Source organism: Algoriphagus jejuensis (assembly GCF_039523455.1).
GTDB lineage: Bacteria > Bacteroidota > Bacteroidia > Cytophagales > Cyclobacteriaceae > Algoriphagus > Algoriphagus jejuensis.
In genome coordinates, this window is sequence record NZ_BAAAFI010000010.1 from 57,672 (window position 1) to 173,014 (window position 115,343).

Genomic DNA, 115,343 nt, shown 5'->3' on the forward strand with positions numbered 1-115,343 from the left:
TCGTGCCTCAGGAAGTATTGCTTTTTGGTGGATCGATTCGGGAAAATATAGGCTATGCCAAGCCCGGGGCATCCGAGGAGGAGATCATCCTGGCCGCTAAAAAGGCCAATGCTTGGCAGTTTATCTCCCAGTTTCCCCAAGGGCTGGATACCCTCGTAGGAGAGCGGGGAGTGAAGCTCTCTGGAGGGCAACGGCAGCGGGTGGCGATCGCCCGAGCCATCTTGAAGGATCCCGCTATCCTAATCTTGGACGAAGCAACCTCATCGCTGGATGCTGAATCCGAGTCGCTGGTGCAGCAGGCATTGGACGAACTGATGAAAGGGAGAACGACGCTAATTATCGCGCACCGACTGGCAACGATCCGTAAAGTAGACCGAATCTATGCGCTCAGCGGCGGGGAAATCGTGGAGCAAGGCAGTCACAAGGAGCTGCTTGAAAATGAAGCCGGGTTCTACGCCAACTTGGTTCGTCTGCAGTTTGCAGATTAGCGAAGGTTGTGTGCGGTCAGTGATTTGACCATTCCCAAGGTTTTTTCCTTTAGGATTTTAGCGCCTGGAAAAAGCGTTTTCATCTCTTTTATATCCAATAGTCGGATTTCATCCAGGTATTGTTGTGCGTCTGCTTCTTTCCATTTGGTCATTCGGCTGAGCCGGGTTTTGGTCAGAAAAAAGAAAACCATCCGATTGGGGAGATACTGAGCAAAGGGAATCGCGTAGTGGGCCTCCACTGGAAAGTACTTGTTTGGAGTCTGAATGAAATAGCATTTGCCTACCCGCTGGATTTCATTGGCCATCTTCATTTGGTTTTCAAAAGTATACACATGCTCGATGACAGAATTTGAAAACACGAGGTCAAACTTCTTGTCGCCGAATTCTGGCATGGCGGTGGCATCTCCGACCTGGGCTTTGATGTTGAGATGAGTGGTTTTTTCCAGATGGAGATTCAGCAGCGTGATCGTTACTCCGGGAATATTGGGAATCAGACTACTTTTCCAAAAATAATCTGTGCCGCCGACGTCTAGGATACGGAGGGGTTTTTCGGGATCGAAATTTTTGAAAAAAAGTTTTTCAAATTTTTTAAGTCGTCTTGCTCTGAATTTGGCGCCAATGGATTTAGGATTATCCGATGGAGCAAAAAGATCGTTTAGAATACTCATTAGTAGCCTTAAGGCAGTTGGGGTACAAATAGATTCAAAAGTAATCAGCTTACAGGATTTCTATTTTAATTTTAACCCGCAAAACTTTGAATTCCGAGGCAAAATTGTTCTATTTTTGTGATTTTTGTGATAATTCGGGCGAAAATATTTTTATGAAGAGATTAATTGACACTTGTTTCCCATGGCTCTTTACGCTGGGTGATTTTTTGGTTTCTCTGGTTTCCCTGACTGTAGCCAATCTTTTGTTTCAGTCTATCGGTCTTGTTGTAGATGCTGAGTTCTCCGTTTTCCTTTTCCTGGCCTTTGTTTGGATCTTGGTTTCTTATGTGCGAAAGGACTTCGATATCGGGCGAACTGACGAATACTACCTGACACTTAAGAAGCTTGGCATTACGCTTTTTTGGTTTTTGGCTGCTACTGCGATTCTCTGGACGCCTATTCAGCATATCCCCATTCGTTGGGTGCCGCTGTTAGGACTTGGAATGGTTTTGGGGATTTTTATGGCTATGTATCGCGTACTTGTTCATCTGCTGCTCAGGAAATACCGGGCCAAAGGGAACGATTGCCACAACGCCATCATCGTCGGTAGATGCGGAACGAGTCCAAGATTGGCGGAGGTACTCCGAATCAGAAAAGACTTTGGGATCAAGTTTCTGGGCTACTTTGATGATCAGGCTGACTGCGCTCAAACCCGGGGAAGAATAGATGATTTTTTCAAAGAGGCGCCGGGGTTGAAGCTGCATATCATCTATATTCAAGACCTATTGGATGTCACGCTGGTCAAAAAAATCATCGAATTTGCCGATGAAAACTACATCAAGGTGAAGATGATCCCTGGAAGAAGTCTCCAGTTGGAAAAAAACCTCTCTTTTTCGAAGTATGGGGATCTGCATGTCATCAATGTCAATGAAATACCGCTGGACAATGCGCTGAATAGTTTCGGCAAAAGAGCCTTTGATGTGGTGTTCGCGGGTTTGACTACGGTTTTTATCCTTTCTTGGCTTATCCCTTTGGTGGGAATTTTGATCAAACTGGAGTCCCGGGGTCCGATCTTTTTTGTTCAAAAAAGAAATGGGTTAAATAACAAGGTGTTCGATTGCCTGAAATTTAGATCGATGACCCCAAATGACTACGCGGACACCTTGCAGGCGACGAAGAATGATCCGAGAGTCACGAGGATTGGAGCTTTCCTTCGTAGAACCTCGCTAGACGAAATGCCCCAATTTCTGAATGTATTGATGGGAGATATGTCTATCGTAGGACCTAGACCACATTCAGTTCCGATGAATCAATCCTTCAAAACTCAGCTGGTAAAGTACAATTCCCGACACAAGATTCGGCCGGGAATCACCGGATTGGCGCAGGTGAGGGGGTTCCGGGGAGAGATCGAGAATTCCTTTCAGATTCGATCGAGAGTGAGGCTGGACTCCTTTTATGTAAATAATTGGTCATTTCTCCTAGATATAGGCATTATGGCAAACACGGTCAGAGAGTTGTTGTTTCACCGAGAGAACGCGTATTGAATGCTTTGTTTGAGGGAGAATTGGCATTGAAGTTTTTGAAAGAAAGTCTGCCCGAAGAATCAATTCAAACCGGGACATTCGAAATTTTGCTCTCCTCTCGGGAATGACTCTCCGAATCCTGGGAATTGATTCTCTGGTCTGTTGACACTCTGATCGTACCGGAGTCTCATTTAGCAAATCACCTTCGTATCTTTTTTCAAAAAAGCCCTCCGAGAAAAATTTGGGAGGGCGTTACTGCGTTCAGGTTTGTATTCGAAGAAGTGAGTCTGTCAAAGTTTAAATAGGGCATCAAAAAATCCCATCGTTTCTCCTTTCTTTTTAAAGATAAGCATCGGGAGGTATTTATTGACATGTATGAGTTTTTCGGCCGTACTTCCCAGAAGGATTGCCGCCGAGCGAGTGCGGCCCCTTGACCCCAAGAGAATCATATCCGCGTCGATCTCCCGGGCAAAATCTAAGATTAGCATACCGGGATTTTTGCCGTCGTTCAGTATCAGTTCGCATTCCAGGTCTTTGTAATCGTGTTTGCTGACAAACTTTTTAAAATCATCCTGGGCATTTTCTTTCATGATTTCCGAAAATTCCTCAAAGGATTTTCCGGTCTTTGAATAGCCATGCGGAACTTCATAAAGGTGCAGCGGGACCAGCTCAGCATCGAGTTTTTCAGCGATCCGCTCCGCAAATTCATAAATCATATGGTTATGCGGAGAGAAATCGGTTGGGATGAGGATCTTCTTGGGAAACTTAATCGGCCGTTGCTCTTGGACCAACAAGACAGAGCAGGGCGCTTTCTTGGCAACTCCATCCGCTAATACGCCATTGCCGGCCAGCGTATCCTTTCTTCCCATCACGACCAAATCCACATCCTTGAGCTTTGCCCATCGAAGAAAAGTATCCAGCGGGTGACTTCCCTCTTCCACAAAAACCTCCGTCTCGATATCCTCAGGGAAATTATATTCTTTCAGCTTGCTTTTGATAATCTTCTCAACAGACTCATCGGTGGGGGCTATCAGATCGGGATATTGATCAAGTATCTCCTTTGGGATTTCCAGGTTTTTGGCTACATGGAGAAAGTAACATTTTTCTATTCCTAAAAACTTGATAAATACTGCCGTTTTTTTGATCAAGATGTCATCCATTTCGGTGAGATCGAGACCTATCATGGCCTTGGAAAAGAATTTCATAGTTTTAAGTTTTAATTGCCTTAAGTTAAAAGATTGATTGAGTAATTCGAACAGATTTTTTAGAATGGGCCAAAGAGAATGTTTTCTGGGTAATTTTATCGGGGTAAAATCTTGCCAACCTGTGGCAGGCAAGAATCACCCAGTCGAAATAAATTCGGACGAATATCAAACGATCCAGAGTTCTTCCGCTATCGGCTCGGCTGTTGAAATTAAATATAAGCAGATGAAAGTGATTCAAAAATACTTCCTGGCTCTCGTCCCCCCTGCCGAAATTCTCCGTAAAGCCAATGATATTAAACTTCGTGTCAGGGATGAGTTTGGAATCAAGTACGCGCTCAAGTCTCCTCCCCACATCACGCTCAAGATGCCTTTTAACTACAACGAATCCAAAGAAAGTCAACTTGTTGAGCGATTGGAAGAACATCTTAGGCACCAAGCGCCCTTTACAGTGAAGATCTCAGGGGTCGGTAGTTTTGGCAAACGGGTGGTCTACTTGGGGATCGAAAAATCTGAACCGCTGCTGGCGCTTCAGCGCCAGCTCAACCTCTTCTGCAAACAGCAGCTCCACCTCGTGGACGAATTGAGTGACCGTAATTTTCACCCGCACATGACCGTTGCGTTTAAGGACTTAAAACCGAGTCATTTTTCAGACGTCCTTGAAAAAGTAAAGGAGCATCGCATCGATACAGAATATTCTGCGGCAGAACTAACACTCCTCAAGCGAATCGAAAGGGTATGGATTTCGCAGTGTTCGCTACCCTTTAAAGGCTAATTTTTAGGGATATTCTATTTTTTACCGTTGATGAGACTATAAAAATGAAGATTTTTCAAAAAAAGTCAACTTTTAGGAAATTTGGAGAAATTAACCTTCCATTCCTATTCCTTTCGAATTCATGACCGTTGATTTTAATCAATTCAGAATATTCGACTGAAATTGATCATGGCTCGGTATATTATCCAAATATTATTTTATTAATAATTATAAAACTTTGGAGAATAAAAATTGGACTTTTTAGATATGCAGAATTTAAATAATACTATGAGGCGTATCAAAAAATATTATTTGTCTTACCTAAACTAACGCCACATTTTACCAGCTTAAGCAAGATCGGAATATTTTTCAAAACGTCAAAATTTGTTAAAAGGTCTTTTTCTCAAAATAAAATTTCAAGTTCCTTGAAATGAAGGCTCTTTTTGAGATTTGTTTCCTTGTGTTATAACGTCTGATATTAGCGCTCTGAATGTTAAAAAAACTAAATCAAAAACCTATGAAGAAAGTTTTATTAGGTTTTGCATTGAGTTTTCTGACTATCGTGTCAGTACTCGCGCAATCCAAAACGATCACTGGTAGGGTCACCTCAGCCGAAGAGCCAGAAGGTGTACCAGGAGCCAGTGTGGTGGTCAAAGGCACCACCCAAGGTACCATCACCGATCTGGACGGATCTTATTCGATCTCCGTGCCGGACAATGCTGCGACGCTCGTGTTCAGCTTCGTGGGTTACCTGACCAAAGAAATGCCCATCGGATCCAACTCGATTATCAATGTGGTGATGGACACAGACGTGAAAGTCCTGAATGAGGTAGTCGTAACAGGCTACGGTACCCAGGAAAGAAGAGAAATCACTGGTTCGGTGACCTCCATCAACAGTGAGGATATCGAGAACCTTGTAACCCCATCGTTCGAGTCACAGCTTGCCGGCCGTGCGCCAGGTGTGCAAGTGACGACTCCAAGTGGCGTATTGGGCTCTAGACCAATCATCCGTATCCGTGGTGTGAACTCTATCAGCTCCAGCGCTAGCCCATTGATAATCATCGATGGCGTACCGGTGGTAGATGACGACAGATCCGCTGTCAACGCATCCAACCCACTTGCAAACATCAACCCAGCTGACATCGAATCCTACGAGATCTTAAAGGACGGTTCGGCTTCAGCGATCTACGGTTCAAGAGCCGCAAACGGTGTGATCTTGATCACTACCAAAAGAGGCGCTACCGGCAAAGCCAAAGTAAACTACAGCATGGCAATGGGTATCAACGAAGAAGTTGAAAGATTCGAGCTATTGACTGGTGATGAGTTCGTAACCATCGCAAACGAAAAAGTAATAAACACTAATCCTAACGCTACCGGTAACGCCCGACCAGGTGAGAATACCGACTGGCAGGACATCGTTTTCAGAAATGGATTTACCCAGCAGCACAACCTGTCCATCGCGGGAGGTTCTGAGGCTACCAAGTACTTCTTCTCTATGGGCTTTACAGATCAGGAATCTCCGATCGTGGCCAATGACCTGAAGCGCTACTCATTCAGAGCTAACATCGATCACAGCATTTCCAAAAAAGTAAGAATCGGAAATTCTCTTTCTTATTCTTTGACTGAGATCAACGGCTTGAACAACGGTGCAAACTCACTTTCCGGCGCGATCTACAACGCTACCCGCGCATTGCCAAACGTGTTGATCTATGATGCTGCCAATACCGCATTTGATGGATACAACGTGCAGCCTGATGGATCTACCACTGGATGGGGTAATAACCTTGCCGGTCCGGACAACAACATTCCAAACATCGGTTTCGTGTTGGATAACAACATCTACAGAAGCCGTGCCCACAGACTGTTGGGTGCAGCATACGGTGAGGTGGACATCATCAATGGTCTGACTGCAAGAACTCAGATCGGTGTCGATTTGACCTTGGCAGATGACTTCCAGTCTTTGGATCCAAGACACGGTGACGGTCGTAGCTCTAACGGTTCCGTTTACATGGCTTACAGCCCGGCGTTCCGTTGGAACTGGCAAAACACCCTGAACTATCAGACGATTATTGCAGAAGATCACAACATCAACGTGACCGGTGGTTTGGAATACCAGTTTACCAACTACTATAGATTTTCGGCAGAGGGAACTGATTTCTCTGACAACTTCTACAGAATGCAAAACCTGATCTCAGGTTCTTACAACAACCAATTTTCAGGTGGTAGCTATACTGAGCAGGGCTTTGATTCCTACTTCGGTAGATTGAACTATAGCTACTTGGGTAAATACTTGGCTTCATTCACCGTAAGAAACGACGGTATCTCTGACTTGGTTGGTGACAACAAGCGTGGTACCTTCTTCGGAGGATCTGTAGGATGGAGACTTTCTGACGAAGCATTCTTCAACTCTGAATTGATCTCTGATTTGAAATTCAGAGCTTCTTACGCTGAAGTAGGTAACACAGGTATTGACGCATTCGCTGCCTTCGGAGGTTACTCCCCGGTATTGGGTGGAGCAGGCGCAGGTATCGGATACTCTAAAGTAGCTAACGGAAGTCTGCAGTGGGAAACTTCGAAGAAGTTCAATATCGGTTTGGATATGACCATCGGTAAAGTGACCTTCTCTGCTGATTACTTCAACAATGACGTGGATGGTTTGATCTTGGCTGCTCCTACCGCACCATCTTTGGGTGTGCCTGACAACAGCATCAACCAAAACGTAGGAACCATGGTGAACTCAGGTTTGGAATTAAGAGCTTTTTCCAATGTAATCAACAGAGGTAAATTCTCCTGGAATACCGATTTCAACATCACTTTCATCGAAAATGAAGTAACCAATCTGGTTCAACCGTTGACCAACACCTACAACAGAACAGAAGTAGGTGGACCTATCGCGCAACTGTACGGTTTTAAGTGGGCTGGAGTAAACGCAGCTAACGGTAACGTAATGTACTACAGCGGTGAGAACATCGTACAACTACAAGGAGCATCTTCTTGGAGAGCGTATGATCCGGCTAATCCTGGAGATGTCGCGACTGCAGGAACTGCCCCTACACAATTCTTCCTTGGCAATACCCTTCCAAAGTGGCAAGGTGGGTGGAGCAATACCTTCAAGTATGGCAACTGGGATGCTGAAATCTTCGCCAGATTCTCTGGAGGAAACTACATCATGAACGAATCAGTAAGAGGCTTGATGGGACTTGGATTCTCCAACAACCACGCTTCTATCCTAAACAGATGGACTGAAAGCGGTCAGGTGACAGACGTTCCTAGATTGTATTCCGGTCGTGATGCCAACACTTGGCAAAACTCTGCATCCAACAGCCGATTTGTTGAGAAAGGTGATTTTGTAAGAATCCAGAATATCGTGATTGGTTACACTGTGCCGGCTGCTGCGTTGACTTCAGCGTTCAACGGTGCGATCTCCAATGCAAGATTCTTTGCGCAGGTTCAGAATCCGTTCACGTTCACCAGCTATTCTGGATTGGATCCCGAGTCTAACCAGTACTCTGGTCAGAGACAATTCGGTGTGGACTGGAACGTAGCTCCGGTAATCCGTACCTATACTTTGGGTCTAAACGTTGGGTTCTAATTTCAATCTCCTAAACGAAGAATTAAAATGACAAAGTTTTCTATAAAAAATTTCAAACTTGTCCTAGCCAGCGCGGCTATGATGGGTGTGATCAGTTCCTGCGACGTGACTGACTTGACTCCGGCAAACCTGATCCCTGATCAGGAAGCGTTTGGGACAGCTGCAAGAATTGAATCAGCGGTATTGGGCGTGTATGAATCCGCTCAGCGTGGGTACTACAATGGCTCTGTGGTCAACGGAAGAGGATACCCTTTCGGCGCTGCCAACGTGGAGCAGGGTGACATGAGAGGCGAGGACATGTACAATGACCAGGCTTTCTATGAAATCACCTATGCGAACGGCTATAATCCCCAGACTGCCAACAACAACGGGATGTGGATTTCACTATACAGAATGATCAATAGAGCGAATATCATCCTGGAAAACCTGGATCCTGCTGTAGCAAGCGGTGTGTTGACTGCTGAGAAAGGCAATGCCTACAAAGGTGAAATGCTGTTCATGAGAGCTTTGGCCCACCATGAACTGTTGGTTCACTTTGCCAGACCAATCTCAGATGATCCGAATGATCCAGGAGTTCCATACAGAACTTTCGCGATCAATGACGTACCTAAAGTTCCAGAGGGAGAAGCAGTTCCCCGTGGTACCGTAGGTGAAGACTACACACAGCTTTTGGCTGATCTCGACGCTGCGGCTACTGCCCTGGGATCTGGCAAAGGAACCGTTTCCAGAGTTAGCTATGGCGCGGTAATCGCCCTTAAGACCAGAGTTTTGCTTCACAAAGAAGACTGGGCTGGTGTACTGGCAGAGTATGAGAAGATCAAGGCGCTTTACGCGGTCACTCCAAATCCTGCTACTCCTTTCAGAGGTGGAACCAGCTCTGACAACATCTTCTCTTTCCTGAACTCAGAAGCTTCCAACGGTACTGTGAACGGTGCATTGCCAGCGATGTATGGCAACCCCGCAAACGGTGGACGTGGTTTGGTGAAGATCTCCCCATTGATCTGGAGATCTGACTTCTGGCATGCAGAAGATACCAGACGTTCTGGCTTGACTGAAAGAAACGCGGCAGGTATCTACAGTGCCAAATACATCGACTACGTTACTCGAACCGATCCAAACGTGATCTTGAGATTCTCTGAAGTGGTATTGAACGCCGCTGAAGCAAACGCTCAATTGGGTAATTTGGATGCTGCGGTAGCTTTGCTGAATACAGTAAGAGACCGTGCACTTCCTGACACTGTTCCATCATTTACAGCTGCCGGTCTTGGTGGACAGGCCGGCGTATTGACTGCGATCTATCAGGAGCGTCGAATCGAGTTCTTGGCAGAAGGCCGTAGATGGGCTGATATCCACAGGCTTTCAGGAGCTGGTTTGATGGCAGGTATACCATTAAAGGCTCAATCTCGTTCGGTCAACAATGTAGATTTCTACACCACAAACCGTACAATTCTGACAAGCCACGATCTTCCTTATTCCAGCGACCTGTTTATATGGCCAATTCCATTGGAAGAGATACAATCTAACACGACTGCTCCTATCGCGCAGAATCCTGGATATTAATTCCAGATTGACTTAAAACCACTAAAGTCCGACTCGCAAGGGTCGGACTTTTTTTGTTGCTAAATCCCGAACACAACTTGCTTAAAGTCCGCGTGAAGCATCAAATGAAGGCCTTTGTGCTTGTTTTGTAATTTCTAAATCCAAAAAACTATAATTCAGCTTTGTCGGAAATCAATATATTTAAGTCTTCCACCTTAAAACTACTTTTATGCTTAAGTCTATCATCGTACCTGTCGATTTCTCAGATGCTGCTTTTAATGCTCTTTTGTTTGCTGCCGAAATTGCAAAGCGAGTTTCGGCTAGGGTAACGATCCTCCACTCGTTGGAGGCAAATGAAGATCAAGAAGCGGCGGATCAAAAACTTAAACAGCTGGATGCGAAACTACATGCGTCCTTTGGTGCTGACCTCAAATGCGAATCCCTGGTTATGAAAGGCGGTCTTATTCAATCAATTGAAGGCCTGGCAAAAAATATAATTCCAGACCTCATTGTCATGGGTACCAAAGGGGCGACTGGCCTGAAGCGAATCTTAGTGGGAAGTAACACGATTAAAGTGCTTGGTCGCGTCAAGGCACCAGTTTTTGTTATTCCGGCTACAGCGCGGTTTGAGAATTTCAACAAAATGGGCAAGAATAGAGTAGTCTTTGCCTCTGATCTGCAAGAAGTGAAAAACGACGGTTCTTTTGATGTCTTGAAGGACATCGTCTCCTTGATGATCGAGCCTAGATTAAGGGTGATGAACGTCCGACCCAAGGACACAAGTTTGGGCTTCGATCAAGAATTGGAGCGTAATGCCCTTATTTCTCGGTTTAGTGATGAGATCGAAACCGAACGTATTACGGTATTTGCAAATGATGTAATGGATGGGATTAATTTTTACCTCGACAAAAACGGGGATACGGGAATGATCGCAATGGTCGCCCGCGAAAACGGCGGACTGTTCGAGCGGCACTTTACCCGGGAGATGGCCGCTGTCACTCAGTATCCGCTCTTGGTGTTGTACAATACCATAGACTAAATTCCGGTTTCTATTTCTCCGCTCAACGAAGTTTTTGCTTTTCCACACTTTTTGTTTTGAGGTTTTATCAAATAGTAAATATCTCGCAATAGTCTGAAGATTGAATGTGGGGAATGGATGATAATTCCCTTGATAAGATTTACAGGTTACAAACCTCGAAGAGCCTATGTCCGGACGCGGTGAAAACGTAAAAGACCGCCAGTTTTCGAAAACTAGCGGGTCTAAAGATCGATTCAAAGGACAATACTACTTCTTGTTTTCCCGGCTGCGTTGGATGACAGCGTCCACTTTTGCCTTGGAGGCGCCATATAGTTTTCCGTTTTCGGCATCCTCGATCAGCCGGTCGATATAGCCTTGGCTGATCTCGGTACTGTCCTTATACTTCTTACGCACCCTGTCCAGTTGGGCGTGTAGCTCTTTGCGAACCTTTGCATAGGCTGGATCATCGTAGAAGTTGTGAAGCTCTAGGGGGTCTTTTTTGCGGTCGATAAGTTCCCATTTGTCTTCGGGGAAGTAGAAGTGAACCAGCTTGTACTCCTGGGTGATGAGCGCATAGTGACGCTGCACCATGTGCTCGGCCGGATACTCGTAGTAGTGGTAATAGACTTCGTCGCGCGTCCATTTGTTCTCATTTCCGGTCAGGAGCGGTACCATGCTCTCGCCCTGCATATCCTTGGGAGCCTTGACACCCGCCGCATCTAGGAAGGTTTGGGCGAAGTCCAGGTTTTGCACCAGCTCGTCTGAAGTCGAGCCTCCTTTGGTACGGTCTGGCCAAGCCATGAGTAGGGGAGTCTTGAAAGACTCGTCGTACACGAACCGCTTGTCGTACCAGCCGTGTTCGCCGAGATAAAAGCCCTGATCAGAGGTATAGACGATGATCGTGTTTTCCATCAGGTCATTCGCCTCCAGGTAGTCAAGCAATCGCCCGACGTTTTCATCCACGGCCTTGATCGTGCCGAGGTAGTCCTGCATATAGCGCTGGTACTTCCACTTCATGATGTCCTCCTCGGACATCATTGGGTATTTTTTCTTGAAGTCCTCATTGATTTTGGTATAGTACTTCAGGAAAGTCTCCCGCTGGGAAGGAGTAAATCGGGCCAGATCGTTTTTGAATCGGTTTTTGTCCGGACCAATCTCCGACAGGCCCAGCTCGTCCATGGTTTCTGGGAAAAGCTTGTTGTCACCGGCCCAGCTCATGTGTTCCAGGATATTCATCTCGGCCTCCGCAGCAGCAGGGCGCTCGGCATAGTCGTCAAAAAGCGTCTCCGGCTCCGGGAAGCCCTTGTTGGTGTATTCCTCCATGTGGCGCTCCGCCATCAGCCAAGGACGATGCGGTGCCTTGTGCAGATACATCAGCATGAATGGTTTTTCCGCCTCGCGATCCTTTTCCAGCCAGTCCAGAGTCATGTCGGTCACGATGTCGGTCACGTAGCCTTCTACCTTGATATTGCCTTCGTTCTTGGTGATAAATTCCGGGTTGTAATAGGCGCCTTGACCAGGCAGGATCTTAAATTCATCAAAGCCCTTGGGACTGTTGCCAAAGTGCAGCTTGCCAAACATCGCAGTCTGGTAGCCTGCGTCCTGGAGCAGCTGGGGGAAAGTCACATTGGTGGTGTCAAAGGCAAAATGGTTGTCTACCTTGCCATTGAGGTGGGAGTGTTTTCCCGTCAGGATAGTCGCACGGGAAGGCGCGCAGATGGAGTTGGTCACGCTGGCTTGGGTAAAAAGAATCCCCATGTCGGCGATACGGTCGATGTTTGGAGTCTGGATCAGCCGATCGTCGTAGGCAGAGATCGCCTGATAGGCGTGGTCATCTGACATGATGAAGATGATGTTGGGTCTCTTGGTATCCTTGCCGCTCCCCTGCTGGGCAAAGCCCGCCTGGATGCTAATCAGGAATACCAATCCTCCGAAAAGAGCATTACGCATAGTGTATTGGTTTTAAATTTAGGCAGTCGAAATTTAGGCTTTTCTGATTCCTTTCGGTAGCATTTCTTCCCTTGGGCATGATATCCTACCAATCGAAGCTTCAATAAAAATAATTTACCCCTAATTTAGTGCTTTTGCCCTAATTGATTTAATTTGCTCGCTAATATCGCAAACCCGGAATCACCTACAGCCCTCCAATGAACATAGAACTGCTGGACGCCCTCACCATCTTTACCTACCTCATCGCGATGGTGTGGATAGGGATTTGGTATGCCGGACGCCAAAAAGCGACCAGCGAGGGCTATTTCCTTGCGGGAAAATCCCTGGGGTGGAAAGTCATCGGTGCCTCGCTTTTCGCCTCCAACATCTCCACCGTCCACTTGGTCGGTTTGGCTGAGTCTGGGTTTAAGGACGGGATACTTTGGGGAAATTTCGAATGGTTTTCCACGGTGGAGTTGTTGATCTTGGCCTTCGTCTTTGTTCCCTTCTATCTCAAAAGCAAAGTGGTCACGCTTCCGGAATTTCTGGAAAAGCGCTACGACTCCCGCTCGCGGATGATCCTGGCGATCTTCAGCATCCTGGCGGCCTTGTTTATGCATATCGGGATCAGCTTCTATGCCGGCGCGGTAGTTTTCGAAGAGATCTTCGGCTGGAATATCTGGTTTTCGGTTGGTCTGATCGCTGTGGCCACGGGGGTCTATACCATCATCGGCGGCTTGTCCTCGGTGGTCCTGACCGAGTCCCTGCAGACGATCATCCTGATCTTCGGTTCGATCCTGATTACGGTGCTTGCTATCGTCGCCCTACCGGGTGTGGGTATCCATTCCCTAGCGGATTTGAAAGCTGCCGTGATGCCAGACCGTCTGCATGCGGTGGATTTTGATGCCTCGGCCAAGGGCTTCACCTTTCGCGACATGATGCTCAGTCACCTGATCCTGGGGATCTGGTACTGGTGTACCGATCAGACCATCGTGCAGCGGATATTGGGAGCCAAAAACGAAAACCAAGCACGATTGGGAGCTGTGTTCGCGGGCTTTCTGAAGATCCTTCCGCCCTTTATCATGATTCTGCCCGGCATCTTGGCCTTCGCCTTGTTTCAGGAGCAGATCGGAGACAATACCAAAAGTGTCCTTCCCGTATTGATCATGCAGCTGCTTCCGGTGGGACTGAAGGGTCTGATGGTGGCAGCCCTGCTCGCGGCGGTGATGAGCAGTGTCGCGGCGGCCTTGACCAGCTGCTCGACCTTGGTGGTCTACGACGTCTTTGATCGGGTGAACCCGAATCTATCCGATGGAAAGAAGATACAGAGGCCGGATCACGGCCGGAGTAGTACTCATCTTGGCGGTGCTTTGGTCACCCTTTTTGGGAAATCTCGGTGCCATCTTCGAGCTGATCAACCAGATGTTTTCCATCTTCGCCCCTTCCATCGTGGTGGTGTTTCTCTTTGGGATACTTTCCAAAAGAGGCACTTCGCAGGCATCTTTCCTTACTCTACTTTTGGGGAGTGGGATTGCCGCCTGCATCTTTCTGACCGAAAAATACCTGACGATCCAGGGAATCGAAAACTACATCTCCGCTCCAGAAGGTCTAGGAATCAATTGGATGCGGCAGACCTTTTACTTCTTTCTGGTGTCTGCGGGGATCTATTGGGCGGTCAGCGCGATTGGCTCGCGGCCTGCCGTCAACGTCGAAATCGCCAGTCTGAGTCTTTCCGGAAGCTCCCGCTTGGTCGTTGGCCTCAGCGCTTTGCTGATGGCCTGCATGGCGCTCGTCTATTTCCTTTTCTTTTGATAAGCCGATAAGCCATGGACTTCAGCCAACGCATCTCCCAACTTCCCAATCCCAGACCGATCGCGATCATCGGTGCGGGGGGAATCGTGACCGACGCGCATCTGCCTGCCTATGCGCAGGCGGGCTGGAAGGTACTCGGGATCTATGACCGAGTTTGGGAAAAGGCGCATGCGGCGAAGGAGAACTTTCCGCTGGTGGAAAAGGCCTTCCCGAGCTTGGAAGACTTGATTGAAGCAGCAGCGGCTTCCTCGGCTGTCTTTGATCTGGCTGTTCCGGCGGATCAGGTGCTTGCTATTTTGGAAAAAATCCCGGACCACTCGGCCGTCCTGATCCAAAAGCCCATGGGCGAGACGCTTCAGGAGGCCCGGCAAATCCAGGTTCTCTGTCAGGAGAAGAAGCTGACTGCGGCGGTAAATTTCCAGTTGAAGTTTGCACCCTACATGCTGGCTCTTCAGGACTTGATCGAGCAAAATGTCCTTGGGGACGTCTATGACATCGAGCTGAAAGTGTGCGTGCACACCCCTTGGGAGCTTTGGGATTTTCTCCAAACCAAGCCAAGGATGGAAGTGCTCTACCACAGCATCCACTACCTGGATCTTATTCGGGCTTTGGCCGGAAATCCGATTCGCGTGCAGGCTTCTCTTGCGAAGCATCCCCGGACTCCGGATTTGGCTGATGCCCGCAGCAGCATCCTGCTCGACTACGAGAGACAAAATCGGGCCCGTATCCTGACCAACCACGGCCATTCCTTTGGGGGGAAGCACCAACAATCCTACCTCAAGGTGGAAGGAAGCCAAGGTGCGGCCTATATCCTGCTGGGACTTTCCCTGGACTATCCCAAAGGGCGACCTTCAAGGATGGAATACTGCCAAAGCGGTTCGAACCTCGGTTGGCAGGAAATACCGCTGGAGGGAGATTGGTTTCCCGAAGCCTTTATCGGCAGCATGGCCGTGCTCCAAAACCACCTCCAAGATCCCGATTTTCCATTGATACACTCAGTCGCCGATGCGCTCCAGACGATGGAGTTGGTCGAGCGCGTTTATCAAGCTTCACACTATAATCCAATACCATGAAATACTTTCTGACTTTTCTACTAGCCCTGACTTCGGTCTTTTCTTTTTCCCAAGGAAAAAAATCAAAACCCAATGTCCTGCTCATCATGTCGGATGACCTGACGACCACGGCTTTGGGCAGCTATGGCAACCGCATGGTTCAGACTCCTCATATCGACCAATTGGCCAGCGAGGCGGTTCAGTTTGATCGGGCCTATTCGCAGTTTCCGGTTTGCGGGCCTTCGCGGGCTTCCATGATGTTTGGCTACTATCCGAGCGCCACGGAGACCTACGGCTACGTGAGCGGGCGGGAGCAGGTGGGGCCGGATCGCCTTTCCCTCTCACAATGGTTCAAAAACCAGGGCTACTACACCGCTCGGGTGAGCAAGATCTATCACATGGGTATCCCCGGGGATATCGAAAAAGGTTCTGATGGCGCCGACGACGCGGCCTCTTGGACCGAAAAGTTCAACGTGAAAGCGCCGGAGTGGCAAGCGCCAGGCAAGGCGGAACTGGTGCAAAACAACCCGGATGGCAGCATCGAGCGCAAGGGCGGAAATGTGATGACCATCGTGCAGGCTTCGGACACCGAGCTGGATCATGCGGATGGTATGGCTGCTGCCAAAGCCACTGAGCTGATCCGCGCACATAAGAAAGAGCCTTTCTTCCTGGCGGTGGGATTGGTTCGTCCCCACGTACCCTTTGTCGCTCCGGAGAAATATTTTATCCCCTATCCTTGGCAGCAGATAGTGCCTCCCCCCGTGGTGGAGGATGACTGGGCTGACATCCCCGAGCGCGGGATCAACTATGTGACGACCAAAAACGGGCAGATGTCCTACATCCAAAAACAGAAAGCCATTGCCGGCTATTATGCTTCGGTGTCTTTCATGGATGCGCAGGTGGGCAAGATCTTGAAGACGCTCAAGGAAGAAGGCCTCGAGGACAACACGATCGTCGTCTTTGCTTCCGACCACGGCTTCCATCTCGGCGAGCATGACTTCTGGATGAAGGTCAGCCTTCACGAGGAGTCGGTGCAGGTACCCTTCCTGATCAAGGCTCCGGGAGTCAAGGCTGGAAGCTCGACTTCTTTTGCGGAGCTGTTGGACCTCTATCCTACGCTGATTGACTTGGTAGGAGGGAAAGTCCCGAGCAATATCCAGGGTAAAAGCTTAGTGCCGGTGCTGAAAGATACCCAAGCGGAGGTGCGGGATATGGCTTTCTCCGTGACCCAAAACGGGAATACGTATTTGGTAAGAACGGATCGCTGGGCTTATATCCAATACGACGAGGATGCCGAAGCAGGCATGGAGCTCTTTGACATGTATCAGGATTCCAAGCAGTTTACCAACCTGGCAAATCTGCCCGAGTACGCGGAAACCTTGAGCAAGATGCAGACCCGCCTTCGGGAAAAGCTGGCCGAAGTGCGTCAAAATGACCTGAACAAAACCTATAAGACCGGAAGATGAGATTCTCCAAAAACACCTCTTTCGGTATCACCTTGAGTGTCATCCTGCTGGCTTGCTTGGCGGCAGGCATGCCCGACAAGCAACTCCGCGTGGAGCCAAAGCCCGTGGCTGCGACCCTCGTAAAAGGCGAAAGTGATTTTCTGCAAGGTCCCTCCGTGCTTAAGCTGGACGATTATTTTGTCTGGGGAGCGACGGTGGTGCAGGGAGAGGATGGCAAGTACCACATGGTCTTTTCCCTCTGGGAAAGTGGCCCGGAGCATGAGCCATTCAACAACAGTTGGGTGCTGGAGAGCAAGCTGGGCTATGCAGTTTCAGACTATCCTGACCGCGATTTCAAGTTTCAGAAAATCATCCTCAAGGGTGCACATTATGATGGGAATGCTGCGACTTGGGATGCCCAAAGCGTCCACAATCCCCACCTGAGAAAGTTTGGCGACAAGTACTACCTCTACTACATCGGTGGCCGGGATGCGGGCGAAGGCGTAGCTCCGGACTTGGATCAGCGAGCCCGGGTGCAGCAAAGCTTACAGATCGGGGTGATCGAATTTTCCTCCTTTGAGGATTTGCTGGCCGGTAGATTTGAACGTCCTGCCGAGCCGCTGCTGAGTCCCCGATCCCGTGTCAAGGCCAATCAGGTCTTGCTTCCTTCGCCTCCGGGCACAGAGGTGAAGCCGGATAACCTCATCGTAGTCAATCCCTCCGTGGACTACAATCCAAACACAGGCGAGTACATGCTCTTTTTCAAAGGCAATATCTATGAGCCACATTGGAAGGGTGTTCATGGCGTCGCTACCAGCAAGAGTCCGACAGGGCCTTTCGTGGCCAAGGACCAATTCATCTTCGATGTCAAGATGCCCGATGGCTCCTTTGCCAGTGCGGAGGATCCCTATGTGTGGTATTCCAAAGCCTATGGGCGCTTTTTTGCGGTGGTGAAGGATTTTACGGGGAGAATTTCCGGAGGAAATCCCAAGGATCTGGCGATCCTTGAATCCAAAGATGGCTTGGACTGGAGGCTCGGTGAGTATCCGCAGTTTTTGAAGCCGGAGGTCACCCTCGCAGATGGCTCCCTGCAGAAGCTCAACCGGCTGGAGCGTCCCCAGCTGCTGGTGGACAAGAGGGGCATTCCCCGCTACCTCTACGCGGCGGCTGCCGTGGACAATGTCAATGCGAAGAAGGATGGAAGCTCTTTCAACATCCACATTCCCCTCAAGATCAATTAACGAATCAACCAAGCACAAGCATTCGCGCTTGTGAACAAATAATCCTATTAACCGAAATGAGAGAACCACTGGTAATCAAAAGAGGACTGTCGAGTGACATGCGTTTTGATCTGAAAGACGGTGCCGGCTCCGATGCAGTCCACGTCAAGCCAGTCTATGCATACGCCGTGTGCAAGCTGCAAACCGACACCGCAATTGAGGGTGTTGGGCTTGCATTTACCCTCGGCGCAGGAAATCGCATCGTGTGCGATGCGATCGACTACCTCGTCAAGCACGTCGAAGGCAGAGAGATCCATGAGCTGATGGCGGACTTTGGTTCCGTGTACAAGATGATGGCTGATGATCCCAACTTTCGTTGGCTTGGGCCGCACAAGGGGGTCGTGCAGCTTGCCCTTGCCGCCGTAGTCAATGCTTGTTATGACCTTTGGGCAAAGGCCGAGGAAGTCCCGCTCTGGAAACTCCTCACCGACCTGAGTCCCGAAGCCTTGGTCAACACCTTGGATTTTTCATACTACGAGGACATCCTGACCAAGTCGGAGGCCACCCAAATCCTCCAAAGTCAAAAAGAAACCTGTCTGGAGCGCAAGCTGATTGTCGAGAAAGGCTATCCGGGCTACGATACCTCGGTAGGCTGGTTCAACTATTCCGACGAGCAAGTGCTGCGCAATGTGCAGGAGGCGATGGAGAAGGGATTCACGGCCATGAAGCTCAAGGTTGGCTCCCAAAGTGCAGAGAGAGACATCCGAAGAGCCAGGATTGTAAGAAAGGCGGCGGGCGATGATGCGACGATCATGTTTGACGCCAACCAGCAATGGACACTGCCGCAGGCAATCGACATCTGCAAACAGCTCAAAGAGTTGAACCCTTTTTGGATCGAGGAGCCCACCCATCCAGACGACGTACTGGCCCATGTGAAGCTTGCTGAGGCGGTTTCAGTTCCCTTGGCCCTGGGCGAACACGTACCCAATAAGATCATCTTCAAAAACTTCCTTCAGTCGGGCTGCATGTCCTTCAACCAGGTGGATGCGGTACGCGTCGGCGGTGTGTCGGAGTTTATATTGATCAGCCTTTTGTCAAAGAAGATGAATGTACCGGTCGTACCCCATGTGGGCGACATGGGGCAGATTCATCAGCATTTGGTCTTGTTCAACCATATCTCGGTGGGGCATCCGGCGCTGCTGCTGGAGCATATTCCGCATCTTCGGGATTATTTCAAGTTTCCGGTCACCATCGTGGATGGCAAATACATCACCCCTCAGCAGCCGGGTATGAGCGCGGATTTGATTTAGAACGTCTGAGCCGCTAGCCTGATCGGAAGGCTCTGCAGGCAATTCAATGTGTTTTCTATGGGAACGAATCTGGTTTCGTTCCCATATTTTTTGGGAGGTGTTTTGACCCATCATCCGGAGAGACTACCGTTCAAATGTGATGAGTTGTTCTACTTTAGCTTGTAATAAAGCAGTTCCTGAACAGGGGATTTTTGGCAAAAATGTCGCTGCGAAAGCTTTTCGCTATGCGGCTTCTTTCCAAAATCAGCTCAGAGAATCTAGAAAAGGGGGAGAAGTCCCCATGAAATAACACCAGATTTTTTGGTGCTTGAGTAATCGTAAAAAATGCACTGTTGCTTGGTTTTGGCTGCGTATGCGACATACATTTTTACTGTCTAAATATCTAATTGATTGAAAATCAATTGTTTTTAAAACAATATTTTATTATTTTAATAAAATCAGAATTTTTTATTCTCTTGTTTCATTCCCCTATTTTTCTCTAAAGGGCTTTAGTGCATTTGCTCTATTTTTATATATATTACCGTCGTTATTGGAATTATTTATCTAAGTCCAACATAGTTAAAGTAATATTTTAATTAATAAATCTGTTTTGTATGGAAAACTTTACTGGAAAACTGATGAGGCACGCTACTTTCCCTGCAGGGAGACAGCGACCCTCGTTGAGATTAGGAAGTTGCCTTTTCATGTTATTTTTTCTGTCCGCCATTTGGGGGGTAGAAGCACGCCAGTCCGCCGGTATCACCGTGTCGGGCTTGGTGATCGACCAAGAAGAAGGCCTGCCCCTGCCGGGGCTAACCGTCCTGTTGAAAGGCGGAACTTCCGGAACCGTCACCGATGCTGATGGTAGATATTCGATAGCTGTCCCCGGACCGGATGCGGTCTTGGTGTTTAGCTATGTCGGCTATGCAACCCAAGAGATCACAGTAGGCAACCAAACCAAGATCGACGTATCGATGGGGCCTGATGTGTCCTCGCTTGAAGAAGTGGTTGTGGTTGGCTACGGTACGCAGAAGGTGACCAATCTTACCGGTGCGGTAGATGTGGTGGATGGCAAAGCCATTGCCGACCGACCTTCACCCTCTGTTTCTCAATTATTACAGGGTACGACTCCCGGCTTGATTTTCGGTGTGGACAACAACGGCTTCCAGCCCGGTGCCAACATGAGCATACAGATCCGGGGCATGGGCTCGCTCAATGGAGGAGAGCCCTATGTGGTCATTGATGGGATACCGGGAGACATGAACCGTCTGAATCCCAACGATATCGAATCCATCTCTGTGTTGAAAGATGCTGCTGCTTCTGCTATTTTCGGAGCGAGAGCACCGTATGGTGTGATCGTGATCACGACCAAAAAAGGAAAAGGTAAGCTTACCGCCAGCTATTCAGGCAGCGTGGGATCATCGAGCCCTACGAACCTTCCGCAGATGCTCAATTCCTACGACCATGCCAAAGCCGTGAATGAAGCCGGTGTATTTGGTGCGGGCGGTCGGTTTTTTGCCAACAGGACGATCGACAATATCTTGGCATATCAGAGAGGCGACTACGACTTCATACGAAGCAATGCTAATTTTCCTGCCGATGCGACACATTTCGAGACCACTCCCAATCCATCCAGCCTCAATCAGTGGGGTTTTAACCAGAATGGAAATGCCAATCGCGATTGGTTTGACGAATATTTTGGCACTGGTTTCATCCAGAAGCATGACCTGAGCATCTCAGGAGGTACGGACCGCACCACTTATTACTTCTCGGCGGGCATGTATGGCCAGTCTGGTGTTCTGAACTATGGTACTGATACCTTTGACAGGTACAATATCATGGGTAAGATCACGACCATGATCACCGACAAGTGGGACTTCACGTATCAGCCACGCTTTTCCAAGCAGGTGAGGGAGATTCCCAACATGGACAGACAGGGGAGTTATGATTTGATCTTTCACCAGATCGCCCGTACCATGCCTTCGAACGCATTGTATGATGGATATGGCAACATCATGATCCAGTCAAAAATCCCTTGGGTCAACGATGCGGGTACGGATGTGACAGAGACTGTGGAAAATTGGCATACGTTCGCCACTGACATTCGTCCGGTAGAAGGCTGGAGTATCCATGCCGACTTTGCAATGCGTAACGTAGACCAATTCTATAAAAGTGATGAGTTGACAGTATACGATCATTTGGTAGACGGCAGCCTCCAAGCTAGCGGCAACACAGTGCCGAGCAATACCAGAAGAACGCACTACAGTAATCCATATTGGACCTCTAACATCTATACCACCTACGAATTTAAAGCTGGAGAGAATCACAACTTCAGTGTGATGGGGGGAACCCAGTTTGAGAAATTCCAACAGCGAAGCCTAACAGGCTACCGAACCAACCTTCTCGTGCCTGATGTCCCTTCACTCAATACCGCCGATGGTGAGATCCAGATGTCCGAGAGTCTACTCACTATCAGTACCCAGGGTTACTTCGGTCGATTCAACTACGGATACGACGACAAGTATCTACTTGAGGTCAATGCACGATATGACGGAACCTCCAGATTCAGAGAGGGCAATAGATGGGGCTTCTTCCCTTCATTTTCTGCAGGCTGGAATATTGACAAAGAAGGCTTTTGGCAGCCTATCAGCAATGCGGTAAACACTTTGAAGATCAGAGGATCCTGGGGTGAACTTGGAAACCAAAACGTAGATCCCTATCAGGATTTGTCCCTTATCCCATTGTCTGGCAATGCCGTGAACTGGATTTTCACACCAAACGGTACGCGACCTATCGGCTATGCGGGTACTCCCGCCCTGATCAGTCCGGATCTGACTTGGGAGACTGCACGTTCCACGGACATTGGTTTGGACGCAAGTTTCTTGGACAAAAGACTGAAGTTTGTGTTTGACTGGTTTGAGCGTACTACCGTGGATATGATCGGCCCAGTGGATCCTGCTCCGGGTGTGTTGGGCTCTACTGTTCCGCAGTCTAACAACGCATCGCTTAGAACTAGAGGTTGGGAGGGTACTGTTACCTGGAACCAAACTTTTGACAATGGACTCTTTTTCACAGTCGGGGTGAATATGTACGACAGCAGATCCCATGTCACCAAATACCTCAATCCAACCGGAGTGCTTTCTACCTGGTATGAAGGAAGAGAGCAGGGTGAAATCTGGGGATATACGGCGAATGACCTCTTCAAGACGCAAGAAGAGGTGGATACCTATACTTCCGAAGTCGATCTAAGCGATATCACCGGATTGGGCTGGAGACCAGGAGATCTTAAATATCTCGATGTAGATGGCGATGGCAAAGTGGACAACGGAGCCAATACGCTGGAAGATCATGGTGACTTGCGGATCGTGGGCAACAGCACCCCAAGATATCAATATGGGATAAACCTCAACGCTGGATACAAAGGCTTTGACTTTTCCATGATTATTCGTGGTGTCGGCAAGCGCGATCTATGGTTTGGTGCTGGGGAAAACATGTTCTGGGGCTTCCGCTCTGGAAACCAGACTTCCCTCTTTCCTGAGCACTTGGATTACTTCCGTGACACACCGGGCGACATGTACACCGGACTCTATGAGGGCGACGCAAACTTCAACTTGGATGCGTACTACCCAAGGCCGTACATCAACGATGCTGAGAATAACAAAAACCGACAAACCAGCACTCGCTATCTACAAAGCGGTGCTTATATGAGGGTACAAAACTTGCAAGTAGGATACACCCTTTCTGATGCCCTGCTTAGCAAGATGCACCTCAGCAACTTCCGTGTCTACTTCTCTGGGGAAAACCTGCTGACCTTCAGTAGTCTTACGCCGGGAATCGACCCTGTAGCTGTTTCCAGCTCATGGGGTGCCGGTAAAACCTACGGAGCTGATCGAATGCTCACCTTTGGACTTCAGGTATCCTATTAACCATTCAATTTTAGAAGACTATGAAAAAATCCATATATACACTGGGCTTGTTTACGATACTTCTGGGAGCTTCTTCCTGTGAAAGCTTCATCGACAACGCACCCGAGGATCAAATCTCCGTCAACGACTATTTCAAGACGCCTAACGACATAGAAAACTACGTCAGCAAGTACTATACCACCCTACCGGCCCATGGTTCGGCGGTCCTTCCTCTTCAGGATGACAACTCGGACAACTTGATCGTGGCCATCCCCAACTCACTCATGCACGGCACCCGTGCACCGCGAAACGGGCAGTGGACCAACGAGTGGGCAAACATCCGCAGTGTCAACATTCTTTTTGACAACTTGGACAATGTGCAAGCCGATGTGAGCCAGTATGCCCAGTTTTTGGGCGAGGCCCATTTCTTCAGAGCATGGTTTTACTACGATAAGCTTCAGACCTATGGGGATGTGCCGATCTACGACCATGAGCTTTTCCCAGGTGACGAGGACCTTTACAAAGGCCAAGATTCCAGGACTGCCGTTGCGGATTTTATCATCGCAGAGCTGGACAAGGCATTTCAGCACGTGGGTGCAAGAGCACAAACCGGTAATTCCAGGGTAAACAAGGAAGCGGTCTTGGCTTTTAAATCTCAAGTAGCGCTCTATGAAGGGTCTTGGCAAAAATACCATGCCGGCACCGCCTTTGGTACTGCGGGTGTTGATCCCAAAAAGTATTTTCAAGTAGCCGTAGATGCTTCCCAAGAGCTGATCACTGGTAGCTACACCAAGGGAGTCTACAACACGGGGAAGCCTGAGTCGGATTATTACACGCTATTTGGTTTGGACAATATGTCGGCTGTCAACGAAGTCTTGTTCTATAAGATTGCCAGCACTTCCGAGCAGCTTGGACACGAGTTGCAGTTCTACACCACTCGTAGGACCCGCGACATGTCCTTGACTTGGTCATTGGTTTCTTCTTATTTGGGCAAAGATGGGATGCCTTATGACTTTACCGAATTGGCCAAGTCGACCAAAGGCAACAACTTCTTGACCAAGATCGCGGAAGATTGCGATCCCCGACTCTCTGCGACCGTGTGGATTCCTGGCGATCTTCGCGTAGCAAGCTCAGGCACGACCTTCAGCAAGCCTTTCCTCAACGGTGGCTCTGAGGAGCTTGCCGCGACGGGCTTCCAGGTAAAGAAGTATTCCAATCCTTACTCTCCCGCTGCTGGAGCTGACTTTGGTGGGCTAAGCCAGACGGGAAGAATCTACTTCCGCTACGCGGAAGTCCTGCTCAACTATGCGGAAGCGAAGTACGAGCTGGACGGTACCATTGCCTTTGAAGCCTTGAACCCCCTCAGAGCGCGAGTGGGTATGCCTAATTTCACGGTCATTCCGCAAGCCGAGTATGGTGCCAATCTTGTAGACTATGGGTATACCATAGACGATGCGCTCTATGCGATCAGAAACGAAAGAAGAGTGGAGCTCGCGCTGGAAGGTCACCGTCCGGATGATTTCAAGCGATGGGCCGCACACACGCTCGTAACCGGCCAGCGACCGCTGGGATATCCATTCGAACCTTCCGAATTCCCGGGATTTGCCCCGAAACTCACCGCGGACGGGCGAATTGATTATTTCCAAACCCAGATGCCTTCAGGATATGGGTTTAGAGAGGATCAGGATTACCTGACTTCTATCCCGTCGGATGAGTTAGTTTTGAATCCAGCTTTGACCCAGAATCCAAACTGGTAATTCTCCGGATCCATTTCTAGAGGATTCCCTCTAGATCCATACTAATACCAAGGCTAGCCTTTCGAGGCTGGCCTTTTTTTTACCCTAAAAAAATATGTACTTGGCTTTCACATGATTTTAATCCCATTAATTTCAAAGGTGATTTTTCAATTTTTGACAAATGATAAAGCCAAATAAACCAAAAACCAAAGACAAGATCCTTTCCGTGGCGATTCGGATGTTTAACGAGGCGGGAATCCAAGGAATCACCAGTAGGCATATCGCCGCGGAGATGGGGATCAGTCATGGAAACCTGGACTATCACTACCATACCAAGGAAGACCTCCTCTTGGCGATCTATGACAAGATGCGGGACGAAGCCTCTGAAACCTATAGCGTGAGAGAGCCCAACAGCTCCTCCCTGCAGCATTTCCAGCACATGGTCTCAGGGCTGGAGGAGTTTCAGTATAGGTACAGGTTTTTTAATCTGGATGTATTGGAGATCAGCCGGTCTTTTCCGGAGGTGAACAAAAAAATACAAGAAACACTCATCCTCCGGAAGCAGCAGGCACAGCAGCTGTTTGAGGAGTTTTTGGAAGATGGGTACGTGAGCTTTCCTGATGAAGATGTCATGGAGCGAATCCTGCATACGATTCGGATGGTGATCACTTTTTGGCTTTCGCAAATGGAGGTGATTTCCCCATACAGATTTAGGCAAAAAGGAGAGATGGTGCGCTTGGTTTGGAACACGATCCTGCCCTATCTCACGCCTGCAGGTAGGGAAGAGTATGAGCGAATCCTCGATTTGGCAGCTTCAGAGACAGCGGGTAAGTCGTAGGGAGAGTATTTGTCTGTCTTCTCACTAGCTAATGGTCAAGTGTACACGCTTTCCTAGCCCGATCTCCAACAATCTGTAGAGGGTGGAAAGCTGGATATCGCTGTTTCCGTTTTCGATCCGGGAGATAAAGCTCTTTTTGGTGCCGGTTCGGTCCCTTTCACGCCAGCAATCCCTTTTCTTTCGAGTCTGGTGGCTGATCGGAGTCAACACCTAGCTAGATAAATTCCACTTCCCGTAGCTCCTCGGCAAATTCCTTGAGATTTCGTTCGATCTTTTCGACTGTTTTTCTGCCTGGTTTTCGATGTCCAGTGACATAGTGACTGAGCTGGCCCTGGTTTACTCCGGTGATTCGTTCGAGGCCTGCCAGACTCAGTATTTTGCTGTAGTAGTTGAGAAAGGACGCGATGTCGAATGCAAAATTGAATTTGCATTCGACGAAGTCCTTGTTGGTATCCAAAAAGTATTGCTTCATTTCCTCATAGGAGTTCATGAAGTCGGCTTTTGCCTCCGTGACGGTTTTGCCATCTCCGATAATTCCGAAAGGGAGGCTGTCGTCCTCAATGCAAGCTCCGTATGTGCCGTCTTCTCCTCTTTCGATTTTTACATTCACGCTTTTCATAATTGACTAGCTCTAGGTTGTTCTTTCAAAAGGTCTTTCTCACTTGATTCCCGCATCTTTTTTGATTTTTCCAAGGGTGCCCGTCTTTACTTCCTGGCTCTTGTGATGGGAAAGTTGGAAATGCTTCCCGGTGGATGGGCTATACCAAATCGGATGGTTAGACCCGTCTCTCACCCAGTAGCATCCAGCTTTTTTGCACAATTTCTCTAGTTCGGAGTATTTCACGGGAAATTGAATCGGTAAACCTTTGACACAATGATACGGAAAATAATATCAAATAGGTGCGATTCTAAGCTACTCAATCATAGAAACTGCTACTCTTTCCCCGCGAGCAGCCCCTTTTCCAATAGCGGAATCCTAAACTTCTCCAATTCCGAAGGCTGATGTGCCTGCTTGAAGATCGCCTCGGCTTGCGCTAGGATTTCCGGATTCGCATCGGCCACATTGGTGGTTTCCAGAGGATCTTTCGCCAGATTGTATAGCTCCAAAGTCGGCGTCTGTTTGTCATTCAGATGCTGACGGATGAGTTTCCAGTCTCCAAAGCGAACGGCCACCTGGCCTCCATATTCCGGAAATTCCCAATAGAGGTATTCGTGCTGCTGTTGATCCCCCTTGCCCAGAAGCGTGGGCAGGATGCTAATACCGTCGTTTTGTGGTACCTCGAATCCCGTGATCTCCCCAAAAGTCGCCATCATGTCGATATGGGAAGAAAGTAGGTCGGATTTGGTGCCAGGGGCGATCTTGCCCGGCCAGCTGGCGATCATCGGCACGCGGATGCCCCCTTCGTGGACATGGCCTTTGATCTTGGCGGGATCTTCGGTGAATGGTCCAGCACTGTTAAACCACTCCGAATCCGTCCCTCCGTTGAAGGTTGGGCCGTTGTCCGAGGTGAAGATGATGAGCGTGTTTTCGTACAGACCCTCTTTCTTCAGGTGCTCGACGAGCTTGCCGACGTTTTCATCCAGATAGGAAACCATGGCAGCATAAGCCGCGCGCGGATTTTTGTGTGGGAAATAGCCCTTGTTGCCTAGATAGGGCGTTTCGGCTCCGAATTTTTCCTCATAATAATCCACCCAACGCTGGGGAGCCTGAAGCGCCACGTGGGGAATCGGCGTGGCCCAGTAGAAGTAGAAAGGTTTGTCCTTGTTCTCCGAGATAAAATTGGTCATCTCGGCAAACATCAGATCCGGTGCGTAGTCTACTTGGTTGAAGTCGGCATAGCTTTCGGCCTTGCTCGGATCGGCACCTTCAGCGAGTTTGGTGCTCGGGGCGACGAGCTTGTTGCGGAGCGGAACGCGGTTCTCGTTTTTGTACAGATGAACCGGATAGTAGGTGTGTGCCTGACGCTGGCAATTGTAGCCATAGAAGAAGTCAAAGCCCATCTTGGTGGGGATAGAATTGGTCTGCGGTGCGCCAAGGCCCCATTTGCCGACACTACCGGTGGTATAGCCTGCGGACTGGAGTCTCTTGGGAAAAAGGACCGTTCCCTCTGGAAGTGGACGCTGGCCTTCCAGCGTAGAGTCGTTTTCCATATCGGCAAAATTCCAGACATCGCCGCCAGAGGGAGAATCCCTTTCCCGCCACTCGTCATTGCCTCGGATATAGGCATGGCCGGAGTGCTGGCCTGTCATGAGCATGTATCTGGCCGGTGCGCAGACAGGTGCGCCCGAATAGTGCTGGGTAAACATCATGCCGCCCTTGGCCAAGGCATCGATGTTTGGGGTTTCGATCTTGGTGCTGCCAAAAGCACCCAAGTCCCCGTAGCCCAAGTCATCCGCCAGGATGTAGATGATGTTCGGTTTGGAGGGATTTTGCGCGAGTTGGTTTTCGCTGGTTTCGGCGGGTTTGCAGGCAAAAGCTACGCAAAGGGCGAGCAGACTCAGTTTGATTTTGAATGGGGTCGGCATGTTTTTAACTCGAATTTCAGTTTTTCTTTTCAGCAGAACTATGGATTGAAGCAATGACCTCTCGGTCATCGTCATTGGTAGGGTACTTTTGGGCTAAGAGATTGCTAGTAACGATAAATACGCTGAAGCAATCTTTTCAAAGCGAAAACAGGACAGAAGGATCGCTTCACTCGTGCCTCACTCTTAATGACGCCGAAGCGTCGTCACTGCGAGGCACGAAGCAGTCTTTCTATTCAATAACGCGGCGATTGCCACGCTCCTTCCTTGCTCCCAATGACGCGATACTTCCGTCTCCGGTGTTCTATCTTCCAGCTTTTCTCACTTCAACTCAATCTCTTCCGCCTCAGGCAGGTTTTTGCCGACGATTCCCCCGTAAAACTGAACCATTTCTTTCAGCTTCTCAGGTTCGGCAGAGGCCAGGTTCTTGGCTTGGGAGACATCTGTGGACAGTTGGTAGAGCTGATATTCGCCCAAATTTCCGGTTTCGATATTGACCGATTGGATGAGGGGACTACCCTTGTGGGGAGGGATCATCACCCAATCTCCCTTGCGCAGGGCCGTTCGTCCGGTCGCCTCCAGGATCAGGCTTTCTCTGCCTTTCTCGCTTTTGCCAAGTAGGGCGTCGAGGATATCTTCACTGTCTTGGCCTTCGATTGTACTTCCGGTGAGCGCTGCGAAAGAGCTTAGCAAATCCACCTGACAAACGAGGGCATCAGAGACTTGGGGCTCGATGGTTCCTTTCCAATAGGCCATAAAAGGCACTCGGGTTCCCGCTTCAAACAAGCTGTATTTTCCGCCCCGAAGTGGACCTGCGGGAGTGTGGGCGCCGTTTTTTTCTACCGCATCGTCGTAGTAGCCGTCGTTCAGCACGGGGCCGTTGTCGCTGCTGAAGATGATCAGCGTGTTCTCTAGGATCCCTTCCTCTTCCAGTGTTTTCATGAATTCGCCGATAGCCCAGTCTGCTTCCAGGATCACGTCTCCTCTCGGCCCGAGTCCGGATTTACCCACAAACCTTGGATTGGGCGTGCGTGGCACGTGTGGTTGTTGGAGCGCATAGTAGAGGAAGAAGGGCTTTTCCTTGTTGGATTTGACGAAAGCCTGGGCTTTGACCAAGAAGTGGTCGGCCATGGTGGTATCGTTCCAAAGTGCGGCTTTTCCGCCTTTCATAAAGCCAATTCTTGGGATTCCGTTGACGATGCTGTTGTTGTGGCCATGGTGCCACTTCATCGTGGTCAGCTCGGGATTGTCCTTGCCAGTAGGTTCGCCGTCGTAGTTTTTCTGATAATCCACTTCGATGGGATCGTTGGGATCGAGTTGGTCCACGCGGTCATTGTGGATGTACACGGTGGGCACGCGGTCTTGGGTAGCCGCCAGGATGTAGGAGTAGTCGAAGCCAACTTGATTCGGACCGGGGCTGATGCTGCCGTTCCAGTCGGTCTGCCCGTCACCCAGGCCCAGGTGCCATTTTCCCACAATGCCGGTGCTATAGCCTTGTGTCTTGAGCATCTTGGGCAAGGTCATCTGGGCAGTATCGATCAATAGCGGAGCGGTGCCGGGAAGGATCTTCGCATCCTCGTTTCTCCAAGGATACACTCCGGTAAGCAGTGCATAGCGGCTTGGCGTGCAAGTTGCCGATGTTGCATAGCCGCTGGTGAAGCGCACGCCCCCTTTGGCGATTTTGTCGATATTCGGTGTGGACAGCTGAGTAGCTCCGTACACGCTCAGGTCGCCGTAGCCTAGGTCATCGAGGTAGATGATGACGATATTGGGTTTAGCGGTAGTCTCCACGTTTCCTTCTTCGGACTTCGGTGCACTACAGGCCCAAGCCAGGCAGATAGCCATTCCCAGGCTCAAAATTCTAGTAAACATAGCTTTCGTGTTGATTCGGATTTGGTTTTAGGAAAAAGCGATAAGGATCTCCCCAGCGCTTGTTGGGCTTGGTTTCAAACCTGGAAAGGACTTCGTTTCCCCCGTCTGAAGGTTTTTGACCTCGACGCGGTGTGGGCTATCGGAGAATGTTTTTGGGGCAAAAGTCCCCCCATTCGCTCTCAGGTTGTATTCCAACTCACCGGTCGTTTCGTTGAAGACCGATACCAAGGGGCTCTCCACTCCCTGAAATTTGAGGGTGTCCAAGAAGCCAGCGGCTTTTCTCCCGTAGTTGTCTGCCTCGGAGATTTGGATGGGCCAGCCGGCAAATTGACCCTTGGGGTTTTTCACCGGATTTACATACCTGGGCCAGCATTCGATTGCCATGGATCGGTTCTTTTTGTCAAAAGTAATGATCCCGTAGCCCGTACTGCGATCGTGTATGAGGGCAGGCAAGATGCCTGTTTGGTAGGGGTTTGCCACGGCATGGATGGTCATCTTGTTGCCAAAGCCGTCGTGGTAGTTGCCGGTGTTGGGAGCTTTTCCGGGGATAGGCTGATGACCCTCGGGGACTTTGGGCCACCATCTTCTTGGGAAAAGATTGTTCAGTGCCGGGCCTGCAAAGGCGAAGCCGGAGTCGCCAAACTCATCCACGCCGTATTGCACGGTGGAGGGCAAGTGCTGGTCTCCCGCGATGTGAAGGGCAAAGGACTTCCGGATCGTTCGGACGGCTTCGTCCCGGCCTTTTTGAGGCCAGCCGTTGGAGTCCATATCCGTCGTCGGAGCGTCTCCAGACACGTATTCCCCAAATTTTGGAATCGGAAGCCGAGGCACTATGCTATCGATGATGCTGCCTTCGGGCAGCGTGGCGACGGTGCAGAAGTTGGTCTGGGAGAGGACGGACTTCATCTGGATATCGACATCCCAGTCTTGGATCCAGTTTTCCAAGAAGTCCATCTGGCGCTGTCCCAGGAGATCCGCATCGATGTCGTAGTGTTTCTTGATGTCGAAGTCCAGGTTTTGGATAAAGCCGTTGACGACCTGGGCTTCTTTGGGAAGGATGTTTTTGGGAGCGGTTTTGAACTTTCTATCCTCGAGGATCGCGAAGCTCACTCCTCCATAGACCCAGTCGGTATAGTACACGCCGATCCCCTGCTTCACGGGAGTCGGGTCAAAAGCATCCGGCAGGTGGCAGGTCTGCGTGCGCTGGATCATATTGACCCAAGCAGCTGGCATCTTGTAGCCGCCTTGGTCTTGGGCCACGTAGCCCCATCCCTCATCCGATGGCGCATGCTCCCCGCCTTCGCCCCAGACGTTGCCGTGATAGACGTCGTGGTCGTCGGGGATGATGGCTGCTGGGATATTTCGGAAAATCTCCCGATAGGACCAGCCAAACATGTACCACTTGTGGAGGTAGTCCAGGTAGGCCTTCTCCAGCGGACTGGTTTGAATGCCAAAGCCTCCGGTGCCTTCGTAAAACTGGTCTCCGAGAAACATCGCCATATCCGGCTGGTGCAGGTTGACATGGTCGCTGACCTCCTGGTCAGGAAAGCCATAGTCTGCATTGCAGCTGAATACGGCTACTTTGAGGTTTTCGGATGGGTTGGGTTGCGTGGCAATTTCACCAGCGTAGAAAAACTCCTGCTTTCCGTTTTTGAGTGGGAAATCCAGGAAGACCCGATAGGGTACCATCTCCTTTTTGTCCCAGTTTTCCACACGGAAATGGGCATATCTCCCTTCCAGATCAAGGGCAGAAATGGCCACGGTTTCCCACTTTCCGCCTTGGTGAAGCTGCAGCTGGACTTCCAGACCGGATACTTTCTCCACGGGAGCTAGCTGGGCGGTGAGCTTGAGAACCTTGCGATGGACGGTGTATTGCGCAAAGACAATGGGACCAAAGATCTGTTTTGTATCGGCGGTGATTTTTTCCCCGGAAAACTTCCAGTCGGCGAAAGCCGCCAAGGCCTCGTCGGCTTGGTCCTCCTTGGGCGTGTGGGCGATGATAGCCAAGTTGCCGCTCAAGTCTTCGGGCTTCAAGCCTTCGGATTGGATCTGGATTGGCTTCGCAAAGCTGGGATCATTGGAGGCGGAGAGCGTGAGGGAATATGCATTTCCCGACCACTTGGCCTGCATACGAAGATAGATAGCCTGGCTCAAGTCTAGGCTCGCGTCGCTGCTTTGCTCGCCGATCTGCAGCTGTCCCAGGCCATTGACACCTAGGTCCAAGCCCTGTCCGAAGACGGCTGCGGAGCGGTAGTCGGCAAACTTTCCCTTGGCGCCGACGCGGAATCCCGCATAGGCCTTGGACTTGCCTTTGACAGTGTCATTGCGCCAATGGAGCGTGATGCTCTGCTCAAAGTCCTGCTTTCCATCCTGCAGTTGATGGGTGAGAATGTGGAGGGTACGGTTGGGTCCGGAGATTACGCAGGCAGCTTTGCCGCCTTGGATCTCCCAGTCCTGGAGCCGATTTCCCCAAAATTCGGGGCCGATCCAGTGGAGGTCAGGCCAGTTTTCCCAGGTGCTCTGGTAGGCTGGGGTAGGGCTGGCAAACAACTGACGTATGCCGGTAAAACCCTGGCTGAAAAGAAATGGGGTGGAAAAGGAGGTCAGAGCCATGGCCTTCACGGCCGATCGTCGCTTCATAGAGGAAAGTTCAAAAGGTTGGGTATTGGAAGTAAATTCCTCCAGAAAGGCCAATATACGGCCTGTCTGGAGGAAGGTGAAAGGTTAGTTGAAATTTCGACTACTGAAGTCCGGGATTGATGTTGACTTCACTTTGGGGAACTGGCCAGAAATTGTCCACTCCCTCGCGAAATTTGCGTGTCGTGACATACCATCTGCTTTTGGGGTCAGGTTTCCCGTCTTTCATCTTCATCTTTTTGGCACCTGGAAACGAGGCGCCGTAGAAATCTGCGTTCAAGACGTCCTTTGCAGTACCCCACCGTAGAAGATCCCAATAGCGAATGCCCTCACAGGCCATCTCCACACGTCGCTCTTTTCTCAGAATCTCTCTCAATTCGTTGGAAGAGGTGGTCGTGATCGGTGGCATTCCTACGGATGCTCTGCCCCGGACTCTGTTGATCGTGGCATCCAGATCAGCTTGCGTGATGGCTTTACCGCCTTCCAGTTTTGCTTCGAGGTAGCTCAGGAGCACTTCTGCATAACGGATGATCGGCGTGTTTCCACCGTAGTTGGTGAGATTTCCGGAGAAGCTTTCGTCCACGAATTTCTTCAGCCCAAAGCCGCTTTGCGTGGTTTGCTTGCCTGCCCCGAGCTGATCGGGTGAAGAGGAGGAATCAGGATGCGTGATGTAGGTTCCTTTGAAGGTGGATCCGTCGAAAAGGATCGTTGCTTTGAGCCGTGGATCCCTGTTTTTTGCGACATCTTTTGGATCGTAAAGCGGGCTGTCGAAGCTGAAAGCACTGCCGTCTGTGAAGTCGTAGGACTCGACCAAGCTACCCAGTGGATTGTAGAGATGCCATCCACCGGCCAATGCCGGGAAGAAGTGCTGCAGCATTCCATTGGCACCGAGATTGTCGATGTATTGAGTGCTGAAGATGATCTCGTTGCTTGTTTCATTCGCTTTCAAAAACAATCCAGCATAGTCTGGGTCGATGATGTTTTCGCCCATTTGGATGATTTCGCCATAGGTGGCTTCGGCATCAGCCCATCTTTTCTCAGAAAGCTCCAGCCTGCCTTTGAATGCCAAAACAGTCTGCTGGGTCACCCGGCCGCGTTCGGTGGCTGGGAGATTTTTGTGACTGGGAAGGAAATCGGTGATCTCGGAAAACTCGCTCAGGAGGAAATCGACGATCTCCGACTTGGACGCCTTGCTGACAGAGTTGGCTTCTTCTGGACTCAGGGTTCTGAGGACCAAAGGCACGCTACCCCAATATTGGGACATGTAGAAGTATTGTGCTGCCCTGAGAAATCGCACCTCCGCTTTCATGCGGTCTTTTCTCCCCTGATCCATCGGTACCTGGTCGATGTTTTCGAGGAAGAAATTGGCATTTGCGATGTTCTTGTAGGAAGAGGCCCAATACGATCCCAAGATATTGATGCTCGGAGTCAGGGTGCCGTTGGAAAGCCGGTGAAAGGCCGAGTTGTCGCCACGTCGGTCATAGGCATTGTCGGAGGCAAACTCCAAGAAGAGAAGCCCGTCGTAGGCCCACCAGTTGGAGGGGTTGACCGAGGTGCCGTTTTGGACTATTCCCCCGCGGTAAACTCCGGTTAGTGCCAATTGGGCATTGCCTTCCGTGGTCCAGAAGGTCGCATTGTCGAAGCTGTCGAGCGGCGATTTATCCAACTGATCCACACAGGAAAGCAAGGTGGTGGATAAAAGAGCTGCGCTTAGAAATTTATATAGCTTATTCATTCTAGTCTTAGGTGAGATTGAATTAAAACTGGAGGTTGACACCAAAGGTGTAATTGCCCAGGATAGGATAGTACGCTCTGGCGGTATTGACCTCAGGGTCCCATCCTTGTCGGTAGTTGCTCCAGGTGAAGATGTTCTCTGCACTGACGTACATTCTCAGATTGGACACTTTCAGCTTTTCAAGTGCCGCGGGAGACAGGCTGTAGCCCAACTGAACGTTTCTCAATTTGACATAGGAGCCGTCAAGTGTCCAAAAGGAGGACATCTGCGTGTTTGGCGTACCGGAATTCGAGATGAACTCTAGTCGTGGATAGCCGGCATTTCGATCGGGATTGTCAGCAGTCCAGCGCTCTTCCATCTGCCATCTTTGCACTCCGCCTTGGTTGTTGAATGCATATCCTGCGTCACCGCTCAGGTTGCCTTTGACTCCGGCGATTCCCTGGATCAGCATGCTAAAGTCAAAACCTTTGTAGTCGGCACCCAGGTTGAGGCCAAAGTTGAATTTTGGGATCTGACTACCCAGCACGATACGATCGTAGGTAGGATCTACTTTGCCATCGGGCACACCATCCGGTCCACTGATGTCCTTGTAGCGGATATCCCCGGGTTTCGGGTTGGGATTGATGGCTGTCATGGACGGCCAGGTGTTCACATCTTCCTGATCTACAAACAAGCCCTCGGCCTGATATCCGTAATAAATGTTCATCGGATAGCCGATAAACAGCGAGCTGCCGTTGCCGACCATGCCATTGGGTTGCGTCACATTCCCTACGCCGAGGTCTTCGACTTCGTTGGTGATGATGGTGAGGTTGCCCCCTGCCCGGAAGTTAAATGTATTGCCGGTGTGGCGATAGTCCATTACCAGTTCCATCCCCGAGTTTCGGAGTTCGCCGGAGTTTTGCTGCGAAAGCCCAAACCCGACGATCGTGGAGACACTGGAAGCCGGACTGTTTAGGATGTCATAGGTGAAGCGGTTGAAATAAGTCGCTCCGAAATTGATCTTTCCCTCCAAGAGACTCACATCCATCCCAATGTCCAGGGTGCGGGTACTTTCCCAATGCAGGGTAGAATCTGTGATCACGTTTCTTGTCAAACCCGTGCTCACGTTGCCGCCATAGGAATAATTCTGCCCCAGGTTCAGCGTGTTTTGATACGGGTAGTTTCCGATGTTTTGATTACCCAAGATCCCGATAGACGCTTTGAGCTTTAGATCGTCTAGCCAGTTGGTCTTGTCTTTCAAGAATGCCTCCTCGGAAATTCTCCAGCCCACGGCTGCCGAAGGGAAAAACGCAAACTTTTCATCTGTCGGGAATCTGGATGAGCCGTCATAGCGCATGGTGGTTTCGAAGAGATACTTTTCGAGGTAGTCGTATTTGATCCTGCCGAACAGTGACATCAGCGCCCACTCTGAGGCACTGCCGGTGTTTTTCTGATTATCCGGTGCTCCCACGTTGAGCTGAGGGAGGTCGTTGTTGGCAAGCTTGTCTCGGGAGGTAGTGGTGTATTCGAAGAGGTTGTCTTCAAAAGAATAACCTCCAAGAATGTCCAGCTTGTGCATCCCGAACACTTTGGTGTAGTTGGCTACTGCCTGAATGGTCTTGTAGTAATTCTTTTCGTCATTGAGCCGGAGTTCATTGGGGCCGAGCGTGATCGAGGGATTGAGCACTTGCGAGGCGAAAAGCCGCTTTTCGTCCAGGATAGTCTGATTGAAGGCACCGATCAGGGAGAACCTCAGATCCTTGGTCATCTGATAATCCAACTTGAGGTTGGAGTTGATATCGAGTCCTTTGGATTTGAAAAAGGAATCATTCTGGAGATAGGAAAGCGGCGTTCCCTTGCCGACGACACCCAGTCCGTAGTCACCGTTGGAATACCGGTCCACATAGATAGCCGGAAAGCGAACAGACTGTCCGATGATACCCAGCATGTCTGAAAAATCAAGCGTCGCCGGTGCTGAGGGTTCATTGGTCAATGAATTGATCAAGGCCAATCTAGTCGTGAGTTTCAGCTTGGAGTTGAGATCGTTTTCAAGATTCAAGCGGACATTGTAGCGGGAATAGTTGTTTCTCTCCACCAGTCCATCTTGAAACAAATAGCCGAAAGACAGGTTGTATCTGCTGGTTTTGGAGCCGCCGTTGACGGTGAGATTGTGCTGCGTCTGAACCGGGTTTTTGGTCAAAACCTGCCCGATGAAATCGGAATTGGGATAATTGTCGCGATCAGATCCGTCTCGGTATTTTTGGATGTCTTCGGCAGTATAGACTTCGCTGCCGTCGGCTTCATTGTAGAGTTCGGCAAACTCCCATGAGTTGACGAATTCAGGATATTCCGTGGCTTTCTGAAAACCAACGTAGCCGCTGTAGGTGATCTTCACCTGTTCATTGGTGCCAGTCTTGGTGGTGACCAAGATGACGCCGTTGGCTGCTCGGGCTCCATAGATAGCGGCCGAGGAGGCGTCTTTGAGGACGGAGATCGACGCGATGTCATTGGGATCGATCTCATTGAATGAGTTGGTCGGGATACCATCCACGAGGATCAGCGGGTTGGTGCCCGCTCCAAAAGATCCGACACCACGAATGCTGATTTGTCCGCCGCTGTCGCCCGGTCTGCCACCTCTCTGGATGACGGTGACTCCGGGGATCTGGCCGGTCAGGATATTGGATACATTGGTGACCTGACGGTTGTCGATGTTATCAGCCGAAAGTTGAGAGACTGCACCGATGACATCTGCTTTCTTTTGCTCACCGTATCCGACGACGACGATCTCATCCAGGGATTTTTCGTCTTCCTGTAGCACGAGGTCGACCACAGCCTGATTATGGACCGTCACGCGTTGGCTTTTGTAGCCTATAAATGAAAAGACAAGAACTTCTCCCGGCTCGACGTCCAGAGAATAGTTGCCGTCCACATCGGTGACCGTACCCTTGGTCGTGCCCTCTACGATGATGGTGACTCCGGGCAGTCCCAATCCGCTGGGGTCAGTGACTGTGCCGGAGATGTCCTGGGCTTCGGATTTTTCGATGCTCACGGCAGCGGTTACCCCGGAGGCACTCGGCCTTACGTGGATATTTTCGTTGATCTGCATAAAGGACAGCCCAGTCTGCTTGATCATGTCGGTGAGCACCTCGTAGAGGACGGTTTTTTTTCGGTTTAGGGTGACTTTTTGTGTCAAGTCAACCACTCCGGTATTGTAGGTGAATTTGAAATTCGTCTGTTTCTCGATAGACGAAAATACCGAAGCCAGATCTGAGTCAGTTAGCTGTACGGTCACTAGGACCTGTTCCACTGTTTTTCTCTGGGCATTCCCCTCGCTGGCGAGCAGGAATGTGACAAAGAACAGCTGGAGAGCAAAGGCGTACAGTATTCTTTTAGACAGCATAAGCAATTGTCCAAGTATTGGTTTTTTCATACAATTGTGAAGATTAATGTGTGCAAATACTTAATCGACTTGCCTTTGGAGAGATTGAAGCTCAAAGGCAAGGGTACTGGCAGCAGCATGTTCCTGGCCGAACTGCTGCTGCTTTTTTATTGCTCAAAACCGACAGCCCTCTGGGCTATAGATTCCTGCAATACCAAAAAGAGCGGGACAAAAGCGTCTGCGATGTCCAAAGGAGTTTGTTGAAATGTGTCGCTAGGGGCTTTCTGCGTGGACTTTCATAGGGTTGTATTTTGGTTAAAGTGGGTTTGTCGAGCGGGAAAACAAATCGTATGCATGGCCGCTGGACTTGATGGTATCTATTTCAATTTGCTGATGACGACTTTTTTGTCCGCTATGGTATAGCTGATTTCCGAGGTTTGACGGATACCTTCCAGGGTATTGGCCAAACTTTCGTCTAGGTAGATTCCGGAATAGGACCAGCCTTTGGGGAAGTCGCCGACGGTCTGTATATCCACCCCGTACCAGTTTTCGAGCTTTTGGGCTACCGCTTCGAAATCGTCATTTTTGAAGACCAGGTATTTGTCTTTCCATCCGGTGACCTCTATCACGTCAAAAGTAGATTTGCTCAGGTAGCCATCTTCACCCATCTGTAGTTTTTCGCTGGGAGCTAACATAAGCTGATTTCCGAGGATGTCTTTAACCTTTACAGACCCCTCAACCAAGGCTACTTCCAGATGCTTTTCATTTTTGTGACTGATATTGAAGCTCGTGCCCAGCACCTCTACTTGCGTCTTGGATACCGATACGATGAAGGGACGGGTTTCTTTTTTTACATCGAAAAAGGCTACACCATTGAGGAGTTTTATTTCTCTTACTGACTCGGAAAAAGTCTCCGGATAAGAAATGCTCGAGTTGGCGTTGAGGTGAATTACTGTGCCGTCTTTTAGCCGAACCGTAGTTTTTTGCCCTTTGGGGTTGGTTTTGGTGATCCATTGGAGGGGAGTCGATTCTTTTGGAGTGGTGTCAGGCAGAGAAGAATAGATCACCCAAGCGCCCAAGCAAACCAAGAAGAACACTGCGGCCCGACGTACGGAAAAAAAAGAATACCATTTCTCCCCCTTAGAAGCGTTGTTGGGTTGCAAGGAGCTCAATCCTTCGTCGGCCTTGATGATGTTTTCGAATAGCTTCACATAGGACTCGTCACTCAAGGCCGGCTCGGGTCTGTAATGGATCGCCCGTATCACTTCCGCGGCTTCTGCGACCATGGGACGTTTTCTTGGATTGGCAGCCAGCCACTTTTCCCAGAAATGGGTGGTGTTGTCGTTCGGGTTTTTTACCCATTGCACAAAAAATTCATCCGAGAGAAACTCCTCGATCTCATAGTCCTCGAACTTTTTGATATTTCCTTTGCTAGACATGAAGTCAGTGTTTCGTCGTTGGTTTGATAAGTTCCTTCAAGCTCGCTAAAGCCCGGTAGATGAGCTTTCGCGCCGTTTTTACTTCCGAAAAATCCATCAGCGCAGAGATTTCCTTGTAGCTCAATCCATCTTCGTAGAAGAGCAGGATAGCTTGGCGCTGCTTGGCCGTGAGCTGGTTTAGGGATCTGCTCAGCAGCTCGTGTCGACTGAGTGCGGATTCCTTGTCGATCAGGCTGGTCTCCGGCGAAACCTCAACGGAAAAACTATGCTCCCCGAAATTCTCCTCTATGCTCCTGTTTCGCGCTTCCGTTTTTCGGTTTTTGAAAATCTCCGATTGGATGCACTTATAGAGATAGGCTTTGATGCTGACAACCTCAGAAAGTTCTCCGCGCTTTCTCCTTAGGTAGATGAAAAGATTCTGGATGCAGTCCTTGACCAGCTCCTCATCCTTGGAAAATTGCACACCGTAGCGGTACAGCTCCCGAACATAGATCCTGTAGATGTAGTTGAACGCCATCTCATCGCCTAGATTGAAGGATTTCCAGATCTCCTGGTCGGTCTTGTCCTCGTAGATCATGATCGTCTCAAAATGCTTCAAGGGTATAACCGCCTTTTCAGTGGATATTTTTGGGTTATTGTTCATTAATATTCTGAATTCCGGAAGTATTCAATTAGAAGAGTGAAGGAAGGGCTCAAATGACCCCATAAAATTTTATTTATTTCGCCGGTTTTTTTTGAGCGCTTAGCCTATGCAGATAAACAGCGTTTTCTGAGGCTGTTTTGGGGCGGCGATTTCGACTCTCTGGTTGGGAACTGCCGCCGTCCTCGAAAATTACCGATTTACAAACATCATCGCCTATTTTGGGTTGATAGAGTTATACTTTGCATTATGACCAAACAAGCTCTGATCATCGGCTCCGGTATCGCAGGACTTGCCGCCTCCATACGACTGGCCAGCAAAGGCTATCAGGTGGAGGTCTTTGAGGCCAATTCCTATCCTGGCGGGAAGCTGACCGAGATAGCGCAAGCGGGGTATCGATTTGATGCTGGGCCGTCATTGTTTACGTTGCCGGAGCTTGTCGATGAGCTTTTTCTTTTGGCAGGGAAAAAACCGGAAGAGTTCTTCTCCTACCAAAGGCTTGAGTCCATCTGTCGCTATTTTTGGGAGGATGGTACCCGACTGACGGCATGGGCTGATACCGATCGGTTTGGGGTAGAGGTGGAGCAAAAGCTGGGTGAACCTGGGGTAAATGTTCATGAAGCGCTGAGTCGGTCGGCTTTTATCTACAGGCATTTGTCACCCTTGTTTTTGGAAAAATCCCTGCATCGCCTCTCCACCTGGACTGGACCGAAAGCGATGCAATCCTACCTGAAGATGGGGAAACTGGGAATCTTCAATACGATGAATGCAGCCAATGAAAAGCGATTTTCCAATCCGAAACTGGTGCAGCTGTTCAACCGCTATGCGACTTACAACGGGTCGGATCCCTATCAAACCCCGGCAACGCTGAATATCATCCCACACCTGGAATTTGGCAAAGGCGCTTTTTTCCCAAAAAATGGAATGCATGACATTACCCTCAGCGTTTTTAAATTGGCCAAGTCGCTGGGGGTGGAATTTCAATTTAACGCTAGAGTTGAGGAAGTTTTAGTGGAAAAAGGAGTCGTGAGAGGCGTGCGTGTCAGAGGGGAGGAGGTACACGCAGATGTGGTGGTCAACAACATGGACATGGTCAACGCCTACAAGACCATCTTGAGCAAGCAAAAGCAGCCCAAGATGCTGCTCAATCAACCCAAGTCAAGTTCGGCACTGATCTTCTACTGGGGAGTCAGGGCTATTTTTCCAGAGCTTGACCTGCACAACATCCTCTTTTCGGAAGATTATAAAAAGGAGTTTGAACATATCTTCCGAAAAGGATCAATTTACGAAGACCCAACCGTCTACATCAACATCAGCTCGGTTTGCAAGCCTGACGATGCACCTGCCGGCGGCATGAATTGGTTTACGATGATCAATGTGCCCAACAATCAGGGGCAAGACTGGGATATGCTGATAGCTGAAGCACGGAAAAATATTATTGCCAAGGTCAATCGGATTTTGAAGACCGATCTCGAATCCCTCATCGAAGTCGAGGAGATACTGGATCCCAGATCGATCGAATCCAGAACTTCTTCCGCTCAGGGCGCCCTCTACGGCAATAGTTCCAACAACCGAGTTGCGGCTTTTCTTCGCCACGCGAACTTCTCTTCGAACATCAAAAACCTATATTTCTGTGGCGGCTCCGTTCATCCGGGAGGAGGGATTCCGCTGTCTCTGCTGTCGGCGAAGATTGTGGCGGATATGGTCGATTGACTTGCTTGCCGTCGGTTATGCTTCAATAAGTTGAGTTACGGACCCGTCCTTGCGAGGGGCCTTTAATCAAGCTAAAATTGGGCGGGAATTTTACGCCCCGAAGCAATCTCAAAGAAGCAGGTTCTGATTGGGAGACTGCTTCGCTCGTGCCTCGCTCGCAGTGACGTGAGAATCGACAAAGACTGCTCCGTTCGTGCCTCATCGCAGTGACGGGACAGGATGCTCGTACCTCGTTCGCTGATACTGATCACTGCGACTGCCCGCTGACAGTCCCCACCGCTTCCTGCACCAAATCCTGCTCGAATCCTTTTGACATCAGATAGCCGATGACTTTATACTTTTTCTTGAAAGGATCTTTTTCAGGGGTTTGCTCCCATTTTTTCTCTGCTTGGGTAAGTAGCGTGTCGTAGTATTCTTCCGGATCGATCTCCGAAAGTCCCAGTCGAATGCAAGCAGCGCTAATTTGTCTTAATTTCAGTTCTCTAGTAATCCGCGTTCTGCCCCAATGCCTCATCCGAAACTTGCCTCGGGCGAACGACCTCGCGAACCGTTCCTCGTTCAAGAAATCCGCTCCGATCATGTCGCAGATCAATTCCTCTGCAGCATCTCCCTTGATGCCCTTTTCATAAAGTTTGCGACGGGCTTCCCACTGACATCGCTCTTGGTAAGCACAATAGGTTTCCAGTTTTCCCTTGGCTTCATCAGACGACCAGTACTTTTTTGGAGCATCATCCGGGTTATTTTTTCCCCAACTGGACATTTTATGGTAATTTCAAGCCAAAATACCCTTGCTTAATCTTTTTTTCAAACTCCCAAAATTTTAATCCTCTCATGAGAAAGAAAATCGTTGCCGGTAACTGGAAGATGAACATGACCTTTGAAGAAGGCCAAAAGCTCACTTCCGAGATTGTAAATATGTACAAGGATGAAGCTGTAAAAAACGTCATTGCTGTGCTCAATCCTCCTTTTCCCCATATTTTTCCTGTGAAAAAACTGATCGGGGCTACTGAAGGGATCGCTTTGGGTTCCCAAAACTGCTCTGACAAAGACGGTGGTGCCTACACAGGTGAAGTTTCAGCCAAAATCCTGGCGTCTTTTGGGGTTCAGTATGTGATCATTGGACACTCAGAGCGCCGAGAATATTTTAAAGAAAATAACGAACTGCTCGCCGAAAAAGTAAGACAGGCACTTGCACACGGTTTGATTCCGATCTTTTGCTGTGGTGAATCCTTGGAAATCAGAACTGCCGGTACACACGAATCCAACGTGAAGTTTCAACTGACAGAAAGCCTCTTCGGCTTGAGTCCTGAGGACTTTTCCAAGGTCGTAATCGCCTATGAACCGATCTGGGCCATCGGAACCGGCAAGACTGCGACTGCTGATCAAGCCCAAGAAATGCATGCTGCGCTGAGAAGACATATCGCGTCGAAGTTTGGAAAAGAAATCGCCGCAGAAACCTCCATCCTGTATGGTGGAAGCGCCAATCCAGGCAATGCCAAGGAACTTTTCTCCAAGGCTGATGTGGATGGTGGTCTGATCGGCGGCGCATCGCTGAAGTCAAGAGACTTCCTGGATATTATCAAATCATTCTAAATTTTGGAGGGCTGCCATTCGTTGACCTAAGTTGTCAACTTTCCACGGTCAGCCATTTCTTAATCCTAGGTCTGTGTTCTCACAGACCTAGTTATTTATTTACCCTAATATCTTTTCAAAGATCCAATGGATTACCTCGAGTTTAAGATCCAATGCCTAGAAGAATTCCGGGAAATCCTCATCGCCGAATTGGCGGAAATTGGCTTCGATTCCTTCCTTGAGACCGAGGACGGAATCGACGCGTATGCGTCCGAAGCCGATTTTGACCGGGAAAAATTCGACGAGCTCATCTCCAACTATCAGAACGCAGCCCAAATCACGCTCACCGAAGGCATGATGCCAAAGGTCAATTGGAATGAGGAGTGGGAAAAGAACTACGACCCTATTGAAGTAGAAGACTTGGTCTATGTTAGAGCATCTTTTCATACTCCGCAGCCAGGTTTCAAGTACGAGATCGTCATCAATCCCAAGATGTCTTTTGGGACGGGGCATCATGCGACGACCTTTCAGATGCTGAGACATCAGGGCGAAATCGATCATGGCGGCAAACGGGTTTTAGACGTTGGTTCCGGAACAGGAATCCTCGCCATCATGGCTCATTTGCTTGGTGCAAAAGAAGTAGAAGCATTCGACATTGATGACTGGTGCGTGGACAATGGTAACGAAAACTTTGATTTAAATGGCGTTAAGACCCGCATGGGCTTGGGGACGATCCGGGATGTCAATCCGCGGGGAACCTTCGAGATCGTACTAGCCAATATCAATAAGAATGTGTTGCTCGACGAGATGGAAGTCTACGCCGGACTCTTGCCTTCGAAAGGCTTTCTGCTGTTAAGCGGCTTTTACACCGAAGATATCGCGGATTTGCTGGACGCTGCTTCGCCTTATGCCTTGAAGCTCGTGAAGATGTCTTCGAAAGACAACTGGGCTGCGCTGATTCTTCAGAAAAGTTAAAAAACAGTAAAGCTTCGGGGCTAAGGGCTGGATATAAAATCCTAAACCTATCTTTCACGAGGAAATCCAGAGCTCTATTACTTAAGAACAGCCTATTAGAGAGCCCCCGATGCACAGCTGTCTAAAAGGATTTGCGGCTTAAATGACGGAGTACATTCGCAGAATATATATTTCTACATGAACGAATTGATTATTTATTTGGTGCTTTTTGCGGTGGTTTCCGGTCACTGTATTTTGGCCGGAAAGATGTATCGCACAGTGCATAGGGATGCAGACTTGTCGTTCAAAGAGAAAAATGACTGGAAGATGAAGGCATTGGTTTTTCCAGGCTATTTCTGGGGACAGTATCGAAAATTGAAACAGGGCTGAATTAAGTGTTTTGGAAACTTTTTAGCCGCCGAGTTCGCCCGAATCATTCACATTGGGGTTTTTAACCCTATTACCATTGTAAACAAAACTCATGGAGTACGTCTGGAGACAAAAACCCAAAGCTTCACAATCAGCCATCGAGCGGCTCGGCAAGGAGATCAACGTGAACCCTACCCTCGCCAATATGCTGATCAACCGAGGCGTGGAAAGTTTCGAGCGAGCCAAAGATTACTTCCGTCCCGTTCTCGGCCAACTGCATGATCCGTTCCTGATGCAGGACATGGAAGCTGCCGTCAACCGGATCGAACAAGCCGTGCTGAACAACGAGCGGATCATGGTCTATGGAGATTATGATGTGGACGGTACAACGGCGGTGGCGCTGATGTACAGTTTTTTGAGAGGCTTTTACACACAGGTAGAATTTTACATTCCCGACCGATACAAGGAGGGGTATGGGATATCAGAGCGAGGAGTGAGATTTGCTGCCGAGAATGACGTCAAGTTGATCATCGCGCTGGATTGCGGCATCAAGGCGATCGAGAAAGTGGCGCTAGCATCGGAGCTGGGCGTGGATTTTATCATTTGCGATCACCACACGCCTGGGGATACTTTGCCTGCTGCTGTTGCGGTGCTTGACGCCAAAAGAGCCGATTGTAATTATCCTTACAAGGAGTTGAGCGGCTGCGGCGTGGGGTTCAAATTGATCCAAGCCTATGCCAAAAGGCAACGAATGGAGGAATCTACGCTTTATGGCTACTTGGATCTGGTGGTCGTCAGCATCGCTGCCGACATCGTTCCCATTTCTGGAGAAAACCGGATTCTGGCTTATTACGGGCTTGACCGGATCAACAATATCCCGCGACCCGGATTGAAGGCGCTAATCCTCCAAGCCAAGGTCGAAAAGGACATTCAGATCTCGGACATCGTTTTTAAAATCGGCCCGAGAATCAACGCATCCGGGCGGTTGGAACATGCCAAGGCTTCCGTTGAACTTCTCATTGCCCCCAATCTGGACGAAGCCATCGAGCGCGCCAAGCTTGTGGATGAGGTCAATTCGACCCGCCGAAATTTTGACGAGAACATCACCAAAGAGGCCTTTGAGATGCTGGTATTGATGGAGGAAGATGCGGAGTGGAAGTCCACCGTGCTGTTCAAAAACGATTGGCACAAAGGAGTGATCGGAATAGTGGCCAGCCGATGCATCGAGAAATATTACCGTCCGACGATCATCCTCACCGAGTCCAACGGCAAAGCTACCGGCAGTGCCCGCTCGGTCGTAGACTTTGATATCTACGAAGCCATTGCGGAATGTGCTGATTTGTTAGACCAGTTTGGAGGTCATAAATATGCCGCCGGATTGACCCTATCGGTGGAAAATGTTCCAGCATTCCAACGGAAGTTCGAACAAGTAGTCAGTGGGCGGATCGAGGAAGTTCATCGTAAACCCGTGATCGAGATCGACGATGTACTCCTTTTGGATCAGATTAATTACAAATTTCATAGCATTCTGAAGCAGATGGCACCCTTCGGTCCGGGCAATACTGAACCGGTTTTCCGGATTTCCAATGTGTATGCAGATGAGGTGACCGTACTGAAAGACAAGCATCTGCGATTTAAGATCGTGCAGGATGGACAGGTCACCACTCCGGTTTGTCTGGGCTTTGGCATGGCTGATCGAGCCAAAGACCCCGATCTGACCACGGTAAACATGCTGCGCGGCAAGATGCGCTTTGACATCGTTGCCGAGATGCGGGAGAATTTTTTCCGTGACAAAAGTAGCTTGCAACTTTACGTGAAAGACATCAAATTTGACTGATATGATGCTTCGTGCCGAACACTTAGTCAAGATCTACAAAGGCCGCCGGGTGGTCAATGACATCTCCGTGGAGGTCGAGCAGGGTGAGATCGTCGGACTTCTAGGCCCGAATGGAGCCGGAAAGACAACTTCTTTCTACATGATCGTCGGTCTGATCCAGCCCAATGAAGGGAAGATTTTTCTGGAGAACGATCCGATCACCAGTCTCCCGATGTACAAGCGGGCGCAGCTCGGGATCGGGTATCTTGCCCAAGAGGCTTCGGTTTTCAGAAAGCTTTCTGTCGAAGAAAACATCCTCGCAGTGCTGGAAATGACCAAGTTGCCAAAAGCGGCTCAGAAGGAAAAAATGGAAAGTTTGCTGGAAGAATTCAGCCTTACCCACGTGCGGAAAAACCTCGGGATGGTACTTTCCGGAGGAGAAAGAAGAAGAACAGAAATAGCCAGAGCCTTGGCCGTAGATCCGAAATTTGTCCTTTTGGATGAACCATTTGCCGGGGTCGATCCGATAGCTGTGGAGGAGATTCAGACGATTGTAGCCAAACTCAAGACCAAAAATATCGGCATCCTGATCACCGATCACAATGTCAATGAGACCCTTTCTATCACAGACCGGGCCTATTTGATGTTTGAGGGCAAACTGCTCAAGGCCGGAACTGCCGAAGAGCTTGCCGCCGATGAGCAGGTACGAAAGGTATATTTGGGTAGTAATTTTGAGCTTAAACGCAAAGTCTTCAACTAGTGGAGGTAATCAACAGCTTTTTAACCTGGGTTTTCAGAAACCGTATCGGGCAGATTGAAAACTTCAAACTGAACCCTATTCCAGTTCAGGAAGCTACTTTTTGGGAGTTGATCGAGGCGGGCAAATGGACGGAATTTGGTCAGGAATTTGGCTTTGATCGGATTAGATCTTACGCAGATTTTGCTGACAAAGTTCCTGTGCTTGACTACGAAGCTTCTAAGTCTTATTTCGAAAAAACGATGCAGGGGCACCAAAACGTGTTTTGGAATTCTGACATCGAGTGGTTTTCCAAGTCATCCGGCACGACCGGCAGTCGCAGTAAATACATTCCGATCTCGGAGGAAAGTCTCGAAGAATGCCACTACAAGGGTGGTAAAGACATGCTGTCGCTCTATATCTCCAACTATCCCGACACCAAGCTTTTCACTGGGAAAAGCCTCACTATTGGTGGGACTTTGGAGAAAAATCCACTTAACCCAGAAGGAACTGCCAAAGCTGGAGATGTCTCCGCTGTCATCATGCAGAATCTGCCGCTCTGGGTTCAATTCGCAAGAACTCCAAGCTTGGAGACTGCGCTCTTGGGAGATTGGGAGGCCAAGATCGAAAAGATGGCTCGGGAGACTATGAACGAAAATGTCACCAGCATCGCGGGAGTTCCGACTTGGACGATTGTCTTGCTGAGGAGAATTCTTGAGTTAAAAAAGGCGAAAAATATCCTGGAAGTCTGGCCCAATCTGGAAGTCTTCTTTCACGGGGCCGTAGCTTTTGGCCCATATCGCAGCCTTTTCCGGGAGTTGATTCCGTCGGATAAGATGCACTACATGGAGACGTACAATGCCTCAGAGGGATTTTTTGGGATCCAAGATCAGATCGATTCGGATGAGTTGCTGCTCTTGTTGGACTACGGGATTTTCTATGAGTTCATTCCGATGGAGGAGTGGGACATGGAAAGTCCGAAAGTCGTTCCTCTGAGAGAAGTAGAAGTGGGTAAAAACTATGCCGTGGTAATTTCTACCAACGGAGGTCTTTGGAGATACAAGATCGGCGATACCATCAAATTCACTTCGACCCGGCCTTATCGCTTCAGAATTTCCGGTCGCACCAAGCATTTTATCAATGCCTTTGGGGAAGAAGTGATTGTGGAGAATGCCGAGGCCGCAGTTCAGTTTGCTGCCGAAAAAACCCAGGCGACGATCGCCAATTTCACCGCAGCCCCGGTTTACTTCGAGGGAAATGGATCCAATGGAGCGCATGAATGGATCATAGAATTTCAGAATGATCCTGAAGATCTCGAGGAGTTTACCAAACTTTTGGATCAAAAATTACGGCAGGTCAACTCGGATTACGACGCGAAAAGATACAAAGACATCGCGCTGAAGATGCCGATCGTACATCAAGCCAAGCATGGGCTTTTTGAGGCTTGGTTGGGTAGAAAGGGGAAGCTCGGCGGTCAGCACAAGGTGCCAAGGCTTTCCAATTCAAGGGAATATCTGGAGGAGATTTTAGAGATGATGACTTAGACTATGTCTACAGACCATTGTTTACAATAGCCCGGACTCTCGGACAACAAGCTCATTTTGTTAATTCAGAACGCAGAAAAGGCCCAATTCAAAGAAATCCATTCGGATGTTTTTTGAATTGGGCTTACTTTGAAGGCGTATTATTTTCTTTGAATTTCCACGATGTCCAAGGTTCACCTCACCCTCATTTATTCACTTCTTGCTGCCTGTCTGGTGTTGGCCGGATTGGCTTTTTGGCGGGCTCCTTCCTCGATTACCACGACTGAGTATATCACTGCCGAGTCATTGTCTGTACCCCCGCAGCTCAATTTCAGGGACTCCATTCGACTGTTTGAGATTCCTAAGGAGCTCGATTTTGCAGGGGAAAAGGTGCCGTTGGAAAATGGAGATATCCTCGAGCGCCTGGAGCGGGAGATCTATGTCAACGCCTATTGGGAATCCAATATGATTTTGCTTCTAAAGAGGTCTGCGAAATACCTTCCCGAGATAGAGCGAATGTTGAAAGAAAACGGAATTCCGGATGATTTTAAGTATCTGGCTATCGCCGAAAGTGCCCTGATGAATGTCGGATCTCCGGCAGGTGCCAGAGGTTTTTGGCAGATTCTGGAGTCCACCGGCAAAGAATATGGCCTGGAAATCACCCAAGACGTGGATGAGCGTTATCATTTTGAGAAGTCCACCTTGGCTGCCGCAAAGTATTTCCAAAAAGCACATGCGAGATTCGGCGACTGGACTGCCGTCGCGGCGAGCTACAACATGGGGCAAAGTGGTTTTAGCCGGAGGCAAGACGAGCAACTCCACGAAAATTTTTACGAGATGTATCTCAATGACGAAACCAGCCGCTACCTTTTTCGGATTCTTGCTTTCAAAGTGATCTTTGAAAATCCAGGTGCCTTTGGCTTTCATCTTCGAGCCAGCGACTACTATAGAAATCCCCCACTTAAGTCTATTCGCGTCGATGCCGACATCAAAGATTTGCCCAAATGGGCCAAGGATCAGGGCAGTTCCTACAAGGATCTGAAGCTCTACAATCCATGGCTGAGAGACCGCAACTTGAACGTGAAGCGAGGGAAGACTTACGAAATCCAATTGCCGGAATAGCTTGTTTCAAGAACTTTCTATACTACCACCATTAACCTTTTTACAACCAATGAAACGCAGAAATTTTATCCATATGTCAGCTTTAGGAGCAGGAACCTCCCTTTTTGCCGCAGGCTCGGCTTTCGGTATGAGCAAGCCAGATTCTCTCGAAGTCAATCTTGACCGCCTGACTTCCAGAGTCGCGGATGTAGTTCCGATTTCTATGGAGGAGCGTAAAACACGTGTTTCCAAAGCGCAGGAGCTGATGGCAAAAAACGGTTTTGCGGCCATTGTTTTGGACTCGGGCACAACCATGAGCTATTTCACGGGCATGGGTTGGGGACAAAGCGAGCGCCCGATGGTCGTCGTCATTCCAGCCAAAGGCGAAGTGAGCTACATCTGTCCTAAGTTCGAAGAAGACCGATTGGAGGAAATGCTCGCCACAGGAACCAAATTGGGAGACAAAATCTATCCTTGGGAGGAGGACGAAAGTCCCTACGAGCAGATCAAAAAGGCGATTTTGGACGCTGGTGCAAGCTCCGGCAAGATTGGAATGGAGGAGCGGGTTCGGTTCTTCATCGCGGATGGAGTCAGAAAAGTTGCATCGAATTTTGAAGTGGTGAGCGCCGATCCGATTACGATTCCCTGCCGGATCATTAAGTCATCGGCTGAGATTGCGCTCATGCAGCGAGCGACGGATATCACGATCGAGGCGATGACTCTGGGCTTTGCTGCGCTAAAAGAGGGGGAAAGCCCATCTACTTTTTCAAGTGCTGTGGCGCAAGCTCATCAGAAATTGGGCGGAAGGCATGCCTTTGCTTTGGCCAATGCCGGCGAGGCATCCGCTTTCCCGCACGGGAGTTCCCAACCGCAAAAACTCAAAAAAGGCGATGTGGTCTTGGTCGACTGTGGCTGCACGGTGCAGGGTTACAATTCGGATATCAGCCGGACAATTGTCTTTGGCGCGGAGCCGACAGCCCGTCAGTTGGAGATTTGGGACTTGGAAAAAGCGGCTCAGGCAGCAGGATTCAAAGCCGCACAGCTCGGCGCCCCCTTGGAAGCCGTGGATGCCGCTGCGCGAAAAGTCTTGACTGATGCCGGTTTCGGGCCGGATTATAAGTTGCCCGGTTTACCACACCGCACCGGCCACGGGATCGGGATGGATGGCCACGAATGGGGCAATGCCGTCCGAGGGAATAAGCAGATCCTGGAGCCAGGCATGTGCTTCAGTATTGAACCGAACATTTCGATTGTGGGAGAGTTTGGAGTTCGGCACGAGGACTGTGTCTATATGACCGAATCGGGGCCGGTTTGGTTTTCTCAGCCGAGTCCTTCGATCAGCAAGCCTTTTGCCTAAGTAAATAGAAGGGAACCAATTGTCGGATTTCAGGTTACAATCTTTGCGGCTTGATGGCTCGACCCTTCAAAAAATTGTACCTTCGCTGCTTAGTTAATTTTCCCCTTTCCCATGAGTCAAAGCCCTGCTTCACAGGAAGAATTTATAGAAATTTTTGGAGCCCGAGAGCACAATCTGAAAAATCTGGACATCAAAATCCCCCGCAACAAGCTGGTGGTCGTGACTGGACTTTCGGGCAGTGGAAAGAGTTCGCTGGCTTTTGATACGATTTATGCCGAGGGGCAGCGGCGCTACATGGAGAGTTTTTCGGCGTATGCACGCTCGTTTTTGGGTGGAATGGAGCGACCCGACGTGGACAAGATCAACGGCCTCTCGCCGGTGATTGCCATCGAGCAGAAGACCACTTCCAAAAATCCCCGTTCGACGGTCGGCACGGTGACTGAAATATACGATTTCATGCGTCTTTTGTACGCTAGAGCTGGGGAGGCCTATTCCTATATGACTGGGAAAAAGATGATCCGTCAGACTGAGGATCAGATCATCGAGCAGTTGTTTTCCAAGTTTTTGGATAAAAAGCTCTACATCCTTGCTCCAGTGGTCAAAGGTAGAAAAGGACATTACCGGGAGCTTTTCGAGCAGATCCGCAAGATGGGCTTTTCCAAAGTGCGCGTGGATAATGTAGTCATGGATATCGTGCCCAAGATGCAGCTCGACCGATACAAGATCCACGACATAGAAATCGTCATCGACCGGATCGTGGCGGAAGAATCGGACCGATTCCGCATCACTCAATCGCTGAAAGCCGGGTTGCAGCATGGGAAGGGTGTGATCATGATCCGCGAGGAAGATGGAGAAATCCATCATTTTTCCAAGTACCTGATGGATCCGGAAACCGGGCTTTCCTACGACGAGCCGGCTCCCAATTCCTTTTCATTTAACTCTCCGTATGGTGCTTGTCAGACCTGCAACGGCCTGGGAATAACTGAAGAAATCACCCGGGAAAGCATTATTCCTGATCCGAGCCTAAGCATCACCCGTGGCGGCATTGCCCCGTTGGGAGAGTATCGTGACATCTGGATTTTCAAAAAAATCGAGGCGATCCTGAAGCATTACAAATGTAGCATGAGTACGCCGATCAAGGATCTCCCTGAGGAAGTGGTGCAGGTCTTGCTCTTTGGAGACAAAGTAGAGGTAGCGGTCGATTCGGTGAAATATCCGGGCACACAATGGCATACGACCTTCGAAGGGATAGTCAATTTTCTTCAGAAATATCAGGAAGGATCTTCCGATAGGATTCAGGAATGGGTCAGTGAATTTACCGTGACCAAGACTTGTCCAGACTGCGACGGCTATCGTCTAAAGAAGGAAGCGCTGCACTTCAAGATCGACGAAAAACACATCGGCGAACTGGCCGTGATGGATATCAGAAGTTTGGGCGAATGGTTTGAGGGCTTGGAAAGCCGAATGACCGAAAAGCAGCAAATCATCGGTGCAGAAGTGCTGAAGGAGATCCGAAAGCGGATCGGCTTTTTGCTGGATATCGGACTGGATTATCTGTCGCTGAATCGACCGCTGCGCACGCTTTCCGGTGGCGAAGCCCAGCGAATTCGCTTGGCCACCCAGATCGGTACGCAGCTCGTCGGTGTTCTTTATATCTTGGACGAACCCAGCATTGGCCTGCATCAGCGAGACAACGAGAAGCTGATCAAGGCCCTCCAAAGTCTTCGTGACTTGGGTAATTCAGTTCTGGTCGTGGAGCACGACAAAGACATGATGCTGGCTTCGGATTTTGTGCTCGACATGGGGCCGGGAGCCGGACGACATGGCGGGCATGTGGTCGCAGCTGGCAAACCCAGCGAGATCTTCAACAACGGCTCAGTCACGGCGAGATACCTCAGCGGAAAGATCGGCCTGCCGATACCAAAAGAGCGAAGAAAAGGAAAAGGAACCAGTTTGGTGCTGAAAGGAGCTACAGGCAACAACCTGAAAAATGTGACCTTGGCACTTCCACTAGGCACCTTAATCTTGATCACGGGTGTATCTGGAAGCGGGAAAAGTACGCTGATCCACGAGACGCTGTATCCGATTTTGAATCGGGAGTTTTACAATTCCAAAAAGGAGCCGATGCCATTCAAAAGCATCGAAGGGCTGAAGGAACTCGACAAAGTCATCGAGGTCGATCAGTCTCCAATCGGCCGGACTCCGCGATCCAATCCCGCAACCTATACCGGTGTTTTCTCCGATATCCGGACGCTCTTTACCGAATTGCCGGAAGCCAAAATCCGTGGATACAAGCCGGGTCGTTTTTCCTTCAATGTCAAAGGGGGAAGATGCGAGGACTGCGAAGGTGCCGGCATGAAGCTGATCGAGATGGACTTTCTCCCCGATGTCCACATTCCCTGCGAGACCTGTAAAGGCAAACGCTACAATCGGGAAACATTGGAAATCCGATTTAAGGGGAAATCAATTTCCGACGTCCTGGACATGACCGTGGAGCAGGCGGTGGAGTTCTTTGAATTTCAGCCTAAAATACTCCGAAAGATCCGCACGTTAAGCGAGGTCGGCTTGGGCTATATCACCTTGGGTCAGCATGCTACCACACTCTCTGGAGGTGAGGCACAGCGGGTTAAGTTGGCGACCGAGCTCTCGAAGAAAGACACTGGAAAGACTTTCTACATCCTCGATGAGCCTACAACCGGACTGCATTTCCAGGACATCGATCTCTTGATGGGAGTCTTGCAAAAATTGGTTGAAAAAGGGAACACGGTCTTGATCATCGAGCATAATCTGGACGTGATTAAAGTAGCCGACCGGGTTATCGACTTAGGGCCTGAGGGCGGAAACAAAGGCGGCGAAATCGTTGTACAGGGAACACCCGAGGAAGTTGCTGCGCATCCCAAAAGTCATACCGGTAGATTTCTTAAGCTCGAGTTAAACTCGTGAAAATAGCTCGAAAATCAAGTGTCTCAGCCTTCTATCAAAATATGAGCGAGCGATCCTCCGGCACGGCTAACTTTGTACCAGTTATGAACAGAGTTGGGCTTTACTGGTTGTTGCAAATCTTGGGCTGGGGATGTTTTGCCTTTGTCAACATTTTTTTTGCCTCGCTTTCACAGGGAATTACGCCAGTGCAGCTATGGGCGTTTGTAGTGCTTGCTGCATTTTACCTCCTGTCTACGCATGCCTTTCGACATTTGGTCAAGCGGTATGGGTGGTTTAGGTTTGGAATTTTCAGGTTACTGTTCCAGACTATTTTGGCCTTGCAGATTTTGGCCGTTGTCAATGTCCTTGCACAAATCCTAATCAACCTGGCTTTCGGAACATTGAAGCCAGAAGATGATTTTAGATTTCTGGTGATCTCTGTCAACCTGTTTGTCAGTTTCCTCTACTATGCCTTTTGGTTTTTACTGTATTTCCTGTTCCATTTTCTGGACAATTATAACAGTGGCCTGAGGTACGAAGCCAAGATCAACGAGATTCGGCTCAACCACCTGAAGAGCCAATTGAATCCGCATTTTATCTTCAATGCGTTGAACTCGGTGCGTGCCTTGGTCGATGAAGATCCCGAGAAAGCCAAGTCTGCGATCACCAAAATCTCCAATATGCTGCGGTTTTCGCTCATGATGGACAAAAAGCAAGTCATCGATTTTGCCGATGAAATGGCGACCGTCAAGGACTATTTGGCTTTGGAATCCATCCGATTTGAAGAGCGGCTGGAAGTGGTGTACCTGATTGAAGAGGAATCTTACAGCTACAAAATCCCGCCAATGATGCTTCAGACTATTGTGGAAAATGCCATCAAACACGGAATATCCAATCTGGTCAAAGGTGGCTTGATCGAGATCAAGTGTCGGGAGGGACTCGAAAATGAGTTGTATATTCAAGTGAAAAATAGCGGGTTTCTCAATTCGAACGCTAAAAAATCCAAACGAGAGGGCGGAGGACACGGATTGGAAAACACTCGACAACGGCTCAAGCTGCTCTATGGAGAGGAGGCGAGTTTTCGGATTTTCAACTCCGGAAGCCAATTCGTGATCACTGAAATCAAAATTCCCAAACAAAGAGTTACTTTAGAATATCAAACTCAACAACTATGAGAGCCATTGTAATAGACGATGAAAGACTTGCGCGTAAAGAATTAATCAACCTTCTCAACCAACTTGAAACTGTGGAAGTGGTAGGAGAGGCGGTCAATGTGGATGATGCCAAAGAAAAAATCGAACAGCTTCAGCCTGATGTTATTTTTCTCGATATCCAGATGCCGGAGAAAACGGGCTTTGACCTGCTGGAGGAGTTGGATCATGTTCCGCATGTCATCTTCACCACCGCTTACGATGAATATGCCCTTAAGGCATTCCAAGTAAATGCCTTAGACTATCTGCTCAAACCCATCGAACCAAAAAGGCTGGAGGATGCGATCAACAAACTACTGGGCAAAATCGAAGAGGTATCCAAAAGAGATGAGGAATCTTCAGTTAATCTTAAGAAGCTAACTCTTGAAGACCAAGTTTTTGTAAAGGATGGGGATCGCTGCTGGTTTGTCAGGTTGTCCAATGTGCGACTATTTGAATCAGACGGCAATTACATCAAAGTGTATTTTGACAACTTTAAACCGATGATCCACAAGTCGCTGAATGCGCTGGATGAACGCTTGGATGAGAAATCTTTTTTTCGCGCTAGTCGGAAACATATCATCAACTTGGGTTGGGTCGAGGCCATTGAACCTTGGTTTAACGGGGGCTTGGTGGTGACGCTCAAAGGTGGTGACAGGATTGAAGTAAGTCGTAGACAGGCTGCTCGGTTTAAAGAAATGATGAGCCTTTAATTTTTTCATAGGCAAAAAAAGGTATTTGATTTTCCGAAGAAAAAATTCACCTTTGATTATCGGTGATTTTAGCAAGCCGAAAACTATTTTTCTAATCCAATCACTAACCCTATGAAAGAAGAACGAATATTAATAGTTGAGGATGATCTGAGTATTGCAGAGAACATACAAGAAATACTCGAACTTTTGGGCTATGTGAATATCGACATTGCAAACTCTGCGAATCAGTGCATCAAAGTTATCAAAAAGTATCGGCCCGATCTGATCTTCATGGATATCAAACTGAAGGGCGACAAGGACGGGATCGAGCTGGGAGAAATAATCAAGCAAATGGTCGATGCGCCCCTTGTCTTTGTGACTTCCTACAGTGATCCCACGATCATCGAGCGGGCCAAGCGAATTGCTCCTGCGGGATTCATTGTCAAACCCTTTAATACCAACGACATTCACGCCATCGTGGAGATTGTGCTCTACAATAAGCGTACAAAGCCAGCACCGGAAGCGGCTGTCATAAAATCCGGTACTGAAAGTCCATTTCTAGTCAATGATGCCGTGTTTATTAAGGCGGACAATGCCTTTGAGCGCGTCCACTACGACGATATTTACTATGTGGAAGCCAATGGCAACATGGTCACTATCTTTACCAAAAACCGGGAATACAGCATTAGGAAATCCATGAAGGAGATTGAAGATATCCTTCCGGCTCACCTTTTTCTAAGAGTTCAGAAGTCCTACATCGTCCACTTAGGTCAGATCGAGAGTTTTAATACCAAGGAGATCATGCTTGTGCAAGGTGGCGTGATCCAAGTAGGCCGTCAATACTATAATGGGTTTCTGGCCAAATTGAATACCATTACTGAAAGCTGATAAGCAGATGGCCTCTGGGTTTTGAACCCTTGGAGGGTTTGTCCCTTCCTAAAACAAAAAGGCGGGTAATAACCCGCCTCTTTAGATTAACCAAACAATCAACCAAATTAACCCTTACGAGGTTTTTCTTTAGGAGGTCCCGGAAGTCCGGGACTTTTCAATTTTGTAGATGCTGACCTGATGGATTTCAGGATTTTTGTCAGTTTCAAATCCGATTTGTGGAGTTGGTTTAGTAAGTTCAAATCGGGCAGTTTGCTGTGCAAGGCTGGTTTCAGCTTTTGCTTTGAGCACGATAGTGATTGCCATCGCAAATCCCAGTGCCGCACAGACGTTTTTTTGAGAAAAGATTGCAGTAGTCATGGCAGTAATAATGTTGGTTTGTTTTGTATATCTCCTTATGCCAAAAGGCGACCAAACTCTAAAAAAGGCCTTGATTTATCAGATTAGCCCTTTTTGAGTTTTGTGCCTGTTCGCTTGCGTACACCATACTGCCAATGGCGGACAAAAAAGTTGGCGACGTTTGGTTACATAAAAATGGTGGCAAATTCAGCAAATCTGCGAAACTGTGTCTTTTCAATAAAAAAGGCGCAAGTCCCAAGCCTTGCGCCAATGTTGAAATAGATTCAATTTATGGAGCTACAGTAACTCATTCGCCAAATTAGCCAACTCAGATCGTTCGCCTTTCTCCAGCTTGATGTGCGCATAGAGAGGATGGTCTTTGACCCGATCAATCAGGTAAGACAGGCCATTGGATTGTGAATCTAAATACGGCGTATCGATTTGGAAGACGTCGCCGGTAAAGACGATTTTCGTATTTTCCCCGGCTCTGGAGATGATAGTCTTGATCTCATGTGGTGTCAAGTTTTGCGCCTCATCCACGATGAAGAAGATATTTGAAAGCGATCTGCCCCGAATGTAGGCCAAAGGTTGAATGACCAGCTTTTCCTGATTAACCAGTTCGCTGATCTTTTGAAATTCCTTATCGGTCTCCTTGTATTGATTTTGGATAAACTTCAGGTTGTCCCAGAGCGGCTCCATGTAGGGATTGAGCTTGGATTTGATATCGCCAGGTAGGTAGCCAATGTCTTTATTGGAAAGCGGGACGATCGGTCTTGCCAGAAAAATTTGCTTGTATTCCCTTCTTTGCTCCAATGCTCCGGCGAGTGCCAGCAAAGTCTTTCCAGTACCCGCCACCCCTTGGATCGAAACTAGCTTGATGGCCGGATTCATGATCGCATGCAGGGCAAAGGTTTGCTCTGCATTCTTCGGTTTGATATTGTAGGCCAGTCGCTTATCTACCCGTTCGAGTACATTTTCCTCTGAGTTGAAGTAGGACAACACCGAGTTCTTCTCATTTTTTAGGATGTAGAAGGCATTTGACTTGCGCTTTCGCGTCCCCAGGATATTTTTGGCTTCGACGTATCCCTGCTCGTAAAGCTTGTTGATAGATTCGGGATCCACATCGTCCATCACATATTTCCCCGTGTTTTCGAGCTCAGTGATATTTTTGATTTTCCCGGTTTCGTAGTCTTCGGCGTTTACATTCAGCGACTTGGCCTTCAGTCTGAGGTTGATATCTTTGGAGACCAAGATAACCTTCCGGGTCGTCTCGGTTTCCATGAGATGCACGGCGACGTTAAGGATTTTGTTGTCGTTTTTGTCATCGCCAAAGATCTCGATAGCATTCCTCTCATTTTTTGGATGCTGCATCATGACCTTGAAGTTGCCTTTGGTCTTTCCGTTGAGCGGCGTCCATTCATGAATCATGTGATCCGCGGACAGCTTATCCAGCAATCGGATAAATTCACGGGCTTCAAAATTCTTGGTGTCATTGCCCTTCTTGAACTGGTCAAGTTCCTCCAGCACGGTGATCGGGATTACGACGTCGTGCTCGGCAAAATTCATGATGGAGTTGTGTGCATAAAGGATCACGGACGTGTCCAGCACAAAGATTTTCCGATCTTTATCGGACTTGGCTCTAGGCATGCGCAGGAAAATTGGAGTGGTACTGTGTAGAATTAATTTAGAAAAATATCCCTATGAAAAGCTAGGAATCCCAAATAAATAATGGTTAAGAATTGTCAAATAGTAGGTACCGAATTGACAGTCAAATTGATAAAAATGATTACAAAGTAGCGAAGGTGATAAAGATTTAGGACAATTACTGCGCCTGAATCTTTATCACCTCTACTACGCTGCCAATTTAAGTCCTAATCCAGCAAAGCCCGAATGTCTTCGTTGTCCAAGCTTTTCATAAAGCTCTCTTCATTGCTAATCAGCTCGCCCGCGAGGGCAAGCTTGCGGTCTTGGAGCGCCATGATTTTTTCTTCGACAGTGCCTCTGGTGATGAATTTGTAGATGATGACCTTGTTTTCCTGACCGATTCGGTGCGCACGGTCGATGGCCTGAGCTTCTACCGCCGGATTCCACCAAGGGTCCAGCAGAAACACGTATTCAGCTTTAGTGAGGTTCAATCCCACTCCGCCAGCTTTGAGAGAGATGAGAAATACTTTGATATTTTCATCGTTTTGGAAACTCTCAACTTGGCCCTGTCGGTCTTTGGTGGCACCATCTAGGTATGCGTATGGGATGTTATTTTCATCCAAATAGGCACGAACAATACTCAGGTGTCTTACGAATTGGCTAAAGACAAGTACTTTATGATTTTCAGAGATCGTCTCCTGCAGCATGTAGGTGATGTCCTCCAGCTTTCCGGAACCGTCTTCATAGTCTGGTCTGGTGAGTTTGGGATGGTTGGCGATCTGGCGCAGCTGAGTCAGGCCGCGAAGGAGAGTAAACTGCTGCGTGCCTCTGCCACCGCCATCGAGTTCACCAATGATTTTTTCCCGGTAGTAGGTTTTGATCTCCTGATACACCTTTTCCTGCTCCGGTGTCATGTCGGAGTATTTGACGTTGGTAAGCTTTTCGGGTAGGTCCTTGGCGACTTGTGACTTCAATCTCCTGAGGATAAAGGGCTTAATCATCGCATTAAGGCGGCTGGCCTTTTCGCGATCGTTTTGCTTTTCGATCGGCACGAGATATTGCTTTTTGAAGAGATTCTGATTGCCCAATAGTCCCGGGTTGACGAAGTTCATCTGGGACCAGAGATCCATGGTACCATTCTCCACCGGCGTACCGGTGAGGATAAGTCGACGCTTGCTTTTAAGCTTGTTGACCGCGGTTGCGATGTTGGACGTGGGGTTTTTGATAGCCTGCGATTCGTCCAGGATGACGTAGTTGAAATAGAAGTCCTTGAGGATATCAATGTCCATCCTCACGATCCCATAAGAGGTCAGCACGACGTCGTAGCCTCTGAATTTCCAGGGATCTTTGAGACGCTGCGTGCCGGAGTACACCAGAATATTCAGGTCTGGAGTGAATTTTTTAGCCTCCAGTTCCCAGTTGTAAATCAGGGAAGTAGGCATCACGAGCAGAGAGGTGAATCCCGGATTTTCTGCTTTCTCATGTGCCAAGAGAGCCAAAGCCTGGACCGTCTTCCCTAGACCCATGTCATCTGCCAAGCATCCGCCAAATTGATAGTCGTTCAAAAAACGCAGCCAGTTGTATCCCGCATGCTGATAGGGGCGGAGAATTCCTTCGAAATTGTCAGGAAGCTCGTAATCGTCAATCGCATCGAAGTTTCTCAAACGCTCGAGCTTGAGGCTGAGGTTGAGTCGGATCAATTCCCCGTTTTGGAGTTCGCGTGCGAATGCCAGGTGATGTTTGCGCAGGACGAGTTCCTCAGCAGAGCGCTCCTCAATGAAGTTGAACAACTCCGAATAATTCACAAACCAAGATGCGGGGATGACGGCGGTTTCCCCGTTTGGAAGTTCAAATTCGCTTTTCCCCTGCATGATCAGTTTTCTGATCTTGACGAAAGGAACCAAGTAAACGCCGAATTTTATTTGAGCTTTGACGTCAAACCAATCGATATTTTCATTGACTTCAATCGTGATTTGGGCTTTGCCGATATGGAATGTTTTGCCGCTTAGGCTACCCCGCTGCTCGATTTTTATCTTGTTTTCCTTCAAGTAGTCTTCGTAGTTCCCCAGCCATTCGAAGGCCTTGGTCTTGGGCAGGGCGAATTTTCCATGGGAAAAAACCATCTGTTTTTTCTTCAGGATAGTCTCAAATCTTTTTTCGATCTGGTCACTTCGGATGGTTTTCCAGTAGGTAAATTCTCCGTCTTTTTCTTCAAACCGACAGGAATTTCCGCTGCCTTCTTTGTCCTTTGACATGATCTCAAAGTCAAATTCTCCATACTTAAATCGAAGCTGGAAGACGATTACATCCTCATTCGTGGTGTCTAAATCTTCTCCGAAAAGGTCAGCCCCAGTTCCGCCAGGGAGTTCATTGAAGGTGAGTAGTGCCTCCGGCGTACCCTGCTCGGTGTGAATCTGAAAGCCTGTCGGATACACGTCAAACTGAGTGATGAGGGCCGTCACAAACTTTCGGTAGTACTGCGGCTCAAACTTGCGCTCAACCATAATCCGGCTTTTGGTCAGAAAAGGTTGGAGTTTTTTGCCATCGATTTCCTTGTCGAAGTGATAGAGTTGCTGGTTGACGATTAGCCATGCGGGATCCTTGCAGATCAGGTATCCGTCCTTGTGCTGCCATTCGAGCGGCCTGCCCTCGTGTTTGACTCGGGGGTAATATTGAGTGTTATATTCTCCTTTTTCGAAGTGAAAAACAATCTTTGCGGGCTCGGTGTTCACTTCGATTTCCTTCCAAACCGGGTTGCCGTCAGAGGCCATTTCGAATAGCCGCTTGCCCTTCAACAGTGGCAGAATCTTGGATCTTTTGATTTCAAGATTTCTGAACACCAGCTCTTGGATCGTTTTATCCTCTGTTTTTGAGTCAAAAATTTTGGCTAAATATTCCTTGGGACGCAGGTTGTTCTTTTTCATGTATGGCTTGATGACCACCTCCGGCTGCATGGAATCCATCAGCTTGATCAGGGCATAGTCCGTCTTGTCTATTCCGGAATCAAAATCCGCCGCGTTGGCAGAACTTATATTTTGATAGGCGAGCGAGAGTCTTCCCTTTTCATCCAGTTGCACCGCGAAAGATTCGAATAGCAATCCTAAATATTCATGACTGAAAATGGAATATACTATTTGAAACGGTCGGTCTGAATGAACTATCATAATAATAGGGTTATATATAGCAAATGAAATAAGATGCTCGTGCTATATATTTGGGGATTAAGGTTAGTATAGGGGTATACAAATCGGAAATTACTCAAAAAGCGCTCTCATTTGAGAAGTAAGCTCAAATTTTTTTAAGAAAAGTCATAAAAAAGGCCCAAAATTTAAAAATTCGGGCCTTAGATTGGATTATTTCTGAACTCAATAAGGTGTCTCTGATTTTTCAGAAGTAGTTTCCTCTATTTTTTCAGGGAAAAAGCGGTTTTGGAAAATCAAAATTATTGCTACTCCTATAAATATAGATGCATCTGCTACGTTGAAGATCGGCCAAAGCGCAGTATAACTACCTCCCCACAGGGGAACCCACTCGGGTACATAACCTTCCCATATGTCAAAGTAAAACATGTCTACTACCTGGCCATGAAACCAGGCAGTTGGGGCATTATAAGGGGCATTGTCGAGCCAAACGCCGTAGAAGATCGAATCGACCAAGTTGCCGATCGCACCACCGAGTATCATTGCGATACATAGAATATAGACCGGGTGATTTTTTTTGTCGATGATATAGGTGAGGTAGTAGCCGATCCCTACCATCGCCACCAGCCGGAAGGAGGTCAGGATCATCTTGCCATACTCTGAGCCCAGCTCCATCCCAAAAGCCATCCCTGGATTGGTGGTGTAGTGAAGCTTAAACCAGTCTCCGAAAATCGGGATTTGACCCGGGGTGCCAAAGTCCATCTCAAAATGTACCAGCATCTTAACCACCTGATCTATCGCAATCACCAATAGGGCAATCCCGAAATATTTGATATACTTATTATTCATCTGTTGCAGGCTTAGACCTTTTCTACTTTTACGGCCAATTCGAACTCATCCATATCCAATACGGTTCCGTTTGTGATTTCGCTCAGCGTTAGTTTCAACGCCTGGGTTTCGGACTGGATGTACTGACCGAAGGCGCTGACGGCAGCATTTACCTGTTCGTTGTCTTCGGACACAATGATGTTGATTTTATCCTGCACTTCCAATCCCATCTCTTTTCGCAGATTTTGGATCCGGTTGACCAAGTCTCGGGCCACACCTTCCTGTCGAAGCTCGTCAGTCAAGGTCACGTCCAGGGCCACAGTCACACCTTGATCGGTAGCGACTGACCAGCCCGGAATATCTTGGGACGTAATCAGAACTTCGTCTAGAAGCAAGTCGAAAGACTCCCCTTCAATCGGTATTGCGATCTTGCCGTCCCGCTCAATCTGAGCGATGTCCTCCTGTGTCCATGTGTTGATAGCTGCGACCACGAAGCGCATCTTCGGACCCAACTTTTTACCTAAAACAGGGAGGTTGGGTTTTACATTTTTTACCAATACTCCGGATGCATCATCCAGGAATTCGATGGTTTTGATGTTGACTTCGGACTTGATCAGCTCACTTACATGTTCGATCTGTGCTTTTGTTTTTGCAGAAAGCACAGGAATCAGAATTCTTTGCAGCGGCTGACGCACTTTCAGTTTTTCTTTCTTTCGCAGGGAGTGAACCAATGAGGAAATATTCTGGGCCAGGCTCATGCTTTCTTCCAGATCTGCGTTGATTAGCGCTTTGTCAGCAGAAACCCAATCAGTGAGGTGGACGGACTCTGCTCCATTTTCGCCAGCTTCATTCAGGTTCTTGTACATCCAGTCTGCATAGAATGGAGCAAAGGAGGACATCAGTTGGCTAAGTGAGAGCAGGCACTCGTACAGGGTCTCGTAAGCGGCCTGTTTGTCGGAATTCATGTCACCTCTCCAGAAGCGTTTTCTTGCGAGACGTACATACCAGTTGGACAGCTGATCCACCGTGAAGTTCATGATGGCTCGCGTCGCTTTGGTTCCGTCGTAATTGTCCATCGCCTCTTCCACCTCAGCGATCAGAGTCTGAAGTTTGGAGATGATCCACTGATCGAGCTCGGCCCGTTGCTTGACCGGCACCGCATTGGACTGGTCATAGACGAAGGCATCGAGATTGGCGTACAGCGCGAAGAAATTGTAGGTGTTTTGAAGCGTGCCAAAGAAGCGTCGCTGCACCTCTGTCACTCCGTCCAGGTTGAACTTGAGGTTGTCCCAAGGGTTGGCATTGCTGAGCATGTACCATCTGAGGGCATCCGGGCCGTACTCTTCCAAGGTCTTGAAAGGATCGACCGCGTTGCCCAGTCGCTTGGACATCTTGTTGCCGGCTTTGTCCAGTACGAGACCGTTAGCGATTACATTTTTGAAGGCTACGCTGTCAAACAGCATCACAGCGATGGCATGGAGCGTAAAGAACCAACCCCGAGTCTGATCCACACCTTCGGCGATGTAGTCCGCAGGATAGTTGGCTTTGAAGATGTCTTCGTTTTCGAATGGATAATGCCACTGCGCATAGGGCATAGCTCCAGAGTCAAACCAAACGTCGATCAGATCTGCTTCGCGGAACATCTTTTCGCCTTTGGCAGAAACCAAGATCACGTCATCGACATAGGGTCTGTGCAGGTCGAGCTCCTTGCCTTCGTAAGGAGATTTTTCCATAAAACCCGCTGCTATCGATTGCTCGATTTCGGCATTCAATTCGGCGATGGATCCTATGCATTTCTCCTCTGTGCCGTCGCTGCTTCTCCAGATCGGCAGTGGCGTGCCCCAGAAGCGGGAGCGGCTAAGGTTCCAGTCCACGAGGTTTTCCAGCCAGTTGCCAAAACGGCCTGTGCCTGTTGCCTCTGGCTTCCAGTTGATGGTCTTGTTGAGCTCGACCATGCGATCCTTGTAGGCGGTGGTTTTGACAAACCAGCTTTCCAGCGGATAGTAGAGGATCGGCTTGTCGGTTCTCCAGCAATGCGGGTAGGTGTGCTCGTATTTTTCGACCTTGAAGGCTTTGTTTTCATTCTTGAGGATAATCGAGATGATTACATCGGTGTTTTTGTAGTCCGTTGCAGTTTCATCGTCCTCTGTGTAGTTTTTCACATAGAAGTCGTCCACACCATACTCTTTGTGTGCGGTGATTCCATGTTCTTTCATTTTTGCAGTCAAATATTTCCCGACTACCGGCAGAAATTTGCCACGCTTATCCACGACCGGAATCTCATTGCCGAGCTCGTCTTGGACAAAGACTCCCGGCACCTTGTTTTGTACCAAAGTTCGAAAGTCATCCGCACCAAAAGCTTTGGCCAGGTGGACGATACCCGTACCGTCTTCGGTAGTGACGTAGTCTCCGGATACGACAGTAAAGGCTGGATTTGGAAGCGCCAAGGCCTCGATTGGAAATAGCTGCTCGTATTCCCAGCCCAGCATGGCTTTGCCTTTGAATTCTTCAATGACTTCGAAAGGGATCAGCTTATCCCCAGCTTGGTAATCTTCGATTTTGAGGTCCGCAGCCTTAGGATTGAGATAGGCGTTCATTCTGGCTTTTGCCAAGATTGCCGTTACTGCCTCAAAGGTGTAAGGGTTGAAAGTTTTCACTTTCACGTAATCCAAGTTCTCGCCGATGGCAAGCGCCGAGTTAGAGGGCAGTGTCCAAGGCGTGGTCGTCCAAGCCAGGATGTAGGTGTTTGCCTCACCTTTCAGTTTAAACTGAGCGGTGATTGACGTATCCTTCACGTCCTTGTAGGTGCCCGGTTGGTTTAGCTCGTGGGAGGAAAGGCCAGTGCCTGCCGCAGGTGAATAAGGCTGGATGGTGTAGCCTTTGTAGAGGAGATCTTTCTCATAGAGCTTCTTTAGTAAGCTCCACAGCGACTCGATGTACTTTGGTTCGAAGGTGATGTATGGATCGTCCAGGTCGACCCAATAGCCGATTTTTTCTGTAAGGTCATCCCATTCACCCTTGAAGCGCATGACCGTCTCGCGGCATTTGCGGTTGTATTCCTCGACAGAGATTTTCTTACCAATGTCTTCCTTGGTGATGCCGAGTTCTTTTTCGACCTGAAGTTCTACGGGCAGGCCATGGGTATCCCATCCGCCCTTGCGTTTCACTTGGAAACCTTTCAGGGTCTTGTATCGGCAAAAAATATCCTTCAGGGCTCTGGCCATCACATGGTGAATGCCGGGAGTGCCATTGGCCGAAGGCGGTCCTTCAAAGAAGGTGAAGGTCTCCGCTCCCTCCCGGTTGGTGATGGACTTTTCGAAAATCTGATTTTCTTTCCAATACTGAAGGACGGATTCTCCGATTTGCGGATAATCCACCTGCTTAAATTCCTGGTACGTTTTCACAATTTCCTTTCTTAAGGGCGAGTAGGTGAAGAAAAGCGAAGGGCTAGATGGCCATGCCGCTCAAAACAAGGCACAAAGATAGAAGAATTGGGCTTTTTGGAGAGAAGGATTTTTAAAATACACCCACATCAGGCGAACTGTTCGGGGAAATAATTTTTTGATTGGCCAAAACTTCTATCTACCCTGTCCGGGAAAAACAGAAATCAACAACCGAAATCCTTTTGACGATAACCTATTTCACTGATCCTCAGCTGGCCTTATTTTTGTGCCAAAAAATCTACCAGCGGTCGGAACTTATTTTCCGGTTTCGCCTATTTTAATCGACTCAATCATCACTCAAAATCTCACTTTTATGACCGAACAACAGAAACAAGCACTGGAAGAAGCAATCGCCGCTTTGAAAGGAAAATTGACCGGAGACATGTTTGCAGACATGGAGGCTCGGGACGAAATCCACAATCTGGAGATGCAACTCAAAGGAGTGAAGCCGATAGATTCGCACTTCGATTGCATTGGCTGCGGAAGCTAATATTCACGGATTTGGCTAGCTACTTCATTATATATAAGCCCTTCGGGGTTTTGACACAATTCAGCGGAGAGGGGCCCACATTGGCCTCTCTCGGCGATTTTCCCCGGGATGTGTATCCGGTCGGCCGTCTGGACAAAGACAGTGAAGGCCTTCTCCTCATCACCGATGACAAGGTGCTCAACCACCATTTGCTTAATCCACGCTTCGGGCATCAGCGTACTTACTGGGCGCAGGTGGAGGGGATTCCGACGCCAGAGGCTTTGGCTAAGCTGCGCTCTGGTGTCACGATCAATGTCGATGGGAAAGACTACAAGACCAAACCAGCTTTGGCAAAAATCCTTGATCCGGTACCCGTTTTACCCGAGCGGAATCCGCCGATTCGCTATCGGGCCTCGATCCCCGACGCCTGGATAGAGTTGACTTTGATCGAGGGGAAAAATCGCCAGGTGAGGAAGATGACTGCTGCAGTGGGATTTCCGACGTTAAGGTTGGTGCGTTTTTCCATGGAAAAAATCAACATTTCGGGTATGCAATCCGGAGAAATCCTGGAGCTGGATGAGAAGACGGTGTATCATCAGCTGGGTTTGACAGGCTTTGCAAAAACCGGCAACGCGTCCTCCAAGAGCCGAGGTGGGAGGCGATCTTAAAAAATCCTAAAATGACCGCTTAACCAAGGCATTTCCACTTATCATTGATAAGATTGTCCTTTGGTACAAAATCCCCTATTTTAGGCCAGCCGAATCAGGCATCTAATATTAGTTTTCATGCATCAGGAAAAAATCGCCGAAGTAATTCAGGAAGTAAAAAAGGTAGTGGTAGGACAGGATAAGATGGTCAACCGCCTTTTGATTGGACTTTTCACCAACGGACATATCCTACTTGAAGGGGTGCCGGGCTTGGCCAAAACCCTCACTGTGAATACCCTGGCCAAGGTACTGCATCTGGATTTCAACCGAATTCAGTTTACGCCGGATTTGCTGCCATCCGACTTGATCGGGACGATGATTTACAATCAGCAGACGGCGACTTTCGAAGTGAAAAAAGGCCCTATCTTCTCCAATGTTATCTTGGCTGATGAGATCAATCGATCGCCGGCGAAGGTTCAGTCCGCCTTGCTGGAAGCCATGCAGGAAAAACAAGTAACGATCGGGGAAACCACCTTTGCCCTTGACAGACCCTTTTTGGTTTTGGCTACTCAAAACCCAGTAGATCAGGAAGGAACCTATCCATTGCCAGAAGCTCAGGTAGATAGATTCATGATGAAAGTCCACATCGACTATCCGAGCAAAGCCGACGAAATGGAAGTCATGCGCCGGATGTCTAATATGCAGTATACTTCCGAAGTCAGACCGATCTTATCCAAGCAGGATATTTTTGACATCCGAAGTGAGATCAACGGGGTCAATATGGCTGAGCCTTTGGAGCATTATATCATCGAGTTGGTGTTTGCCACGAGGTTTCCTCAGCAATATGGATTGAAGGACGAGGCGAAGTACATCATGTTTGGTGTTTCACCACGAGCGAGCATCAATCTAAACTTGGCCGCGAAAGCGGTTGCCTTTATGGATGGCCGTGACTATGTGCTCCCGGAGGACATCAAAGAAATAGCCGAAGACGTACTGAATCACCGTATTTTGCTCAATTATGAAGCTGAGGCAGACAATGTAAGTACCAGAGCCTTGGTAAAAACACTGCTTGAAAAGGTGCCGATTAATAAGTCCGTAACATTGAAGTAACATTGAATCAGGCATGTAGAGGCTTTCCCAGCGGAAAGCCTTTTTTTTTGTTTTCACTGTTAATTCAATATTAAATTCTGTCTGGTTTTTTAAAAAAAGCATAAACAGCAAAATTCTCTTGCGGGAAAAATTGAAACCAGTTTTGCAGCATCAAACGAGCAAAACCACAATTCAATTTATACCAAATGAAAAAGTACAATTACCTTTTAGCGGTATTAGCAGCTTCCTTTTTTGGACTTACTAGCTGTATCGAAGGAAACGACAAACCTGATACAGATCAGGGTGGAGGATCGAGTGTCGAGATTACTTCTAATATCTCATCCAACACAACTTGGGAAACAGGCAAGACTTATGTACTCGCGGGAAGAATTGCAGTAACCTCAGGCGTTACTTTGACTATCCAGCCAGGAGTAGTGGTCAAAGGTCAAGTCGGATCAGGTGCCAATGCTACCGCCCTGATCATCGCGAGAGGTGCCAAGATCATGGCTGAAGGAACCGCGGCTCAGCCGATTATTTTTACTTCCGTAGCTGACGAAATCACTCCAGGTCAGATCGCTTCTCCAAACATGGAGCCAACGTTGGAAGGTCTTTGGGGAGGTTTGATGATCATGGGCCGTGCAAAGGGATCTTTCGCTGGTGATGTGACGGAAATTCAAATCGAAGGTGTACCTGCTTCTGATATCAACGGACTTTACGGAGGCAACGACGATCTGGATAATTCAGGTGTCTTGAAGTACATCTCTATCCGTCACGGCGGTGCTAACATCGGGGAAGGCAACGAAATCAACGGCTTGACCCTTGGTGGAGTAGGTTCTGGTACAGTGATCGAAAATATCGAAGTCGTAGCAAACCAAGATGATGGAATCGAATGGTTTGGTGGAACAGTGTCCGTAAAAAACGCTTTGATCTGGAACTCTGGTGATGACGCGGTAGATACCGATCAGTCTTGGGCTGGTACCTTGGACAATTTTATCGTAATCTGTGGCGTCAATACTGACCACGCGCTGGAAATCGACGGACCCGAAGGTTCTTACAATGCTGCTCACACGGTGAAAAACGGTTCTATCAAAGGCCACCCAAGTTCTGAATTCGGTGATTTCAGGGCAGGAGCAAGAGGCGCTTTTTCAAACCTTTACTTCTTTAACTTCCCGGCACCATCTGCTAACAACAACGCCGGCAGAGGCGATTTATCTCTTAGCGGAGACAACACAATTGCCAACTTCGCGGGAGGTATCCTAAGCTTTTCTAAGCTAGAAGCAACCTTGGCAGAAGGAGTTGCTCTTACCGATGCGTTCAAAAATGGAACATCTGCACAAGCAAGCACTGTAGCTGCCAAAGCTAACACGGTAGGAGCTGACAAGTCTGCTTTCAACACTTGGACTTGGGCTTCTGCTGCTAACGCGCTTGCTGATTTCAAATAATCAAAAAAACCTCCCAAAAAAGAAGGTCTTGCAAGGATCCTTCTTTTTTGGGTCCCTTTCAAGAATATTTTCTACAGCTGTATGAAAACGAACACAAACTCTACATCAGTCCTTAAGACATCCATGGCAATCGTACTCCTCGTACTGTTCCAATTGTTGACAGGATTTGCTTTCGCACAAAATGGAACCATCCGCGGGGCCGTTTATGAAGAATCGACAGGTGAACCTCTGTTTGGAGTGTCTATCTTGGTCAAAGAACTTTCCACTGGTGCAGTGACTGATTTCGATGGTAAATTTGAAATCCAAGTCGCTCCAGGTTCTTACACTATCCAAGCTTCTTACCTTTCCTATACCACATTTGAGCTCACTACGGTCATTGTCGAAGCGGGTCAGGTCAATGTTCTTCAAGACGTCTTGATGAAGGAAGATGCGTCTGAGTTGGAGACCGTCACTGTACAGGCTGCCGCCATCCGTACCACGGAGTCGGCGTTGATGTCTGTTAAAAGAGGCGCTCCCAACTTGCTGGACGGGATCTCTGCAAGCACTTTCCGTCAGATCGGTGACGGAGACGCAGCATCTGCTGTCAAGCGTGTGACGGGAGTCTCTATCGAAGGTGGCAAATATGTCTACGTTCGAGGACTCGGTGATAGATATACCAAGACCGTATTAAATGGCATGGATGTACCTGGCTTGGATCCAGATCGTAACACGATCCAAATGGACATCTTCCCGACCAATGTAATTGACAACATCATCGTATCTAAGTCCTTTACTTCGGACCTGCCAGCTGACTTTACCGGAGGCGTGGTAGACATCGAGACCAAGGATTTTCCGGAGGAAAAAACCATGAAGTTGGGCATCTCGGGGGGTATTAATCCGTCCATGCACTTCAACAACAATTACATCACTTACCAAGGTGGCAAAACAGATTTTTTGGGTTTTGACGATGGTACCCGCGCAATCCCTACCGGCGGAAGAACGGACATCCCCCAGTACGGCCAGGTGGTGGGCAATCCCAACAGTCCGGCTGGCTTGGAGTTCCAGCAGATTCTGGGTGACTTTAACAAGACGCTCGGCGGTACACGTCAGTCCAGCTTGATGGATTTTGGGCTTTCTTTTTCCCTGGGAAATCAAATAGCAAGACCGAAAGTGACCTGGGGCTACAATGCTGCTGTGACCTACAAAAACGAAACAGAATTCTACCAAGGTGCAGAGTTTAACCTCTATGCAAAGCCGATCGACGCCAATGAGACTGAGCTGGAAGCTTTGGAACAACAGCGTGGTGACTACGGTGTTAATAATGTGCTACTTGGCGGAATGGCTGGGATTGCACTAAAAACCGACGCATCAAAGTTCAAGCTCAACGTACTTCACCTACAGAACGGTGAATCCAAGGCGGGCACGTTCGCATTCCAAAACACCAACCTGGGTGCAAACTTCGAAGCAACGCAATACAATCTGGAATATAGCCAGCGAGCACTTACCAGCATTCTGCTTTCAGGCACGCATTTTTTCAACGGTAGAGACTGGGAGTTGAGCTGGAAAGTAGCCCCAACCTTGTCTTCGATTGAAGACCCTGATATCAGATTCACGCGTTTCAGACAACCTACCAACAACATCTCCACAGAGGTGGGGCTTCCGACGCGGATCTGGAGATCGCTACAGGAGGAAAACCTGAACGGTAAGGGTGACATCACCAGAAATATGAGCCTTTGGAACAGAGACGCGAAGTTGAAATTTGGCGGCAGCTACTCCTTCAAGCATCGATTGTTCAATATTCAAAGCTTCCAGTTCCCAACCGGCGACACTCAGCTGACGGGCGATCCCAACCAAATCCTAGACGAGGAAAACCTTTTTTCGGCAGACAACAGAAATGGCGTGCGATACAATCCAGACTTCATCCCAACCAACCCAAATGAATACGAAGCGTATGCGACGACTATGGGTGGCTATGCATCCATGGAGCTGAATCCAGCTGAGAAGTTGAAAGCAGTGGTCGGATTGCGAGTGGAGCAGTTTAACCAATACTATACCGGAACTAACCAGACAGGAGATATTGTATTTGATCTAGTGGAAATGCTGGACGACTTGGATTTCTTCCCGACAGTGAATTTGATCTACAACCTAAAGGAAAACCAGAATTTGAGACTTTCGGCATCCAGGACGACCGCAAGACCCTCCTTCAAGGAGATGTCCTATGCAGAAATTCTTGACCCGATTTCCGGTAGAACATTCATAGGCGGTCTGTACCGAGAGACAACCAACGGCGGCAGCGAAGTATTGTGGGACGGAAATCTGACTTCTACTCAGATTAACAACTTCGACCTGAGATGGGAACTGTTCCAGCAGCGGGGTGAAATGTTCTCCGTCAGCGCGTTCTACAAAACCTTTGACAGACCGATCGAAATGGTACAGTTCCTCTCCGATCCGGGTACCTTCCAGCCAAGAAATGTCGGCAACGGTTCAGTAGCTGGTTTGGAATTTGAATTCAGAAAATCCCTGAGAGGCTTGGCTCCTTCTTTGGAAAATTTCCACTGGAATACCAACGTGACCGTGACTGATTCTAAGATCAGGATGTCTGAGTCGGAGTTGAGATCGAGACAAAACTCGGCGAAAGAAGGAGAAGTCGTAGACGATACCCGAGTGATGGCTGGGCAGGCTCCATTCATCATCAATACAGGTCTGTCGTACAATAGCTATCTGACAGGGCTGGAGGCCGGGTTGTTCTACAACGTCCAGGGATCGACACTTAATTACGTTGGCTTTGGTAACAGGACAGATACCTTCTCGGTGCCATTTCACTCGGTGAATTTCAATTTAAACAAGTCATTTGGCGCGGACGAAAGAATCCAGGCGGGATTGGGCGTAGAAAATATCCTGAACCAAAAGCGGGAGATGGTCTTCAGCTCTTATGGCGCTCAAGATCAGATCTTCACCAGCCTTGCGCCGGGTACCAAGATCAAATTCAATGTTGCCTTTTCTTTTTAAAAACAACCTACCACAACCGACTGAGGCTCCTTCTGGGAGCCTTTTTCGTTTTGATGAAAATGAAAATGTTACTTTAGGAGAAAATCAAATTCGCATGAAATACCTCCTTTCCGTTGCACTGGTTTTCTTTTCACTTCAACTCGCCGCCCAAGAGAAATCTGGCTCAGAGTAGTTCTGGGCAGTGCTTGTTTCTCATTGTGGGCAGGCTTTTGAAGGAGAATTAGTTTCTCCTGATTCTGATCCGAGATTTGCCGGTAGGTTGGTGATGCATGTGAGATCCTGTGAAGACGGGCGAATTCGGGTTCCGTTTTTTGTGGGAGAGGACAGATCCCGTACTTGGGTTTTGACTAGGGAAGAAAATGGCCTGATCCAGCTCAAGCACGATCACAGACACGAAGATGGCAGCGAAGATACCGTGACTCAATATGGTGGAATGGCCAGTAATACAGGTTCGCCGACCGTGCAGTTTTTCCCTGCCGACCAGTTTACAGCCGACGTGCTTCCAGCGGCCGTGGGCAATGTATGGTGGATTACTTTGGACGAGACGGCCTTTACCTATAATTTGAGAAGACTGGGTACGCCTACGCTCTTTACTGTGAAATTCGATCTTACCAAACCCATTGAGGTGCCCGACGCTCCTTGGGGTTGGGTGGATTGACCAAACCAATAGCCAAAATGAACTCAGAAATCATTTCCCTGTGGAAGGAAGGTAGAACCCGATTTACCAAACTGCTCGATGCAGCTCAGGAATCGGACCTTTGAAAACGAATAGGAGACAGTCCCAACTCGGCGGGGTTCCTGATAAGACATATTGCCGAGGTAGAGCTGCTTTTTGCAAAAAATGTCTTTGGGCTTTCGGAAGTAAAAATCGTCGCAAAAACGCTGATTGCAGGAAGAGATACGGGTGAATGGGTTGACTTAGGTGAACTCAAAGAAATCTCCGGCTACGCTGCGGCGGAGCTTGAGAAAGCGATCTTGATTCAAGAAAACTGGGCCGATATCGTCGTGACCAAGGAGTTTGGAAGAAAATCAAAAGCGGAAGCGCTGGGAAGAATCACCACGCACACCGCCTATCATGCAGGGCAACTGGCCTTGATCCTCAAGTATGGAGAAATACGTTTAGGTTAGTTTTTCAATAATCTCTGACGCCTCAGAGAAGAGTGGCAGCAAGTCCTTCGCCTCGAACAACTCAAAATCCCTAAAGTCAAAACCTGGGGCAACTACGCAGGAAACCAAGGCATAGCTATCCGGTTCGTCCACGGTACTCCCAAAGATCGTGTTGGCGGCAACCAACTGTTGTGGGGATGTACCGGCTTGATCCACCGGTCCCAGTTTCAGGATTTGATGGCCTTTTTCTCCCAATGTATGGACAGCAAGTGGGCTGCCTTCGTGCCAAAACCAAAGTTCGTCGCTCTGTATCCGGTGGAAATGAGATACGTCCTGAGAGCGCAGGAGGAAAAAAATCGAGGTAGCGAGGTTCCTTTCGCCATTTGCCGTCTCCAGCTCTTGGTTCGAGCGATAAGTCTCAGCGTAAAACCCACCTTCCGGGTGAGCTGTCATTCTCAGTTTTTCGATCAATTCGTCGATGCGCTTTTCGGTCATGAGTACGACTTTACCAATATGTCTACTATTCTTTTGGCAGTCTTTCCATCCCACAGCGGAATTCCCTGATATTTTTTCCAGTCTCCTTTCATGATTTTGTCCAGATAAGGCTTGAGTTTCTTGGGGTCTGTTCCGACCAGCACATTGGTTCCCAGATTGACGGTCTCGGGGCGCTCAGTGTTGTCTCGGAGTGTCAAGCAGGGCACATTCATTACGGATGCTTCCTCGGTCACTCCTCCTGAATCGGTGATGACGCCTTTGGCGTTTTTCACTAGGTAGTTGAACTCAAGATAGCCGAGTGGTTCGCATAAATGTAGGTTCGGATCCTCGATTCCTAGATTTTGGAGGTTCTTCGCAGTGCGTGGATGTACAGGGAAAAAGATGGGCAAGCCGCCAGTCCCTTCTAAGATCGCATCAATCATGGCTTTGAGCGATTGTTCCTGATCGACATTTGCCGGACGGTGCATCGTCATCACGAAGTAGTTACCAGTCTGTAGATTTTCGAAGGTCTGACCTTCAGGTTTTTTGAAAAATGGCATTTGAGCCAGGAGCGTGTCGATCATGGTATTGCCCACGAAATGGATTTTGTCCTCCGAAAATCCGGCTTTCCGCAGGTTATAATTGGCGATCTCGGAGGTGGTAAAGAAGTGATCGGTGATGCTGTCAGTCACCATTCGGTTAATTTCCTCCGGCATAGAGAGATCTCCGGATCGGATGCCTCCCTCGACATGGGCGACATCAATCTGGAGCTTTTTGGCAGCAATGGAGCACGCCAGGGTACTGGTCACGTCGCCCACCACGATGACTAGGTCGGGACGGTTTTCCAGCAGTTCCTTTTCGAAAGCAATCATGATCGCGGCGGTCTGCTCCGCTTGGGTACCGCCGCCACCGCCTAAGTTTGCGTGTGGCTCTGGGATATTCAATTGATCAAAAAAGTCCCCGGACATTTTTCGGTCATAGTGCTGTCCTGTGTGTACCAATCGGTAATGAACAACTAGCCCAGCTTTTTGTTGAGACTGAAAAACGTGGATGATCGGAGCGATTTTCATGAAATTGGGTCTCGCTCCGGCAACTATGGTAAAAGTGGGCATAAACGGTTCAGGATTGTTACGCAATAATAGGTAATCCGAGGGGAGCGGCAGTGTCTTTCATCAGATTGATGTGCTCTGTTTGGATAGATTTTCGTTTCTTTGCCGGCGTGTTTTTTGAGTAATTCGGAATAAATGGAAAAGATTAGTTGGAGAAGTTATCTTCGGGTTTGGATGCTTTTTGGTATGGGAATTTTCATGACTTCCTGCCTGCCAACCGTTGAGACGGAGCAGATCGCGTATTCCAATGATTTTTCAGACTTGGATCTTGCAGGATTTGAGAACGCAAGACTTTTCGTATTTCAAAACGATACGGTCGTAGGATATTACCACAATGAGGAAGTGGCGGTTTCCATTCCGAACCTTCCGACGCACAACTACCTTAAAATCACCATCGATATTTTGGTTCACGACAGTTGGGACGGTAATCCAGACGATGGGTTCGGGGGGCCAGACTTTTGGTATATGGGCAATGATGGCGTGGAGATCTTCAGGACTACCTTTTCAAACTCTCCCTGCGCCTCGACCTATTGCTTGTACCAGTCCTACCCCAATGACTACTTCAGGCAAAATGTCCCGAAGTCAGGAGCGATACAAACCAACTTGCCAGGTCTTTGCATCTTTGGGACTACTCCCAATTATACCACACGGTACAGTGTGTCGAAGTTGATCGAGCATTCAAACCCGAGCGTAAGGATATTCATGGGAGATGAACTTACTGCAAACAATTCTCCCGATCCGATCTGTGATGAGTCGTGGTCCCTCGCCAAAGTCGAAGTAGAAGCAATCCAAACCAATTGAGGAATGAGAAAGAACGGTAAATTTCTGTCTGTATCAATTTTCTGCTTTTTGGTCTTAGGATTTAATTCTAGCATTTTTTCGCAAACTATTCCAGTCGGCACTCCGGTGCTGGATGAATACCTGCGGCGCCTTCAACTCACAGGACAGGTCGATTCTGCGTCATCATGGATGATACGACCTATCTATCCGACGGAGGCTTTTGGAGTTGAAAATGGATTTGATCTCGACAGCTCGGTGGTTGACCTGGATATGTCCGATCATCACGGCAGGTTTGGGAAAGATGCCAAAGGGAAGTTTCTGATCATGCCCGGAGTATATAAGATGCAGTATAATTCTACCTATGCATCTGGCGCAAATGAAGGGGCATTTATCCCAAATCGCGGGATACAGCAGATTTTCAGTCCTGGAGTTTATGCAGAATATAAGAATTTCACACTCCAGTTTCAGCCTGAGATTCTGCTCGCGCAAAACAAAGACTATCTCGGCTTTCCGATAGAACACCAAGCGACGATTTTGTTTTATTATGAGTATATGAACCGAATCGACATGCCAGAACGGTTTGGAGATAAGGCCTATAATCGCGTCTATGCAGGGCAGTCGAGTTTTAGATTTAATCTGAAGGAATACTCTGTTGGGATTTCTACGGAAAGTTTATGGTGGGGGCCAGGCCGTAAGAATTCCCTTTTGCTTGGTAATAACGCACCTGGTTTTCTGCATTTTACACTTAATACACGTAAGCCCGTCAAGACTGGAATCGGTTCCTTCGAAGGGCAGGCGATCGCTGGCTTTCTGAAATCAACTGAATATTTGCCGCCTTGGCCAGACTATACCATCCAGCAAAACCCAGTCTATATTCCCAAACGAGAAAACGGGAATCGGTATGTTTCAGGCTTGATTTTCACCTACCAACCGAAGTGGATTCCGGGCTTGTTTTTAGGCTATGGCTCAGTTAATCATATGTATCGGTCGGATGTTTCCAGTTTTGCAGACCTTCTTCCTGTCTTCAATGGGAGAAAAAAACCTTCGAACGTAGAAGATCCGATCACCGAAAAGCGGCAGCAGTTTAGTTCGGGGTATTTTCGCTGGCTGAGCCCGCAGGGACGCTTCGAGTTCTATGGCGAGTATGGCACGCGGGGAAACAGCCGGAAATTTGAAGAATTCGTCACTACGCCAGAGACGGGCAGAGCCTTTACTTTTGGTTTCGCACACCTGATTGACTTGAAAAAGCCGGGGCGATTCTTGGAGGTAAGCTCGGAGATGACGCTTTCGGGCCAGACGATTCGGGAAGAAATCCGTCAGCTGCGCACTTGGTACATCCACGATCACGTGCGCCATGGCTACACACATCAGGGTCAAACTTTGGGAATCGGCAACGGTCCTGCCGCAAATCAACTCTTCGTGGGAGTTGCTTGGGTGGAGGGTATGAAGAAGATTGGCCTACAGTTCGAGCGTATCGAGTACAACAGCGATTTTTATTACTACCGCTACGAAGCCTCCAAAGACATCAGAAATAAGTATCTCGACTTAATATTTGGCTTGACGCCGGAGTGGAAGTTTGGCGATTTTTTGCTTTCGGCGAAGTTCCAGTATGTGAGCACACTGAACTACAAATGGTATCTGGAGAATGATCCAGACATCTATTTTGTGCCAGGATATGATCGGGAAAATTTTGTCGGGCAACTTGGGCTGACGTACATGTTTCGCTAATAAACAAAAATAGGATTATGGTTGCAGAAAAAGACAAAGTGGTCGCCGTGGCCTACACGTTGCGTGTAGACGATGGTGAAAATGGCTTTGAAGTATACGAAAACGTCGAAGAGACCGCCCCATTTTACTTCCTGTTTGGACATGGAAATGTCCTTCCAAAGTTTGAGGAGGCGATCTTGGGAAAGGCTGAGGGAGAAAGTTTCTCCGTTTCTATCGATTTCGAAAATGGCTATGGAGATTACGATGACGCTAAGAAAGCGATTATTCCGAAGGCTAATTTCAAGGAAGACGGCAAAAAGAACAAAGACCTTTTCAAGATCGGAAACGTGATTCCGATGCAGGACGACAAAGGAAACCAGATGCGAGGTGAGATTACCAAGGTGGATTACCTAGGTGTACATATGGATTTTAATCCTCCGCTTGCGGGTTACGATCTGTCTTTTGAAGGAAAAATTATGTCAATCCGAGAGGCTCAGCCCGTCGAGATCGAGCATGGCCACGTGCATGGCCCGGATGGACACCACCATCATTGATCGGCCGGAAATAAGCAATCCAGTTCAAGCCTTTTTCAATTTCGTCAGGATGAATTGACTTTTTGGTTGGGGAAATTAGTAGATAAAAAAAATGGGCTTCTGATATTCAGAAGCCCGTTTCCATTTTTTCAGTTTGTGGCCATGCTTTTGTAAGCCAAGTCAACGCTCAACTCACGCAAGTCCAAAATCCGATCCGAAGGGTACAGCAAATACGCTTTGGATAATTGTTCAACTGCTTGGCCGAAGGCTTGCGCGTTGAAGTGCACGATGGCATCATTATAATATTGAAGACCTGCCAATTCTTTGAGGCTCACTTTTCTAAAAGTGGCATTGTCACTGTAGTCGATATCTGGCCCGGCAAGTCGCTGATTCAAAATCTTCAATTCTGCAAGTTCGCTCGGCTTGTATGCGGCGAGGTATTTTTCTACTTCAGAGGGCGTTGTGATCATGCCGCCGATTGGAAGGGTGCTTTCCAATATGATTTTTTTGCCGTCAAGATTAACGACGATAAAGACATGGTAGTCCGTCTCCACGATATCATAGCTGTAGTCATATCGCTCAAGCAACATACCCAAGGCGGCCGAACCGCTGACGCAGTCGAACTTGCCAGTGGTCAGCATTTGGTTAAAGGTTGAGTGCTGCTCGTACTTTTTGAAGAATTTTTGATTGGTCTTCTGAAATACCTGACGGAGTAGATTGAGGTCTGCGGAGTTTTTGGCGGCTTTGCCATCGAGCTCAGTTACCAACGCCAGCCAAGCATCGTCCCTCACCGACTCGTCGGCCTGTACAGCGCGAAAAAGCTGAAAAGGTTCTGCGGCACCTGATTTCCAGATCGTCTGTTCTAATTCTGAACTGAATTTCAAGGTTTCGTTCTGCACGAGAAGCTCCTGAGACCATGCCACTTGGGCCAGTCCAGTTACTATCAAGAGTGTGAACAATACCTTTTTCATGTCTGATGACCCTAATGTTAACGAATCGTATCAAAGTTAACAATTTGGTAACATTGGCAAAAAAAGAATCAAAAACTTAACATTGGAGGTCAGGGTGCAGTAATCAGTCGCAGTGGAGACAGTGGAGCTTTGGCATTTTTTTCAGAACTGCGAAGATTTACTTTTAATAGCCTTTCGACTCTGCTAGGGGCGACAGTCGTGTCAGCCTGAGCGGAGTCGAAGGCTTCTGCTGATTCCCAATAAGCTGAATAGATCCTCTCGACAGATTGCCTCCACTCCGGGAGACTGGCTTCAGGGTATTTAGCGTCTTTTCAACGGTCTGTCATCCTGCCAACCGTTCGATGTGACGTCCGAAAAACGCTGAGCACTGCGACTAGCCTCTGTCTACTTTCATTCGTGGTGGTAAGGCTCATTTCGCAGGATCGTAAACCCACGATACAACTGCTCGATAAAAAAAGGTCGGATCATTTGATGCGAAAAAGTCATCTTTGAGATGGAAAGCTTGCCGTTTGCGCGAGCATAAATGGCTTCCGAAAAGCCGTAAGGTCCACCGATGACAAATATCAACTGCTTCAATCCTGCGTTCATCTTTTTTTGCAGATACTCGGAAAAATCCATCGAACTGTAGCTTTTGCCGCGCTCGTCTAGCAGGATCAGCTCGTCGGACGGGATGATATTTTTCAGAATCAGCTCTCCCTCTTTCTCTTTCTGAAGGACTTCAGAGAGCGATTTGGTATTCTTCAGATCGGGGATGACTTCAAATTCAAACTTGATGTAAAAATTCAATCGCTTGCTGTACTCTTCAATCAAAGCGATGATGGCTTTATTGTCTGTCTTGCCAATGGCGATCAGTTTGATTGTCATCTTCGAAAATAAGAATTACTACTTCATCTGGCTAACAGAGGCACTGACTTTAGGGAATTTTGAATACCGATGAGAGAACCATAAAAGAGATTATGCTGATTCTATCAGACTACGACAGTCCGGATTTTCACACAATTGATCTGCCCTTATTCTAGAATAACCTTCTGTATCTGATATCGACCGCCTATCATTTTTTAGTGGGTCTGAATAAACAGTCGTGAAAATCCTGTGTTTATACATCAAATTCAAAACTCAAACTACCATGAAAAAATTACTCGCAATCTTAATGGTGATGATGATCGTTCTCAACTCATCCTTCACCAGCAAATCTACTTCCGTACATGAGGTAGAAGCTGACATCGTCGACTTGGCGGTGTCCACTGAATTTTTGTCAACGCTCGTAGCCGCAGTGAAGGCCGCAGACCTCGTAGATGTGCTCAAAGGTGACGGTCCGTTTACCGTATTTGCACCAACTAACGAAGCTTTTGCCAAACTACCGGCGGGGACTGTGGAGTCTCTCCTCAAGCCTGAGAATAAAGCCAAGTTGGTAGCGGTGCTTAGCTACCACGTAGTGCCTGGTAAAGTGATGTCTACCGATCTGAAAAACGGTCAGAAGGCCAAGACGGTGCAAGGTTCTGAGGTCACCGTAACCTTGAAAGATGGCAAAGCCATGATTAACAACGCAACCGTAACAGCTGCCGATATCGAAGCAAGCAACGGAGTAGTACACGTAATTGACACGGTGATTTTGCCTCCGATGTAATGCTTCGGCGCTCCGTTTTGGGGGATACAATAGGTTTTAATAATATGTGTAAAGCATCAGGTACTAGCCTGATGCTTTTTTTATTGTTGGATTGATTACTTTAAGATCTAATATCCAACTCTTACTCAATCCTATGAGACTGCTATTTACTCCCCTCATTTTTTGCCTGAGTCTAGGCTCGGTTTTATCTCAGGAATCTAAAACACCATATTTTGTACTCGATCCTACACTGACTCCTGACGCCGGGGAGATCGTCTTCAGCTATGAGGGAGACGTTTGGAAAGTGCCGGTAGCCGGAGGAGCTTCGATGCGCCTCACGGCCATGGATGGGATTGAGAGCAGGCCTGCTGTTTCTCCGGACGGAAAATGGCTGGCCTTCACCGCCGAGCAGTATGGCAACAAAGACATCTTTGTCATGCCAATGGCTGGAGGGGAAATCCGGCAGCTGACCTTCCACGAAGGAGCCGATGAAGTGGAATCCTGGAGCTGGCAAAGTGACAAGATTTACTTTACCTCTGATCGATACAACCGTTTCGCAGCGTACGAAGTTGACTTAAATGGGGCGACGCCTAAACGACTTTTTGACCACTACTTCAATACCGTTCACGGCGCGGTGGCACATCCGAAGACCGGTGAAATCTACTTTAGCGAGACGTGGGAAAGCAAAAATTTTGCGCACCGCAAACGCTACAAAGGCGAATACAACCCGGATATCCAATCCTACAATCCAGCATCCAAGAAGTTCACGCAATACACCGACTACGAAGGAAAAGACTTTGGGGCAACGATTGACCAAGGTGGAAATGTCTTTTTCCAATCGGATGAAGCCAATGGAGAGTACAACCTTTACACCTTCAAAAGTGGGGCAAAGACCAAGCTCACCGACTTCCCTACTTCCATCATGTGGCCGAAAGTCAGCGCCAACGGAGAGAAGATTGTCTTTCGCAAGGACTATCAGGTCTTCGTCTATGATGTCGCTTCGGGAAAAACAGTACAGCCTACGATCTCGATCTACCAAAACCAGACTTTGCAGAAGGAAATCAACCGAGATGTGGCCGGCAATATCTCCCACATCGATGTGTCGGCAGACGGAGCAAAGATGGCTTTTGTGTCCAGAGGTGCACTTTTTATCTCTGATGTCAAGGGTAAATTTGTCCAGCAGATCCCGACTGATGCCAAGGAAGCTGTGGAGGAAGTGAAGTGGTTGGCGGATAATAAGTCGCTGATCTATTCCCGCACGGTCAAGGGCTACCACAATTGGTTTACGATTTCTGCGCAAAATCCGGGGGAGGAAAAGCAGCTCACCGATGACCAATTCAAGAACCGTCAGCTGACATTGAATAAAGACCGAACACTTGGGGTATATGTCGGCGGTCGGAATTTGATTCGAGAGATTGACCTCAAGACGCTGTCGAGTAAAACGCTTGTGGAGGATGAGCTTTGGGGGCTTTATACTCCGAGTCCATATTTTTCGCCGGACGATGCTTACGTGGTGTTTAGCCCGATCCGGAATTTTGAACGCGAGGTAATGGTCTATCATCGGGCTACTCAAACGACCCTGAATCTGACCGAGACCTTGGTCACTGAGACGGCTCCCTTCTGGTCTCCTGACGGTAAATACATGTATTTTTCTTCAGATCGGACACATCCGAGCTACCCCTATGGCACCACTACCGCACATATCTACCGGATGAAGCTGGATAAGTTTGCGGAACTGTTTGAATCGGACAGGGTCGCCGAGCTTTTCAAGGAGGAGCCAAAAGAAGATACCGATAAGAAAGATGAAAAAGAGATCAAGTCTACGGCTAAAGTAAAGATTACTCCAGGCGACTTGATGGATCGACTGGAGCTCGTGGGACCGTCTTTCGGCGAACAGGACAATCCGGTTGTGTTGCAAAAAGACGGGAAGACTTGGGTTTTTTACACCTCTAACCATGACGAGGGTACCCCAAAATTGTGGAAAACTACCTTTGAGGATTTTGAGAAAACCAAGACGGAAAAGGTAGGAGACGAGCGAATCGGAGGTTTTGAACTCCTTCAGGCCAAGGACAAAGTCTACCTATTAGCCGGTGGGAAAGTTCGCACACTTGACCCTGCCAGCGACAAAACCGAAGAGATCAAGATCTCTCAGGCTTTTGAAAAAAAGCTCGGCGATGAGTTTGAGCAGATGTACTATGAGGCTTGGGCGGGTATGGAGCAAAACTTCTATGATGGCGATTTTCACGGGGAAAATTGGCAGGAACTGCGGGATCGCTATGCCGAGTTTTTGCCCTACGTGAGCAGCCGCGAGAATCTCCGCACCATCTTTAACGACATGCTCGGTGAGCTGAATACCTCGCACTTTGGCTTTAGCTCCTTTGGCGACGAAGAAAAAGCTTACTTCGGCACGCGCTCGATGAATGCGGGAATCGTCTTTGACGAAGCGAATCCTTTTACCGTAAATCGTGTCCTGAAGCACAGTCCGGCCGATTTGGAACCCATGCCGGTAAAGCCTGGTGATCAGCTCGTGGCGGTAAACGGAATGAAGATCGATCCTACGAAAAACCGGGAATTCTACTTTGCCGGGCCAACGATGGTTGAGGAACTGATGCTGACTTTTGATCGAAATGGCACAGAAGTGAGTTTGAAAGTTCACCCTGCTTCCACGGGCGAGATGAAGAATTGGCTCTACGACGAGTGGATGGATACCAACGAAGCCTATGTCGATGAGAAGTCGGGGGACAAGATCTCCTACGTCCACATGAAAAACATGGGTGGAGGCGAACTTCAGCATTTCATGGAATACATGGTGTCCAACAAAGCCGACCGCGAGGGACTGATCCTCGATTTGCGCTACAATACGGGAGGAAATGTCCATGATCAGGTCTTGCAGTTCCTCAGTCAAAAGAGCTACCTGCAATGGAAATACCGCGACGGCAAGCTGACCAATCAGCCGAACTTCTCACCGGCTGATAAGCCGATTGTACTCCTGATCAACGAGCAGTCGCTATCCGATGCGGAGATGACCGCGCAGGGCTTCAAGCATCTGGGTTTGGGTACCATCGTCGGCACGGAGACTTATCGCTGGATCATCTTCACTTCTGGACAAGGTCTGGTAGATGGCTCCTTCTATCGACTGCCGGCTTGGGGATGCTACACATTGGATGGCCGCAACTTGGAGAAGGACGGCGTCGAGCCGGATATCCGGATGGACGAAGGTTTTGTCGATCGACTGGAAGGCAGCCAAAAGCAGTTGGATAAGGCGATAGAGGAGATATTGGAGGAGTTGAAGTAGTTGGAGTGAGGTTTCCAATTTGAAATATTTAGAAATTATACGCAGCTGTGTATACCGAGATGTTGGCCACCAACTTAAAAAAATCTGTACTACAATGATTGAATGGATTAATGAAAATTTCGGAACAAATTTCGACGAAGAGCAACTAACAAATATTAAAGACTTTTCTCTGCTTTGGAATATCTTTGAAAATTTAGTTTGTGGAAATAATTGCACAGTAAACCGTTTGGACGAACGACTAAAATCAGTCAAATTTCAAATCGAAGAATTCCAAGACAATTTTCAGTATTCTAAAGATCGATACACGGAAAAGGGAACAACTAACGCAAGATTTGAAAATCTAAATCTTAGAAGAGGAGATAGAAAAGAGTTTGTTGCAAATGTGCTTTCGAGAAGTGAAGATATAACTTCCGATATTGTTTTTGCACTATTGATTATAGTTTATAGATATCGAAACAATCTTTTTCACGGACTAAAAGACTTTATGCAGTTTGATCAACAAGTGGAAAATTTTAAAAATGCAAATCAAGTCTTAAAGTCAGTACTTAAACATTTTCATTAATTGAGAAACTTGCAAGAAATATTTAGTAACAGGGAAATTTCATTGTTAATTTGGATTGGAATTCTCATATTATTTTTGCTTGCTCAAAAAGCAACGAGGAATTCATGGGCAAACGTTGTAAGGTTGCTTTTTGGCAAGTATTTTATCGGGATCTATTTAACTTTAGGGGTTTATTTGTATGGAATATTCAGCCTATTAAAATTATTAAATTTTTGGACTTCAGCTGACATAAAAGACTCTATATTTTGGCTTTTCTCCGTAGCATTTGTTTTGGTTTTTAGTGTAAACAAAGCAAAAGACAGCAATTATTTTAAAGCAATTATAATCGATACAATGAAAATGATTGTGGTTTTAGAATTTGTAATTAACTTTTTTACCTTTGGTTTAGTATCGGAACTGATATTACTTCCTTTATTGATTTTTATAGTGCTTTTACAAGCAGTAGCAGAATTGGATTTAAAAAATGCGCAAGTGGCGAGATTGCTGACAAACTTAACAGCAATATTTGGTTTCGGACTATTATTTTTTTCAATCTATAAAATGGCTATTGGATATTCTGATTTTTTCAAATTAGGGACATTACATTCATTTATTTTGCCGATTTTACTTACAGTTTTGTTATTGCCCTATTTGTACTGTTTGTCTCTTTACAGCATTTACGAATCATACTTTATTAGACTTGATTTTATGACGGTTAGAAAAGAAAAAGTTAAGGCAGTTAAGTGGTGCATTAGAAAAAGAGCCCACCTAAACATAAATCGATTAAATAGAATAATTGAACGTTTCGACAAAAGGGTGTTTTATGATGAGACGAATTTGAAAGAATATGTGAAATTGATAAGCAAACGAGAAAGAGTGAGTGGGTAGTAGACGTTCGGCAGAAAATCGTGTTAAGTGTCTATAGCGCAATTGAATCTCGCGTCCGATCAACTTCGCCTCCATAGATCTGCACAGTCACAGGTTCAGCGTATCATTTCCGGAATTGTGCAACAGCCTGTTGCACAATTGAAAAACCTCGATGACTTGCCAAGTTTAATTGTGCAACCGCTTGTTGCACAATTAGAAGACTCCACTTTTTATGACTCCGTTCTTGCGGGGATTTCGTGGTCGCATCACGTCATTCTTTTGGATAAAGAGCCTCATTTAGGTCGGCGTTTATGGTATATGCATCATGCTATTGAGTTTGGAATAGGCAGAAATGTTTTAGCGATGCAAATCGACAGCGGCTTGTTTGAGCGTCAGGTGACGGCGAAGAAAATTACCAACTTCAGTCGTACGCTCCCGCCGGCACAATCTGACTTTGCAAATTATTTGCTGAAAGACCCTTATATCTTCGATTTTGTGCAAGCCAAAGAGAAAGCGGACGAACGAAATATCGAAGAGCAGTTGGCCAGCCAAGTAACCAAATTCCTGCTGGAACTCGGAAAAGGCTTTGCCTTTGTAGCCAGACAAATGCATTTTCAGATAGGAGACGGAGACTTCTATGCCGACTTGGTTTTCTATCATGTCAAACTGAAATGCTATATAATCGTGGAACTGAAGGCTAGGGAATTTAGACCCGGCGATGCCAGCCAACTTAATTTTTATGTAAACGTGGCCAACGATTTTTTGAAATCAGCCGATGACAATGAGACCATTGGGCTTTTACTTTGCAAAGGCAAAAATGAACTGGTGGCCGAATACAGCTTAAAGGGATTTTCTAATGCCTTAGGCGTGTCTGATTATCAAATTTCAAAAGCGATACCCGAAGAGCTAAAGTCCGAACTGCCACAAATTGAAGAGATTGAAGAAGAGTTTAGAGAGCAGTAAGATCAATGTACCAGTCATAGATCGCAACCTTCGCGCAGGCGAAAAACAGTAGTTTAGATTTTAATCAAATCCACAACCCATGCCATCACCCATCACCCTCATCGGAGCAGGAATCGGAGGATTGACCGCTGCTTTGACATTGAAGCAGCTCGGTGATTCGGTCGACGTCTACGAAAGTGAAGCTGAGATTAGGCCGGTTTGGACGGGAATAGTGCTTGCCAACAATGGCGAATCGTTTCACAACTTGGTCCCCGCTTGGAAACGGGTGCTAAAAGCAGCTTAGTTTGCGTTTGGGATATTAGACGAACCCACATTAAAAAGTAGATCGGATTGCTGCTGTTTTTACGTGCGCCGCCGCCTTCTTTTACTTCGGAAATAAGAAGATCACGACCGCTCGCCAGCCCCAATCCGCTTTGCCTCCATCCGGAGCGGCAAGGTTAAACCGAGGGCCGATCGCTAATTGGGTCTTTTGCTTCCCCAAACTTGTAACCCCACTCAAGACGGGATTGAGCCACACGGTGGAGGAGGAGGACTCCCAGTTTTGAGTCCATTCCAAGTTGCCCCCAAGTCCTGCACCGGATTTCCAGTTGTAAACCACAAAAGGCTGCACAAACATCTGGTTGACAGCGGATCGGTCTTGGTCACCAGCGACAGACCAGATTTGATTGGCGAGGGCTCCAAGAGTCCAGCCGTTCATCTGCTTTAGTGCTACGACGGTAGGCCCCATTCCAAATTTCTTGGAAGCCAGGTAATCATTGGTCGCGATGGGCAGCAGGAAGGCCGGCCCTACACCCCAAGTCAATTTCTCTGAATTTTTTGGAGAAAAGAAGGCCGACATCACTGCATCTGCCAATCCAGATTGCTTTTCGCCCATTCCCGTGATGTTGTATTGCGTGATTACCGGCGCCACAATACGGGTGATCATATTCCAATCTTTGTTGATAGAAATAGGAACCACCGGCTGGATATTCATCGTGTTTCTAATCCCTTTCATAGTTCCGATTCCATAATCAGTATTGTTCTGAAATGGCACAGAGATCAGCGATGCAATCGGATTGGCCAGCTTCTTAGCAAGCTCGGCGTCGTCGTCCTGTGCATGGGAAGTCATTGCGAACCCAAAAAGCAGGAATGCGACGAAAACAAAAGTCTTCTTCATTGTGTGGATGGTTGTTTTACAAGTAGGCAAAAAATGAAACATCATCAAACATTTGCCCCCAAAATCAAAAATTGAATGGCCCATTTAGAACCCGTTGAAAGAGTTAATTTAGTGACAATCTAGCGAAAATTATTTTTTTCTGCCCCATCGTAAATCACTCGGCAAACTCTAAATCCTTCTGGATGCTGGTGCCACAATTCGACGATTTATTACTGGCTTTTGCTATTCTTAAAAATTAAAGATATAATGCTTCGAATTATCCCCAACCTACCTAACGGATTCTGATATGGACTTTTTGGCAGAAATGGAACCCTCACTTAGAGCGCTCTGGTACATCGCTTTACCTACCTCGCTGATTTTTCTCCTGCAGACCATCTTAACTTTTATCGGATCTGATAGCAGCGATGGAATCAATGCCGATTTTGATGGAAATCTGGAGGGTGCCGAGGCTCCCTTTCAGCTTTTCACCTTACGAAATCTGATCAATTTTCTGCTGGGTTTCAGCTGGACAGCGATCACCTTCTACCATTCCGTCGCCAACTACACGCTGTTGCTATTGATTGCTACCTGTGTAGGCTTGGGCTTTGTATGGTTGTTCTTTTTTATCATCAAGCAAATCATGAAACTGGCCGAAAACAATACCTTCAAGCTGGCCGACACCATCAATAAATCCGCTATGGTCTACCTGGCTATTCCGGGATACAAAGAAGGCGCGGGCAAAATCTCCATCAGTATCAAGGGCTCCCAAAAGGAGCTCAACGCAATATCCCTCGCAGACCGAATCGAAACCGGCGCAGCTGTCAAGGTGATCGGTATCGAAGGAGGAAGCCTCTTAATCGTCGAAAAAATCTAACCTCTATTTCTTTTATGGATCCTTTGATTCTTATCCTGGCGGGTGCCTTTGTCGTCTTTGTGACTATCATCGCGCTGATCTCCCGCTACAAGCGATGTCCCTCTGACAAAATCCTGGTCGTCTATGGAAAGACCGGCGGCAGTTCAGCCAACTGTATTCACGGCGGCGGCGCATTTATCTGGCCGGTGATTCAGGATTACGCTTACTTGGATCTCAAGCCCATCTCCATCGATGCCAATCTGACCAATGCACTTTCCAAGCAAAACATCCGTGTGGATGTGCCTTGCCGATTTACGATTGCCATATCCACTGACTCTGACACGATGAACACCGCCGCCGAGCGTCTGCTGGGCTTGGCGCACGAGCAGATTCAGGAGTTGGCAAAGGACATCCTTTTTGGTCAATTGCGTTTGGTGATCGCTACCATGACGATCGAGGAGATCAATTCCGATCGGGACAAATTCCTTGAAAACATTTCCAAAAATGTAGATACCGAGCTAAAAAAAATCGGTCTTAAGCTGATCAACGTCAATGTCACCGATATCAAGGACGAGTCGGGCTACATTGAGGCTTTGGGAAAAGAGGCTGCGGCAAAAGCCATCAACGAAGCCAAAATCTCTGTGGCAGAGCAGGAGAAAATCGGTGAAACAGGAAAGGCTTTGGCAGATCGGGAAAAGGATGTTGCAATTGCCGATACGCAGCGCGATCGCGACGTAAAGATCGCGGTCACCCTCAAAGACCGGGAAGTAAGCATTGCAGAAGCACAAAAAGAAGAAAGCATCGGTAAGGCGGAAGCCCAACGGGACACGCGGGTTAAGACCTCCGAAGCCAATGCTATCGCCATCAAAGGGGAAAATGAAGCGAAAATCTCCATCGCCCAATCCGATGCACTTCGTCGTGAAAAAGAAGCGGAAGCGCTGAGAATCGCCTTGGCTTCCGAAAAAGTACAACAGGCAAAAGCCCTCGAAGAAGCCTACCTCGCTGAGCAAAAAGCGGAAACTGCCCGAGCCGAGCGGGAACGATCTACGCAAAATGCAAACATCGTTATCCCTGCCGAAATCGCCAAGCAACGGGCGATCATCGAAGCACAGGCAGAAGCCGAACGAATCCGGGTTCAGGCCAAAGGGGAGGCGGATGCGATCTTTGCCAAGATGGAAGCCGAAGCAAAAGGTCTCTATGAGATCCTGACCAAGCAGGCCGAGGGCTATCGTGAAGTCGTGAGCGCTGCCGGAGGAGATCCGACCAAAGCCTTCCAACTGCTCTTGATCGAGAAGCTGCCTGAATTGGTCAAAACGCAAGTCGAAGCCGTGAAAAATATTAAGATCGACAAGATCACAGTTTGGGATTCGGGTCAAAGTGAGAATGGGAACAACTCCACCGCCAATTTTGTGTCGGGTATGATGAAGACGGTCCCACCGCTCAATGACCTCTTCAACATGGCCGGGCTCAACCTGCCAGCCTATTTGAAGGGTGACGAGCTACCCCAACATCCCAAAACCGAGCCCCCTGCTACAGGTTCACACGAATAGCATTCACTTTGTATTCCATATCCCCGGCTTTGAGTCGGGGTTTTTTTTGATCGATAGCCTATCGTAAATGAGAGAAATCTATGGTTATCTTTGATAGAGGATTCTGAAGGCCCTGCAGTCACTTGTCCCCGCTCACTTAATTTTGAACGCTATGACTTTAGGCTATCCATCTTTTTGTTCCCAAGCTTCAGCGTGTAGAAAGCCTGAAGCCGTTTCCCTGAGTTTCATCCTTCAGTTACGGGAAATATGAATTGGCTACATTTCATATCAGAAATTGACCTGCCAATCACGCATCAGGGACTGAAGTTCTTTCTGATCCTATTGATCATTCTTTTGGCGCCCTTGGTTCTCAACCGCCTGAGAATCCCGCCATTGCTTGGTCTGATTATAGCGGGAGCCGTGATCGGCCCCAAAGGGCTGGAGCTGATGGAACGAGACAGCGGGATATTGCTTTCCGGCACCGCTGGATTACTGTACATCATGTTTCTGGCAGGTCTAGAGATCGACTTGGATGATTTCAAAGAAAACAGCAAAAAGAGTTTTGTGTTCGGGATGTACACCTTCCTGATTCCGATGATCCTGGGCACCTTGGCCGGATTATATCTTTTCGGGTTTTCGATGCCCTCCTCTCTGCTTTTGGCCAGCATGTTTGCCTCCCACACCTTGATCGCTTATCCGATTGTTTCCAAACTCGGCGTGGCAAAAAACCGGGCGGTTAACGTCACCGTGGGCGGTACCCTGATCACGGACACCCTTGCACTGTTGGTATTGGCAGTCATTGTCGGCATGGCTCAGGGAGAGATCAATCTGATGTTTTGGGTCAAACTTTTCTTCTCGCTGCTGGTCTTTGCTGTTTTGATCCTGATCGTACTCCCGAGGTTTGGCCGTTGGTTTTTGCAGAAAAACGAGGACAACGTCACCCAATACATCTTTGTCCTCGCAGTGGTTTTTGCAGGCGCGCTGCTCGCGGAACTTGCCGGATTGGAAGGGATCATCGGTTCCTTCTTGGTCGGACTCGCCATCAGTCCGATTATTCCCCGTACTTCCGGACTTTTTAATCGGATCGAGTTTGTGGGAAATGCGATTTTCATCCCGTTTTTCCTGATCAGCGTGGGGATGCTGGTTGATTTTAGGGTCTTCTTCCGGGATGGAGAAACTGTGTTTATCGCAGTGGCGATGACTTTGGTGGCGACGGGTTCCAAATTCCTGGCATCCCTTGCTGCCCAAAAATCCTTTGGTTATTCCAAGGCAGAGCGGCAGGTGATGTTTGGCTTGAGCAATGCGCAGGCGGCGGCCACTCTCGCCGCTGTTTTGGTCGGCTACAATACTATTGTGGGAACTAGTGCCTTGGGCGAGCCGATTCGTCTCTTGTCCGAGTCCGTGCTGAATGGCACGATCATTATGATTCTGGTTACTTGTACTATTGCCTCACTCGAAGCGCAGCGAGGGGCTCAGAAAATCATACTTTCCGGAGCATCTTTGGTAGAAAAAGGCCAAAAGGAAGTCGCCGAGCGGTTTTTGATTCCTATCAGAAGCGAGGAGACGTCCCAGGACCTCATCAATCTCGCCATCAACTTAAAGTCAGCCGGAAAGAAGAATTCCCTGTACGGATTGAGCATTCTACGGCCCGAAAGTCAAGACTACACGACCGAAGTCACGGCCCAAAAAATCCTTAACAAAGCCAGCTCATTCACCGCCGCCACTGACAATTTTCTGATCGAACTCATGCGCTATGATGCGGATGTCGTACATGGTATTGCTAGTGTGGTCTATGAAAATAAAATCACCGACCTGATCCTCGGACTCCACGTCCAAACTGAAGGTAAGGATTCGTTTCTAGGTCAAGTCACCAACAGTCTCCTGGAGAAAGTCAATGCTACCACTTACATCTTCAAGCCGCATCAATCGTTTGCTTCTCACAAACGTCATCTAGTGATGATTCCTCCTCAAGCCGAGTTGGAGCTTGGCTTTCCCTTTTGGTTGGTCAAAATCTGGAACATTGCAAAAAACACCGGCAGTCGGATGATCTTCTATGTAAACGACGACACGCGGGAGTATCTCCAAAATATACTCGCCACTAATTTTATACGGGTGGAATTCCGTCCGTTTCCAAGCTGGGACGATCCTGGAAATCTCAGTATTTTTCTCAAAAAAGATGACAATCTGATCCTGGTTCTGAGCAGAAAAGGTGACCCTTCTTATCATCCTAATATGGACTTGGTTCCCGATCTAGTGGCTACCTGGCTCAAAGATCACAGTTTTATCCTGATCTACCCCAATCCATTGGAGGTGCGATCTGCCCTATCCCATGATTTTTTGCATAGCAATGTGGCTGGACCGAGCAGTCGATTGGAAGTGATAAGGTCGGCTATCAACCGGCTTTTTTCAAAGTAAGAAAACCTTTGCGCACAACCTTAGTCTGCTAAGAGGTGGATAGTCGATTTATGAAAAACGGAAAAAAACGGTTTTAATCCCCACTGACATCCATATAAGTATAGCCCATCTGATCCAGTGCCACGAAAGTGGTCTTCGCCGACATAGCAACCTTCACCTCAGGGGTGACGTCTTCTTGTGGGATTTTCAGAAACGACATGCTCTGACCGCAAAGGTAAAACTCCACACCCACCTTTTTCAGCTCTTGAAGCGCAAGGATAGTCGGATTGTCAATTTTGTATTTTTCTCGATAAGCGTCGTTGCTCATCACGGCTTTCGACAGTCCACCATGTATGACTGCAGCAATCTTGATTTTATCGGCAGGGACACCGTTGGCGATGTGAAGATTGTAAGTGCGGGCAATTTCGGTAAAGGGCTCATGGATTTTGGTCGAGTCTTTCAGGCTTCCATACACGTCGATTGCAATCTTGTAGGTCAGGCTTGGATCATAGCTCATCACAGGATCAGTGATCGGTATCACACCTACCCAGGGTGCAAAATCCAAGACGGGATAGGTCATTTTTTCCTTGATGTGGTCTGGCATCGTCATTTGTGCCGAAGCCAGATGGGAGAGCAGCAGAAAGCTAAAAATAAGGAGCAGATTTTTCATAAATCGAGTCGGTTGAAATGGCCCCCCAAGAACAAAAAAAAATTTGATATTTGACTATAGCCACGGTGATTGTCAAACGACTATCAGTGAAAAGCAATTTGTTTCTGGCCTGATCAATACCTTTAATATTTTCTCAAACTGATAGGCTCCTCCCGAAATTCTGGCCAAGTACGTTGTGAGCCAATAACCCCGATTGCCCACTAAAAGGCTTAACCTAAACCTGTCAACACAGAACAGTTCATTTTGACCTAAAGTGCTGTTTAAAATTAACTTGAAAATTTTGTGACCAAGGATACGCCTCTTACATTTGGCGAATCCCAATCGTCAGGCTTGCTTATAGCATATTCCCAATGAATTTTTTTTCAAAATATCTTTTCCTTGGAATACTTTTTTATGGAATACTCGTCAGTGTTGCTTCCGCCCAAAGCCATTCTGTGGCGAGAAGATGGAACGAAGCCACGCTTGACGCTATCAAAGGTGATTTTGCCAGACCGACAGTACATGCCAGAAATTTATTTCATATCTCAATAGCGATGTATGACGCTTGGGCAGCCTATGATGATGTAGCCTCTACTTATTTTCTGAGCCACACTTTTCGAGAATTTCATGTGCCGTTTGATGGTGTGGAAAAGCTTGGTGTAATAACCCAGAAAGCCAGGGAGGAAGCCTTGAGTTATGCTGTCTATGGGATTTTGACGGAACGATTTAAGGATAGCCCTAGCGCTGAAAATTCAATTCGGAATTTCAAGAGCCTCATGGCTAGCCTCGGCTACAATCCGAATTTCACCTCCACGGATTACGCTTCCGCATCACCGGCAGCGTTGGGCAATTATATTGCGCAACAGGTGTTGGCTTTTGGTAAAATAGACGGCTCTAACGAGGCGGATAATTACAGCAACCTATTCTATCAGCCTGTCAATCCTGCCCTTAGGCCATCAGAACCCGGCAATATCAACCTGGCTAAACCCAATAACTGGCAGCCCTTGGATCTGGGGGTATTTATTGACCAAAGCGGAAGACCCACTGGAAATGGAACTCCTCCATTCCTGTCTCCTGAATGGGGCAAGGTTTCTCCTTTTGCACTCACGGATAAAGAGCTGAATATCCGATACCGCAGCGGCAATAAATATTACGTCTATCATGACCCCGGCCCTCCCCCGCACCTAAACGAAAAAACTGAAATCAGCAGCGAGGCCTTTTACCACTGGAATTTTGTGCAAGTGGCCAAATGGGCTTCCCACCTGGATCCCAACGACGGAGTCATCATCGACATCTCTCCGGCGTCTAACGGAAACATCCACGAGTATCCGGAGACGGAAGAGGAATACCGGGCTTTTTACGAGGCTACCGAAGGAGGCAACCATGGCCCGGGATATGCTGTAAATCCGTCTACCGGGCAACCTTACATGCCCCAACTAGTGCTTAGGGGTGATTACACAAGAGTTTTGGCAGAATTCTGGGCCGATGGACCAAGCTCTGAGACACCTCCCGGCCACTGGTTTAGCATCCTAAACTATGTCAACAGCCACCCACTGTTAGTCAAGAAAATTGGAGGAAAAGGGGACGTAGTTTCTGACCTGGAATGGGACGTCAAATCCTATTTCGCCTTGGCTGGAGCATTACAGGACGCCGCCATCACGGCTTGGGGCATAAAAGGTTTTTATGACTACGTGAGGCCTATTTCGGCTATAAGGTATGCTGCATCCAAAGGTCAATCGTCCGACCCTTCTCTGCCCAACTTCCATCCCGACGGATTGCCGTTAGAGGCGGGATATGTAGAATCAATTCGGAGCGGAGATCCACTTGCCACAAACAATCCGGACAGGGTAGGTAAGATCAAAATATATTCAAGAAGAGGGGTCGAAAACCTGGAATCTCCCCAACAGGAACCGGGGGCAGCCTGGATCCTGGCAGAAAAATGGTGGCCTTACCAAAGGACTTCCTTTGTCACTCCACCCTTCGCCGGCTATATCTCAGGGCACTCTACCTTCTCAAGGGCTGCTGCAGAAGTCTTGGCATTGATCACCGGAGATGAGTTTTTTCCAGGAGGGATGAGTGAATTTAAAATTCAAAAAGACAATTTTCTGGCGTTTGAGCGTGGCCCCAGTCAAGAGCTGGTTATTCAGTGGGCAAAATACCAGGATGCTTCCGACCAATGCAGCCTTTCCCGAATTTGGGGAGGCATACATCCACCTATAGATGATATTCCCGGTAGGATCATTGGGCGAAAGATTGGAAAAAACGCCTTTGATTTCGCCAGCTTATATTTTGACGGTTTAGCGGCCCAAAGTGCAGTGCCCACCGCCGAAAACTCACTTTTTTTGTATCCAAATCCGGTTGCAGTAAACGGTGCATTGCACATAAGACCGGGGACTATTGTCAGGAATGGAACGATTGCCGTCTACAATAGCCTCGGGCAACTTGTTTATGAACAAAAGCTGGTTGAAAATTTTGACAAGGAAATTGAGATTTATCTGATTGGTGCAAACCCTGGTGTTTACGTACTAAACTTAGCAAGTCCGGGCTTCAATATTTCTAAGCGCTTTGTCTTAGTTCATTGAGGGCATTTCTATTTCTTTCAACAAGCCCTTTCACAGACTAGGAGAACTTGGAATACACCTCGCGAAATTTCCAAATTCAGTCTTTAGTCGGTAAAAAACCGCTTGAAAAATGCAATGCCCAGCTGCCGATTCCCTAAAACTAATTATGGTTGAGATAGATACAAGATCGCATTTTCTTGGATATTGAGATGATGGGGTTTCAGAAAGTAATTCTCTCGCTTTCTGAAAAACACGCTGCTGGAAGTGCATTTTTAAACCTATTTTTGAAGGATTTTTGAAACAGAAAATTCTTCAAATCCTGAACAAACACTTCTTATGTTCATTCAAATTGCCCTTCTTGTAGTTGGCCTAGTTCTTCTAGTCAAAGGTGCCGATTGGCTGGTGGACGGCGCTTCGGTTTTGGCCAAAAAGAGAAACGTGTCGGACCTAGCCATTGGACTGACCATCGTTGCCTTTGGAACTTCGGCTCCCGAACTGGTTGTCAATGCTGTAGCGGCTTCAGGCAATTACCCGGACATCGTTTTTGGCAACATCATCGGGTCAAACAATTTCAACCTATTTATCATTTTGGGGATTTCTGGACTTATTATCCCGCTCTCGGTACAGTCCAGCACCGTGTGGAAAGAAATCCCCTATTCACTTTTCGCTGCCATCCTGCTTTTTTTAATGGCTAACAACTACCTCTTCGGCTATACTGAGGGGCTTTCCAGATTGGACGCTGCAATTCTTCTGGCGCTCTTTTTGGGATTTTTGTACTATGTAGCCACCCAGCTAAAATCTGATCCAAGTGCCGAAACTCTGGAATTGAAAGACTATTCCAATCTGAAGATTTGGTTGTTGATATTCGTTGGTTTGGCTGGACTGGTAGGGGGTGGAAAACTCGTCGTGGACAATGCAGTCGCCATGGCCCAATCCCTGGGAGTCAGCGAAAAAATCATCGGCTTGACCATCGTCGCCGCAGGGACTTCTCTGCCCGAACTCGCCACCTCGGTCGTAGCTGCGATGCGAAAGAACACCGACATCGCCATCGGGAACATCATCGGATCAAATATCTTCAACATTTTTCTGATCCTCGGAGTCAGCGGGTTGATCAGGCCTTTGGCATTCAATGCAAGCTTCAATACCGACATTTATATCTTAGCCGGTGGTACGGTCTTTCTGTTCCTGGCAATGTTCACTGGCAAGAAACATAGACTGGATCGCTGGGAAGCCATACTTTTGCTGGTGGTGTACCTTGGCTATACCGGCTATTTAGTGAGCATGGAGCTTTGACGTAAGCTGGTAAATTCAATTTTTCCGGGAAAAATTATTGACGCACTAGCGTTTTTAACAAGGAGTTTGCATTGGGGCACACCGAATTTTTGTCCGATAAAGCCGTGTTTTGCCTAATTTTTCTGTCAAAAATTCCGATTAATAGGAAAAACACGTTCTTTTCAAGCCACTCTGGCTGAGATTTGTCCTTGGCGAAACTTTTGATTCTGGTGCAAAAGACTATAACCACTAATAACCCGCTATGGACTTTAACCAATTTACCATAAAATCACAGGAGGCGATTCAAAAGGCCGCCGAGCTGGCCTCAAGTGCCGGTACACCTGCTATCGAAACTGCGCATCTGCTCAAAGGAATCTTGAATGTGGATGAAAACGTCACCGATTTTCTATTCAAAAAACTCGGAACGAATAAGCAGCTAATCGCTCAAAAACTAGATCAGGAGATGGCCAAATTGCCCAAGGTAAGCGGTGGCAATCAACAGCCGCACCTCTCTGGTCAGGCCAATCAGGTTTTGGCCAAGTCAAAGGACTTTCTCAAGACCTTTGGCGATGAATATGTGGCTATTGAGCATTTGCTTTTGGCAATTTTGGCTGCAGGGGATTCGACAGCGCAGCTTTTGAAAAACCAAGGACTAGGGGAGAAGCCGTTGATCGAAGCAATCAAGGAACTTAGAAAAGGCAACAAAGTGACTGACCAAAACGCAGAAAGCAAATACAGGGCCTTGGAGAAATACTCCAAAAACCTGAATGATCTAGCTAAGAAAGGCAAGATCGACCCCGTCATCGGAAGGGATGAGGAGATCCGAAGGGTATTGCAAATCCTTGCAAGGCGAACCAAAAATAACCCGATATTATTGGGCGAACCCGGTGTGGGAAAGACGGCAATCGTCGAAGGACTGGCTCAGCGGATCGTATCGGGCGACGTGCCGGAGAATCTGAAATCCAAAACCCTGATCTCTTTGGATATGGGCTTGCTGGTAGCGGGCGCCAAATACAAGGGAGAATTTGAGGAACGACTGAAAGCTGTGATCAAGGAAGTGACTGATGCTGATGGAGAGATTATTCTTTTCATCGACGAGATCCATACCCTGATCGGCGCCGGTGGTGGAGGAGAAGGCGCAATGGATGCGGCTAACTTGCTTAAGCCTGCTTTGGCGAGAGGAGAGCTTCATGCTATCGGAGCCACCACGCTGAAGGAATACCAGAAATACATCGAGAAAGACAAGGCACTGGAGCGTCGATTTCAGTCTGTAATCGTCGATGAGCCCGATGCGGCGGATGCGATTTCCATCCTTCGCGGGATTAAAGACAAGTATGAATTGCACCACGGTGTGCGGATCAAAGATGATGCGGTGATCGCTGCTGTGGAGCTTTCGCAGCGCTACATTTCCGACCGCTTCCTTCCGGATAAGGCAATCGACCTCATGGACGAGGCAGGTGCCAAATTGAGAATGGAGATAGATTCTTTGCCACAGGAACTCGATGAATTGAATCGTAGAGTCATGCAGTTGGAGATTGAGCGGGAAGCCATCCGCCGTGAAAATAACCGTGACAAAGAGACCGTGCTGAGCAAAGAAATCGCCGAACTCTCCGAAAAGCGCCAGAATGTGAAGGCCAAATGGGAGAGCGAGAAAGCGGTCATCATGGGTATTCGGAGAGAGAAGGAAGCGATCGATAAGCTGAAAATTGAAGCTGAGCAAGCGGAGCGTTCCGGTGATTTTGGAAAAGTCGCCGAGATTCGATACGGTAAAATCGTGGACGCTGAAAAGAAACTTGATTCCTTCAAAACCCAATTGGATGAAATGCAGGCGGGTTCGCCGCTGCTGAAAGAAGAAGTGGATCAGGAAGACATCGCGTCGGTCGTTTCAAAGTGGACAGGAATACCTGTCTCCAAGATGATCCAATCTGAGCGGGAGAAACTGCTTCATTTGGAGGATGAACTTGGAAAGCGTATCGCCGGACAGCGAGAGGCTATTTCAGCCCTGTCGGACGCAGTTCGTCGAAGTCGAGCGGGATTGCAAGATCCGAAGCGACCCATAGGAAGTTTCATCTTCATGGGGACGACCGGAGTTGGTAAGACGGAATTGGCGAAAGCGCTGGCTGAATACCTATTCAACGACGAGAATGCCATGGTGCGGATTGATATGTCAGAGTACCAGGAAAGGCACGCCGTCAGTCGATTGGTTGGAGCGCCTCCGGGTTACGTAGGATACGATGAGGGAGGACAGCTGACAGAAGCGGTGCGGAGAAAGCCTTATTCCGTGATTTTGTTGGATGAGATTGAAAAGGCCCATCCGGACGTCTTTAACATCTTGCTCCAAGTCTTGGATGATGGACGATTGACTGACAACAAAGGTCGGCTGGCGAATTTCAAGAACACGATTATCATCTTGACGACCAATATCGGCTCGCATTTGATTCAGGAGCGATTTGCCGAGATGGAGGAGTGGAATAAGGAAGAGATCTTGGAAAAGACCAAAGCTGAAGTCTATGATCTTTTGAAAAAATCGGTCAGACCGGAGTTTCTCAACCGAATCGATGAGACGATCATGTTTGAGCCGCTCAACAGACAGATCACGCGCAAGATTGTCGATATCCAGTGGAAGGAGATTCAGAAGCGACTAGCCGAAGCGAACATCGAAATCGATGCAACCAAGGAAGTGCTGGATTATCTGGGAGAAGTTGGGTTTGATTCGCAGTTCGGAGCGAGACCACTTAAGCGAACGATGCAGCGGATAATCCTAAATGAGCTTTCAAAGCAAATTCTGTCAGGCTACATCAAAAATGATTCGGCTGTCTTGGTGGACCTGGATGCAGACAAACAGGTTTACTTCAAAAATGTGGAAGCTGTCGAGGTCTAACATCTGAACGTTAAACGATCAAAGCCCTTGGGAGTAAAATCTCAAGGGCTATTTTTTGTACCCCATTTCTTGGTGTTGCCGTTTTCCCCTCTGGGAGAAGAGTTCTGATTTTGCTCCCTGGACTGGATAGTCATTCTTTTCTATAAAAAAACAAACCCCTACCAAGCCGGCTTGGTAGGGGTTATATGAATAAGTTGGTTTAATTATTTTGCGTAAGCTGAAAATCCGTTAGCTGCAGTCACTTTGAAGCTGATTGCTTCTGGGTTGCTTGGCTTGTTGATGGTGAAGATTTTATGAAGACCCTGAGGATTGTCGATTACCTCAGTGTGGATCATTTTGTCTCCATCAAAGATCTGAACGGTTACGTCTTTGGATTCCAGACTAGATACCAACAATCTGTATTGATTGTCACCCATTTCAGTTACTCGTGTGAATACTGATGGCTTTACAGTCACTTCAGTATTGAAAGTAGCGGTTCTCAATGTACCGTTTGCGTCGGACACTTCGATAGAATAGTCACCTACTGGAAGGGCATTCAGATCATATCTTTTTGCAAAAGCTTCGGTTTTGGTGATTCTGTCGCGCAATACCAGACGATCATTTGCGTCGGTGATTTTGACCGTCATTACTCCTTCAGGAGCAGAGGCAACCGCTATCATTACTTTAGCTGGTTCAGTTTGTCTGATTTCTACAGACTTCTCATCGTTTTTGGCAAACGCCCCTGTTGCGATCCCCGCAACAAAAAGCATGGTGAATAGTTTTTTCATGTTTTACTAGTTGGTTTGAATAGGTTGTAGATATTGTTTGTAACCACAGGATAGACTGATTCTATCAAGGGGAGATTTTGGGTTACAGAGTTATCGATGCAATTCGAATTACGATTCAAAGATACAACGCGAAAGTACAATTGCAAAAGTTTCAACAAAACTTTAAAATAATTTCTGAATCATTAATGAAAATACAAAATCATTGAAAAAAGCATAATTTAGATTCTTTGTCAATTGCGAAGATGGTTTTATGATGTTTTTTTTGCAAAATTCAGAATAAAAACCTGTAAATAGGCACAAAATCCAAATGATGTAATTACATCGATACGAATTTTTCCCTTTCCGCAATCGATTGTGGAAGTGAAAAAAAATTCCAGACTCGACTAAGGTCAATTGAAAAAGCCCGGACTTTCCGGGCTTTTGGTGTAAAAATGCAGATAACAGGTTTATTTTTTGCGTCAATTTACCTGAGCTGTAGCCTTCGCAAGCGCTTCTTGGGTGAATTTTCCCTTCAGTTCGATCACCATTAGGTCGCCTTCTTTGTCATCACCTACCAAAATCACCAAATCAGAGATGATATTGGCTCCTTTAGAGTAGACCAATACCCCTGCTTTACCTTCCGAGGCTTCCATTAGGAGTTCATAGCGCTCCTTCTCCAATCCTTTTTGCAGGGACTTGAATTCAGCAAGGTTACTGGAACTTTCCGGGAGGGAGAAGAAATTGAGCTTTTCGACGGATTTTGCAACAGTAGCTAGGTCATCTTCATCGATGTCGAGTTTAAAGCCTTCTGCGAAATTCATAAAGCTGCCTCCCAGTTCGAGGTGAAAGAAGTCGTCATCAGCCTTGTATTTGTCTTTCAGCGCAGCGACACTTTTGCTTTGGGCATTAGCTGCGAAGATCGCGGCTAACAATGTGAGTGTTAAAAGGAGCTTTTTCATAAGTTGAGGGGGTGTTGGATTAGTTGATAAAGAATGTATTGTAGGATGTCGATTTTTATTTAGAGCCTTTTGGTCCCTTCCCATACTTGTCCATTCCCGGGATATCGGTCTTCTCGGCCAGGATGTTGAGGTCTTCATAGGTAAAGCTGCCCAGCATAGAGAGCAAAGTGAAGGATTTGGAATCGCCGGAGACCATCGTGAGTTCTTTGATCAAGCCGCCCTCCTCGCGCACCATAAACTTCAGGCTGCTGCCCTTGTCTTGGACGTCCATCAGATCCTCGTATTTGTTTTTACTGAGCGTCGCCATCGCCTCCTTATATAGAGGTGTACCTTCGACTTCATCCGAAGACAGGATTCGGATTCCTTTGATTTTTCCGATCAGCGCTCCGAGTTCCTCAGCATCCGCATCGTCCCCGGCATTGCTTTTCAAGAAGCCGCCTGCCATCTGCATCATTTTCGGAGAAATGTAAACTCTCGAAAAACGATCGTCCTCCATGTATTTGGAGAAAAACTTCTGGATGGCATCGTCTTGAGCAAAAGACGTCCCGACATATCCTAAGAAAAGGGAGAGTATTAGTAAGATCTTTTTCATGGTTCAATAATTTGGTCTAGCTGGAAAAGCTTGTGAGTGGTGTTGAGGTACTTCAGGTCGCTGAGCGGGGTCATCTGCTGTTGCCCTTTGGAAAGATTCGATTGGATCATGGCCAAGGCCCCCATGACTTCTTTGTAGGCTTGCTGCTCGGCTTGCTTTTGCTGATAGGTCGACCATCCCCAATAGGTGCCAAGGAGCATTGCGATCGAGGCTGCCCAGCGAAGCCATTGCGGGCTAAAGCTGCGAGTCTGAGTTTTTGGGACGCTGAGCTGCTGAGGTTCCAGAGACCGGAATTGACCGAGTGCGGAGAAAAGAGCTTTTTCCTTTTCATAGCCTTCAGCGTTGAGGACGAGGTTCCGCAACTCTTTCTCTTCTGCCAGGGAGGTTTCCCCTTCCCAGTATTTGTCCAATAGCTCTTCTATTCTTGATTTCATCTGTTGATTCCTTGGTTGATTAGTCTTTCCCGTAGGGCCTTTCTCGCCCGATGGAGGTTTACTTTCACTTGATCGAGGCTGATTTCCATTTGGGTGGCTATCTCTTCGTAGCTCATTTCCTCAACTTCCCGGAGGTGGAAGATCTCCCGCTGTTTTTCCGGCAGGCCGTCGACCAGATCAAAGATCAGGCGATGCGACTCGGCGGCTTCAAGCGCATCTGGAGGCAAATGGGCTGGTTCTTTCAAAGCTTCCAGTCCTTCCAGGCGACTGTTCTTCCGATGGTGCATCAGTACTTCATTTTTTAGACTCGTGACCATCCAGCCCATCAGATTGGGATGTGCCTGGAGTTCCTTTTGACGCTCCACAGTTTTCTCGAATACATTCTGAAGCGCATCCTCTGCAAGAGCTTGGTCTTTGATCCAGAGGTAAACCAGTCGATAGAGCTTTCCCCGCATTGGCCAGATGTGCGTTTCGAAAAATGAATTCATTTAAGTAGATGATGCAGACAAACCTGAAATGTTACACGTAGGGATGAAAAATCGCCAAAATATTTTCAGAAGCCTAAAAACAGGTTAGAATGAGCGGATTAGCCAATCTAAGGGGCTGGTGAGAGCGTTGATATTTGCACTAGATTCAATCTAAATATGAATCAATAAATAGTGTGCATGCAGACTATTTTATATTTTGCATGAATGAAAAAGTCGCTTTTGGGCCAGCTGGATTTGAAAAAAAAGACAAAAAAAATCCCGATCCGTGGGGATCGGGAGGGTGGTGATAAGTGGACTCGAACCACCGACTCACGGATTTTCAGTCCGATGCTCTACCAACTGAGCTATATCACCGACTCGTAAAGTGATGCAAAGGTAGAAATTTGAGAATTTGATACAAGTCATTTTTATAAAAAATAAGGTCAATAAAACGAATAACAAGCTAATCTGATCACTATGAGCATTTTATATCAACTCATATTTATTCTGATTTTAGGTGTCGCAGGATATATATTGAGTAAAAGGATCAAATTTCTCCGAAGGAATATCCTCTTGGGAAAAGCCGAGGTTCGAAATGACCAACCGGCACTTCGCTGGAAAACGATGGGACTGGTTGCACTTGGCCAACAGAAAATGTTCAAACGCGTGGTCCCGGCCTTTCTTCACCTGTTGATCTACGTCGGTTTTCTGGTGATCAACCTGGAAGTGCTGGAGTTTGTCCTGGACGGAATCTTGGGGACGCATCGTCTCTTTGCTCCCTACCTGGGAGGGTTGTATTCCGCGGCGATGAATATGTTTGAATTTCTGGCGGTGGGAGTGTTGGTTTCCTGTTTTGCTTTTCTGATCCGAAGAAACGTGACGAAAGTCCCACGACTCAACAAACCGGAATTGAAAGGCTGGCCCGCGATGGACGCGAATGTGATCTTGGTGATCGAGATCGTGCTGATGTTCGCCATCTTGAAGATGAACGCCGCCGATCAGATCTTGGCTGAGCGTGGTGTTGGACACTATGTTTTGGTGGGACCGCTTTTCTTCAGCGGTTTGTTCCATCCGATTTTCGAAGGGTTCTCGGATACCTTTTTGATTTTCGTTGAGCGCGCGGCGTGGTGGTTTCACATCATCGGGATTTTGGCTTTTGCTATTTATGTGACTTATTCCAAGCATTTGCACATCTTTTTGGCCTTCCCTAATACCTGGTATTCGAATCTGAAGCCGAAAGGGGAAATGCAAAATATGCCCGAGGTGACGAACGAAGTGAATATGATGTTGGGGATTCCTGCGGAAAATGCTGCGGAGTCTCCTGCGGAAATTGGTCGCTTTGGTGCCAAAGATGTGAATGACCTGAGTTGGATCAACGTACTGAACGCCTATTCCTGCACCGAATGCGGCCGCTGCACAGCGGAATGCCCCGCGAATATCACCGGGAAGAAACTCTCCCCGCGAAAAATCATGATGGACGTGCGTGATCGGGCTGATGAAGTAGGCAAAAGTATCGATGCCGGTGGCCCGGGATTTGACGATGGCAAATCGCTTCTTGGCGACTACATCACGAAGGAAGAGCTAAATGCCTGCACCAGTTGTAATGCTTGTGTGGAGGCCTGTCCGGTGAATATCGATCCACTTTCGATCATATTACAGATGCGCCGCTATGTGGCGATGGAGGAATCCGGTACTCCTGCGCAATGGAACGCGATGTTCCAAAACATGGAAACGAGCTTTTCTCCCTGGAAATTCAGCCCCTCGGATCGCTTCAACTGGGCTGAAAACGTAAAGGATGAGGAAGTGAAGTAGGCAGTGGACACTCTCAGTGATCAGATAAGAGATAGCACGCGCCAATAGCAAAAAGTGTTTGAGATTTGAGGTCTGGAAACAACGTCAGTTTAGAGAAAGGCCTCGTAAATCGTAAATCAAAAAATCGTAAATCCAGAATATGTCAACCTATAAAGTACCCACCATGGCCGAGATGGCCGCAAACGGCCAAAGTCCCGAAGTCCTTTTTTGGGTGGGCTGCGCCGGTTCCTTTGACGAGCGGTATAAGGCCGTGACTCAGGCTTTCGTGAAAATTTTGAATAAAGTAGGAGTGAGCTTTGCGGTCCTCGGGCCAGAGGAAACCTGCACCGGAGACCCTGCCAGGAGAGCTGGCAATGAGTTTCTTTTCCAAATGCAGGCTGTCGCCAACATTCAGGTGATGAATGCTTACGCAGTGAAAAAGGTCGTGACCGCCTGTCCGCATTGCTTCAATACCATCAAAAATGAATATCCTGCTTTGGGTGGGGACTACGAGGTGATCCACCATTCACAATTTCTCCAGCAGCTGATAAACGAAGGAAAAGTGGCCTTGCAAGGCGGAGGCGAGTTCAAAGGAAAGAAAATCACCTTCCACGACTCTTGCTACCTCGGTCGGGCAAACAACGTCTATGAAGCACCGCGCGAAGTCATCAAAGCCCTCGATGTCGAACTGGTGGAGATGAAGCGCTGCAAAACCAAAGGTCTCTGCTGCGGAGCCGGAGGAGCGCAGATGTTCAAGGAACCTGAGCCGGGCAACAAAGACATCAACATCGAGCGAACCGAAGAGGCGCTGGCTACAGGTGCTCAGACGATTGCGGTCGGCTGTCCGTTTTGCCTGACCATGATGATGGATGGGGTCAAAAGCAAAAACAAGGAAACTGAAGTCAACGTCTACGATCTGGCTGAAATGGTCGCCAAAGAAATGGGGATTTAGTGCAAAGCATTGAATCAATTCCACCCTTTTTGCCGTTATGCTGAAAGAGTTTTTCTTTGTGTGACAAACTAGCTTATGTACCTCCCTTTCGAACAAATGCCTGAACAATCTCGCGTATGGGTCTATCAGGCAGATCAAAAATTCTCCGATTCCGACGAGCACCTGATTCGCGAGCGCTTGAGTCGCTTTTGCGAAGGATGGAATACCCACGGCAATCTGATGCCGACATCCTTTGAATTGATCGAAAACCAAATCCTGATCTTGGCGGTCGATGAAAGCAGCCTCGGAGCAAGTGGCTGCTCGATAGATAGTTCTGTCCGAACGTTGCGCGAGCTGGAAACTAGTCTGCAAACCAACTTGACAGACCAGGGGAAAATCAGCCTGAAGCAACCGAGCGGGGAATTGAAAGTGATCCCGGGATTGGGAGTGAAAGCCAGAGTGAGTTCGGGCGAGATAGCCCTCGACACCGCAGTGATCAACCCGGCTATTCGGGTCAAAGCCGATCTAAAAAACATGTGGCAGCCTGTCCGAAATAGTTGGCTAAACAGATATTTTCCAAATTAATTAGTAATATTCAGTATTGACCGACAATCGCCCATCAATGAAGCAGCGTTTTTTATGGATATCAGTATTGATTCTTTGGCTGGCTGGCTGCAAAAGCCTCCAAGAAAAAGGAAATGACCAATTCCTATCGGGACAATACCAATATGCTATCAGTACGTTTACTCAAATTCTGAAGCAGGACTCGACGAATTTGGAGGCCAATCGAATGGTCGGTGAAAGCTATCGGCTCTCCAACCGGATCGAAAAATCGGAACCCTACTACCGCCAATTGGTCGAAGAGGAGCCCTCATTCAACCACTATTTTTTCTTAGGGCAAAGTCTAAAAGCTCAGCAAAAATACGAGGAGGCTACTACCGCTTTTGAAAAAGCGAAAAGCTACACCTCTGATGAAGCGCTATTAGCAAGAAATCAGCGCGAGATCGAATCCATCAAACTAGCCGAAGGGATCGAAAACTACTGGCCAAAACATGAACTGGTCAACTTCAAGGAATTGAATACTGCCGGTGCGGACTATGCTCCTGTTTTGAGTGAGGATTTCCTGTACTTCACCTCGGGTAGACAGGCGTCGGGACTGTATGCCGCCACGGGTACTCCCTATACCAAGCTGTTTCGTGCAAGAGCGGAGGGGCTGAAGGTCGATGTGGGTGCGATTCAAGCACTGCCAGAGTTTAAAAATGAAGATGGCTTAAATCAGGCTGCGATCGCGATCAGCCCCGATGGCAATACCATCATCTATGCGAGAGGCAATTCAACTTCGCCAAAAGATCTCCCAGAGACGGCTCTCTTTGTGTCCTATTTCCGAGGCTCGGGTTTTACTCAGCCGATCTGGATGCCTGTAAACGAGGACGAAACTTGGTGGAACTCTACTCCGGCGTTTAGTCCGGATGGCGCAGAATTGTATTTTGCATCGAACAGACCCGGAGGTTTTGGGGGGATAGATCTTTACAAAGCAACGCGCTTGGCGAATAGCGATTTTGGCAATGCGGTGAATCTTGGCCCCACTATCAATACACCAGGAAATGAAATGTTTCCACGTTTGACGTCTGACGGGAAATTTTATTTTGCCTCTGACGGACATCCCGGCTATGGCAAGTTGGATTTGTTTGTGGCGGAAAAAGACGACGCGGGCAAACAAGTGATCAAAAATCTAGGCGCAAACATCAACAGTCAGGATGATGATTTTGGGATTTTCTTTACCGAATATCCCAAAGCAGGTTTCCTGGCTTCAAATCGCGCGGACGGAGTGGGAGACGATGACATCTACTTCTTTGAGGACAAAACGCCGAAGCCGAAAATCATCAACATCCTCCTGAACGTCTATACCAAAGAAGCCAAAGTTGACGGATCAGAAGCCGCTTTGCCTCAGGCTCGTGTGGTGCTTTACGGTTCGGACAACAAGCAGCAGGGCGGAGACTTTTCCAATACCAACGGAAGGGTGAGATTCACCATGAATGCCGATTCCGACTACACGATCATAGCATCCAAAAGTGGCTATTTCTCCAAGTCAATCCCATATTCGACCAAGGGTAAAACCCCGGATCCGGCTACCCTAATCCAGGAAGTGACCAATATTACCTTGGACACAACCTTGATCTTAGATCAGTTGGTCTTGGACAAATCCATCGTGTTGGATAATATCTACTACGATCTGGACAAAGCTGAAATCCGTCCGGATGCGGCAGTTGAGCTGGATAAGCTGGTGAAAATCTTGCTGGACAATCCGGCGATTCGCATTGAACTGAGCTCGCATACGGATACCCGTTCCAGCGATGAGTATAACTTGGATCTTTCACAGCGAAGAGCGCAGTCTGCCGTTAACTATATCGTCTCTAAAGGTGTGTCCGCCGATAGACTGGTAGCCAAAGGCTATGGCGAATCCCAGTTGATCATCAAGGACGCTCAGACAGAAGAAGAGCATCAGACGAACCGCCGCACCGAGTTTAAGGTGATTGAGATCAGGGAGTAGTATCAAGACGCTAGAAGTAAGAATCAAGAGACTAGAATCAAGACGCCATGACAATGGCTGAATAAAGTTGTGACATTTTGATTGTGTTCACAAACCCAATCAAGATGAAAAAGACATAGGAATTAAAGCAGCCGCGAGTATTCAGTGAAGAGTTGCGCAAGCGGATTGCAGGACAGATAGAGCCGGGCGATCTGACGGCTAGCCAAGCCTAGCGTGAGTACAGTATCGGGGGCATCCAAACGCTTTACACTTGGCTTTACCGTTATTCCCGTACCTTGAAGAAAGGAATACGATTGGCTATGGAAAAAGACAGTCAGGAAAAGGCCGTTCGGTATTGAATTCCGAACGGCCTTTTTTTTCTGCAAGTGGCAATATTGGAATTTCTCCAGCCTCTTCGCATTTCCTGACTTTGAAATAATTTGGGCTGGATGTATGAGGCGAAAAGGATGGATTTTTGCCTAAAATCAGCAATCCCACTTATGTTTTCTCGTTCAAATAAGTCGAAACTTGCCTGTCAAAAGGAATCGTCATCGATCATGAGAATTCTCGACTGGGTGAAATCTTTACCAACTGGATTTTCGAAGGCAAGCGATTATTTCACCATCGCCTCGTAAACAATATCATGAATTTTAGTGCGAGTTCCTTCGGATAGGAGTTTGTTATTCTCTGCTGCCGGATAGACCCGATTGGACAGGAACACATAGACCAACTGATTTTCCGGATCTGCCCAAACACAAGTCCCGGTAAATCCGGTATGTCCAAAGGTGCTTTTTGGAGCGAATTCGCTGGCTGATCCGCCTTTGCCATGCTCAGGTTCCGGCTTATCCCAACCCCAACCTCGCCGACTTAAGTTTGACTGGCGCTTGGTGAAGGCATCTACAGTCTCGGGTTTTATCAGCATCACATCGCCATAGCTTCCCTTGTTCAGCATGAGCTGCATCATTACGGCCAAATCATTGGTCGTTCCAAATAGCCCGGCGTGGCCGGCGACACCCCCATACATCGCAGCGCCAGGATCATGGACATAACCCTGAACTTGCCTCTTTCTGAATGCGACGTCATTTTCCGTGGGTGCGATGTTTTCAATTGGAATTTTCCGAAGTGGGTTAAAAGTCAGGGTGTTCAATCCCAACGGAGCATAGAAGTTTTGGTCCAAAAATTCATCCAAGGGTTGATTGACAATTCGCTCAATGACGGCTTGCATAAAATACATGGTCAAATCAGAATAGACGTATTTGTTGGGCTTTCGCAGCAATTCAGATTTCACAGTCCAGTTCCAGATGCTGTCGCGGAGCCCGTCCTGGCCATACATATCATTAGACACGGGGCGCGAAAAGCCGGGCTGAGCGCTTGGCTTATAATAGTCGCCTCTCCATTGCCCGGACTGTACGGTGTGGACATAGTGTGGGATGAAAGCCTTCAATCCAGCTTCATGAGTGAGCACGTCTTTGAGTATCAGGTTGGCTTTGTTGGTGCCGCGTAGTTCTGGGAGGTAGAAACCAAGCGTTTTGTTTAAATCCAGTTCGCCCCGGCTTTGTAGAAACATCGCCGCTTGGGTTGTTGCGAGTACCTTGGTGATGGAAGCCAGATCGTAGACAGTCTGGGATGTCACGGGCTTGGTTTTTTTGTAATCGAGGTAGCCGTAGGATTTCTCGAACACTACCTTGCCTTCTTTCATGACCAACACATTTGCCCCGGGTGCAGCTTGGATGTTGATCATCCGCTCCGCAACCGCGTCGATTTTAGATAGAGTTTTGCTGTCCAGACCGACACTTTCGGGTACGCCGTAGGAGATTCGGTGCGATGAAGGAAGGTAACCTCCCACACCGTGAGAGTATTGCCCGCTGACTGTCACCGGTAATATGCCCATTCCAGGTCGCCCGCCAAAAAGTATTTGCGGGGCTAATTTTTGAGTCTGGTCAGAGTTTTCATAAGCCAGCACCACATTCCCAAATCCTTCCAGTGCTTTGGCACCATAGGCGTTGCCAAAAAGGACGGTGACAACCTTCTGTCTTTTTTCCAGTTCTCGGAGCAGCTTGATGTCACCGGGAGCAATTCCAAACGCGCGTTGAGGGCTGTTGGTCACGCCCATCAGCCCGACGACCACGACGTCGTAGTCTTCCAGCTGTTTCATCAGGTTGTAGTGAGCGGATTCGCCGCTGGCTTTTTGGATGGAAAAGTGATCCACCTGAGTGTAGTTTTTCAGATACCGGCTGAAAACTTTTCCCTCGTCACCTATGCTCAGACTGGCAAATTTGGTGAGATCCAGATTTTTGAAAGGCAGCAGTTCGCCTTTATTGGCAGCGACGGTGATAGCTTCTGCATAGAGTTTTTCGATCACCGCCTCGGTCTTAGGCCTATTGAGTCGCTCGGCAATCTGGTAGGTGTCGATAGGTCGATAGCGATTCAGCCCAGCCCAGTATTTTGCCTTTAGGATTTTTTTGACCCGTCTGTTGATCTCAGACTCGGCGATGAGTCCCTTTGTGACGGCTTCTTTGATCAGAACCTTTGCTTTTGGCACGTCCTGAGAATATAACAGCACATCGTTTCCCGCCAAAAGTGCCTTCAGGTCAACTTCTCCCGGTTTGTTGAAGTTTGCGACGCCTTTCATGTTCAAGGCATCGGTGAATATCAGCCCCTGAAAGTTCATGCGTTTTTGCAGCAGATCAGTCACGACAGGTTTGGAGAGGCTGGTGGGAATATTCGAGCCGTGATCCAGACTAGGGACGTTGAGGTGAGCAACCATCACCGACATGAGATCTTCTCTGAAGAGCTCTTGGTAGGGGTAGAGATCGACATCCCAGATTCTTTTTTCGGGATGGTTGATGACCGGGAGGGCGTAATGACTGTCCGTTTCAGTATCTCCGTGTCCGGGAAAATGCTTTGCGTTGGCTATGACTCCGTGGTCTTGAAGGCCTTTCATATACGCGACTGCACGACGGGTGACAATTTCTTTGTCCTCTCCAAATGCCCGGTAACCGATCACCGGATTATTCGGGTTTGAATTGACATCCACGACCGGCGCAAAGTTGATATGCATCCCCAGTTCCTTGAATTGACGTGCGATCTCTGTGCCCATGTCATAGATCAAGTCCGGGTTTTGGATTGCCCCCAGCGTCATTGCTTTGGGGAAGTTTGCGACTGAATCCAAACGCATCCCAATGCCCCATTCCGCATCCATGGCGATGAACATGGGCGTTTTTGCCTGCGCCTGATAGTAATTGGTAAGTCGTGCTTGTCTGTTTGGACCACCCTGAAAAAAAATCAGCCCGCCCAGGTTTTCAGTTTTGACCAGATTGCTGATTTCCTCGACGTGCCGCTGGTCTTTATTCGAGTAGGCGGCAACCATAAAAAGCTGCCCCAAGCGGTCTTCGAAACTGAGCGCATTGAAGACGCTGTCAACCCAGTTTTGCTGGTTCAATTTGTCCTTGGAGATCAGCGGGTCTTCGTTGGCGACAAAGTGATCCGCCTTGCCAGAAGTAAATAACCCCAACAAGATCACAAGGGAAATCAAGCTCCAATGCTTCCTATTCATTACTGAGTTCAATTTTTAATCCTTAACTTTCAAAATATATTTGTGATTGCGACAGAAGTACGCACTTCCAGATGTCCCTGGCCGCTTCAGTGCATTGGAAAAAGGGACGAATAATTGAAGATAGTAAAGATTGGATAACATTGAACCCGCTTTGAGGTTATTTAAACGGAGAAAAGTGATCTACGGTATTTCTCTTTTCTTTTATTAGCTCCCGTTAATTTCCCGACAGTTCCTGTTCTCAGCCATTCGCAAAATTAAAACGCATGAAATTCCCCTCGCTCTTTCGCACCACTGCACCCCTGCGATACGATGTCAAGCCCAGATACTACGATCCTATCAAGGAGGAAATTGAACAGCGCACTTCCCGAATCAAAAGGGAACTGACGGAGGAGGGTTTGCTGGATGAAGAGGAAGTAGAAATCCGCTCCAAATCTATGGGCGAAAATCTTCGCGGATCTTTCGCTCAACATCGGGGGATTAAAACCAAGAGTTCGAGCCTGTTTAACTCCACGGCAATGATCAGAACCCTGTTGTTTTTTGCCATGATCATCGGAGCCTTTGGGTACATTTATCTCGGTCCGGTTATTTTTGAATACATGCTCTACATCGCAGTCGCTATAGGCGGTCTTTATTATGCGTCGAGATTTTTAAAGCGGAGGAGGAACGATGACTGACATCATCCAGCTCCTGCCGGATGCGATTGCAAATCAGATTGCCGCAGGTGAGGTCGTGCAGCGTCCTGCCTCTGCGCTCAAGGAACTCTTGGAAAATGCCGTAGATGCGGGAGCTACTCAAGTGCAGGTTGTGGTAAGGGATGCCGGAAAACAGCTGATCCAGGTCATCGACAACGGCAAAGGAATGTCCGCAACTGATGCCCGCATGAGTTTTGAGCGGCATGCGACCTCCAAGATTCGCAACTCTCAGGATCTTTTTGCCATCCGTACTTTTGGGTTTAGGGGCGAGGCTTTGGCATCAATCGCGGCAGTAGCCCAAGTCGAGCTCAAAAGCCGCCAGTCGGATTCTGAGCTCGGGACATTGATTCAGATCGAGGGGTCTGAGGTGAAAAAGCAGGAGCCGGCGGCACTACCCATCGGCACCTCAGTGGCGATGAAAAACCTCTTCTACAACGTGCCGGCCAGACGCAATTTTCTCAAGTCCAACCCGGTAGAGATGCGCCATATCGTGGAGGAGTTTCAGCGGGTGGTACTGTCCTATCCAGAGATAGCATTTTCGCTTTTCCAGCAGGATTTGGAAATCTATAATCTCCCTGCGGGAAAGCTGAGCCAGCGAATTGTTAGCCTTTTTGGTAAAAGTTACCAAGGTCTGCTGATTCCATGCGACGAGCAGACTCCGCATGTCAATGTCAAAGGCTACGTCGGGAAGCCTGAGGGTGCCAAAAAAAGCCGAGGCGAGCAATTCTTCTTTGTCAACAACCGCTTTATTAAAAGCTCCTACCTCCATCATGCGGTCAACTTGGCCTTTGAGGGGTTGATAGCCAATGACCAGCATCCGTTTTATGTGCTTTTTCTGGAAATCGACCCAGCGCATATCGATATCAACGTACACCCAACCAAGACCGAAATTAAGTTCGAGGACGAGCGGACGGTGTATGGCGTGATTCGTTCTGCAGTGAAGCAAGCGCTTGGCGCACATCATGTGATGCCTACCTTGGATTTTTCTCTGGACGTTAATTATCAGGAAAATTGGACGAATAATCCGGAAACCAAAGGTCAGGTCGATCGGGAATACAGCTATAAGACCTTCAATACCCCGGAGTTCAAAAAGTCCTCCACGTCCGGTTGGGAGCGACTTTTCGAAGGCGACTCCAATGCCGTCCCGTCGACTTTGCCGGCGCCGGAAGAAGATCAGGAAATCCTGACTTTTCCCAGCAAAGTCTCGACGGACGAAGCCCGGTATTCGATACCGCGTCGGGACGATGATTCGACAGGATCGACCTTTCAGGTAGAGTTGAGCTATATTGTGGCGCAGATGTCCACGGGATTGTTGATCATCGATCAGCAAGCTGCGCATGAACGCATCCTCTATGAGCGCTACACGCGGCAGATTCAATCCGCAAAGGGTGCGTCTCAGCAATGTCTTTTTCCTCCGACGGTGCAGTTGAACGCGGCGGATTTTGCCTTGGTGATGGACATGCTGCCTGAGCTGCAAAGTCTCGGATTTGTCGTGGAAGAGTTTGGCAAGGACACCGTTTTGGTCCAGGGCGTACCTGCAGATGTGCCGGTCAAAAATGAGAAGGAACTCTTCGAGGGACTGATCGAGCAGTTTAAAAATTTCAAGAATCAGCTTTCTTTGGACAAAAGAGAAAATCTGGCAAGGTCGCTTTCCCGTCGATCTTCTATCAAAAAAGGGCAAAAGCTCAATCCGCAGGAAATGGAAACCCTCGTGGGGCAACTTTTTACCTGTCAGCAACCAAACTATTCCCCCACCGGGAACAAAACTTTTGTGAAATTGGATTTAAGTAGCATTCACTCCTTCTTCGGTAAATAATATGTTTAGAAATATTACCCCAGTCGTTCAAAATCTCCTCCTGATCAACATTCTTGTGTTTGTGGTAGCGAATTTTGTTTTTCCAGTGCTCAACGAATGGTTTGCGCTTTACAACATACAAAGTAATTACTTCAAGCCTTTTCAGTTTTTGACCTACATGTTTATGCATGCGGATTTTTGGCACCTGTTCAGCAACATGTTCGGCCTTCTGATCTTTGGTCCGCTGCTGGAGCAGTTTTTGGGACCAAAGAAATTGCTGATTCTCTGGATGGTTTGCGGAGTCGGTGCGGGTGTCCTGTATTCAGGATTTTCTTTATACGAGTACAAAAATCTGGAAGAAAGAGTTTTGACGTTCGAAGGGAATCCGGATCCGGAATATTTCAATAAAGTTGTTTTGGAAAATCGGGGTTACTTCTCGCCTGAAGTGTTTGATTTTGTCGATCAGTACAGCCGCAATCCTCAAGATCCAGTCTACATAGATCGTGCTGCGAAGACCTTGGATGCGATCTTGAGACTTCATGCCAATCAGCCGATGGTTGGCGCATCT

Annotated in this window: 86 protein-coding genes, 1 tRNA gene and 1 pseudogene (2 of these 88 cut by a window edge); 57 read left to right on the forward strand and 31 right to left on the reverse strand. The window is 48.0% G+C overall.

The features are described from left to right. On the forward strand, positions 1-488 hold the final stretch of the coding sequence (locus tag ABD031_RS11190; RefSeq protein ID WP_343851412.1) for an ABC transporter ATP-binding protein. Its footprint begins 1,300 nt before the window's first position; the window shows 488 of its 1,788 coding nt (coding positions 1,301-1,788); its start codon lies off the left edge, out of view; it ends in the stop codon at positions 486-488. Here the strand turns inward: ABD031_RS11190 and ABD031_RS11195 are convergent. Next, complete coding sequence (locus tag ABD031_RS11195; protein ID WP_343851414.1) at positions 485-1,156, reverse strand: methyltransferase domain-containing protein; 672 nt, start codon at positions 1,154-1,156, stop codon at positions 485-487. The two genes, ABD031_RS11190 and ABD031_RS11195, sit on opposite strands and share 4 nt — an antisense overlap. Positions 1,157-1,308: 152 nt before the next feature. Here ABD031_RS11195 and ABD031_RS11200 point away from each other — a divergent pair, with 152 nt between their 5' ends. Next, positions 1,309-2,679: an exopolysaccharide biosynthesis polyprenyl glycosylphosphotransferase gene (locus ABD031_RS11200; RefSeq protein WP_343851416.1), complete on the forward strand. Its 1,371-nt coding sequence runs from the start codon at positions 1,309-1,311 to the stop codon at positions 2,677-2,679. 269 nt (positions 2,680-2,948) lie between these two features. On the opposite strand, the gene ABD031_RS11205 is transcribed toward ABD031_RS11200, so the two are convergent. Then, complete coding sequence (locus ABD031_RS11205) at positions 2,949-3,863, reverse strand: universal stress protein (protein ID WP_343851418.1); 915 nt, start codon at positions 3,861-3,863, stop codon at positions 2,949-2,951. Positions 3,864-4,086: 223 nt separating this feature from the next. Between ABD031_RS11205 and thpR the strand changes: the two genes are divergently transcribed. The 4 genes from thpR to ABD031_RS11225 all read left to right on the forward strand — a co-directional run bounded on the left by thpR (position 4,087) and on the right by ABD031_RS11225 (position 10,784). Beyond that, a complete protein-coding gene (gene thpR, locus ABD031_RS11210) occupies positions 4,087-4,635 on the forward strand; it encodes an RNA 2',3'-cyclic phosphodiesterase (protein WP_343851420.1) in 549 nt (182 codons plus the stop codon). Between the two features lie 496 nt (positions 4,636-5,131). Further along, positions 5,132-8,206 carry a SusC/RagA family TonB-linked outer membrane protein gene (locus ABD031_RS11215; RefSeq protein ID WP_343851422.1) on the forward strand — a complete coding sequence of 1,025 codons (3,075 nt, stop codon included), beginning with the start codon at positions 5,132-5,134 and terminating at the stop codon, positions 8,204-8,206. A 27-nt stretch (positions 8,207-8,233) separates the two neighbouring features. Further along, positions 8,234-9,766, forward strand: coding sequence for a RagB/SusD family nutrient uptake outer membrane protein (locus tag ABD031_RS11220; protein WP_343851424.1), 1,533 nt, complete (start codon positions 8,234-8,236; stop codon positions 9,764-9,766). Between the two features lie 208 nt (positions 9,767-9,974). Beyond that, complete coding sequence (locus ABD031_RS11225; protein ID WP_343851426.1) at positions 9,975-10,784, forward strand: universal stress protein; 810 nt, start codon at positions 9,975-9,977, stop codon at positions 10,782-10,784. 246 nt (positions 10,785-11,030) lie between these two features. Here ABD031_RS11225 and ABD031_RS11230 read toward each other — a convergent pair whose 3' ends face one another. Next, on the reverse strand, positions 11,031-12,713 hold the full coding sequence (locus tag ABD031_RS11230; protein WP_343851428.1) for a sulfatase family protein: 1,683 nt from the start codon (positions 12,711-12,713) through the stop codon (positions 11,031-11,033). A gap of 248 nt (positions 12,714-12,961) precedes the next feature. Between ABD031_RS11230 and ABD031_RS22370 the strand changes: the two are divergent. The 9 genes and pseudogenes from ABD031_RS22370 to ABD031_RS11270 all read left to right on the forward strand — a co-directional run. Continuing rightward, positions 12,962-14,002 (forward strand): annotated as a pseudogene (locus ABD031_RS22370) (sodium:solute symporter family transporter); the annotation flags it as partial. Position 14,003: 1 nt separating this feature from the next. Then, positions 14,004-14,504 (forward strand): SLC5/6 family protein, encoded by a 501-nt coding sequence (locus ABD031_RS22375; RefSeq protein WP_425542746.1) that lies wholly within the window; start codon positions 14,004-14,006, stop codon positions 14,502-14,504. A gap of 14 nt (positions 14,505-14,518) precedes the next feature. Then, positions 14,519-15,577, forward strand: a complete 1,059-nt coding sequence (locus tag ABD031_RS11240) for a Gfo/Idh/MocA family protein (RefSeq protein WP_343851432.1) — start codon at positions 14,519-14,521, stop codon at positions 15,575-15,577. Then, a complete protein-coding gene (locus ABD031_RS11245) occupies positions 15,574-17,022 on the forward strand; it encodes a sulfatase (protein WP_343851434.1) in 1,449 nt (482 codons plus the stop codon). The genes ABD031_RS11240 and ABD031_RS11245 overlap by 4 nt, the downstream gene beginning before the upstream one ends. Further along, on the forward strand, positions 17,019-18,242 hold the full coding sequence (locus ABD031_RS11250; RefSeq protein WP_343851436.1) for a glycoside hydrolase family protein: 1,224 nt from the start codon (positions 17,019-17,021) through the stop codon (positions 18,240-18,242). Before ABD031_RS11245 ends, ABD031_RS11250 begins: the two co-directional genes overlap by 4 nt. A 56-nt stretch (positions 18,243-18,298) precedes the next feature. Continuing rightward, complete coding sequence (locus ABD031_RS11255) at positions 18,299-19,531, forward strand: enolase C-terminal domain-like protein (protein ID WP_343851438.1); 1,233 nt, start codon at positions 18,299-18,301, stop codon at positions 19,529-19,531. Positions 19,532-20,124: 593 nt separating this feature from the next. After that, entirely contained in the window at positions 20,125-23,436 is a 3,312-nt protein-coding gene (locus ABD031_RS11260; RefSeq protein WP_343851440.1) for a SusC/RagA family TonB-linked outer membrane protein, read from the forward strand. A gap of 20 nt (positions 23,437-23,456) precedes the next feature. After that, positions 23,457-25,172 carry a RagB/SusD family nutrient uptake outer membrane protein gene (locus tag ABD031_RS11265; protein ID WP_343851442.1) on the forward strand — a complete coding sequence of 572 codons (1,716 nt, stop codon included), beginning with the start codon at positions 23,457-23,459 and terminating at the stop codon, positions 25,170-25,172. Positions 25,173-25,332: 160 nt separating this feature from the next. After that, entirely contained in the window at positions 25,333-25,989 is a 657-nt protein-coding gene (locus ABD031_RS11270; RefSeq protein ID WP_343851445.1) for a TetR/AcrR family transcriptional regulator, read from the forward strand. Between the two features lie 214 nt (positions 25,990-26,203). Here ABD031_RS11270 and ABD031_RS11275 read toward each other — a convergent pair whose 3' ends face one another. The 9 genes from ABD031_RS11275 to ABD031_RS11310 all read right to left on the reverse strand — a co-directional run bounded on the left by ABD031_RS11275 (position 26,204) and on the right by ABD031_RS11310 (position 40,196). Continuing rightward, the gene (locus ABD031_RS11275; protein ID WP_343851448.1) at positions 26,204-26,608 is read right to left on the reverse strand and encodes a helix-turn-helix domain-containing protein; all 405 of its coding nucleotides are present in this window, start codon (positions 26,606-26,608) and stop codon (positions 26,204-26,206) included. Between the two features lie 39 nt (positions 26,609-26,647). Beyond that, positions 26,648-26,833, reverse strand: a complete 186-nt coding sequence (locus ABD031_RS22380) for a type II toxin-antitoxin system HicA family toxin (RefSeq protein ID WP_425542742.1) — start codon at positions 26,831-26,833, stop codon at positions 26,648-26,650. 89 nt (positions 26,834-26,922) lie between these two features. Beyond that, the gene (locus tag ABD031_RS11280; protein ID WP_343851450.1) at positions 26,923-28,515 is read right to left on the reverse strand and encodes an arylsulfatase; all 1,593 of its coding nucleotides are present in this window, start codon (positions 28,513-28,515) and stop codon (positions 26,923-26,925) included. A gap of 318 nt (positions 28,516-28,833) precedes the next feature. Beyond that, entirely contained in the window at positions 28,834-30,384 is a 1,551-nt protein-coding gene (locus tag ABD031_RS11285) for a sulfatase family protein (protein WP_343851453.1), read from the reverse strand. 27 nt (positions 30,385-30,411) lie between these two features. Continuing rightward, positions 30,412-33,024 (reverse strand): alkaline phosphatase D family protein, encoded by a 2,613-nt coding sequence (locus ABD031_RS11290; RefSeq protein WP_343851456.1) that lies wholly within the window; start codon positions 33,022-33,024, stop codon positions 30,412-30,414. A gap of 100 nt (positions 33,025-33,124) precedes the next feature. Beyond that, on the reverse strand, positions 33,125-34,756 hold the full coding sequence (locus ABD031_RS11295) for a RagB/SusD family nutrient uptake outer membrane protein (protein WP_343851458.1): 1,632 nt from the start codon (positions 34,754-34,756) through the stop codon (positions 33,125-33,127). Between the two features lie 22 nt (positions 34,757-34,778). Further along, entirely contained in the window at positions 34,779-38,165 is a 3,387-nt protein-coding gene (locus ABD031_RS11300) for a SusC/RagA family TonB-linked outer membrane protein (protein ID WP_343851460.1), read from the reverse strand. 326 nt (positions 38,166-38,491) lie between these two features. After that, entirely contained in the window at positions 38,492-39,553 is a 1,062-nt protein-coding gene (locus tag ABD031_RS11305; RefSeq protein ID WP_343851462.1) for a FecR family protein, read from the reverse strand. Positions 39,554-39,557: 4 nt separating this feature from the next. After that, positions 39,558-40,196 carry an RNA polymerase sigma factor gene (locus ABD031_RS11310; RefSeq protein WP_343851464.1) on the reverse strand — a complete coding sequence of 213 codons (639 nt, stop codon included), beginning with the start codon at positions 40,194-40,196 and terminating at the stop codon, positions 39,558-39,560. Between the two features lie 246 nt (positions 40,197-40,442). Here ABD031_RS11310 and crtD point away from each other — a divergent pair, with 246 nt between their 5' ends. Beyond that, positions 40,443-41,906 (forward strand): 1-hydroxycarotenoid 3,4-desaturase CrtD, encoded by a 1,464-nt coding sequence (gene crtD, locus ABD031_RS11315; protein WP_343851466.1) that lies wholly within the window; start codon positions 40,443-40,445, stop codon positions 41,904-41,906. 247 nt (positions 41,907-42,153) lie between these two features. On the opposite strand, the gene ABD031_RS11320 is transcribed toward crtD, so the two are convergent. Further along, positions 42,154-42,666, reverse strand: a complete 513-nt coding sequence (locus ABD031_RS11320; protein WP_343851468.1) for a regulatory protein RecX — start codon at positions 42,664-42,666, stop codon at positions 42,154-42,156. Between the two features lie 71 nt (positions 42,667-42,737). On the opposite strand from ABD031_RS11320, the gene tpiA reads away from it, so the two are divergent. From tpiA to ABD031_RS11380, 12 genes are all read left to right on the forward strand, one after another. Further along, on the forward strand, positions 42,738-43,499 hold the full coding sequence (gene tpiA / locus ABD031_RS11325) for a triose-phosphate isomerase (protein ID WP_343851470.1): 762 nt from the start codon (positions 42,738-42,740) through the stop codon (positions 43,497-43,499). A 126-nt stretch (positions 43,500-43,625) separates the two neighbouring features. Further along, positions 43,626-44,453 carry a 50S ribosomal protein L11 methyltransferase gene (gene prmA, locus ABD031_RS11330; protein ID WP_343851472.1) on the forward strand — a complete coding sequence of 276 codons (828 nt, stop codon included), beginning with the start codon at positions 43,626-43,628 and terminating at the stop codon, positions 44,451-44,453. A gap of 177 nt (positions 44,454-44,630) precedes the next feature. Then, positions 44,631-44,822 (forward strand): hypothetical protein, encoded by a 192-nt coding sequence (locus ABD031_RS11335; protein WP_343851474.1) that lies wholly within the window; start codon positions 44,631-44,633, stop codon positions 44,820-44,822. A 91-nt stretch (positions 44,823-44,913) separates the two neighbouring features. Continuing rightward, positions 44,914-46,638 carry a single-stranded-DNA-specific exonuclease RecJ gene (gene recJ, locus ABD031_RS11340; RefSeq protein WP_343851476.1) on the forward strand — a complete coding sequence of 575 codons (1,725 nt, stop codon included), beginning with the start codon at positions 44,914-44,916 and terminating at the stop codon, positions 46,636-46,638. Between the two features lies 1 nt (position 46,639). After that, positions 46,640-47,377, forward strand: coding sequence for an LPS export ABC transporter ATP-binding protein (gene lptB / locus ABD031_RS11345; protein ID WP_343851478.1), 738 nt, complete (start codon positions 46,640-46,642; stop codon positions 47,375-47,377). Further along, on the forward strand, positions 47,377-48,897 hold the full coding sequence (locus tag ABD031_RS11350) for a GH3 auxin-responsive promoter family protein (RefSeq protein ID WP_343851480.1): 1,521 nt from the start codon (positions 47,377-47,379) through the stop codon (positions 48,895-48,897). The genes lptB and ABD031_RS11350 overlap by 1 nt, the downstream gene beginning before the upstream one ends. A 162-nt stretch (positions 48,898-49,059) precedes the next feature. Further along, positions 49,060-49,998 carry a lytic transglycosylase domain-containing protein gene (locus tag ABD031_RS11355; RefSeq protein WP_343851482.1) on the forward strand — a complete coding sequence of 313 codons (939 nt, stop codon included), beginning with the start codon at positions 49,060-49,062 and terminating at the stop codon, positions 49,996-49,998. Between the two features lie 73 nt (positions 49,999-50,071). Beyond that, complete coding sequence (locus tag ABD031_RS11360) at positions 50,072-51,334, forward strand: M24 family metallopeptidase (RefSeq protein WP_343851484.1); 1,263 nt, start codon at positions 50,072-50,074, stop codon at positions 51,332-51,334. A 111-nt stretch (positions 51,335-51,445) separates the two neighbouring features. Then, positions 51,446-54,277, forward strand: a complete 2,832-nt coding sequence (gene uvrA / locus ABD031_RS11365) for an excinuclease ABC subunit UvrA (RefSeq protein WP_343851486.1) — start codon at positions 51,446-51,448, stop codon at positions 54,275-54,277. Positions 54,278-54,360: 83 nt separating this feature from the next. Then, the gene (locus ABD031_RS11370; protein WP_343851688.1) at positions 54,361-55,431 is read left to right on the forward strand and encodes a sensor histidine kinase; all 1,071 of its coding nucleotides are present in this window, start codon (positions 54,361-54,363) and stop codon (positions 55,429-55,431) included. Further along, positions 55,428-56,159 carry a LytR/AlgR family response regulator transcription factor gene (locus ABD031_RS11375; RefSeq protein WP_343851488.1) on the forward strand — a complete coding sequence of 244 codons (732 nt, stop codon included), beginning with the start codon at positions 55,428-55,430 and terminating at the stop codon, positions 56,157-56,159. Before ABD031_RS11370 ends, ABD031_RS11375 begins: the two co-directional genes overlap by 4 nt. 111 nt (positions 56,160-56,270) lie before the next feature. Next, complete coding sequence (locus tag ABD031_RS11380) at positions 56,271-57,026, forward strand: LytR/AlgR family response regulator transcription factor (RefSeq protein WP_343851490.1); 756 nt, start codon at positions 56,271-56,273, stop codon at positions 57,024-57,026. A gap of 129 nt (positions 57,027-57,155) precedes the next feature. On the opposite strand, the gene ABD031_RS11385 is transcribed toward ABD031_RS11380, so the two are convergent. The 5 genes from ABD031_RS11385 to ileS all read right to left on the reverse strand — a co-directional run bounded on the left by ABD031_RS11385 (position 57,156) and on the right by ileS (position 66,381). After that, the gene (locus ABD031_RS11385) at positions 57,156-57,386 is read right to left on the reverse strand and encodes a hypothetical protein (RefSeq protein ID WP_343851493.1); all 231 of its coding nucleotides are present in this window, start codon (positions 57,384-57,386) and stop codon (positions 57,156-57,158) included. 276 nt (positions 57,387-57,662) lie between these two features. Continuing rightward, the gene (locus ABD031_RS11390; protein WP_343851495.1) at positions 57,663-59,012 is read right to left on the reverse strand and encodes a PhoH family protein; all 1,350 of its coding nucleotides are present in this window, start codon (positions 59,010-59,012) and stop codon (positions 57,663-57,665) included. A gap of 224 nt (positions 59,013-59,236) precedes the next feature. Beyond that, positions 59,237-62,173 (reverse strand): DEAD/DEAH box helicase, encoded by a 2,937-nt coding sequence (locus ABD031_RS11395; RefSeq protein WP_343851497.1) that lies wholly within the window; start codon positions 62,171-62,173, stop codon positions 59,237-59,239. A gap of 201 nt (positions 62,174-62,374) precedes the next feature. Next, positions 62,375-62,998: a lipoprotein signal peptidase gene (locus tag ABD031_RS11400; protein ID WP_343851499.1), complete on the reverse strand. Its 624-nt coding sequence runs from the start codon at positions 62,996-62,998 to the stop codon at positions 62,375-62,377. Between the two features lie 11 nt (positions 62,999-63,009). Further along, complete coding sequence (gene ileS, locus ABD031_RS11405; RefSeq protein WP_343851501.1) at positions 63,010-66,381, reverse strand: isoleucine--tRNA ligase; 3,372 nt, start codon at positions 66,379-66,381, stop codon at positions 63,010-63,012. 352 nt (positions 66,382-66,733) lie between these two features. On the opposite strand from ileS, the gene ABD031_RS11410 reads away from it, so the two are divergent. The 7 genes from ABD031_RS11410 (at position 66,734) to ABD031_RS11440 (ending at position 74,183) form a co-directional block, all read left to right on the forward strand. Then, entirely contained in the window at positions 66,734-66,910 is a 177-nt protein-coding gene (locus ABD031_RS11410) for a hypothetical protein (protein WP_343851503.1), read from the forward strand. Between the two features lie 11 nt (positions 66,911-66,921). Continuing rightward, positions 66,922-67,557: a pseudouridine synthase gene (locus ABD031_RS11415; RefSeq protein ID WP_343851505.1), complete on the forward strand. Its 636-nt coding sequence runs from the start codon at positions 66,922-66,924 to the stop codon at positions 67,555-67,557. 117 nt (positions 67,558-67,674) lie between these two features. Further along, a complete protein-coding gene (locus tag ABD031_RS11420) occupies positions 67,675-68,646 on the forward strand; it encodes an AAA family ATPase (RefSeq protein ID WP_343851507.1) in 972 nt (323 codons plus the stop codon). Positions 68,647-68,831: 185 nt separating this feature from the next. After that, positions 68,832-70,067: a hypothetical protein gene (locus ABD031_RS11425; protein WP_343851509.1), complete on the forward strand. Its 1,236-nt coding sequence runs from the start codon at positions 68,832-68,834 to the stop codon at positions 70,065-70,067. 123 nt (positions 70,068-70,190) lie between these two features. Then, positions 70,191-73,055: a TonB-dependent receptor gene (locus ABD031_RS11430; protein ID WP_343851511.1), complete on the forward strand. Its 2,865-nt coding sequence runs from the start codon at positions 70,191-70,193 to the stop codon at positions 73,053-73,055. A gap of 181 nt (positions 73,056-73,236) precedes the next feature. Then, a complete protein-coding gene (locus ABD031_RS11435; protein WP_343851513.1) occupies positions 73,237-73,713 on the forward strand; it encodes a hypothetical protein in 477 nt (158 codons plus the stop codon). A 167-nt stretch (positions 73,714-73,880) separates the two neighbouring features. Continuing rightward, positions 73,881-74,183, forward strand: a complete 303-nt coding sequence (locus tag ABD031_RS11440; RefSeq protein ID WP_425542748.1) for a hypothetical protein — start codon at positions 73,881-73,883, stop codon at positions 74,181-74,183. Here ABD031_RS11440 and ABD031_RS11445 read toward each other — a convergent pair. Both ABD031_RS11445 and wecB read right to left on the reverse strand, forming a co-directional pair. Further along, on the reverse strand, positions 74,175-74,657 hold the full coding sequence (locus ABD031_RS11445) for a cupin domain-containing protein (protein WP_343851515.1): 483 nt from the start codon (positions 74,655-74,657) through the stop codon (positions 74,175-74,177). The genes ABD031_RS11440 and ABD031_RS11445 overlap by 9 nt on opposite strands. Beyond that, positions 74,654-75,748, reverse strand: a complete 1,095-nt coding sequence (gene wecB, locus ABD031_RS11450; protein WP_343851517.1) for a non-hydrolyzing UDP-N-acetylglucosamine 2-epimerase — start codon at positions 75,746-75,748, stop codon at positions 74,654-74,656. The genes ABD031_RS11445 and wecB overlap by 4 nt, the downstream gene beginning before the upstream one ends. A gap of 132 nt (positions 75,749-75,880) precedes the next feature. Between wecB and ABD031_RS11455 the strand changes: the two genes are divergently transcribed. Genes ABD031_RS11455 through ABD031_RS11465 form a run of 3 tightly spaced genes read left to right on the forward strand, consistent with a single transcriptional unit; the run spans position 75,881 to position 78,786 of the window. Continuing rightward, positions 75,881-76,546 carry a hypothetical protein gene (locus tag ABD031_RS11455; protein WP_343851519.1) on the forward strand — a complete coding sequence of 222 codons (666 nt, stop codon included), beginning with the start codon at positions 75,881-75,883 and terminating at the stop codon, positions 76,544-76,546. A 3-nt stretch (positions 76,547-76,549) separates the two neighbouring features. Next, the gene (locus tag ABD031_RS11460; RefSeq protein WP_343851521.1) at positions 76,550-78,253 is read left to right on the forward strand and encodes a capsule assembly Wzi family protein; all 1,704 of its coding nucleotides are present in this window, start codon (positions 76,550-76,552) and stop codon (positions 78,251-78,253) included. A 17-nt stretch (positions 78,254-78,270) separates the two neighbouring features. Further along, positions 78,271-78,786, forward strand: a complete 516-nt coding sequence (locus tag ABD031_RS11465; protein WP_343851524.1) for an FKBP-type peptidyl-prolyl cis-trans isomerase — start codon at positions 78,271-78,273, stop codon at positions 78,784-78,786. Positions 78,787-78,914: 128 nt separating this feature from the next. On the opposite strand, the gene ABD031_RS11470 is transcribed toward ABD031_RS11465, so the two are convergent. Continuing rightward, positions 78,915-79,736: a hypothetical protein gene (locus ABD031_RS11470; RefSeq protein ID WP_343851526.1), complete on the reverse strand. Its 822-nt coding sequence runs from the start codon at positions 79,734-79,736 to the stop codon at positions 78,915-78,917. 390 nt (positions 79,737-80,126) lie between these two features. Beyond that, positions 80,127-80,600 carry a 23S rRNA (pseudouridine(1915)-N(3))-methyltransferase RlmH gene (gene rlmH, locus ABD031_RS11475; RefSeq protein WP_343851528.1) on the reverse strand — a complete coding sequence of 158 codons (474 nt, stop codon included), beginning with the start codon at positions 80,598-80,600 and terminating at the stop codon, positions 80,127-80,129. 295 nt (positions 80,601-80,895) lie between these two features. Between rlmH and ABD031_RS11480 the strand changes: the two genes are divergently transcribed. From ABD031_RS11480 to ABD031_RS11505, 6 genes are all read left to right on the forward strand, one after another. Next, a complete protein-coding gene (locus tag ABD031_RS11480; RefSeq protein WP_425542750.1) occupies positions 80,896-81,363 on the forward strand; it encodes a fasciclin domain-containing protein in 468 nt (155 codons plus the stop codon). A 133-nt stretch (positions 81,364-81,496) separates the two neighbouring features. Beyond that, on the forward strand, positions 81,497-84,637 hold the full coding sequence (locus ABD031_RS11485) for a S41 family peptidase (protein WP_343851532.1): 3,141 nt from the start codon (positions 81,497-81,499) through the stop codon (positions 84,635-84,637). Between the two features lie 94 nt (positions 84,638-84,731). Continuing rightward, positions 84,732-85,199, forward strand: a complete 468-nt coding sequence (locus ABD031_RS11490) for a hypothetical protein (RefSeq protein WP_343851534.1) — start codon at positions 84,732-84,734, stop codon at positions 85,197-85,199. After that, positions 85,200-86,066, forward strand: a complete 867-nt coding sequence (locus tag ABD031_RS11495) for a hypothetical protein (protein WP_343851536.1) — start codon at positions 85,200-85,202, stop codon at positions 86,064-86,066. Between the two features lie 138 nt (positions 86,067-86,204). Then, positions 86,205-87,008, forward strand: a complete 804-nt coding sequence (locus ABD031_RS11500) for a PDDEXK nuclease domain-containing protein (protein ID WP_343851538.1) — start codon at positions 86,205-86,207, stop codon at positions 87,006-87,008. Positions 87,009-87,087: 79 nt separating this feature from the next. After that, positions 87,088-87,291, forward strand: coding sequence for an NAD(P)-binding protein (locus ABD031_RS11505; protein ID WP_343851539.1), 204 nt, complete (start codon positions 87,088-87,090; stop codon positions 87,289-87,291). A gap of 81 nt (positions 87,292-87,372) precedes the next feature. Here the strand turns inward: ABD031_RS11505 and ABD031_RS11510 are convergent, their stop codons facing one another. After that, positions 87,373-88,164, reverse strand: coding sequence for a hypothetical protein (locus ABD031_RS11510; RefSeq protein ID WP_343851541.1), 792 nt, complete (start codon positions 88,162-88,164; stop codon positions 87,373-87,375). A 304-nt stretch (positions 88,165-88,468) separates the two neighbouring features. Between ABD031_RS11510 and ABD031_RS11515 the strand changes: the two genes are divergently transcribed. The 3 genes from ABD031_RS11515 (at position 88,469) to ABD031_RS11525 (ending at position 92,940) form a co-directional block, all read left to right on the forward strand. Then, positions 88,469-89,017 (forward strand): NfeD family protein, encoded by a 549-nt coding sequence (locus tag ABD031_RS11515; protein WP_343851543.1) that lies wholly within the window; start codon positions 88,469-88,471, stop codon positions 89,015-89,017. A 14-nt stretch (positions 89,018-89,031) separates the two neighbouring features. After that, the gene (locus tag ABD031_RS11520; RefSeq protein ID WP_343851545.1) at positions 89,032-90,546 is read left to right on the forward strand and encodes a flotillin family protein; all 1,515 of its coding nucleotides are present in this window, start codon (positions 89,032-89,034) and stop codon (positions 90,544-90,546) included. A 246-nt stretch (positions 90,547-90,792) separates the two neighbouring features. Further along, complete coding sequence (locus ABD031_RS11525; RefSeq protein ID WP_343851547.1) at positions 90,793-92,940, forward strand: cation:proton antiporter; 2,148 nt, start codon at positions 90,793-90,795, stop codon at positions 92,938-92,940. A gap of 73 nt (positions 92,941-93,013) precedes the next feature. On the opposite strand, the gene ABD031_RS11530 is transcribed toward ABD031_RS11525, so the two are convergent. Then, a complete protein-coding gene (locus ABD031_RS11530; protein WP_343851549.1) occupies positions 93,014-93,589 on the reverse strand; it encodes a DsrE family protein in 576 nt (191 codons plus the stop codon). 350 nt (positions 93,590-93,939) lie between these two features. Between ABD031_RS11530 and ABD031_RS11535 the strand changes: the two genes are divergently transcribed. The 3 genes from ABD031_RS11535 to clpB all read left to right on the forward strand — a co-directional run bounded on the left by ABD031_RS11535 (position 93,940) and on the right by clpB (position 100,282). After that, positions 93,940-96,150 carry a DUF6851 domain-containing protein gene (locus tag ABD031_RS11535; protein WP_343851551.1) on the forward strand — a complete coding sequence of 737 codons (2,211 nt, stop codon included), beginning with the start codon at positions 93,940-93,942 and terminating at the stop codon, positions 96,148-96,150. 315 nt (positions 96,151-96,465) lie between these two features. Beyond that, positions 96,466-97,422, forward strand: coding sequence for a calcium/sodium antiporter (locus ABD031_RS11540; protein WP_343851553.1), 957 nt, complete (start codon positions 96,466-96,468; stop codon positions 97,420-97,422). A gap of 241 nt (positions 97,423-97,663) precedes the next feature. After that, positions 97,664-100,282, forward strand: coding sequence for an ATP-dependent chaperone ClpB (gene clpB, locus ABD031_RS11545; protein WP_343851555.1), 2,619 nt, complete (start codon positions 97,664-97,666; stop codon positions 100,280-100,282). 203 nt (positions 100,283-100,485) lie between these two features. Here clpB and ABD031_RS11550 read toward each other — a convergent pair whose 3' ends face one another. The 6 genes from ABD031_RS11550 to ABD031_RS11575 form a co-directional block, all read right to left on the reverse strand. Beyond that, complete coding sequence (locus tag ABD031_RS11550) at positions 100,486-101,049, reverse strand: hypothetical protein (protein ID WP_343851557.1); 564 nt, start codon at positions 101,047-101,049, stop codon at positions 100,486-100,488. A 458-nt stretch (positions 101,050-101,507) separates the two neighbouring features. Continuing rightward, positions 101,508-101,987 carry a DUF4252 domain-containing protein gene (locus ABD031_RS11555; protein ID WP_343851559.1) on the reverse strand — a complete coding sequence of 160 codons (480 nt, stop codon included), beginning with the start codon at positions 101,985-101,987 and terminating at the stop codon, positions 101,508-101,510. Positions 101,988-102,042: 55 nt separating this feature from the next. Continuing rightward, the gene (locus ABD031_RS11560; protein ID WP_343851561.1) at positions 102,043-102,579 is read right to left on the reverse strand and encodes a DUF4252 domain-containing protein; all 537 of its coding nucleotides are present in this window, start codon (positions 102,577-102,579) and stop codon (positions 102,043-102,045) included. After that, positions 102,576-103,013, reverse strand: coding sequence for a hypothetical protein (locus ABD031_RS11565; protein WP_343851563.1), 438 nt, complete (start codon positions 103,011-103,013; stop codon positions 102,576-102,578). Before ABD031_RS11565 ends, ABD031_RS11560 begins: the two co-directional genes overlap by 4 nt. Then, the gene (locus ABD031_RS11570) at positions 103,010-103,501 is read right to left on the reverse strand and encodes an RNA polymerase sigma factor (RefSeq protein ID WP_343851565.1); all 492 of its coding nucleotides are present in this window, start codon (positions 103,499-103,501) and stop codon (positions 103,010-103,012) included. Before ABD031_RS11570 ends, ABD031_RS11565 begins: the two co-directional genes overlap by 4 nt. A 281-nt stretch (positions 103,502-103,782) precedes the next feature. Next, positions 103,783-103,855 (reverse strand) — tRNA-Phe (locus tag ABD031_RS11575). 102 nt (positions 103,856-103,957) lie between these two features. On the opposite strand from ABD031_RS11575, the gene ABD031_RS11580 reads away from it, so the two are divergent. The 4 genes from ABD031_RS11580 to ABD031_RS11595 all read left to right on the forward strand — a co-directional run bounded on the left by ABD031_RS11580 (position 103,958) and on the right by ABD031_RS11595 (position 108,753). Then, positions 103,958-105,292 (forward strand): 4Fe-4S dicluster domain-containing protein, encoded by a 1,335-nt coding sequence (locus ABD031_RS11580; protein ID WP_343851567.1) that lies wholly within the window; start codon positions 103,958-103,960, stop codon positions 105,290-105,292. Positions 105,293-105,431: 139 nt separating this feature from the next. Beyond that, positions 105,432-106,223 carry a (Fe-S)-binding protein gene (locus ABD031_RS11585; protein WP_343851569.1) on the forward strand — a complete coding sequence of 264 codons (792 nt, stop codon included), beginning with the start codon at positions 105,432-105,434 and terminating at the stop codon, positions 106,221-106,223. 75 nt (positions 106,224-106,298) lie between these two features. Next, positions 106,299-106,787 carry a hypothetical protein gene (locus tag ABD031_RS11590; protein ID WP_343851571.1) on the forward strand — a complete coding sequence of 163 codons (489 nt, stop codon included), beginning with the start codon at positions 106,299-106,301 and terminating at the stop codon, positions 106,785-106,787. A 37-nt stretch (positions 106,788-106,824) separates the two neighbouring features. After that, positions 106,825-108,753, forward strand: coding sequence for a CHU_0125 family OmpA-like outer membrane integrity protein (locus ABD031_RS11595; RefSeq protein ID WP_343851573.1), 1,929 nt, complete (start codon positions 106,825-106,827; stop codon positions 108,751-108,753). 592 nt (positions 108,754-109,345) lie between these two features. Here ABD031_RS11595 and ABD031_RS11600 read toward each other — a convergent pair. Then, positions 109,346-112,288 (reverse strand): serine hydrolase domain-containing protein, encoded by a 2,943-nt coding sequence (locus ABD031_RS11600; RefSeq protein WP_343851575.1) that lies wholly within the window; start codon positions 112,286-112,288, stop codon positions 109,346-109,348. 263 nt (positions 112,289-112,551) lie between these two features. Here ABD031_RS11600 and ABD031_RS11605 point away from each other — a divergent pair, with 263 nt between their 5' ends. The 3 genes in view from ABD031_RS11605 to ABD031_RS11615 are tightly spaced (at most 1 nt apart) and all read left to right on the forward strand, a layout consistent with a single transcriptional unit that may run on beyond the window. Further along, the gene (locus ABD031_RS11605) at positions 112,552-112,962 is read left to right on the forward strand and encodes a hypothetical protein (protein WP_343851577.1); all 411 of its coding nucleotides are present in this window, start codon (positions 112,552-112,554) and stop codon (positions 112,960-112,962) included. Next, positions 112,955-114,796 carry a DNA mismatch repair endonuclease MutL gene (gene mutL / locus ABD031_RS11610; RefSeq protein WP_343851579.1) on the forward strand — a complete coding sequence of 614 codons (1,842 nt, stop codon included), beginning with the start codon at positions 112,955-112,957 and terminating at the stop codon, positions 114,794-114,796. The genes ABD031_RS11605 and mutL overlap by 8 nt, the downstream gene beginning before the upstream one ends. 1 nt (position 114,797) lies before the next feature. Beyond that, a protein-coding gene (locus ABD031_RS11615) for a rhomboid family intramembrane serine protease (protein ID WP_343851581.1) crosses the window boundary here: on the forward strand, positions 114,798-115,343 show its 5' portion. Its footprint extends 246 nt past the window's final position; only the first 546 of its 792 coding nucleotides appear in the window; its start codon is at positions 114,798-114,800; its stop codon lies beyond the right edge, outside the window.

What these genes read in the sequence shown, in the direction of transcription:
- recJ (WP_343851476.1), top strand. Translation starts at nt 44,914, where the DNA reads ATGGAGTACGTCTGGAGACAAAAACCCAAAGCTTCACAATCAGCCATC.
- ABD031_RS11200 (WP_343851416.1), top strand. Translation starts at nt 1,309, where the DNA reads ATGAAGAGATTAATTGACACTTGTTTCCCATGGCTCTTTACGCTGGGT.
- ABD031_RS11320 (WP_343851468.1), bottom strand. Translation starts at nt 42,666, where the DNA reads ATGTCCAGTTGGGGAAAAAATAACCCGGATGATGCTCCAAAAAAGTAC.
- ABD031_RS11205 (WP_343851418.1), bottom strand. Translation starts at nt 3,863, where the DNA reads ATGAAATTCTTTTCCAAGGCCATGATAGGTCTCGATCTCACCGAAATG.
- lptB (WP_343851478.1), top strand. Translation starts at nt 46,640, where the DNA reads ATGATGCTTCGTGCCGAACACTTAGTCAAGATCTACAAAGGCCGCCGG.
- ABD031_RS11250 (WP_343851436.1), top strand. Translation starts at nt 17,019, where the DNA reads ATGAGATTCTCCAAAAACACCTCTTTCGGTATCACCTTGAGTGTCATC.
- ABD031_RS11410 (WP_343851503.1), top strand. Translation starts at nt 66,734, where the DNA reads ATGACCGAACAACAGAAACAAGCACTGGAAGAAGCAATCGCCGCTTTG.
- ABD031_RS11565 (WP_343851563.1), bottom strand. Translation starts at nt 103,013, where the DNA reads ATGAAATCAAGAATAGAAGAGCTATTGGACAAATACTGGGAAGGGGAA.
- ABD031_RS11595 (WP_343851573.1), top strand. Translation starts at nt 106,825, where the DNA reads ATGAAGCAGCGTTTTTTATGGATATCAGTATTGATTCTTTGGCTGGCT.
- ABD031_RS11470 (WP_343851526.1), bottom strand. Translation starts at nt 79,736, where the DNA reads ATGAAAAAGGTATTGTTCACACTCTTGATAGTAACTGGACTGGCCCAA.
- ABD031_RS11230 (WP_343851428.1), bottom strand. Translation starts at nt 12,713, where the DNA reads ATGCGTAATGCTCTTTTCGGAGGATTGGTATTCCTGATTAGCATCCAG.
- ABD031_RS11220 (WP_343851424.1), top strand. Translation starts at nt 8,234, where the DNA reads ATGACAAAGTTTTCTATAAAAAATTTCAAACTTGTCCTAGCCAGCGCG.
- ABD031_RS11590 (WP_343851571.1), top strand. Translation starts at nt 106,299, where the DNA reads ATGTACCTCCCTTTCGAACAAATGCCTGAACAATCTCGCGTATGGGTC.
- ABD031_RS11585 (WP_343851569.1), top strand. Translation starts at nt 105,432, where the DNA reads ATGTCAACCTATAAAGTACCCACCATGGCCGAGATGGCCGCAAACGGC.
- ABD031_RS11505 (WP_343851539.1), top strand. Translation starts at nt 87,088, where the DNA reads ATGCCATCACCCATCACCCTCATCGGAGCAGGAATCGGAGGATTGACC.
- ABD031_RS11225 (WP_343851426.1), top strand. Translation starts at nt 9,975, where the DNA reads ATGCTTAAGTCTATCATCGTACCTGTCGATTTCTCAGATGCTGCTTTT.
- ABD031_RS11465 (WP_343851524.1), top strand. Translation starts at nt 78,271, where the DNA reads ATGGTTGCAGAAAAAGACAAAGTGGTCGCCGTGGCCTACACGTTGCGT.
- wecB (WP_343851517.1), bottom strand. Translation starts at nt 75,748, where the DNA reads ATGCCCACTTTTACCATAGTTGCCGGAGCGAGACCCAATTTCATGAAA.
- rlmH (WP_343851528.1), bottom strand. Translation starts at nt 80,600, where the DNA reads ATGACAATCAAACTGATCGCCATTGGCAAGACAGACAATAAAGCCATC.
- thpR (WP_343851420.1), top strand. Translation starts at nt 4,087, where the DNA reads ATGAAAGTGATTCAAAAATACTTCCTGGCTCTCGTCCCCCCTGCCGAA.
- ABD031_RS11430 (WP_343851511.1), top strand. Translation starts at nt 70,191, where the DNA reads ATGGCAATCGTACTCCTCGTACTGTTCCAATTGTTGACAGGATTTGCT.
- ABD031_RS11355 (WP_343851482.1), top strand. Translation starts at nt 49,060, where the DNA reads ATGTCCAAGGTTCACCTCACCCTCATTTATTCACTTCTTGCTGCCTGT.
- ABD031_RS11195 (WP_343851414.1), bottom strand. Translation starts at nt 1,156, where the DNA reads ATGAGTATTCTAAACGATCTTTTTGCTCCATCGGATAATCCTAAATCC.
- ABD031_RS11300 (WP_343851460.1), bottom strand. Translation starts at nt 38,165, where the DNA reads ATGAAAAAACCAATACTTGGACAATTGCTTATGCTGTCTAAAAGAATA.
- ABD031_RS11540 (WP_343851553.1), top strand. Translation starts at nt 96,466, where the DNA reads ATGTTCATTCAAATTGCCCTTCTTGTAGTTGGCCTAGTTCTTCTAGTC.
- ABD031_RS11285 (WP_343851453.1), bottom strand. Translation starts at nt 30,384, where the DNA reads ATGTTTACTAGAATTTTGAGCCTGGGAATGGCTATCTGCCTGGCTTGG.
- ABD031_RS11275 (WP_343851448.1), bottom strand. Translation starts at nt 26,608, where the DNA reads ATGAAAAGCGTGAATGTAAAAATCGAAAGAGGAGAAGACGGCACATAC.
- ABD031_RS11420 (WP_343851507.1), top strand. Translation starts at nt 67,675, where the DNA reads ATGCATCAGGAAAAAATCGCCGAAGTAATTCAGGAAGTAAAAAAGGTA.
- ABD031_RS11395 (WP_343851497.1), bottom strand. Translation starts at nt 62,173, where the DNA reads ATGATAGTTCATTCAGACCGACCGTTTCAAATAGTATATTCCATTTTC.
- ABD031_RS11375 (WP_343851488.1), top strand. Translation starts at nt 55,428, where the DNA reads ATGAGAGCCATTGTAATAGACGATGAAAGACTTGCGCGTAAAGAATTA.
- ABD031_RS11525 (WP_343851547.1), top strand. Translation starts at nt 90,793, where the DNA reads ATGAATTGGCTACATTTCATATCAGAAATTGACCTGCCAATCACGCAT.
- ABD031_RS11515 (WP_343851543.1), top strand. Translation starts at nt 88,469, where the DNA reads ATGGAACCCTCACTTAGAGCGCTCTGGTACATCGCTTTACCTACCTCG.
- ABD031_RS11370 (WP_343851688.1), top strand. Translation starts at nt 54,361, where the DNA reads ATGAACAGAGTTGGGCTTTACTGGTTGTTGCAAATCTTGGGCTGGGGA.
- ABD031_RS11520 (WP_343851545.1), top strand. Translation starts at nt 89,032, where the DNA reads ATGGATCCTTTGATTCTTATCCTGGCGGGTGCCTTTGTCGTCTTTGTG.
- ABD031_RS11295 (WP_343851458.1), bottom strand. Translation starts at nt 34,756, where the DNA reads ATGAATAAGCTATATAAATTTCTAAGCGCAGCTCTTTTATCCACCACC.
- ABD031_RS11290 (WP_343851456.1), bottom strand. Translation starts at nt 33,024, where the DNA reads ATGAAGCGACGATCGGCCGTGAAGGCCATGGCTCTGACCTCCTTTTCC.
- ABD031_RS11215 (WP_343851422.1), top strand. Translation starts at nt 5,132, where the DNA reads ATGAAGAAAGTTTTATTAGGTTTTGCATTGAGTTTTCTGACTATCGTG.
- ABD031_RS11260 (WP_343851440.1), top strand. Translation starts at nt 20,125, where the DNA reads ATGGAAAACTTTACTGGAAAACTGATGAGGCACGCTACTTTCCCTGCA.
- uvrA (WP_343851486.1), top strand. Translation starts at nt 51,446, where the DNA reads ATGAGTCAAAGCCCTGCTTCACAGGAAGAATTTATAGAAATTTTTGGA.
- crtD (WP_343851466.1), top strand. Translation starts at nt 40,443, where the DNA reads ATGACCAAACAAGCTCTGATCATCGGCTCCGGTATCGCAGGACTTGCC.
- ABD031_RS11400 (WP_343851499.1), bottom strand. Translation starts at nt 62,998, where the DNA reads ATGAATAATAAGTATATCAAATATTTCGGGATTGCCCTATTGGTGATT.
- mutL (WP_343851579.1), top strand. Translation starts at nt 112,955, where the DNA reads ATGACTGACATCATCCAGCTCCTGCCGGATGCGATTGCAAATCAGATT.
- ABD031_RS11425 (WP_343851509.1), top strand. Translation starts at nt 68,832, where the DNA reads ATGAAAAAGTACAATTACCTTTTAGCGGTATTAGCAGCTTCCTTTTTT.
- ABD031_RS11240 (WP_343851432.1), top strand. Translation starts at nt 14,519, where the DNA reads ATGGACTTCAGCCAACGCATCTCCCAACTTCCCAATCCCAGACCGATC.
- tpiA (WP_343851470.1), top strand. Translation starts at nt 42,738, where the DNA reads ATGAGAAAGAAAATCGTTGCCGGTAACTGGAAGATGAACATGACCTTT.
- ABD031_RS11455 (WP_343851519.1), top strand. Translation starts at nt 75,881, where the DNA reads ATGGAAAAGATTAGTTGGAGAAGTTATCTTCGGGTTTGGATGCTTTTT.
- ABD031_RS11310 (WP_343851464.1), bottom strand. Translation starts at nt 40,196, where the DNA reads ATGAACAATAACCCAAAAATATCCACTGAAAAGGCGGTTATACCCTTG.
- ABD031_RS11510 (WP_343851541.1), bottom strand. Translation starts at nt 88,164, where the DNA reads ATGAAGAAGACTTTTGTTTTCGTCGCATTCCTGCTTTTTGGGTTCGCA.
- ABD031_RS11245 (WP_343851434.1), top strand. Translation starts at nt 15,574, where the DNA reads ATGAAATACTTTCTGACTTTTCTACTAGCCCTGACTTCGGTCTTTTCT.
- ABD031_RS11460 (WP_343851521.1), top strand. Translation starts at nt 76,550, where the DNA reads ATGAGAAAGAACGGTAAATTTCTGTCTGTATCAATTTTCTGCTTTTTG.
- ABD031_RS11550 (WP_343851557.1), bottom strand. Translation starts at nt 101,049, where the DNA reads ATGAAAAAACTATTCACCATGCTTTTTGTTGCGGGGATCGCAACAGGG.
- prmA (WP_343851472.1), top strand. Translation starts at nt 43,626, where the DNA reads ATGGATTACCTCGAGTTTAAGATCCAATGCCTAGAAGAATTCCGGGAA.
- ABD031_RS11385 (WP_343851493.1), bottom strand. Translation starts at nt 57,386, where the DNA reads ATGACTACTGCAATCTTTTCTCAAAAAAACGTCTGTGCGGCACTGGGA.
- ABD031_RS22375 (WP_425542746.1), top strand. Translation starts at nt 14,004, where the DNA reads ATGGAAAGAAGATACAGAGGCCGGATCACGGCCGGAGTAGTACTCATC.
- ABD031_RS11335 (WP_343851474.1), top strand. Translation starts at nt 44,631, where the DNA reads ATGAACGAATTGATTATTTATTTGGTGCTTTTTGCGGTGGTTTCCGGT.
- ABD031_RS11390 (WP_343851495.1), bottom strand. Translation starts at nt 59,012, where the DNA reads ATGCCTAGAGCCAAGTCCGATAAAGATCGGAAAATCTTTGTGCTGGAC.
- ABD031_RS11490 (WP_343851534.1), top strand. Translation starts at nt 84,732, where the DNA reads ATGATTGAATGGATTAATGAAAATTTCGGAACAAATTTCGACGAAGAG.
- ABD031_RS11380 (WP_343851490.1), top strand. Translation starts at nt 56,271, where the DNA reads ATGAAAGAAGAACGAATATTAATAGTTGAGGATGATCTGAGTATTGCA.
- clpB (WP_343851555.1), top strand. Translation starts at nt 97,664, where the DNA reads ATGGACTTTAACCAATTTACCATAAAATCACAGGAGGCGATTCAAAAG.
- ABD031_RS11280 (WP_343851450.1), bottom strand. Translation starts at nt 28,515, where the DNA reads ATGCCGACCCCATTCAAAATCAAACTGAGTCTGCTCGCCCTTTGCGTA.
- ABD031_RS11270 (WP_343851445.1), top strand. Translation starts at nt 25,333, where the DNA reads ATGATAAAGCCAAATAAACCAAAAACCAAAGACAAGATCCTTTCCGTG.
- ABD031_RS11255 (WP_343851438.1), top strand. Translation starts at nt 18,299, where the DNA reads ATGAGAGAACCACTGGTAATCAAAAGAGGACTGTCGAGTGACATGCGT.
- ABD031_RS11600 (WP_343851575.1), bottom strand. Translation starts at nt 112,288, where the DNA reads ATGAATAGGAAGCATTGGAGCTTGATTTCCCTTGTGATCTTGTTGGGG.
- ABD031_RS11265 (WP_343851442.1), top strand. Translation starts at nt 23,457, where the DNA reads ATGAAAAAATCCATATATACACTGGGCTTGTTTACGATACTTCTGGGA.
- ABD031_RS11555 (WP_343851559.1), bottom strand. Translation starts at nt 101,987, where the DNA reads ATGAAAAAGCTCCTTTTAACACTCACATTGTTAGCCGCGATCTTCGCA.
- ABD031_RS11480 (WP_425542750.1), top strand. Translation starts at nt 80,896, where the DNA reads ATGATCGTTCTCAACTCATCCTTCACCAGCAAATCTACTTCCGTACAT.
- ABD031_RS11580 (WP_343851567.1), top strand. Translation starts at nt 103,958, where the DNA reads ATGAGCATTTTATATCAACTCATATTTATTCTGATTTTAGGTGTCGCA.
- ABD031_RS11605 (WP_343851577.1), top strand. Translation starts at nt 112,552, where the DNA reads ATGAAATTCCCCTCGCTCTTTCGCACCACTGCACCCCTGCGATACGAT.
- ABD031_RS11305 (WP_343851462.1), bottom strand. Translation starts at nt 39,553, where the DNA reads ATGTCTAGCAAAGGAAATATCAAAAAGTTCGAGGACTATGAGATCGAG.
- ABD031_RS11360 (WP_343851484.1), top strand. Translation starts at nt 50,072, where the DNA reads ATGTCAGCTTTAGGAGCAGGAACCTCCCTTTTTGCCGCAGGCTCGGCT.
- ABD031_RS11445 (WP_343851515.1), bottom strand. Translation starts at nt 74,657, where the DNA reads ATGACCGAAAAGCGCATCGACGAATTGATCGAAAAACTGAGAATGACA.
- ABD031_RS11560 (WP_343851561.1), bottom strand. Translation starts at nt 102,579, where the DNA reads ATGAAAAAGATCTTACTAATACTCTCCCTTTTCTTAGGATATGTCGGG.
- ABD031_RS11570 (WP_343851565.1), bottom strand. Translation starts at nt 103,501, where the DNA reads ATGAATTCATTTTTCGAAACGCACATCTGGCCAATGCGGGGAAAGCTC.
- ABD031_RS11530 (WP_343851549.1), bottom strand. Translation starts at nt 93,589, where the DNA reads ATGAAAAATCTGCTCCTTATTTTTAGCTTTCTGCTGCTCTCCCATCTG.
- ABD031_RS11485 (WP_343851532.1), top strand. Translation starts at nt 81,497, where the DNA reads ATGAGACTGCTATTTACTCCCCTCATTTTTTGCCTGAGTCTAGGCTCG.
- ABD031_RS11535 (WP_343851551.1), top strand. Translation starts at nt 93,940, where the DNA reads ATGAATTTTTTTTCAAAATATCTTTTCCTTGGAATACTTTTTTATGGA.